This is a genomic window from Thioprofundum lithotrophicum, from assembly GCF_055387065.1.
Window position 1 is genome coordinate 173015 of the sequence record NZ_AP042379.1, and the last position, 112409, is coordinate 285423.

The 112409-nt window shown below is 64.2% G+C and carries 110 protein-coding genes and 2 tRNA genes (2 of these 112 running past the window's edge); 29 read left to right on the top strand and 83 right to left on the bottom strand.

Translation table 11 applies throughout. The annotated features are described in order from the left end of the window. From ACZ5BH_RS00770 to ACZ5BH_RS00810, 9 genes are all read right to left on the bottom strand, one after another. On the bottom strand, positions 1-674 hold the 5' portion of the coding sequence (locus ACZ5BH_RS00770; RefSeq protein WP_464890024.1) for a radical SAM protein. The gene continues 460 nt to the left of window position 1, outside the view; 674 of the gene's 1134 nt are visible here — the first part of the coding sequence; the start codon lies at positions 672-674; the stop codon falls past the left edge of the window. A gap of 59 nt (positions 675-733) precedes the next feature. Then, complete coding sequence (locus ACZ5BH_RS00775; protein ID WP_464890025.1) at positions 734-1750, bottom strand: ABC transporter ATP-binding protein; 1017 nt, start codon at positions 1748-1750, stop codon at positions 734-736. 188 nt (positions 1751-1938) lie between these two features. Continuing rightward, entirely contained in the window at positions 1939-3426 is a 1488-nt protein-coding gene (locus tag ACZ5BH_RS00780) for a tetratricopeptide repeat protein (RefSeq protein WP_464890026.1), read from the bottom strand. Between the two features lie 575 nt (positions 3427-4001). Beyond that, the gene (locus ACZ5BH_RS00785) at positions 4002-4517 is read right to left on the bottom strand and encodes a hypothetical protein (RefSeq protein WP_464890027.1); all 516 of its coding nucleotides are present in this window, start codon (positions 4515-4517) and stop codon (positions 4002-4004) included. A gap of 123 nt (positions 4518-4640) precedes the next feature. Further along, positions 4641-6410 carry an SUMF1/EgtB/PvdO family nonheme iron enzyme gene (locus tag ACZ5BH_RS00790; protein WP_464890028.1) on the bottom strand — a complete coding sequence of 590 codons (1770 nt, stop codon included), beginning with the start codon at positions 6408-6410 and terminating at the stop codon, positions 4641-4643. Then, entirely contained in the window at positions 6407-6910 is a 504-nt protein-coding gene (locus ACZ5BH_RS00795; RefSeq protein ID WP_464890029.1) for an FHA domain-containing protein, read from the bottom strand. The genes ACZ5BH_RS00790 and ACZ5BH_RS00795 overlap by 4 nt, the downstream gene beginning before the upstream one ends. Next, a complete protein-coding gene (locus ACZ5BH_RS00800; protein WP_464890030.1) occupies positions 6907-8175 on the bottom strand; it encodes a vWA domain-containing protein in 1269 nt (422 codons plus the stop codon). The genes ACZ5BH_RS00795 and ACZ5BH_RS00800 overlap by 4 nt, the downstream gene beginning before the upstream one ends. Next, complete coding sequence (locus ACZ5BH_RS00805; protein WP_464890031.1) at positions 8176-8655, bottom strand: FHA domain-containing protein; 480 nt, start codon at positions 8653-8655, stop codon at positions 8176-8178. A gap of 6 nt (positions 8656-8661) precedes the next feature. Next, entirely contained in the window at positions 8662-10158 is a 1497-nt protein-coding gene (locus tag ACZ5BH_RS00810; protein WP_464890032.1) for a protein phosphatase 2C domain-containing protein, read from the bottom strand. Between the two features lie 613 nt (positions 10159-10771). Here ACZ5BH_RS00810 and ACZ5BH_RS00815 point away from each other — a divergent pair. From ACZ5BH_RS00815 to ACZ5BH_RS00825, 3 genes are all read left to right on the top strand, one after another. Then, the gene (locus ACZ5BH_RS00815) at positions 10772-11308 is read left to right on the top strand and encodes a transposase (RefSeq protein ID WP_464890033.1); all 537 of its coding nucleotides are present in this window, start codon (positions 10772-10774) and stop codon (positions 11306-11308) included. Between the two features lie 800 nt (positions 11309-12108). Then, positions 12109-13476 carry a replication-relaxation family protein gene (locus ACZ5BH_RS00820; RefSeq protein WP_464890034.1) on the top strand — a complete coding sequence of 456 codons (1368 nt, stop codon included), beginning with the start codon at positions 12109-12111 and terminating at the stop codon, positions 13474-13476. 200 nt (positions 13477-13676) lie between these two features. After that, complete coding sequence (locus ACZ5BH_RS00825; protein WP_464890035.1) at positions 13677-14183, top strand: hypothetical protein; 507 nt, start codon at positions 13677-13679, stop codon at positions 14181-14183. A 39-nt stretch (positions 14184-14222) separates the two neighbouring features. Here ACZ5BH_RS00825 and ACZ5BH_RS00830 read toward each other — a convergent pair whose 3' ends face one another. Next, positions 14223-15260, bottom strand: coding sequence for an IS481 family transposase (locus ACZ5BH_RS00830; RefSeq protein WP_464889278.1), 1038 nt, complete (start codon positions 15258-15260; stop codon positions 14223-14225). Between the two features lie 143 nt (positions 15261-15403). On the opposite strand from ACZ5BH_RS00830, the gene ACZ5BH_RS00835 reads away from it, so the two are divergent. Continuing rightward, complete coding sequence (locus ACZ5BH_RS00835) at positions 15404-16594, top strand: tyrosine-type recombinase/integrase (RefSeq protein ID WP_464890036.1); 1191 nt, start codon at positions 15404-15406, stop codon at positions 16592-16594. A 3-nt stretch (positions 16595-16597) separates the two neighbouring features. After that, positions 16598-17311 carry a hypothetical protein gene (locus ACZ5BH_RS00840; RefSeq protein WP_464890037.1) on the top strand — a complete coding sequence of 238 codons (714 nt, stop codon included), beginning with the start codon at positions 16598-16600 and terminating at the stop codon, positions 17309-17311. A 98-nt stretch (positions 17312-17409) separates the two neighbouring features. Here ACZ5BH_RS00840 and ACZ5BH_RS00845 read toward each other — a convergent pair whose 3' ends face one another. The 3 genes from ACZ5BH_RS00845 to ACZ5BH_RS00855 all read right to left on the bottom strand — a co-directional run bounded on the left by ACZ5BH_RS00845 (position 17410) and on the right by ACZ5BH_RS00855 (position 19375). Further along, a complete protein-coding gene (locus ACZ5BH_RS00845; protein WP_464890038.1) occupies positions 17410-18690 on the bottom strand; it encodes a tyrosine-type recombinase/integrase in 1281 nt (426 codons plus the stop codon). A gap of 133 nt (positions 18691-18823) precedes the next feature. Beyond that, positions 18824-18914, bottom strand: a tRNA-Ser gene (locus tag ACZ5BH_RS00850). Between the two features lie 152 nt (positions 18915-19066). After that, positions 19067-19375, bottom strand: a complete 309-nt coding sequence (locus ACZ5BH_RS00855; protein WP_464890039.1) for a hypothetical protein — start codon at positions 19373-19375, stop codon at positions 19067-19069. A gap of 151 nt (positions 19376-19526) precedes the next feature. Between ACZ5BH_RS00855 and ACZ5BH_RS00860 the strand changes: the two genes are divergently transcribed. Both ACZ5BH_RS00860 and ACZ5BH_RS00865 read left to right on the top strand, forming a co-directional pair. Next, complete coding sequence (locus tag ACZ5BH_RS00860; RefSeq protein WP_464890040.1) at positions 19527-19802, top strand: DUF211 domain-containing protein; 276 nt, start codon at positions 19527-19529, stop codon at positions 19800-19802. Positions 19803-19824: 22 nt separating this feature from the next. Further along, positions 19825-20409, top strand: a complete 585-nt coding sequence (locus ACZ5BH_RS00865) for a VIT1/CCC1 transporter family protein (protein WP_464890041.1) — start codon at positions 19825-19827, stop codon at positions 20407-20409. 117 nt (positions 20410-20526) lie between these two features. Here ACZ5BH_RS00865 and pnp read toward each other — a convergent pair whose 3' ends face one another. The 7 genes from pnp to rimP all read right to left on the bottom strand — a co-directional run bounded on the left by pnp (position 20527) and on the right by rimP (position 28900). Next, positions 20527-22614, bottom strand: coding sequence for a polyribonucleotide nucleotidyltransferase (gene pnp / locus ACZ5BH_RS00870; RefSeq protein ID WP_464890042.1), 2088 nt, complete (start codon positions 22612-22614; stop codon positions 20527-20529). A 50-nt stretch (positions 22615-22664) separates the two neighbouring features. Next, positions 22665-22934, bottom strand: a complete 270-nt coding sequence (gene rpsO / locus ACZ5BH_RS00875; RefSeq protein WP_464890043.1) for a 30S ribosomal protein S15 — start codon at positions 22932-22934, stop codon at positions 22665-22667. Positions 22935-23040: 106 nt separating this feature from the next. After that, complete coding sequence (gene truB / locus ACZ5BH_RS00880) at positions 23041-23958, bottom strand: tRNA pseudouridine(55) synthase TruB (protein ID WP_464890044.1); 918 nt, start codon at positions 23956-23958, stop codon at positions 23041-23043. A gap of 1 nt (position 23959) precedes the next feature. Continuing rightward, positions 23960-24337 carry a 30S ribosome-binding factor RbfA gene (gene rbfA / locus ACZ5BH_RS00885; RefSeq protein ID WP_464890045.1) on the bottom strand — a complete coding sequence of 126 codons (378 nt, stop codon included), beginning with the start codon at positions 24335-24337 and terminating at the stop codon, positions 23960-23962. 9 nt (positions 24338-24346) lie between these two features. Further along, positions 24347-26830: a translation initiation factor IF-2 gene (infB, locus tag ACZ5BH_RS00890; RefSeq protein ID WP_464890046.1), complete on the bottom strand. Its 2484-nt coding sequence runs from the start codon at positions 26828-26830 to the stop codon at positions 24347-24349. Between the two features lie 32 nt (positions 26831-26862). Beyond that, the gene (gene nusA / locus ACZ5BH_RS00895) at positions 26863-28374 is read right to left on the bottom strand and encodes a transcription termination factor NusA (RefSeq protein ID WP_464890047.1); all 1512 of its coding nucleotides are present in this window, start codon (positions 28372-28374) and stop codon (positions 26863-26865) included. A gap of 64 nt (positions 28375-28438) precedes the next feature. Continuing rightward, positions 28439-28900, bottom strand: coding sequence for a ribosome maturation factor RimP (rimP, locus tag ACZ5BH_RS00900; protein ID WP_464890048.1), 462 nt, complete (start codon positions 28898-28900; stop codon positions 28439-28441). Between the two features lie 300 nt (positions 28901-29200). Between rimP and ACZ5BH_RS00905 the strand changes: the two genes are divergently transcribed. Further along, complete coding sequence (locus ACZ5BH_RS00905; protein ID WP_464890049.1) at positions 29201-30316, top strand: RNA ligase; 1116 nt, start codon at positions 29201-29203, stop codon at positions 30314-30316. Between the two features lie 242 nt (positions 30317-30558). Here ACZ5BH_RS00905 and ACZ5BH_RS00910 read toward each other — a convergent pair whose 3' ends face one another. The 3 genes from ACZ5BH_RS00910 to guaB form a co-directional block, all read right to left on the bottom strand. Next, the gene (locus ACZ5BH_RS00910) at positions 30559-31170 is read right to left on the bottom strand and encodes an RNA ligase partner protein (protein WP_464890050.1); all 612 of its coding nucleotides are present in this window, start codon (positions 31168-31170) and stop codon (positions 30559-30561) included. Between the two features lie 171 nt (positions 31171-31341). Next, complete coding sequence (locus ACZ5BH_RS00915; protein WP_464890051.1) at positions 31342-31806, bottom strand: NUDIX hydrolase; 465 nt, start codon at positions 31804-31806, stop codon at positions 31342-31344. A 15-nt stretch (positions 31807-31821) separates the two neighbouring features. Then, a complete protein-coding gene (gene guaB, locus ACZ5BH_RS00920; protein ID WP_464891233.1) occupies positions 31822-33282 on the bottom strand; it encodes an IMP dehydrogenase in 1461 nt (486 codons plus the stop codon). Positions 33283-33509: 227 nt separating this feature from the next. Between guaB and ACZ5BH_RS00925 the strand changes: the two genes are divergently transcribed. From ACZ5BH_RS00925 to ACZ5BH_RS00935, 3 genes are all read left to right on the top strand, one after another. After that, positions 33510-33818, top strand: coding sequence for a hypothetical protein (locus tag ACZ5BH_RS00925; RefSeq protein ID WP_464890052.1), 309 nt, complete (start codon positions 33510-33512; stop codon positions 33816-33818). 115 nt (positions 33819-33933) lie between these two features. Beyond that, the gene (gene xseA, locus ACZ5BH_RS00930; RefSeq protein ID WP_464890053.1) at positions 33934-35295 is read left to right on the top strand and encodes an exodeoxyribonuclease VII large subunit; all 1362 of its coding nucleotides are present in this window, start codon (positions 33934-33936) and stop codon (positions 35293-35295) included. Next, complete coding sequence (locus ACZ5BH_RS00935; RefSeq protein WP_464890054.1) at positions 35285-36136, top strand: peptidoglycan DD-metalloendopeptidase family protein; 852 nt, start codon at positions 35285-35287, stop codon at positions 36134-36136. The genes xseA and ACZ5BH_RS00935 overlap by 11 nt, the downstream gene beginning before the upstream one ends. 219 nt (positions 36137-36355) lie before the next feature. Here the strand turns inward: ACZ5BH_RS00935 and ACZ5BH_RS00940 are convergent, their stop codons facing one another. From ACZ5BH_RS00940 to trmJ, 21 genes are all read right to left on the bottom strand, one after another. Next, positions 36356-37534 carry a GGDEF domain-containing protein gene (locus tag ACZ5BH_RS00940; RefSeq protein ID WP_464890055.1) on the bottom strand — a complete coding sequence of 393 codons (1179 nt, stop codon included), beginning with the start codon at positions 37532-37534 and terminating at the stop codon, positions 36356-36358. Between the two features lie 150 nt (positions 37535-37684). Then, entirely contained in the window at positions 37685-39502 is a 1818-nt protein-coding gene (locus ACZ5BH_RS00945; RefSeq protein WP_464890056.1) for an adenosylcobalamin-dependent ribonucleoside-diphosphate reductase, read from the bottom strand. Between the two features lie 4 nt (positions 39503-39506). Continuing rightward, positions 39507-40937: an RtcB family protein gene (locus ACZ5BH_RS00950; RefSeq protein WP_464890057.1), complete on the bottom strand. Its 1431-nt coding sequence runs from the start codon at positions 40935-40937 to the stop codon at positions 39507-39509. Positions 40938-41079: 142 nt separating this feature from the next. Continuing rightward, positions 41080-41493 (bottom strand): archease, encoded by a 414-nt coding sequence (locus ACZ5BH_RS00955; protein WP_464890058.1) that lies wholly within the window; start codon positions 41491-41493, stop codon positions 41080-41082. A 312-nt stretch (positions 41494-41805) separates the two neighbouring features. Then, the gene (gene der, locus ACZ5BH_RS00960; RefSeq protein WP_464890059.1) at positions 41806-43203 is read right to left on the bottom strand and encodes a ribosome biogenesis GTPase Der; all 1398 of its coding nucleotides are present in this window, start codon (positions 43201-43203) and stop codon (positions 41806-41808) included. Positions 43204-43207: 4 nt separating this feature from the next. Beyond that, positions 43208-44425: an outer membrane protein assembly factor BamB gene (gene bamB, locus ACZ5BH_RS00965; protein ID WP_464890060.1), complete on the bottom strand. Its 1218-nt coding sequence runs from the start codon at positions 44423-44425 to the stop codon at positions 43208-43210. Beyond that, on the bottom strand, positions 44422-45072 hold the full coding sequence (locus ACZ5BH_RS00970; protein WP_464890061.1) for a YfgM family protein: 651 nt from the start codon (positions 45070-45072) through the stop codon (positions 44422-44424). Before ACZ5BH_RS00970 ends, bamB begins: the two co-directional genes overlap by 4 nt. A gap of 10 nt (positions 45073-45082) precedes the next feature. Beyond that, positions 45083-46366: a histidine--tRNA ligase gene (gene hisS, locus ACZ5BH_RS00975; protein WP_464890062.1), complete on the bottom strand. Its 1284-nt coding sequence runs from the start codon at positions 46364-46366 to the stop codon at positions 45083-45085. Positions 46367-46697: 331 nt separating this feature from the next. Then, positions 46698-47453, bottom strand: a complete 756-nt coding sequence (gene pilW, locus ACZ5BH_RS00980) for a type IV pilus biogenesis/stability protein PilW (RefSeq protein ID WP_464890063.1) — start codon at positions 47451-47453, stop codon at positions 46698-46700. Then, complete coding sequence (gene rlmN / locus ACZ5BH_RS00985) at positions 47450-48559, bottom strand: dual-specificity RNA methyltransferase RlmN (RefSeq protein ID WP_464890064.1); 1110 nt, start codon at positions 48557-48559, stop codon at positions 47450-47452. The genes pilW and rlmN overlap by 4 nt, the downstream gene beginning before the upstream one ends. Positions 48560-48563: 4 nt before the next feature. Continuing rightward, positions 48564-48995, bottom strand: a complete 432-nt coding sequence (gene ndk, locus ACZ5BH_RS00990; RefSeq protein ID WP_464890065.1) for a nucleoside-diphosphate kinase — start codon at positions 48993-48995, stop codon at positions 48564-48566. A 201-nt stretch (positions 48996-49196) separates the two neighbouring features. After that, a complete protein-coding gene (gene iscX / locus ACZ5BH_RS00995) occupies positions 49197-49391 on the bottom strand; it encodes a Fe-S cluster assembly protein IscX (RefSeq protein ID WP_464891234.1) in 195 nt (64 codons plus the stop codon). Positions 49392-49413: 22 nt separating this feature from the next. Further along, positions 49414-49752 (bottom strand): ISC system 2Fe-2S type ferredoxin, encoded by a 339-nt coding sequence (gene fdx / locus ACZ5BH_RS01000; RefSeq protein ID WP_464890066.1) that lies wholly within the window; start codon positions 49750-49752, stop codon positions 49414-49416. 2 nt (positions 49753-49754) lie between these two features. Beyond that, positions 49755-51644, bottom strand: coding sequence for a Fe-S protein assembly chaperone HscA (hscA, locus tag ACZ5BH_RS01005; RefSeq protein ID WP_464890067.1), 1890 nt, complete (start codon positions 51642-51644; stop codon positions 49755-49757). A 392-nt stretch (positions 51645-52036) separates the two neighbouring features. Continuing rightward, positions 52037-52573, bottom strand: coding sequence for a co-chaperone HscB (gene hscB / locus ACZ5BH_RS01010; protein WP_464890068.1), 537 nt, complete (start codon positions 52571-52573; stop codon positions 52037-52039). Positions 52574-52585: 12 nt separating this feature from the next. Further along, complete coding sequence (iscA, locus tag ACZ5BH_RS01015; protein ID WP_464890069.1) at positions 52586-52909, bottom strand: iron-sulfur cluster assembly protein IscA; 324 nt, start codon at positions 52907-52909, stop codon at positions 52586-52588. Positions 52910-52919: 10 nt separating this feature from the next. Then, complete coding sequence (gene iscU / locus ACZ5BH_RS01020) at positions 52920-53333, bottom strand: Fe-S cluster assembly scaffold IscU (RefSeq protein ID WP_464890070.1); 414 nt, start codon at positions 53331-53333, stop codon at positions 52920-52922. Between the two features lie 41 nt (positions 53334-53374). After that, positions 53375-54589: an IscS subfamily cysteine desulfurase gene (locus ACZ5BH_RS01025; protein WP_464890071.1), complete on the bottom strand. Its 1215-nt coding sequence runs from the start codon at positions 54587-54589 to the stop codon at positions 53375-53377. Positions 54590-54618: 29 nt separating this feature from the next. Next, positions 54619-55092 carry a Fe-S cluster assembly transcriptional regulator IscR gene (gene iscR, locus ACZ5BH_RS01030; protein WP_464890072.1) on the bottom strand — a complete coding sequence of 158 codons (474 nt, stop codon included), beginning with the start codon at positions 55090-55092 and terminating at the stop codon, positions 54619-54621. A gap of 116 nt (positions 55093-55208) precedes the next feature. Beyond that, positions 55209-56036: a serine O-acetyltransferase gene (gene cysE, locus ACZ5BH_RS01035; protein WP_464890073.1), complete on the bottom strand. Its 828-nt coding sequence runs from the start codon at positions 56034-56036 to the stop codon at positions 55209-55211. 171 nt (positions 56037-56207) lie between these two features. After that, on the bottom strand, positions 56208-56981 hold the full coding sequence (gene trmJ, locus ACZ5BH_RS01040; RefSeq protein WP_464890074.1) for a tRNA (cytosine(32)/uridine(32)-2'-O)-methyltransferase TrmJ: 774 nt from the start codon (positions 56979-56981) through the stop codon (positions 56208-56210). Positions 56982-57128: 147 nt separating this feature from the next. Here trmJ and ACZ5BH_RS01045 point away from each other — a divergent pair, with 147 nt between their 5' ends. From ACZ5BH_RS01045 to ACZ5BH_RS01055, 3 genes are all read left to right on the top strand, one after another. After that, entirely contained in the window at positions 57129-57935 is an 807-nt protein-coding gene (locus ACZ5BH_RS01045) for an inositol monophosphatase family protein (RefSeq protein WP_464890075.1), read from the top strand. Between the two features lie 90 nt (positions 57936-58025). Further along, complete coding sequence (locus ACZ5BH_RS01050) at positions 58026-58292, top strand: hypothetical protein (RefSeq protein ID WP_464890076.1); 267 nt, start codon at positions 58026-58028, stop codon at positions 58290-58292. A 172-nt stretch (positions 58293-58464) separates the two neighbouring features. Next, positions 58465-58818, top strand: coding sequence for a hypothetical protein (locus ACZ5BH_RS01055; RefSeq protein ID WP_464890077.1), 354 nt, complete (start codon positions 58465-58467; stop codon positions 58816-58818). Between the two features lie 3 nt (positions 58819-58821). Here ACZ5BH_RS01055 and secF read toward each other — a convergent pair whose 3' ends face one another. The 5 genes from secF to queA form a co-directional block, all read right to left on the bottom strand. Next, positions 58822-59766, bottom strand: coding sequence for a protein translocase subunit SecF (gene secF / locus ACZ5BH_RS01060; protein ID WP_464890078.1), 945 nt, complete (start codon positions 59764-59766; stop codon positions 58822-58824). A 19-nt stretch (positions 59767-59785) separates the two neighbouring features. Beyond that, positions 59786-61645 (bottom strand): protein translocase subunit SecD, encoded by a 1860-nt coding sequence (gene secD, locus ACZ5BH_RS01065; RefSeq protein WP_464890079.1) that lies wholly within the window; start codon positions 61643-61645, stop codon positions 59786-59788. A 63-nt stretch (positions 61646-61708) separates the two neighbouring features. Further along, positions 61709-62053: a preprotein translocase subunit YajC gene (gene yajC, locus ACZ5BH_RS01070; protein WP_464890080.1), complete on the bottom strand. Its 345-nt coding sequence runs from the start codon at positions 62051-62053 to the stop codon at positions 61709-61711. Between the two features lie 61 nt (positions 62054-62114). Continuing rightward, a complete protein-coding gene (gene tgt, locus ACZ5BH_RS01075) occupies positions 62115-63230 on the bottom strand; it encodes a tRNA guanosine(34) transglycosylase Tgt (protein ID WP_464890081.1) in 1116 nt (371 codons plus the stop codon). Positions 63231-63346: 116 nt separating this feature from the next. Further along, a complete protein-coding gene (gene queA, locus ACZ5BH_RS01080; protein WP_464891235.1) occupies positions 63347-64360 on the bottom strand; it encodes a tRNA preQ1(34) S-adenosylmethionine ribosyltransferase-isomerase QueA in 1014 nt (337 codons plus the stop codon). Between the two features lie 83 nt (positions 64361-64443). On the opposite strand from queA, the gene ACZ5BH_RS01085 reads away from it, so the two are divergent. Then, positions 64444-64528 (top strand) — tRNA-Leu (locus ACZ5BH_RS01085). A gap of 111 nt (positions 64529-64639) precedes the next feature. Next, the gene (gene ppc, locus ACZ5BH_RS01090) at positions 64640-67462 is read left to right on the top strand and encodes a phosphoenolpyruvate carboxylase (RefSeq protein ID WP_464890082.1); all 2823 of its coding nucleotides are present in this window, start codon (positions 64640-64642) and stop codon (positions 67460-67462) included. 173 nt (positions 67463-67635) lie between these two features. On the opposite strand, the gene ACZ5BH_RS01095 is transcribed toward ppc, so the two are convergent. The 16 genes from ACZ5BH_RS01095 to ACZ5BH_RS01170 all read right to left on the bottom strand — a co-directional run bounded on the left by ACZ5BH_RS01095 (position 67636) and on the right by ACZ5BH_RS01170 (position 81938). Beyond that, entirely contained in the window at positions 67636-68091 is a 456-nt protein-coding gene (locus ACZ5BH_RS01095) for a hypothetical protein (RefSeq protein WP_464890083.1), read from the bottom strand. A gap of 78 nt (positions 68092-68169) precedes the next feature. After that, the gene (locus ACZ5BH_RS01100; protein WP_464890084.1) at positions 68170-68586 is read right to left on the bottom strand and encodes a hypothetical protein; all 417 of its coding nucleotides are present in this window, start codon (positions 68584-68586) and stop codon (positions 68170-68172) included. Between the two features lie 17 nt (positions 68587-68603). Continuing rightward, positions 68604-71723, bottom strand: coding sequence for an efflux RND transporter permease subunit (locus ACZ5BH_RS01105; protein ID WP_464890085.1), 3120 nt, complete (start codon positions 71721-71723; stop codon positions 68604-68606). Continuing rightward, positions 71720-72814 carry an efflux RND transporter periplasmic adaptor subunit gene (locus tag ACZ5BH_RS01110; RefSeq protein WP_464890086.1) on the bottom strand — a complete coding sequence of 365 codons (1095 nt, stop codon included), beginning with the start codon at positions 72812-72814 and terminating at the stop codon, positions 71720-71722. The genes ACZ5BH_RS01105 and ACZ5BH_RS01110 overlap by 4 nt, the downstream gene beginning before the upstream one ends. Positions 72815-72878: 64 nt before the next feature. Next, entirely contained in the window at positions 72879-73469 is a 591-nt protein-coding gene (locus ACZ5BH_RS01115; RefSeq protein ID WP_464890087.1) for a TetR/AcrR family transcriptional regulator, read from the bottom strand. A 272-nt stretch (positions 73470-73741) separates the two neighbouring features. Beyond that, positions 73742-74122, bottom strand: a complete 381-nt coding sequence (panD, locus tag ACZ5BH_RS01120) for an aspartate 1-decarboxylase (RefSeq protein WP_464890088.1) — start codon at positions 74120-74122, stop codon at positions 73742-73744. A 76-nt stretch (positions 74123-74198) separates the two neighbouring features. Next, entirely contained in the window at positions 74199-75050 is an 852-nt protein-coding gene (panC, locus tag ACZ5BH_RS01125; RefSeq protein WP_464890089.1) for a pantoate--beta-alanine ligase, read from the bottom strand. Between the two features lie 35 nt (positions 75051-75085). Then, entirely contained in the window at positions 75086-75415 is a 330-nt protein-coding gene (locus ACZ5BH_RS01130; protein WP_464890090.1) for a DUF4156 domain-containing protein, read from the bottom strand. Between the two features lie 248 nt (positions 75416-75663). Further along, positions 75664-76437: a 3-methyl-2-oxobutanoate hydroxymethyltransferase gene (gene panB, locus ACZ5BH_RS01135; RefSeq protein ID WP_464891236.1), complete on the bottom strand. Its 774-nt coding sequence runs from the start codon at positions 76435-76437 to the stop codon at positions 75664-75666. A gap of 41 nt (positions 76438-76478) precedes the next feature. Then, complete coding sequence (locus tag ACZ5BH_RS01140; protein WP_464890091.1) at positions 76479-77126, bottom strand: deoxynucleoside kinase; 648 nt, start codon at positions 77124-77126, stop codon at positions 76479-76481. Beyond that, entirely contained in the window at positions 77119-77607 is a 489-nt protein-coding gene (folK, locus tag ACZ5BH_RS01145) for a 2-amino-4-hydroxy-6-hydroxymethyldihydropteridine diphosphokinase (RefSeq protein WP_464890092.1), read from the bottom strand. The genes ACZ5BH_RS01140 and folK overlap by 8 nt, the downstream gene beginning before the upstream one ends. Before the next feature lies 1 nt (position 77608). Next, positions 77609-78937 carry a polynucleotide adenylyltransferase PcnB gene (gene pcnB / locus ACZ5BH_RS01150; RefSeq protein WP_464890093.1) on the bottom strand — a complete coding sequence of 443 codons (1329 nt, stop codon included), beginning with the start codon at positions 78935-78937 and terminating at the stop codon, positions 77609-77611. A 219-nt stretch (positions 78938-79156) separates the two neighbouring features. Beyond that, positions 79157-79777 (bottom strand): DUF3501 family protein, encoded by a 621-nt coding sequence (locus ACZ5BH_RS01155; protein ID WP_464890094.1) that lies wholly within the window; start codon positions 79775-79777, stop codon positions 79157-79159. After that, positions 79770-80075 carry an encapsulin-associated ferritin-like protein gene (locus tag ACZ5BH_RS01160; protein ID WP_464890095.1) on the bottom strand — a complete coding sequence of 102 codons (306 nt, stop codon included), beginning with the start codon at positions 80073-80075 and terminating at the stop codon, positions 79770-79772. Before ACZ5BH_RS01160 ends, ACZ5BH_RS01155 begins: the two co-directional genes overlap by 8 nt. A gap of 25 nt (positions 80076-80100) precedes the next feature. Then, on the bottom strand, positions 80101-81432 hold the full coding sequence (locus tag ACZ5BH_RS01165) for a heterodisulfide reductase-related iron-sulfur binding cluster (RefSeq protein ID WP_464890096.1): 1332 nt from the start codon (positions 81430-81432) through the stop codon (positions 80101-80103). 86 nt (positions 81433-81518) lie between these two features. Further along, positions 81519-81938, bottom strand: a complete 420-nt coding sequence (locus ACZ5BH_RS01170) for a rubrerythrin family protein (protein WP_464890097.1) — start codon at positions 81936-81938, stop codon at positions 81519-81521. Between the two features lie 216 nt (positions 81939-82154). On the opposite strand from ACZ5BH_RS01170, the gene xseB reads away from it, so the two are divergent. From xseB to folE2, 5 genes are all read left to right on the top strand, one after another. Beyond that, positions 82155-82415, top strand: coding sequence for an exodeoxyribonuclease VII small subunit (gene xseB / locus ACZ5BH_RS01175; protein ID WP_464890098.1), 261 nt, complete (start codon positions 82155-82157; stop codon positions 82413-82415). After that, entirely contained in the window at positions 82402-83298 is an 897-nt protein-coding gene (ispA, locus tag ACZ5BH_RS01180) for a (2E,6E)-farnesyl diphosphate synthase (protein WP_464890099.1), read from the top strand. The genes xseB and ispA overlap by 14 nt, the downstream gene beginning before the upstream one ends. Before the next feature lie 113 nt (positions 83299-83411). Next, positions 83412-85304, top strand: coding sequence for a 1-deoxy-D-xylulose-5-phosphate synthase (gene dxs / locus ACZ5BH_RS01185; protein ID WP_464890100.1), 1893 nt, complete (start codon positions 83412-83414; stop codon positions 85302-85304). A 28-nt stretch (positions 85305-85332) separates the two neighbouring features. Then, the gene (gene queD, locus ACZ5BH_RS01190) at positions 85333-85713 is read left to right on the top strand and encodes a 6-carboxytetrahydropterin synthase QueD (RefSeq protein WP_464890101.1); all 381 of its coding nucleotides are present in this window, start codon (positions 85333-85335) and stop codon (positions 85711-85713) included. Positions 85714-85718: 5 nt separating this feature from the next. Further along, positions 85719-86516 (top strand): GTP cyclohydrolase FolE2, encoded by a 798-nt coding sequence (gene folE2, locus ACZ5BH_RS01195; protein WP_464890102.1) that lies wholly within the window; start codon positions 85719-85721, stop codon positions 86514-86516. A 7-nt stretch (positions 86517-86523) separates the two neighbouring features. Here folE2 and ACZ5BH_RS01200 read toward each other — a convergent pair whose 3' ends face one another. From ACZ5BH_RS01200 to ACZ5BH_RS01260, 13 genes are all read right to left on the bottom strand, one after another. Then, positions 86524-88503: an LTA synthase family protein gene (locus tag ACZ5BH_RS01200; RefSeq protein ID WP_464890103.1), complete on the bottom strand. Its 1980-nt coding sequence runs from the start codon at positions 88501-88503 to the stop codon at positions 86524-86526. Positions 88504-88545: 42 nt separating this feature from the next. After that, positions 88546-89166 (bottom strand): retropepsin-like aspartic protease family protein, encoded by a 621-nt coding sequence (locus ACZ5BH_RS01205; RefSeq protein ID WP_464890104.1) that lies wholly within the window; start codon positions 89164-89166, stop codon positions 88546-88548. Positions 89167-89174: 8 nt separating this feature from the next. Next, complete coding sequence (locus ACZ5BH_RS01210) at positions 89175-89564, bottom strand: hypothetical protein (RefSeq protein WP_464890105.1); 390 nt, start codon at positions 89562-89564, stop codon at positions 89175-89177. Further along, positions 89561-90079 carry a phosphatidylglycerophosphatase A family protein gene (locus ACZ5BH_RS01215; protein ID WP_464890106.1) on the bottom strand — a complete coding sequence of 173 codons (519 nt, stop codon included), beginning with the start codon at positions 90077-90079 and terminating at the stop codon, positions 89561-89563. Before ACZ5BH_RS01215 ends, ACZ5BH_RS01210 begins: the two co-directional genes overlap by 4 nt. After that, on the bottom strand, positions 90076-91056 hold the full coding sequence (thiL, locus tag ACZ5BH_RS01220) for a thiamine-phosphate kinase (protein WP_464890107.1): 981 nt from the start codon (positions 91054-91056) through the stop codon (positions 90076-90078). The genes ACZ5BH_RS01215 and thiL overlap by 4 nt, the downstream gene beginning before the upstream one ends. 21 nt (positions 91057-91077) lie before the next feature. Then, entirely contained in the window at positions 91078-91521 is a 444-nt protein-coding gene (nusB, locus tag ACZ5BH_RS01225) for a transcription antitermination factor NusB (RefSeq protein ID WP_464890108.1), read from the bottom strand. A gap of 8 nt (positions 91522-91529) precedes the next feature. Beyond that, a complete protein-coding gene (ribH, locus tag ACZ5BH_RS01230) occupies positions 91530-92003 on the bottom strand; it encodes a 6,7-dimethyl-8-ribityllumazine synthase (protein WP_464890109.1) in 474 nt (157 codons plus the stop codon). 22 nt (positions 92004-92025) lie between these two features. Continuing rightward, positions 92026-93135 (bottom strand): bifunctional 3,4-dihydroxy-2-butanone-4-phosphate synthase/GTP cyclohydrolase II, encoded by a 1110-nt coding sequence (gene ribBA / locus ACZ5BH_RS01235; RefSeq protein ID WP_464890110.1) that lies wholly within the window; start codon positions 93133-93135, stop codon positions 92026-92028. Positions 93136-93264: 129 nt separating this feature from the next. Next, on the bottom strand, positions 93265-93924 hold the full coding sequence (locus ACZ5BH_RS01240) for a riboflavin synthase (RefSeq protein WP_464890111.1): 660 nt from the start codon (positions 93922-93924) through the stop codon (positions 93265-93267). 13 nt (positions 93925-93937) lie between these two features. Next, positions 93938-95056, bottom strand: a complete 1119-nt coding sequence (gene ribD / locus ACZ5BH_RS01245; RefSeq protein WP_464890112.1) for a bifunctional diaminohydroxyphosphoribosylaminopyrimidine deaminase/5-amino-6-(5-phosphoribosylamino)uracil reductase RibD — start codon at positions 95054-95056, stop codon at positions 93938-93940. A 42-nt stretch (positions 95057-95098) separates the two neighbouring features. After that, positions 95099-95611, bottom strand: a complete 513-nt coding sequence (gene nrdR, locus ACZ5BH_RS01250) for a transcriptional regulator NrdR (protein ID WP_464890113.1) — start codon at positions 95609-95611, stop codon at positions 95099-95101. Positions 95612-95808: 197 nt separating this feature from the next. Then, positions 95809-97065 (bottom strand): serine hydroxymethyltransferase, encoded by a 1257-nt coding sequence (glyA, locus tag ACZ5BH_RS01255; RefSeq protein WP_464890114.1) that lies wholly within the window; start codon positions 97063-97065, stop codon positions 95809-95811. Positions 97066-97332: 267 nt separating this feature from the next. Beyond that, the gene (locus tag ACZ5BH_RS01260) at positions 97333-98247 is read right to left on the bottom strand and encodes a hypothetical protein (protein ID WP_464890115.1); all 915 of its coding nucleotides are present in this window, start codon (positions 98245-98247) and stop codon (positions 97333-97335) included. A gap of 306 nt (positions 98248-98553) precedes the next feature. On the opposite strand from ACZ5BH_RS01260, the gene ACZ5BH_RS01265 reads away from it, so the two are divergent. Next, positions 98554-99798, top strand: a complete 1245-nt coding sequence (locus ACZ5BH_RS01265) for an OmpP1/FadL family transporter (protein WP_464890116.1) — start codon at positions 98554-98556, stop codon at positions 99796-99798. Positions 99799-100114: 316 nt separating this feature from the next. Here ACZ5BH_RS01265 and ACZ5BH_RS01270 read toward each other — a convergent pair whose 3' ends face one another. The 4 genes from ACZ5BH_RS01270 to ACZ5BH_RS01285 all read right to left on the bottom strand — a co-directional run bounded on the left by ACZ5BH_RS01270 (position 100115) and on the right by ACZ5BH_RS01285 (position 103125). Next, positions 100115-101353 (bottom strand): OmpP1/FadL family transporter, encoded by a 1239-nt coding sequence (locus ACZ5BH_RS01270; RefSeq protein WP_464890117.1) that lies wholly within the window; start codon positions 101351-101353, stop codon positions 100115-100117. Between the two features lie 472 nt (positions 101354-101825). After that, positions 101826-102308 carry a sulfur carrier protein DsrE2 gene (gene dsrE2, locus ACZ5BH_RS01275; protein WP_464890118.1) on the bottom strand — a complete coding sequence of 161 codons (483 nt, stop codon included), beginning with the start codon at positions 102306-102308 and terminating at the stop codon, positions 101826-101828. Positions 102309-102390: 82 nt separating this feature from the next. Further along, complete coding sequence (locus tag ACZ5BH_RS01280) at positions 102391-102621, bottom strand: sulfurtransferase TusA family protein (protein WP_464890119.1); 231 nt, start codon at positions 102619-102621, stop codon at positions 102391-102393. 183 nt (positions 102622-102804) lie between these two features. Further along, a complete protein-coding gene (locus ACZ5BH_RS01285) occupies positions 102805-103125 on the bottom strand; it encodes a rhodanese-like domain-containing protein (protein ID WP_464890120.1) in 321 nt (106 codons plus the stop codon). A gap of 381 nt (positions 103126-103506) precedes the next feature. Between ACZ5BH_RS01285 and ACZ5BH_RS01290 the strand changes: the two genes are divergently transcribed. After that, positions 103507-104967 (top strand): M48 family metalloprotease, encoded by a 1461-nt coding sequence (locus ACZ5BH_RS01290; RefSeq protein WP_464890121.1) that lies wholly within the window; start codon positions 103507-103509, stop codon positions 104965-104967. A gap of 415 nt (positions 104968-105382) precedes the next feature. Here ACZ5BH_RS01290 and ACZ5BH_RS01295 read toward each other — a convergent pair whose 3' ends face one another. Further along, positions 105383-106411, bottom strand: a complete 1029-nt coding sequence (locus ACZ5BH_RS01295; protein WP_464891200.1) for an IS110 family RNA-guided transposase — start codon at positions 106409-106411, stop codon at positions 105383-105385. Between the two features lie 397 nt (positions 106412-106808). Between ACZ5BH_RS01295 and soxX the strand changes: the two genes are divergently transcribed. The 6 genes from soxX to ACZ5BH_RS01325 all read left to right on the top strand — a co-directional run. After that, entirely contained in the window at positions 106809-107177 is a 369-nt protein-coding gene (soxX, locus tag ACZ5BH_RS01300; RefSeq protein WP_464890122.1) for a sulfur oxidation c-type cytochrome SoxX, read from the top strand. Positions 107178-107218: 41 nt separating this feature from the next. Beyond that, positions 107219-107683, top strand: coding sequence for a thiosulfate oxidation carrier protein SoxY (soxY, locus tag ACZ5BH_RS01305; RefSeq protein WP_464890123.1), 465 nt, complete (start codon positions 107219-107221; stop codon positions 107681-107683). A 31-nt stretch (positions 107684-107714) separates the two neighbouring features. After that, entirely contained in the window at positions 107715-108032 is a 318-nt protein-coding gene (gene soxZ, locus ACZ5BH_RS01310) for a thiosulfate oxidation carrier complex protein SoxZ (RefSeq protein ID WP_464890124.1), read from the top strand. A gap of 36 nt (positions 108033-108068) precedes the next feature. Next, entirely contained in the window at positions 108069-108947 is an 879-nt protein-coding gene (gene soxA / locus ACZ5BH_RS01315; protein ID WP_464890125.1) for a sulfur oxidation c-type cytochrome SoxA, read from the top strand. Positions 108948-109282: 335 nt separating this feature from the next. After that, positions 109283-111070 (top strand): SulP family inorganic anion transporter, encoded by a 1788-nt coding sequence (locus ACZ5BH_RS01320; RefSeq protein WP_464890126.1) that lies wholly within the window; start codon positions 109283-109285, stop codon positions 111068-111070. Between the two features lie 207 nt (positions 111071-111277). After that, on the top strand, positions 111278-112409 hold the 5' portion of the coding sequence (locus ACZ5BH_RS01325) for an SLC13 family permease (protein ID WP_464891237.1). It continues 842 nt past the right edge of the window; only the first 1132 of its 1974 coding nucleotides appear in the window; the start codon lies at positions 111278-111280; the stop codon falls past the right edge of the window.

Consider the following 112409-nt stretch of genomic DNA (forward strand, 5'->3'; position numbering starts at 1 on the left):
GCATCAAATGTCTCTTCTATCTGTCCTGGCGACATGGAAAGCATATTGTCGGAACAGGTTTGCGCCTGATAGAACGACAAAAAAAGCTTGCGCACACCACGCCTTCGAAAATACGAAGCAGTGGACTCGATGTGCCGATAATTGAGCCGCTGAATCGTCAGTGAGAGAAAGAAGTTCGAGTCGAACCCTGAAACAGCCCAATCGATATTGGGCAGTACCCGTTGAAAACTGTCTGGCCCTCTAACCCGGTCATTCAGTGCATGCAGCCCTTCGATACTGACATCGAGAAAATCTGGCCGAATCAAGGACAAGGCCGATCGATGGCGGTCAATCAAGGTGCCATTGGTTATCAGCCCGACCCGGGTATCGGCATCAACCTGACCACGCACCTGCGTCAAGGCCCTCAGCAACTTTACGCCCTGTCTTCCCAGCAAGGGCTCCTTGCCGCATACACTCAACAAGGCAGCGCCAGACTGCATGGCACTTCGAGAAAATCTTCGCCACTCCTCCAACCCCAGCGGCTTACCGAACAAACGTTCAACCTGCAGGTAACAATGCGAGCATGACAGATTGCAACTGTTGTTGACCACCAGTCCTATGCTTGGACGTGATCGCTCGCGCAGCGCTTCCTCCAGCTCCACGGGACGCAATCGACCGCTGAGCATGCGATTCATCAAGTAAGCATCCGCTTTCCGCAGCGGCCCGATAAATCCCCCCTTGGAACCCGCCACTGCTACCATGCCGCCCCCTTGGCGCTGCTCGCGCCGTTCTCCCCTGCACCAAGGGCGTCCCCTTCCTGCATCAACCAGCAGCTGACGGCATGCTCCTCGGTCACCGCCATCACGGGCGGGCTCTCGGAAAAACATCGTTGCAATGCCCAAGGGCATCGACCCACATAGGCGCAACCTTGGTCCCATCCAACCTTGAGACCCGGCTGCCGGGGATGTACCAATGGTCGTCTCCCGCGCCTCCCCAGCGCAGGTATCGCGTCCACCAATGCACGGGTATAGGGATGGTCTGGATTCGTACAAATCATTTCCGCAGGGCCTTTTTCCACCACCCTGCCACGGTAGATCACCGCCACGGTGTCACACAAATCGGATACCACGCCAAGATCATGAGAAATCAGCAAGATCGCCATCCCACTCTGTTCCCGTATTTCACGCAATAACCCCACTATTTGCGCCTGAATGGTAACATCGAGCGAGGCCGTGGGTTCGTCGGCAATCAGCAGTTCGGGACCACATGCCAAGGCCATGGCAATCATGACCCGCTGTGCCATACCGCCACTCAGCTGATGAGGAAACAGTTCAATGACATATTGTGGCTCGTAAATTCCGGTTCGCTCCAACAAGACCAGTGCCTCAGTCTTAGACTGGTTGCGCCTCAATCCCTGATGCAAATCGAGCAGGGCCATGATCTGCTCACCCACGGTCAGAACCGGGTTCAGGGCTGCCTGGGGTTGCTGAAAGATGAGCGCGACCTTCTTGCCCCGGACCGATCGAAGTTCCCCTTCGCTCAGAGAAAGCAGGTCCTGTCCCCGCCACAGGATCTTCCCCCCTACGATCCGTGCCGTCGAATCCAGCAGGCCCAGGGTGGCCAATGCGACCGAAGTCTTGCCCGATCCGGATTCACCCACCAATCCTAAAATCTCACCCTGCGAAACCCGCAAGGAGAAGGAAGAAAGCACGGGCGAGGCTTCCACTCTTCCTTTCCGATATTCCAGGGTCAGATCCGTGATTTCCAACATGGCCGCTCCGGGGGAACCGTGGATCAAGGATACGTTTTATTTTTCCGTATACATGCCAAATTAAAACTCTCCCAACTCATTGATTTTCCGTATCCCTGCACGCATCCTGCCATTCAAATGACACATCGCAGCTTACCGGTAAGTCAACAGCTCAACGGTGCTCAAGCCCCCCCTGCGAAGGCGAGTTATCAGACTTCGTCCATCCCCTCGGGAGGAAGCGGGGGATCCGCCGATTCACTCTGCAAAGGATCGTCTTCGAGAATGACCTCTTCCTCCCATGAGGCATTGAAGAAGCCTTTGACCTGCACCGCCATCGCCTGCAACACATGATCGAGACCCTCACACACCGCATCCCGAAACAAGGTCAGTCCACCGAACGCACTTACAGAATCATGCATTCTCACAAGATTCTGGATTCGCTCCTCGTCTTCCTGGGATTCAAGGCGCCACAACACATGGTACCTGACTTCCCAGCGTGCATCGAAAGGTACGAACCAGAAAACTATCGCATGACGAGCAAGATCTTGATATTTTGATGTATCTGGCTTGCATATCAGACATTGCTTCTCAGAGCCATCGGGAAAACGAAACCATGTCGCGTGGGTCCGCGTATTCACCATACGGTCGTCCAAACGGGCGGCCAATAGCGAAAGCCGGGTATTGGTATTGACCGGCGAGCCCACCAAATCGCCTTCAGGCAACGAATAGGCAAAATCCAGCCTGTCCGACTCCAAACCGAGCCAGACTTCCTGCCAGAATGCCCGATGAAAAACCTCCACCAGCCCGGAGCCATCAAATGCCTTCAAATGCGAAAAATCCTTTAGTTCCACGCAGCAAGGGCACAGTCGATGCGGCGGCTTGTCCAGGAAAGCGCCCGCCATCGGCGTGAGTGCGCTTTCATCCCTTTCACGGATGACCTGGTACAAGCACCCAACAAAATCCAGGATCTGTGTATTTTTCTGTCCAAATTCACGCAAAAGCAGGTCGCCATAACGGCAATACCACGGCAAGACCTCGGGCAATCTTTCCCGATAATGTTTCGCAAGCGCGTCGAGCGTTCCCGTCACGCGGGCCTCTATCGAATCCTCCTCCATTCCCGGATCAAACGCGCCCTGCCATGCCTGAAGCGCAGCCCCCTCTTCTTTGAATGCCGCTTTCTTGTCCGCCGCATGGGCCAGCCGCAACCAGGCATCCCTCACCAGGGGTGACGATGGATCCATGACAGCATTCACCTCAAGATAACGGAGCGCCTCGTGGAAGCGCTGCGCTGCCAGCAAGGCATCGAACCCAGAAAGTCCCGAGGCTTGACCGTCCTCCGGGGCAAGGGACACGAAGCGGTCTGCCAGGTCATTCAGCGAAGGCCGCACCTTCCGCAACCGAGGAAATGCCTCCCCGGCAAGAAAGGCCTTGAGTTCCCATGGCAGCCGATCCAAGGCTTCGGGATATTCTGCCAGCGCCTCCAAGCGCTCCGCTGCCGAGTTCCAGTCCCCCTTTCCCCAGGCCTGACTCAAGGAATCCAGGACCGTGTAAAAAGCGACTTCCGCTTCCATGGTCGCAACAGCCTCCGCACAACGTCGTTCTCTACACCACGGCTCCGGCAGGCCAAGCAAACCGTCACGCAGGGCTATTAGCGTCCGATAAGGCGCCAAATCCGAATTTTTCAGCAATTCGAGCAACTTCACCTCCTCTAACAGGCTGTTGAAGTCAACATATACCCCGAACATTTCATGTCAAGCTGAAGAAGAATTGACGGTGTGACAAATTGACAGCGTGATACAGACCCCGGCAAGGATTATTCTTCTTTTTTGATGAACCGGGAGCGCTTCAGGGGCTTCCGGAGGTATCCAGAGAGGCCCACCGCCCGGGATTACGCACGCATCAAAACGGCACCCCCAGATTGCGCATCCGCACCAGGTTGTACGCCGCAAACCCCAGAACAAGCGGAATGTCCAGCCTCGCACGACCGACAAACAGGATCTTGCGAAAACCGTCAAGCATCTTCAGCCGGCCAAAGCACGCCTCAAGGCGCTCGCGCTTCGCCTGGCTAATCGGTAGCCCTCATGGCGGGTAGTGCATTCGTCAATGGCCGACGTCCGGTCCGTGTCGTTCTGGGCCACATGGGGCGTGACATTGAAAGCCCCGTGAAGGCGGACGGCGGTGTCAGCACCGTCCGATTCGGCCGCATTCACCAAGAGCGCCCGATTCCAACACCACCCTTTTTTCCGCTGCTCATCCCGCTTGCTCCCGACCTTCAAAAATCTTTCAATGCCTGGAGGATCGCCCGCGACCGCTCGCTCATGCGGCGTGTTCCCTCTTCCGCCTCCACGCGCGCAGCCTCGATGCGTGCCTTTTCCTGCGCCAGCACCTCGGCACCCTGCTCACGCACCGCCTGCTGCTCGGTCAGCGCCCGATCCAGGCCCTGACTCTCGACCCGAGCGCGGCCCGCCGCGATGCGCTCGGCACCTTGTCGTTCGTGACCCGCCGCCTGTTCCAGGCCCTGTTCATGCGCCTGCATGGCCTCGCACTGGGCCTCGGTCTGTTCTACCGCCGCTTCCACCTCCTCCATGCCGATTTCGCCCAGCTCGGCGTTCAACTGACTCAACCGCTCCGCCTGCTCCTGCAATACCGGCTCGCCCTGGGTCGAGGCGATGTCCGCCGCCGTGCGGAAGTCCTCGACCCGCTCCTGGACCGCTTCCTCCCGCTCCCGAACCGCCTCGATCTGCTTGTCATCCTGATCGGTCAGCTCCCGTTGTGTGAATTTCGCCATGTGCTTCTCCTGTTGTCATCTGCCAAACACCTCATCCCGTGCGTTCCCAGGGCTACGCCAACGCCCCCACTTTCCGGCCCGGCTTCGCCGGGCCGGAAAAGGAAAAGGGTAAAAGGAAAAAGGTCAAAGGGATATCCTGGCGAGCCGAAACCCCCAGATGTTGCTCCGGGCGTCCGGGGTGCCCCTGTCGCGGCATGCGGAACGCAACCTGCCAGGTCTGCTGTACCATGAGCCGCCGCGCAACACCCGGGAGGCGTCATTGTTACGCTCTCCACTGGCATCCCGGCACTCTTCGCCTCCATAATCATAGTCATATTCACTGGCACACCATTCCCAGACATTCCCGTGCATGTCATGCAAACCCCAGGGGTTTGGGGGGAACAGGTCCACTTCCGTGGTGCGTCGGCAGTACACCCCCCGCTTCCCGCAGCCGTAGGTGTAGTCGCCGTCATAATTGGCCTGGTCGGTGCTGATGGTCTCTCCCGTCCAGAACGGTGTCCCGGTCCCGGCCCGGCAGGCGTATTCCCATTCCGCTTCCGTCGGCAGGCGGATCTTCCATCCCGTCTCGCCGCTCAACCATTCGCAGTAGTCCACCGCGTCCCAGTAACTCACGTTCACCACCGGGTGGTCCTCATAGGTGTCCCAGCCTGGCGCGTCCGGCAAATCGCGCCCGGTGGCCTCGCAGAACTTCCGGTACATGCCCCAGGTCACCGGAGTCTTCAGCAGGTCGAAGGCCGATACCTTCACCCAGTGCTGGCGTTCATCGTCATCCCTTTCCTCCTCGTCCTCCGGCGAGCCCATGAGAAACCTGCCGCCCGGAATCGCCGCCCAGTCTGCCGGGCCCATGCCATAGCGCTCCTTCCATTCCGCTGGCCAATCGCCTTCGGCTCGAGACTGCTTGCCGGAGCGCTGGCGGGCCTGGGACCGACCGGCGCCGAACGGGGCACGCTCTCCTCGCCAGGCGAATACGCTCTCGGGCCGGTCTGCCGCCTTCAGCTCCAGCGCCCATTCCATGTGCTCCCTGTACCCCTTGTCCAGACCCCGAGGCCATTTGAGCCGCGCGTTGTTGCCCAGCCGCTGCAAGCCCCCCGGCGGGTGTTCGCCCGTCACCAGGTAGTAACCCAGCGCCCCAAGGGCGTACAGGTCCTGCCGCGCATGCGGCTCCCCTCCTCCACCGTATTGCTCCGGCGGTGCATAGCCTTCAGTAAACATCATCTGGCTGCCGGTCCGCGTCAGTTGGCCCAGATCACGCACCAGGCCAAAGTCGATCAGAACCGGTTGCTGGTCTTTCTCCCGGATCATCACGTTCCCCGGCTTGATGTCCCGGTGGATGAACCCTTCACCGTGCAGGTAGCCCACCGCGTCCAGCAGGCCGCGCATCAGCTCCCACGCCGTCTCCGGCGGCAGCGGGCCGATCTGACCCAGCCAGCAGTCCAGCGGCTGCCCCGCAATGCGGGTCATCACCAGGTATTCGGTGCCGTTCTCTTCAAATCGGTCAAATACCCCCACCAGGTGCGGGTGACGAAGGTCGGCCAGGTGAATGGCCTCCCGCCGAAACCGCTCTCGCAGCTTTTCCGCTTCCAGGCGATCGCCGCCCGCGGTAACCGCAGTCTGCCCCGGTATACGAAAGAACAATCGGTTGTCAAGCGGAAACAGTTCCTTCACCACCACCGCCTTGTCAAAGGCGCGGCTCCACGCCTCATAGGTCATGGCAAAACCGCCTCGCGCCAGGTAACGCTCTATACGATAACGGCCGCCTTGCAGTTCCGTGCCTTCCGGCAAGGCCATCGGGTCCGGGCCCGCCCCCGTCAGAACGGACAGCGGTTCGTTGCATGCCGCGCATTCTTGCGCTTCCGCGGAATTCTCGTGGTTACATACGGGACAGGGAATCATGGGGCGCTCCTTGAATCGGGCTTCTGCTCCACGGGGTTGGGTTGACCGAGGTCCACCTCGAAGCAGAGGTGGGCAAAACAAAGCCGGTCGCCCGACTTGAGCAGACAGCTCTGTCCAGCGCCCAGCCTCAGGTCGTTGACGAAGGTGCCATTGGCGGAACAGTCTTCTACCCGCCACAGGCCATCCTGGTACCAGAGACGGGCATGCAGGCGGCTGATCCGGTTTTCGTGCGCATAAGGCAGAAAGTCGATGTCCAGTGGGCCGCTGGTGTCCTTGTCATCCTGCGGATCATGCCAGCGGGCGCCCACGAGGCTGTTGACCTGTAGCCAGAAGTCTGGGATGTCGTTGCGCTCGGTGCGGAGGTGCAATAACCGATGGCGATGGGCCAGCGCTTCGGCCAGTTCCGCCACAGCGGGCAAGTCGAAGCCATCGGCCACCTGCCGAGCCATCTCGGCCAGGCCGGGCCAGTCCACCACTTGCGCACCTGGCGGCCCGTTCATGAACCGCGTCTCCGGGGTGAAGGGGTGAATTGCGACAGGCGCGTGGTGTTGCGCGCATCACTGACGCAGCGTCGCACCGTTTCGGGCGAGATTCGCCCGCTTTGTTCCAGATCGTTCAGCGCCTGGGTGAGGCTGCGTTCCATGGCGGGGTTACCCAGAGCCTTGGTAATGTTATGCGCCTGGCGCAGTTTTTCTTCCGCCACCTTGGGGTCGGCGGCCCGGCTGGCCTCGTTTGTCAGACTCTGCACCTGGGCCTGTTGTACATATTCCACAACTTCTGCCTCCGGCAGTGCGCGCCTGAGGGCGTCGGCATCATCAGTATATTCGATATAGACGGGCTGTTCCGTCTCCTGGCGCTGTCCTTCAAACTCCCACTCCAGGTTCACCGTCACCATGCGGTAACGGCCCCTGGGACGGGGCGGCAGGCTGGCCTGGACAATGAAGACCGTGGTCGCATCGCCGCGCAGGTGGCCGAGCCGAAACCGATCGGCTTCGCCCTGCATCTCGGCGAAGGGCACCACGCGCACTATCCGCTCAAGAGACACGCCTTTGGCCAGCTCGAAGTGGGCGGTAACATTGCGAATCGCCTGGTTCTTGATGTGGATCAGATCTTCTTGAAGGTGTTCACTGAACAGATCCAGGGTTGTAAGATGGTGATAGCCGCCCCCGGTGGCATCCGCCAGGCAGGAGAGCAGTTGCCACTGGTATTCGGCGCCCACACCAAAGCTGATGACCGACAGTTCTCGCCGGCGCAGTTGTTCCAGCACCCGCCCTTCCACCGTCTCCGCATCGTGAATCTCGCCATCGGTGAAAATCACCAGTTGCTGCTGGCGGTGACAGCCCTGGCCAAGGGAAGACAGCGCCTCGTCGAGTCCGATTGCCAGTTGGGTACTCTGCCCCCCGGCCTCCAGGCCATCCAAGGCCCGGCGAATCGCTGCCTTGTCGGAAAAGGCACCCTGGTAGCGCAGACGGGCACTGCTGTTGAAATCCACCAGGATCAGTTCGTCCTCGGGGTCCAAGGCCGCTTCCTCCACCAGTCGGTGGATGGCCTTGCGCATCTTGTCGAGCCTGCTCTCACCTCCTCCTGCATCATTTTTCATGGAAGGGCTGGTATCCATGACCACCGCCAGCGCCATGGGTACCCGGGTGGGATGCACGCCATGCTGAAAGCGCAGCATCATGTTTGTGCCGATAGGATCGGCCGTATCGGCTCGCATCACATGCTTGACCGGTTTGATGACGACATCGACCACGATTTCCCTCATCTATTCTTGTTGAAACTGAACCAGAAACAGCAGATTGCCCAAGGCAAGCGTATCGCCTGGTCGCAGGGCGCTGAACTCTCTCCCCAGCCGCTGCCCGTTGATAAAGGTGCCGCAGGCACTGCCCAGATCCTGGATCTGCCACTCCTCTCCTACAGGACGAAGGCGCGCATGCCGACGGGAGACAGCATTCTCGGGAAAACCGGAAAGGTCGACGTCCACCTGACCGCCGCCCCCGTCAGCGCGCCCCACCAGGGCTTCCCGTTTGATGGTCAGCCTGGCTCCGGTCAGCTGCCCCCGGTGCTTCTCGTCCAATATCAGCGGAGCAGCCCGGACAGCACTCCCGTCGACACCCCGCCCCGAGGCGCGCCCGTGGGGAGCAGGCTCCGGAGCCGCCTCGAAACTGTAACCGCAATCGGGACAGTCGCCGAAACGATCGGGGGCAACATCAACCTGGCAAACGGGGCAGTGGCGTTGGGTCATGGGGTTTCAATCATTTGTGATATTGTGATTGTCCTCGACAAGCACCTCGGCAAACAACGGCTCGCGCCGGTAGCGGACGAGCGCCACGGTGACATTGTCCTGGCCATCGTGCTGCAGGGCGTCGTTGAGCAGCTGGCGCAGCACCGCGTGGATGGGGCGGTCGGGGCGAAGGGTATCGAGCAGGTAGCGGGCTTCTTCTTCATCGCTCATGCAAGCGTCCCACCAGCCCCACAGGCCATCGCTGCAAAGCAGCAGCTGATCGCCATCGAGCAGTTGCAGAATGCGACCACGGGCGGTCGCCGGCAACGCGCCGCCGGTCTTGCGCACATCGATGAGCGTACCCACGTGGAAACCGTCGCGGTCAGGCGCACCCAGGTTGCTGATGAGAGTGCTGAGCCCATTTTCATCACCACGCTGTCCGTTCATGGCGGCGCGAAGGCTCTGGTCACGCGTGAGGACAAATACCTGTTCGCCCCGAACCAGATAGGCGCGGGTATCACCCACCTGGGCAATATCGATACGGTCGCCATCGAGCAGCAACAGGGTCGCGGCGGCACCTGCCCGGCCGCCAAGGTGCGAGACGGCGTAATGCGCCCTGGTCATCAGGTCCACCGCACCGGGCGGCGGATCGGTCTGAACGAACTCATGGAACCCTCGCTGAAAGCTTTCGCGGGCCAGCTCGGCGGCACGGTGCCCATCCTCCATGCCACCCATGCCGTCAATTACGGCGAACAGGCCACGCAGCCACGTCTGCCACCAGTCTTCGCCCTGCTGCCAAGCGATCAGGCTGGCATCCTGGTTGAGCGCGCGCCCCGGGTTGAAACCCACATGGCTGAGAGCGGCGGCTTCCACGGCATGCCGGGACCGGGCCTGACGGTGACTGATTTCGATGGCCTGGCGCAAGGCACCCATGTCGTCGGGACGATCGGACGGATCCAAGGCCAGCATTCGCGACAACAGGTGTCGGTGGGGTGGACGCACCCGCCGGAGCGCTTCATCGGTCTCGTTGTAGTGAAAAGGGACGCCCATCAGCAAGCGATAGAGCAGGCAGCCCAGGGCGTAGACATCCGCCTCGGGTCCCCCGGCCACGCCCTGTTGACATTCAGGAGCCGCGTAGCAACCCTCGGGAATGTAATCCAGGGATTGGCCCGGGCGGGCCAGATAGCCGTATTCGACCAGCAGGGGCTGACCGGATTCCGTGAGATAAAGGATTTCCGGCTCCAAGTTAAGCACTCCCCATCCGGCTGCATGAAGTGGTGCCAGTGATGCGGCCAGACGGTCAATGAGTTGCCAGGCATCCTCCTCATCCATCTCCGGCATGCGGTCCACGAGACGAACCGCTCCCTGAGGCAGCCGACATACCGCCTGCTCTTCATTCCACTCAATGTCAGGAACAAGTGGACTCTCAACCCCTTCCAATAGCTGTGCAATGTCGTGTTCCAGCCGGAAGGCTTTTTCTTCGGAAATACACTTCGACCGCCGTTCATACCGGTTGGTCGTCATATCAACTACCCTACTAGAACTATGCTCGAAATTAGTGCATGAGGTGATCGAAGATGACGTTACACCCTAACTGAAATCGGTTTTTCAAAACAGAAACAGCAGGGGCGATACTTCACCATGAGCAAAGATACCGCAGTTACCTTTTGAGCGCCAGAATCAGCATTGTCCAATGACAAGTGGGCCTGAAGGGGCCCGTGATTCCAGCGAATAGTGAGCCCGAACTTGGGAGGGACCGCTCAGAGAACCCCTCATTTCTTGTCATTTTACCTCGATGGGATCATGCTTACCCAAACTGAAGAGGGGAGCGACAGACGGTCCAACGCGAATCGATTCAACAGACTGATATTATCAATCTTTTCAACCACTTGGCGAATGATGGTGAGCATGCCAGGTGGATATTGTCCCTGTCAAATGCCACGTTGGGCGTGCTGCACAGTGCCTCCCTTGAGATTCATGCCATCGGGCAAGGCCTGGCACATGCGCGTGGCCTGACGCCCAAGCATGCTGTCAAACAGGTCGACCGCTTGCTGAGCACCAGGGGATCGATGTTGACCGGTATTTTTCATACTGGGTGCCGTATGTGATTGGTGACCGTCGCCAGGTGCATATTGCCATGGACTGGACGGAATTCGATGCCGACAAGCAATCGACCCTGGTCTTGTCCCTTATCACCGGCCACGGACGCGCCATGCCGTTGTTGTGGCGAACGGTGGAGCCGTCGAATGTGAAGGGAGGCCGCCCGTCGGTTGAGGATGCCCTGCTTTGCCGACTGTATGACGAATTGCCGTCGGGCACAGATGCCACGATTGTGGCGGACCGCTGGTTTGGCGACTGTGCTCTGCTGGAATTGTTGAGTGAAGAGCTTGGATTTGGATATGTCATTCGAATCCGGGGCAATCACCATGTGACGGCGGCCAACGGTGAATGCCGCAAGGCACAGGACTGGGTGGGCGCAGGTGGCAGGGCGCGGACCTTGCGAAATGCGCGGGTAACGGCCCGCAATGAATATCCTGTTGCCACTGTGGTTTGCGTACAGGACAAGGGCATGAAGGAAGCCTGGTGCCTGGTGGCCAGTGATCCGAAAGTGACTGCGAAGAAACTCAAGGGCTACTACGCGCAACGCTGGGGCATCGAGAGGGTGTCAAATTGAGGGTGTCAACCCGGAAGTGGCTAAGTTTTTAGCTGTTAATTTTCCGCACTGGATAGTATTCCTTGCTATGCCCTTGCAGCCTCACATGCGTTTCTGGACATAGCTGTGGCGCAGGTTGTTGGCGCCGTAATCCTGCCTAGTGCACGGGTTGAGGCCTGCTGAAGAATTTGCTCCAAGGTTTACCACGACTGTTCTCGCAGTGCCGGCGGTAGGTGTACCAAGGTAATAATGACCATCCCGTCTTCAACCACACCTGATTAGGCATGCCGCCTCAAAAACCTGGTTCAGATGGTTTGCCACTGTCTTGGCTTCCAGCTCCGCCAGTCGAAATCGGTGCGTCTGCTGCTGCAGGCTCAATGTATCAACATCCGCTACATGGCTTTATGGATCCATGTTGCAGCGGGCAACACTGGAAGCACATGCTCGCGGATGCAGATAGTGATCACATTTCGATCCGGTAACGTATCGAATTGGATGCGCGTCATCGCGCATCCAAAGCTGTGCGCAAAGGCGCACCACCACCGTCGCGCCAGATGCGCGACACGGGTGCCGCAAAGCGGGGCGGAGGGCGTGCAGCCCGTAGCCCGCCGGGCGCCTACGCCCGGCGCTGGGGGCGCCGCGAGCCGGTTGCGACCCGCCCCAGCGGGTCCAGGCTCGTGGGGGGCAAAGCCCCCCGGCCCCGCCTGCTCCCTCCAGGGAGCCAGGCGGGAAAGCAGGTGCGCGCTGAGAGCCCGCCAGGGGCCCCGACTTGACGCCGGAGGCGACAAGTTGGGGCGGGCTCGCCCGGCCCGCCGGTGCAAGTGGCGCAGCCACGCCGCAGCGGCGGTTGCCGGCAGCAGCGTAGCTGCTTTCCCGCCTGGCGAACCGCCGCCGAAGGCGGTGGCCGGAGCGCAGCGGAGGGCCAGGCAGGCGGGGCCGGCGATCTCGGCGTGAGCCCGCGTCCAGCGGGCGAAGGAGACGAAGTGAGCGTTCAGCGAACGGGAGTCTCCGCAGCCGAAAGTGTCGCCGGGACGGCGACCTCCACCGTGACGCTCTGTGCCGGCAGGGGGTCACGCAAGAGGATAACGGTACAGGCACTCGCTATACAAAGTATGTCTATTACGCTGGAGTTGCGCATGCGCCTCAAAAACTTCAATATCAACAAACTCCTTGACACACCACAAAAAGCCGTTGAAGAAGAGCAAAACAGCAAACATCTGTTACCCGATAAGCCTCCGAAAATCATCACACAGGACAGGGAAATCGAACTCGTGGCCTTCATGCCGCCTGGAGCGATCCGGGGCCAGGAAAATGAGGATCGTGTTCTGCTGGCACTGCACAAGTTCGGCTGGCTTACGACGAGGCAAATTGCGCAAATCGTATGGCCAAAAGGCAGAGCTGCCATTCCAATGGCGAGGCGTGTTCTGGCCAGGCTCAGGAACAAGCGCTTCCTCGTTTCACGACCACTGCCTCAGCAGAATCATGCCTGGGTTCTGGCGACAGAAGGTGTCAGGCGATTACATGAAATCGGTTGCAAAGATGCAAAGCGCGGCACGGATCTCCTGCGTGGAAAAAAGGGCAATGTATGGTTTCACCGCTGGCTTGCAAATGAAATCCTGATTCAAACAGGACTGCCATTTGAATCGTTTTCGACGGAATATGAAATCCAGGGACACCGCAGCCCGCTAAGCAAATACCCTTCACTCGAACACCGTTATCTCGGAAAAATTCCGGATGCGCTCATCATTACGAAAAACGTTGACGGAACAATCCATCTGGACTGGATCGAAGTCGAATTGAGCAAAAAAAGGAAATCGGACCTGAGGCGCCTGGTCTACTTCATGACAGAAGCCTTTTCCGACCAGTACATCATCAACGGCAAGCTATACCTTTCTTCCATTCGCTTGTATTTCGCACACAACGGCGCCAATCCTAAAACGACAAACGACGCGATCCAGAACCTGCAAACAATTGCATCAAAGCTCAGAAAGGAACTGCAAATCAACCCTAACACACCCCACTCGCCGACCCGCCATCTTTTGCGATCCCATGTGCGCGAAAATACCATCATAACCCTGCTGGATATTCGACAAGGCCCCGTTTTCAAGGGCATAACTCAGAGGATACATCTTGACAACGTGTTGCGTTATCAAAACCGACAAAACATCAAGGACATGCTGATCGGTTAATGAATATACTGCCATTTTGGCAAAATCTGGGATTTTCAATAACCTGTTAATGAATTAACCGCCCTTCCGGGGCGGTTTTTTTATGCGCACATAACAGAGTCCGCATTTTGAACACCGGTAGCTATACATCGTGCCAGCAGAGGAAAAACCTGACCGAAGCCGTGTCATTGCTGGCCACGGCCGTCGCACGGTGAAACAACATGCCCAAATATTTGACCTGGGAGTCAGCGCGAAATCGATGGATCTTCCAGATCCGGATCCCTGTGCACGCAAGATCGGCATTCGGTGGCAGAACGACGATACGCCAGCACCTTGGCAACATCCCCCAGCACGAGGCTGTCGCGCATGCCATGCGTTTAGCCAGCCAATACAAGGAAGTGTTCCGGAATACCCAAGCCCCCATCATCGATGAAGAAAACGCTCCAACAGTGACGCACAGCAAGCTGAGCTTCTTCCTCAATCAAGATATGGAAATAGGAGAACGGTTTATCCAGACGTGGCGTACATGGCAGGTTAGTCGCTTCGACAAGCGGATCCAGGAACTCAGAAAGAAACCACGAAAAGTATGGAAAATGGAGGAAATTTCCATTATAAACCGGCTGAAATCCGCACAAGATGACCTACGCTATCTCAACCCTCAGCCGTTACAGACGGCGATAGCAATGGTCGAAAACCGCCTAAATTGTAGTAGTTCAGACTTGATCTGACAGTTACCGGTTTTTCCGGGGGCGACTGTCAGGTCAAGCTCAGCCTACGAACTTCTCCTGCCAGATTTTCTTGCCGTCCTCCAGCGTTGCCATGGGGGTACGCCCACAACACATCTTGCCCTGGTGGGTTCGTTCCGTATTGTAGTACTCCAGCCATTCATCCAGGTCGGCCTGGAGCGATGCCAGATTCTCATAGAGTTTCTTCCGGAAGGTCACCTGATAGAACTCCTGGAGAATGGTCTTGTGGAACCGCTCGCAGATCCCGTTGGTCTGCGGAGATTTGGCCCGGGTTTTCGTGTGGTCGATATCATTGACCGCCAGGAACAGCTCATAGTCATGGGTGTCGGGCCTGCCGCAGTATTCGGTACCCCGGTCAGTGAGGACCCGCAGGACAGGCAGGCCCTGGGCTTCGTAGAAGGGCAGTACCCGGTCATTCAGCAGGTCGGCGGCCGTAATCGGCGTCTTGGTTGTGTACAGCTTGCAGTGGGCCACCTTGGCGTAGGTGTCCACGTAGGTCTGCTGGTAGATACGGCCTACCCCCTTGAGGGTGCCCACGTAGAAGGTATCCTGTGAGCCCAGGTAGCCGGGATGGGCAGTTTCGATCTCGCCGTGGTTCTCCTCGTCGAGTTTCTTCTTCTCCAACGCCTGGACCTGGGCTTCCGTCAGAATCAGCCCTTCTTCGGCGGCCATCTTCGCCTCCAGGGCCTTCAGGCGGCTCCGGAAGTTGGCCAGCTCGTGGCGCAGCCAGATGCTGCGCACGCCGGTGGGGGAGACGAAGATCCCCCGTTTGCGCAGTTCGTTGCTGACTCGGACCTGGCCATGGGCCGGAAAATCAATGGCATACGCCACCACCGCCTCTTCGACCTCCGGCGCCACCCGGTTCTTGGGGTTCGGGCGCCGACGGTCCGGCTCCAGCAGGGCATCGATTCCGCCTTCCTCGACCGCTTTCTGATACCGGTAGAAGGTATCTCGGGACAGCCCCATGATCTTGCAGGCTCGAGAGACGTTTCCCAATTCCTCGGCCAGATTCAGCAAGCCGAGTTTGTGTTTGATGATTCGTTCGCTACTATGCAACATGAGGGTTACCTCCGTCGTGTTTTGATTGGGTTGGGTTCGCACCCCCATCAAAACCGGTAACCCTCACTTTTTCAACTGTGAGGTGTCAGATCGGGTCTGAACTAATACACCTAAATGTGCGGATTGAAGGCAATACGCATGACTTGGAGATCCTCGCACAACGCTTCAACGCCAGCCGTGTCGACATGCTCAAGTCGTCACTGGCCGTCATTCGAGGCGAAATATCGATTTTCGAACTCTACCCGCCTGCGTTTTCTCAACTACCACTGGTCGAGTTGTGGGGCGATCCTGCTTCGATTCTCGTAAAGCGCTGGGCGGAGCGAATTCAATCGGTTGGAGGGAAAGTCAACAAGAAGACTTTTGACAAATATCAGGCCGTCTCGTCCGATCTCGAACGCATCCTCGGTCGGCGTCCGATACAAGCAATCACGCCCGACGATCTCGATTCTCTGAAAAAGATGTGGGTTGAAAGCGGCAATTGTACGAACACCATCATCGACAAGTTACGGATCCTGAAGTCACTGCTACACCCCTTCGATACCAATCGGAAAATTGCTCAGATTTTTGACAATGCCTTTCCGGCCAGAATGGCACCTCGGGATTCCAGACAACCATTCAACGACCAACAGCTTCGTATATTTCTCGCAGAGGCTCGGAAACGCTGCCCCCAGCAGCTGGACGATTACTGTCTGATCTTGTTGATGCTCTTGCTTGGTGCGCGACTTGAGGAAGCATTTCAGCTGAAAGCCGGCGATCTTGCACCCACCAAGAACGGCTGGTTGGTTCGAATCGCCGACCATCGCCAAACCGGGCATGGCGAGACACGATTGAAAAATGCTGAATCCGCACGGCAACTGCCGTTGCTGAGCAAAAGCGTGCCAGATCTCCATGTTTGGCTCGTCTCTCGCCAACGTGCTGGTAGCTACCTGTTTCCGGACGGCAGCCACAACCAGTACGGCACCCGTGGCAACGCCGCAAGCAAGCGCCTCAATCGCCTGCTCCGCGAACTCTTTCCGGACGATCGACGTCTTGTTCTGCAGTCCTTGCGCAGTACCGCCAATCGGGTCATGCGTCGCGCCGGTGTCGATTCGCGGATCCGTCATCGGTTCCTGGGGCACGCCGACCAGGACGTTCACGACAGGCACTATGACCCGGGCGTATTTCTGGATGAGGATGACCTGAAGGAAGGAGCACAGGCATTAACCCATCACCTACTCACCCTGCTCAGAGACCAATGCCGCCCACCCTCCCAGCGAGACGGTGATAGGGACACCCGCACGCGACAAGGCCGCCATGATGTGCTCGATATAGGCTTCGGGACTGGCCCGGAATAGTATTTGGCCCTCGATATCGATCACTCGCAAATTCAACTTGTTGCACATTTCCGATTTGAACCGGCGCCTGACAAGGTAATCGGCCCAGTGCGGACTGTCGTCGTCAAGCGTCACGGACCAAACTTCAACATATGCGCCTTCTTCTGTAAGATAGAAATCCGATTCGCAAGCCCGGCGTTTTCCACGTGGAAACGTGAACGGATACCTTGCCTGAGTAACAAATCTGATATCGTTTGCTTCAAGCAGGCGCGCTACGGCAAGTTCCGGCAAACTCTTGCAACGACCGCCTGCTGTGGAATAACCTTTCTTTGGTCGCTTTGGCGCGAGTTTCTGGATCTGCGGCATCAACCCATGCTTTCTTGCGGCATCCGCAGCATTGCGGTCGATCCGGCACCACGCGGAAACATCCCCAATCAAGCGACACCGTTCCAGATAGTATTCCAGATCGGGCGGATGTCGTTCAATGGCATAACCAAAGCCGAGCTTTTCTGCTACGCCTTCGAGCCGCCCTTCCCGGCGCAGATATTCGCACCAGTGTTGTGCCGCGCGCCACATATCCGAAACCGTGCGAACACCTCGCTCCCGGAAGCGAGCGACAAACTCGTCGTCCGTCATCCTTTGCATTTCGCCTTTTTCCAGTCTCGGCAACCATCCGAGTTTACGGGCAACCTTGCGCTGCAGGCCCAACATGACCGCCCGGTTGTATGTGCTCCGTGATCTATTAGCCCATGCAGTCAATGATGTAACCCCAAGCGACTGAACAAAAACACACCAATCGTTCATGGTCCACGATCGATAATCTGCTGACGACCGCCTCATGATGCACCTCCCATTGTCACCCGCGGCAACGTGATCGGAAGCTCAAGATTTGCGATTGCCTCTACAAGGGTTTTCATCGGCACATGCCCGTAGCTCCGACCAACAGATGCTGAACAGTGTCCCGTGAGGGCATCGTGGACTTCTTCCGGGATCCCAGACTCCCGACAGAGAGATTTAAACGTGTGCCTGAATGAATGAAACACCACACGATGATCCTGTATATTGCAGCCGGCGGCACTACGCAGGTATCGAGCAAACCATTTTGAGAAATTTCCGCTAAAACGACCGTCGTGATCCGGATCCAGATCGGGGAACACCCGATCATGATTCTGTTCGGCGACTTCCTCGACATACTCAAGGAACCCAGTGCGTATCAGTTCAGGATGCAGTGGCACTTGCCGCCTGGATCCCACTGTCTTGACACGCTGTTGCGCTCCATGGTCGGTGATTCTCATCAATGGACCATGTGTCTCATCCAGCAGAATATCGTCGAGACGAAGTTGGCAGATTTCCTCGGCACGTGCACCCGTCACCAGCGCCAGCATCGGCACCCATGCCACGGCTTCACCACCGCCAGCACGGTAACGGCGACCTTCCGAGAAGACCGGCGACGTGAAAATCTGCCTCAGCTCTTCGGTAGTAAATGCCCTTCGCCGCTGTACTTCCACCTTGGCCTTGGGGATCCGCAGGCCTCTGCTCACGTTGTGCGACAAATAGCCACCGTCAACAGCCGTTTGCAACAGGGTACCGATAAAACTGATTTTCTTTGCCACCGTAGAGCGGGCTAGGCCTTTCCCCAGAAGATGGTCCCGATAGCGGGTGATATCCACTCGTATCAGCTCCGCCGGTGTTTTTTTGACGAACCGCGAGAACTCTTTCACAACGGCCTTTATGTCGTGATAGGTACTCGCGCTACAGCCGGGATTCAGCTTTCGCCAGTACTGATAGAGATCATCAAGGGTCGTGAGGGACGTTACTTCAGACGGTTCCGCTTGGACATTCTGCCCCGGGAGCGATGTGGCAGTTGTTGGCGAGGCGAGCGCGGTTGGCTCCTCGACGAGCAATGCTGCGGGCATTGGCGGCTGGCCTTTGCCCAACTGCTCAGAGGCGAAGCGTTCCATCCAGTGACTTGCGAGCCGGTAGGCCAGCTGCTGAGCCAGTGTCCGATCCTGGGTTTGAAGGTTCTGGCGGATCAGGGCGCCGTAGACCGGGACGAGGGGCTTGGGAACGCGGATCTGGAACCAGAAGGTTCCGCGATGAGTGGTGAGGTAAGGCATGACAGCATCTCCTGTTTGCGTTGGAAGATGCTGCAGGCGTACCCGGCTGTATCACCACGATGTAACACCCAATCAGGATGCGGTGACACAGAAAACTCTAAGTAATTGAAAAACTTAGAGTGTTGGTGTTACTTGGCGGAGAGGGAGGGATTCGAACCCTCGATACGGGGTTACCGTATACACACTTTCCAGGCGTGCTCCTTCGACCACTCGGACACCTCTCCGGATAAATGCTTGATTTTCAACGGGTGAGGGACCCGTGAAGCGCGAGATTCTACCATAATCTGGGAAAAATTCATGGAAAGGATGGTGGAAAATTTTCAGAGTTATTTCAATGAGTTATGTTGGTGATTTTTTGGCCAGATTCTCCCGGTGATCAATGGGTCTGGGTTACGGAATCAGTTTTGAAGACGGCATGTCGGGGTGGATGGCAGGGGGATTCCGGGAAGTCGATCCGGATCTCGAGCCGCCGGTTGCGGTGCAGGCGGTCGTCCGTGTGTCCGTCGACGATGATCCGGCCCGGCGGTTCCTGCAGGATGGTCCTGATTCGCCTTATCAGGTTGATGAATGGTGCGACGGGTTGATCGCTGCCGGATTCGAAGGAAACGCTGTCGGGGAAGCGCATGATCACGCTGCTGCGTTGGTGCTCGAGGATGTCCGGGCCGGTGCCGGTGACCTTTACCACCGTTTCACGGGAATATCAGCCTGGGTAGCGGGAACCGTGGGGGTGAGGGGTATCGCGGCGGGGGCGCCGCTTCTACGGGGGATGGAAAAATATTAGGCAGGGGTTATGCTTGGAGCCGGATCGGCTTCCACATCTCTGCCAAGGAGCTTTCATGCCCGAGGTAAAACGCATCGTGCTTGACGTCCTCAAGCCCCATCACCCCAACCTGCTGGTGTTCACCACGGCGATCGTGGAACAGTGCGGCGACTGCCAAGTGCGGGCCACCGTGCTGGAAATGGACGACAAGACCGAAACCCTCGAGCTGGTCGTCGAGGGGGACGACATTCCGTTCGCTGCCGTCCAGTCCGCCATCGAGGAGATGGGGGGTTCCCTGCACAGCATCGACGAAGTGAACGTGGTCGGCACGCCGCCAGTCCACGCGGAATGAACACGCCCTCCGGTCGTTGCGGATGAATCTCCTCGAACGACTCCGCCTCTATATCACCATCACCCGTTCGGAAGCCATCGCCCGGCGGTATTTCGTGGTCAACGGCTTCGATGGCGCGCTCACCATGCTGGGCCTGACCGTGGGTTTTCTGGCCAGCGGGGTCGATGTGGAGCCGGGCGTCGTCCTCGGTGCCTGTCTGGGCGCGGCCATCGCACTGGGCATGAGCGGCCTGACCAGTGCCTACATCAGCGAATCGGCGGAGAAGAAGAAGGAGCTGCGGGAGCTGGAATCGGCGATGATGACTGATCTGCAGGCCTCGACCCATGGCATGGCAAGCCGCTTGATCCCGGTTCTCGTCGCCCTGGTCAACGGCTTGTCGCCGCTGCTCATCTCGCTGGTGATCATCCTGCCGCTGTGGCTGGGGAAGCTGGGCGTGGCGCTGCCCGTCCGACCGTTGTCGGCCAGCATCGGGATGGCGATCATGCTGCTGTTTCTGCTGGGAGTGTTCCTGGGGCGGATCAGTGGCAGTTTCTGGCTCTGGGCGGGGTTGCGGACGTTGGTGGTTGCCTTGGTGACGGTGGGGTTGGTGTTGGGGTTGGCGGGGTGAGGGAATATCGCGGCTTGCGCCGCTCCTACGCGGGGTTAAGAATGAATCGCGGGGTTTCGAGTGGGGAATGCAAAAGGGCCGCGGTGCGGCCCTTTTGGTTTGGTCGGGTTGTCAGGGTCAGTCCTTGCCGACGGCTTTCATGGAGAGGCGGATGCGGCCCTGTTTGTCGACTTCGAGGACCTTGACCTTGACGATGTCGCCTTCGGAGAGCTTGTCGGAGACGTTTTCCACGCGCTCGTCGCTGATCTGGGAGACGTGGACCAGGCCGTCCTTGCCGGGGAGGATGGTGACGAAGGCGCCGAAGTCCATGAGCTTGGCGACCTTGCCTTCGTAGACCTTGCCCACTTCGACGTCGGCGGTGAGCTGTTCGACGCGGCGGCGGGCTTCGTTGGCGGCAGCGGAGTCGCTGGAGGCGATCTTGACCAGGCCGTCGTCGCTGATGTCGATGGTGGTGCCGGTTTCCTCGGTGATGGCGCGGATGGTGGCGCCGCCCTTGCCGATCACGTCGCGGATCTTGTCGGGGTTGATCTTGAAGGTGATGTAACGCGGGGCGTAGATGGACATTTCGGTGCGCGGCTCGGCAATGACTTCGTTCATCTTGCCGAGGATGTGCAGGCGGCCTTCCTTCGCCTGTTCGAGGGCGATTTCCATGATCTGGCGGGTGATGCCGTCGATCTTGATGTCCATCTGCAGGGCGGTGACGCCGTCCTGGCTGCCGGCGACCTTGAAGTCCATGTCGCCGAGGTGGTCCTCGTCACCGAGGATGTCGGTGAGGACGGCGAACTTGTCGTCTTCCTTGATGAGGCCCATGGCAATGCCGGCCACGGGGGCCTTGAGGGGGACGCCGGCGTCCATCAGGGCGAGGCTGGTTCCGCAGACGGAGGCCATGGAGCTGGAGCCGTTGGACTCGGTGATCTCGGAGACCACGCGGATGGTGTAGGGGAACTCGTCCTGGCTGGGCATGACGCCGAGGACGCCGCGCTTGGCCAGGCGGCCATGGCCGATCTCGCGGCGCTTGGGGCTGCCGACGCGGCCGGTTTCGCCGACGCAGAAGGGCGGGAAGTTGTACTGGAGCATGAAGGGCTCGCGGTAGGTGCCTTCCAGGGCGTCGATGATCTGGGCCTCGCGCTCGGTGCCGAGGGTGGCGGTGACCAGGGCCTGGGTTTCGCCGCGGGTGAACAGGGCCGAGCCGTGGGTGCGGGGCAGCACGCCCACCTTGACATTGATGGGCCGCACGGTGCGGGTGTCGCGGCCGTCGATGCGCGGCTCGCCGTTGAGGATCTTGCCGCGCACCACGCGCTTCTCGAGCTTCTCGATGGCGCCGCGCACTTCCTCTTCGCTGTAGGGGCCTTCCTCGCCGGCCAGCTTTTCGATGATTTCGCTGCGGATCTCGCCAAGGCGGTTGTAGCGGGGCTGCTTTTCGCGGATGGTGTAGGCTTCCTTGAAGGCGGCCTCGCCGAGCTCGGCCACGGCCTTTTCCAGGTCTTCGTTCTTCTCCGGCGGGGTCCACTCCATGGGCTCGGTGCCCACTTCGGCGGCAAATTCCTTGATGGCCTGGATCACGGCCTGCTGCTGTTCGTGGCCGAACATGACCGCGCCGAGCATGACTTCCTCGGAGAGGAGTTTGGCTTCCGATTCGACCATGAGCACGGCGTTCTCGGTGCCGGCCACGACCAGATCCAGATCCGATTCCTTGAGTTTGGCAATGGAGGGATTGAGGACGTATTCGCCGTTGATGTAACCCACGCGGGCGGCGCCAATGGGCCCGTTGAAGGGCAGGCCGGCGATGGACAGGGCGGCGGAGACCCCAATCATGGCCACGATGTCGGGGCTGACGTCCGGATCCATCGACAGCACGGTGGCGATGATCTGGACTTCATTGGTGAACCCTTCGGGGAACAGGGGCCGGACGGGACGGTCGATCAGGCGGGAGGTGAGGGTCTCGTGTTCGGAAGGGCGCCCTTCCCGCTTGAGAAAACCGCCGGGGATCTTGCCGGCGGCGTAGGTCTTTTCCTGATAGTCCACGGTCAGGGGGAAGAAGTCGCGGCCTTCCGCGGCCTTCTTGTCTGCCACCACGGTGGCGAGCACGACCGTGTCGCCCATCCGGGTCATGACGGCACCTGTGGCCTGTCGGGCGATTTCGCCGGTTTCCAGGGTGACGGCATGGGCGCCGTATTGAAATTCTTTCTTCACAGGGGTCGTCATGAAGTTCCCTCGGGTTCTGCTGGCTGGAGGCGGATAAGGAGGAATGCGCGTTACTTGCGCAGGCCCAGACGGGTGATCAGTTCGCGATACCGGTCCAGATCCTTTTTCTTCAGGTAATCCAGCAGTTTACGGCGCTGGCTCACCATGCGCAGCAGCCCCTGACGGGAGTGATGATCGTGGATGTGTTCCTTGAAGTGGTCCGACAGATCGTTGATCCGGGCGGACAGCAGGGCGACCTGGACTTCCGGCGAGCCGGTGTCACCCTGGCCACGGGCATATTCGTTGACGATAGCGGCCTTTTGTTCGGCACTGATGGCCATTCGCAAGCTCCTGTAATCTGTAAAAAATTCAACCGATTTTGCAAAGCGCGTATTCTACCCGCGCGCTGGCGCGCAGACAAGAAATTCCGCGGAATTTCCCCGGCGTTCAGCCGGCCTTGATGAGCCGCTTGGGGGCCACCCGGCCGTCGTCGAGGATGTGGCCGACGCCGAGAAAGCCGCCGTCGGCCCGGTGCAGACGCACCCAGCCGGCCGTGGGCGCCTGGGGCACCAGCACCGGCTGGCCCTGCTGCACGTAGTAGGCCGAGTTGTCGGTGAGATTCACCGCCGGCCAGTCGGCCAGGGCCCGTTCGATGGGCACCAGCAGGGCGTCGAGGGCTTCGGTGCCCTGCTCCGCCGCGGCCTCGATTTGCGCCATGGTCACCGCCTCGTCGATGTCGAAGGGCCCGGAGGCGGTGCGCCGCAGGGCGGACAGGTGGCCGCCGCAGCCCAGGGCCTCGCCGATTTCCTCGGCCAGGGTGCGGACATAGGTGCCCTTGGAACAGTGGATGGCGATTTCCAGCTCGTCGCCTGCGTGGCGCAGCAGTTCGATGCTGTGGATGGTGACCGTGCGCGGCTTGCGCTCGATCTCCATCCCCTTGTGGGCCAGCTTGTAGAGGGGCGTACCATTGACCTTGACCGCCGAGTGCATGGGCGGGACCTGTTCGATCTCGCCGACGAAGCGATCCAGCACGTCGCGGATCTGCGCCTCGCCGTACTCGCCCACCGGGCGGGTCTCCAGCACCTCGCCTTCGGCGTCGGCGGTGCGGGTGATCACGCCGAGCCTGATGGTGCCCACATAGCGCTTGTCGGAATCCAGCAGGAAGCTGGAAATCTTGGTCGCTTCGCCAAAGCAGATGGGCAGCAGGCCGGTGGCCAGCGGGTCGAGGTTGCCCGTGTGCCCCGCCTTGGCGGCGCGGAACAGGCGCTTGACCTGCTGCAGCGCGGCATTGGACGTGATGCCCAGCGGCTTGTCGAGCAGAAGGATGCCGTTCACGGGACGGCCGCGATTTCGTCTGCGTGCCACGTTAGTCTGAATCCTGATGTTTCTTGCGATCTTCGGCCACGGCCTGATCGATCAGGTTGGCCAGTTCGGTCCCCTTGACCAGGGTCTCGTCATAGATGAAACGCAGCTGGGGGACATTGCGGATGATCATGCGCTCGCCCAGGGCATGGCGCAGAAAACCTGCGGCCTTCTCCAGCGCCTTTTGTGCCTCGTCCACGGAAAGCTGTTCGGGCATGACCGTGTAATAGACCTTGGCCAGGGAGAGGTCGCGGGTGACCTCCACGCCGGAGACGGTCACGGCGGACAGGCGCGGATCGCGCACTTCGCGCTGCAGGAGCTGGGCCAGCTCCCGCTGCATCTGTTCCCCGACCCGGCGGGTGCGGCTGAAATCCCTGGGCATGATCGCGGATCAGAGTTCGCGGGCGACCTGCACCCGCTCGTAGACTTCGATCTGATCGCCCACCTTGACGTCGTTGTAGTTCTTGACGCCGATGCCGCATTCCATGCCCTGCTTGACCTCCATCACGTCTTCCTTGAAGCGGCGCAGGGATTCCAGCTCGCCCTCGAAGATCACCACGTTGTCGCGCAGCACGCGGATGGGGTTGTTGCGCTTGACCACGCCTTCCACCACCATGCAGCCGGCGATGGCGCCGATCTTGGGCGAGCGGAACACGTCGCGCACTTCGGCCAGGCCAATGATCTCTTCCTTGGTCTCGGGCGAGAGCAGGCCGGACATGGCCTTCTTCACGTCGTCGATGAGATCGTAGATCACGCTGTAGTAGTGCAGATCCACGTCTTCCTCGTCGATGATGCGCTTGGCCACCGAATCGGCGCGCACGTTGAAGCCGATGAGGATGGCATTGGAGGCCACCGCCAGGTTGGCGTCGGATTCGGTGATGCCGCCCACGCCGGCGGAGACGATCTTCACCTTCACCTCGTCGGTAGAGAGCTTGGTGAGGGCATCGGAGATGGCCTCCACCGACCCCTGCACGTCGGCCTTGAGGACGATGTTGACCGTGGCCACTTCGCCTTCCTGCATCTGGCTGAACATGTTCTCCAGCTTGGCCGCCTGCTGACGGGCCAGCTTGAGCTCGCGGGCCTTGGTCTTGCGGTAGTCGGCCACTTCGCGGGCCTTGCGCTCGTTGGGCACCACGGTGGCCTCGTCGCCGGCCGCGGGCACGCCGGACAGGCCCAGCACTTCCACCGGAATCGAGGGACCGGCTTCGTCGAGCTGCCGGGCATGTTCGTTGAGCATGGCCCGAACCCGGCCGTATTCCAGGCCGGCGAGCAGGATGTCGCCCTTGTGCAGGGTGCCGCGCTGGACCAGCACGGTGGCCACCGGACCGCGGCCCTTGTCGAGCCGCGACTCGATGACGATGCCCCGCGCCGGGCCGTCCACCGGGGCCTTGAGCTCCAGCACTTCGGCCTGCAGGAGGATGGAATCGAGCAGTTCATCCACGCCCTGCCCGGTGTGGGCGGAGACGTTGACGAAGATGGTGTCACCGCCCCAGTCCTCGGGGATGACCTCTTCCTGGGCCAGTTCGTTCTTGACCCGATCGGGATCGGCCTCGGGCTTGTCGATCTTGTTGACCGCCACGATCAGCGGCACGCCGGCGGCGCGCGCATGCTGGATGGCCTCGCGGGTCTGGGGCATCACGCCGTCGTCGGCGGCCACCACCAGCACCACGATGTCGGTGACCTTGGCACCGCGGGCACGCATGGCGGTGAAGGCCTCGTGGCCGGGCGTGTCGAGGAAGGTGATGTTCCCGGCCTCGGTCTCCACGTGATAGGCGCCGATGTGCTGGGTGATGCCGCCGGCCTCGCCGGAGGCGACGCGGCTCTGACGGATGTAGTCCAGCAGCGAGGTCTTGCCGTGGTCCACGTGGCCCATGATGGTGACCACCGGCGCGCGGGGCAGGGCCTCGCCCTCTTCCACTTCCTCGATGATCTCCTTCTCCACCGCGCCTTCCTCGATGAGCTTGACCTTGTGGCCCAGTTCCTCGACCACGATGGCGGCGGTGTCCTGATCCAGCACCTGGTTGATGGTGACCATGGTGCCCATGTTCATCAGGGCCTTGATCACCTCGGCGGCCTTGACCGACATCTTCTGCGCCAGATCGCCCACGGTGATGGTTTCGGGAATGGCCACCTCGCGCACGATGGGCGCGGTGGGCTTCTGGAAGCCGTGCTCGCCGGAGGTGGCCGTGGTCACGGCGCGGCCACGGGGCTTCTTGCGCCGGCGGCCGGCCTTGTCGCTGGCCACGTGCAGTTCCTTGCGGCCGTACTTGGTGTGCTTCTCCTCGCGGGCCTTCTCCTTTTCCTTGCCCTTCTTGCGTCCGCGCTCGGCCGCGGGGGGCGGCGGGGGCGGCGGCGCCGCCGCGGGGGCTTCCGCCGGAGCCTTCTCGGCCTCGGCCGCGGCCTTTCTGCGCGCCTCTTCCTCGGCCTTGCGCTGCTCCTCGAGGCGCTTGGCTTCCTCGCGGGCGCGGGCCTCGGCCTCTTCCCGGGCGCGGCGTTCGGCTTCCAGCTCCTCGAGCTTGCGGCGGGCCTCCTCGGCCTCGAGCCGTTCCTGATCGGTGCGGGCCTCGCTCGCCTCACCCGGCTTGATCACCCGCTTCTTGCGGCGCTGGATGGTGACCGTCTTGGTGCGCCCCTGGGAGGTGGTGGTCTTGACCTGGTTGACCGAGCGGCGGGCCAGGGTGACCTTCTTCTCGGCCTTTTCCTTCTTCGGCGCGTGCTTGTTCTTGAGGAAGGTCAGCAGCGACAGCTTCTCCTCCTCGGAGATGGTCGCATCGGCATCGGTGACCGACACGCCCGCCTCCTTGAGCTGCTCGAGCAGAAGATTCACCGGCACGCCGACGACTTCCGCGAATTGCTTGACTGTGACTTCAGCCATATCGTGTTCTCTCCTGCCCCTCAAACGGTGTGTTACGACTGTCCGCTCTGTTCAGCCTGTTCCGCGAACCAGGGCTCGCGGGCCTTCATGATCAGTTGCGCGGCCTTCTCCTCGTCCAGCGCCTCGTCGATGGCCAGCAGCTCGTCCACCGACTGCTCGGCCAGGTCTTCCATGCTCACCACGCCGTGGGAGGCCAGCTTGTAGGCCAGCTCCATGTCCATGCCTTCCATGGACTTGAGATCCTCGGCCGGCTCGACAGCGGTCAGGCTCTCTTCGCTGCTGATGGCGCGGGTCAGGAGCAGGTCCTTGGCCCGGCCCTGCAGCTCGGCCACGATGTCCTCGTCGAACTCCTCGATCTGCAGCATCTCCTCGGCCGGCACGTAGGCGATCTCGTCGATGCTGGTGAAGCCTTCCTGGACGAGGATGGCGGCCACTTCCTCGTCCACGTCCAGTTCTTCCATGAACAGTTTCTGGATCTTCTCGGCCTCGGCCTCGGTCTTCTCTTCCAGCTCTTCGGTGGACATGACGTTGAGGTTCCAGCCGGTCAGCTCGGAAGCCAGGCGCACGTTCTGGCCGCCGCGGCCGATGGCTTGGGAGAGCTGCTCCTCGGCCACGGCGATGTCCATGGTGCGGGTCTCCTCGTCCATGACGATGGATTCCACCTCGGCCGGCGACATGGCGTTGATCACGAACTGGGCCGGGTCCTCGTCCCACAGCACGATGTCCACCCGTTCGCCGGCCAGCTCGTTGGAGACGGCCTGCACCCGGGAGCCGCGCATGCCCACGCAGGCGCCCACCGGATCGACCCGCGGTTCATTGCTGCGCACGGCAATCTTGGCGCGCAGGCCCGGATCGCGGGCCGCGGCGAGGATGTCGATGAGGCCCTCGCCTACTTCCGGCACCTCGATCTTGAACAGCTCGATGAGAAAGCGCGGATCGGTGCGGCTGACGATCAGCTGCGGGCCACGCATCTCGGTGTTGATTTCCTTCAGGTAACCGCGGATCCGATCGCCGGGGCGGATGGACTCGCGCGGGATCAGCTCGTCGCGCGGGATGATGGCGTCGGCGTTGGCGCCGAGATCCAGGTACACGTTGCCGCGCTCCACGCGCTTGACCACCCCCATCACCAGTTCGCCGACCCGGTCCTTGTAGGCTTCCACCACCTGGGCGCGCTCGGCCTCGCGCACCTTCTGCACGATCACCTGCTTGGCGGTCTGGGCGGCGATGCGGCCGAACTCGATGGATTCCACCTGTTCCTCGATGAAGTCGCCCGGCTGGATGTCGGGGTTGTCGAGACGCGCGGCGGAGAGGGTGATCTGGCGCTCCGGGAACTCCATCTCGTCGTCCTCGACCACTTCCCAGCGGCGGAAGGTCTCGTAGTCGCCGGTTTCGGGGTCGATCTGCACGCGGATGTCCACGTCATTGTCGTAGCGCTTCTTGGTGGCGGTGGCCAGCGCCGTTTCGATGGCCTCGAAAATCACCTGTTCGTCGACGCCCTTCTCGTTGGAGACGGCTTCCACGACCATGAGAATCTCTTTGTTCATTACGCAACCTCTGTCGGTTTCTTTCCTTCGGGACGGAAACAGTCCGCCCTGGCTTCCTGCGGCCCTACCACTGGGGGACCAGATTGGCCTTCTCGATGTCGTCCAGCGCCAGGCGCCAGGTCTCGCCGCTCTCGGGATCGGCGAGGATCACCGTATCGTCCTCCACGCCGGCGATCACGCCGCTGAACTTGCGGCGGCCGTCGAGCGGCCTGCGCAGGCGCAGGCTGACCGGCTGCCCCTGGAAGCGGCGGTAGTGGTCCGCCGTGAACAGGGGACGATCCACGCCCGGCGAGGAGACCTCCAGCGTGTACTGGCCACGGATGGGGTCCTCCACGTCCAGCAGGGCACTGATCTGGCGGCTGGCCCGCTCGCAATCGTCCAGGGTGATGCCCTCGGGGCTGTCGAGGAACACCCGCAGCACCGAATGACGGCCCTGGGCGAGGTGTTCCACCCCCAAAAGTTCGTAGCCCAGGGGCTCGACGGCCGAGGCCACCAGTTCTGTCAGCGAATCCTTGACCTGCGCCATGTTTTGCCTGCCCGTAAATAAAAAGTGGGCGCAAGGCCCACTTTTTATAAACTCCTGTTATCTCGCCGGGATTGTACCATCGCGGGGGAATTCCGCCAATCCCCGGCGGACATTTTCCCCGCCGCCCTGCCCGGCCTCCCCTGGCGGCAGGCCGGCCCCCGCCAGAACACGCTCCCGGGCCCGAAAAATCGTTGCAGCATATATAGTTGCATTCGGCCGGCAAATCAAGGGAAGCGCCGGCATTGCACCGGCGCCGGCCGGCCACCATAGTGTGAGAATCCGCAGCGAACCGGGAGCCGCATGACTCAATCCGAACCCAGCGCCCGTGAAGCCTTCGACCGCGCCGTGGCCCAGGGCCGCGTGGAGCGCCTGGAGTACGACGGCCTGGTGCTCGAGCGCTGCAACGACGACGTGGGGCACCTGCCGCGGGGCTCCATCCGCGCCGCCGGCCAGGTGCTGTACGGCTATCCCCACATCGGGCGGATCCTGGTGTTGCGCCGGGGCCTGACCGAACAGCTTGCCGGCCCCTTCCACGTGGAAGAGAAGATCAACGGCTACAACGTGCGCATCGCCCGGGTGGAGGGGCGCCTGCTGGCCTTCACCCGGGGCGGCTTCGTCTGCCCCTTCACCACCGACCGTCTGCCGGATCTCCTCGATCCGGCCTTCTTCGACGCCCATCCCGACAAGGTGCTGTGCGCCGAGGTGGCCGGGCCCGAGAATCCCTGGCTCGATGCCAGCCCGCCCTTCATCGAGCGGGACGTGCGGCTGTTCGTGTTCGACATCACCGCATGGAACCGTGCCGACTTCCTGCCGGTGAACGCGCTGCAGTCCCTGCTTGAGGACTTCGCCCTGCCCGCCGTCCCCGCCTGGGGCTGGTCGGACGCCGGGCAGTATGACGAGCTGGCCGCCCGCATTCTGGAACTGAACGAACAGGGCCGCGAGGGCCTGATCTTCCGCCAGGCGGCGCCGCGCCCGCGGCGGGTCAAGTACGTCACCGCCCGCGTGAACCTGGAGGACATCCAGCGCTCCGCCACCCGCATGCCCGACATGCCGCCCGGCTACTTCGCCGGCCGGATCCTGCGCATCGCCCTGTTCCTGCAGGAGCATGGCCTGGACCCGCAGCCGTACGAGGATGCCCTGGGGCAGGCCCTGCTTGGCGCCCTCGACGACACCCTCAGCCGCCTGCAGCGGGAACGCCGGGCCAGCCAGCCGTTCACCTGCCGCTTCCGCGAACGGCACAATGCCGAACGCCTGGTGACGCTGCTCCAGCGAGTGGCCGGACACAAGGTGAAGATCGTGATCCACGGCATCGAGCCCGAAGCGGACGGCTACTGGCGCCTGCGCTTCGAACGGCGCTATCCGCTGACCAACAGCCTGTTGCATGAATTGCTGGGGGGTGGGCTGATTTACGACTGAGGGGAGAGAGCTGCCTCCTTGTTGCGGCGGGGGCGCCGCGCCTACAGAAAAAAGCCGGTGACAAGCGTAGGAGCGGCGCAAGCCGCGATGTAACGCTAACGGGTAGCGTGTGGCTGATGGTTGGGGACTACGGATAGCCCGTTCCCTCAGCTTGCCCGCTCCCAGCCATCAGCTACTGATGTCGCGGCTTGCGCCGCTCCTACAGAAAGCAATGACCGCCGCGGTCATGCGGAAACGACGGCTTAGCCCGCTTCGTCGCCCCCCTCCTCCACCTGCCGTTCCACCAGTTCCAGCAACACGCCCTTGAGGTGTTCGGGGAGGAGGATCTTCACGCCCAGCTTGTCGGCCCAGATCCGCAGGCCTTCGTCGGCGGTGACCACGATGCCGTCCAGTTCCATGGCCAGCAGTAGCACGTCGAGATCCTCGCGCGAGTCGATGAGGCCGCGGCGCAAGGCTTCGCGATAGCGCTCGCGCAGGCGGCTGATGAGCTGGCCCACGTCGCCGCCGCTGGCGGCGTGGCCCTGCCGGGCGTGTTCCTCGGCAATGCGCAGGCCGCGGTCGATGCGCCGGCGCACTTCGTCGATGAACTCGTAGACGATGGTGGCCGGGATCTGCAGCGCGTGGCGGCGCGGCGAGCGGATGCTGACCAGCGACTCGAACACCGGCGCCACGCCATCGAGCTCCTTCATCTGGCACAGCTCTTCGTAGATGGAAGTGGGCATGTAGAAGGCAGCGCCGGTGGCCTGGGCAATGTGCACGAACTCGCGGATCGCAGAACGGGTGTCCACCCCGAACTGGCGAAACACGTCCGGATTGGTGAAGAGGCTTGTATCGAGCACGTAAGCCGGGGTCATGAGGGGCTCCGATTGGCGCTCCTGCAAACAGCACAGAGGTCGCAGAGACACAGAGAACGCAGAGATTTTCAGATCAGACAATAGGCGCCAGCATGACGATGGTCAAATCCCCGTCCTGTCTGCAGCGTCCCTCGGCGAACTCTGCGACCTCTGCGTTCCTTCCACCACCACTCAACGCCCGGCCAGCAACCGCTCGAGGTCGTCGAGAAAGGGCCGCTGGCCCTTGTGGATCTTGCGGCGGGCGGTGGGCAGGTCGAACCAGGCCCAGGCATCCACTTCGGGGAAGGTCTGCTGGCGACCGCTGTGGGGCGGCCATTCCATCTGGAAGTCGTTGCTATGCATGCGGGCAGGATCGGCGTCGCCTTCCAGGGCAAACACGCGCACCCGCTTGCCGGAGGGCATGCGCCGCTCGCCCAGATCGGTGAACTCGCCATCCACCGTGATGCCCGTCTCCTCGGCGAACTCGCGCCGGGCCGCATCGAGGGGGGATTCGCCGTTCTCGTAGAGCCCCTTGGGGATGGACCAGGCGCCTTCATCCTTGCCGGCCCAGTAGGGCCCGCCGGGATGGGCCAGCAGCACTTCCGGCCCGCCCTGGCGCAGACGGTAGAGAAGGATGCCGGCCGAATGCAGGGGCATGGCTCGGCTCAGGCGCTACACCCGATAATTCGGAGCTTCCTTGGTGATGGTCACGTCGTGCACGTGGCTTTCGCGCATGCCGGCGGCGGTGACCTGGACGAACTGGGGCTTGGTGCGCATCTCGTCGATGTTGCTGCAGCCGGTGTAGCCCATGGAGGCGCGGATGCCGCCGAGGAGCTGGTTGATGACGGGGCCCAGCGGGCCCTTGTAGGGCACCCGGCCCTCGATGCCCTCGGGCACCAGCTTCTCGGCCTCGGAGCCTTCCTGGAAGTAGCGATCGGAGGAGCCGTGACGGGTGGTCATGGCCCCGAGCGAACCCATGCCGCGGTAGGACTTGTAGGAGCGGCCCTGGTACAGCTCCACCTCGCCCGGCGACTCCTCGGTGCCGGCGAACATGGAGCCGATCATCACCGAGTGGGCGCCGGCCACCAGGGCCTTGGCGATGTCGCCCGAATAGCGGATGCCGCCGTCGGCGATCAGCGGCACGTCGGTATCCTGCAGGGCCTCGGCCACGTCGGAGACGGCGGTGATCTGCGGCACGCCCACCCCGGCGACGATCCGGGTGGTGCAGATGGAGCCGGGGCCGATGCCCACCTTCACCGCGTCGGCGCCGGCATCCACCAGCGCCCGGGCCGCGTCGGCGGTGGCGATGTTGCCGCCGATGACCTGTACCTGCGGATGGTGTTTCTTGACCCAGGCCACCCGGTCCAGCACCCCCTGGGCATGGCCGTGGGCGGTGTCGACCACGATCACGTCCACCCCGGCGGCCACCAGGGCATCGACCCGTTCCTCGGTGCCGGCGCCCACGCCCACGGCGGCGCCCACCCGCAGGCGGCCCTGCTCGTCCTTGCAGGCGTTGGGGTTTTCCTTGGCCTTCTGGATGTCCTTGACGGTGATGAGGCCGCGCAGCCGGAACTGGTCGTCCACCACCAGGACCTTCTCAATGCGGTGCTCGTGCAGGAGTCGGAGAATTTCGTCCCGCTCGGCGCCTTCCTTCACGGTGACCAGGCGCTCCTTGGGCGTCATGATGCTGGAGACCGGCTTGTCGTAACCGGTTTCGAAGCGCAGATCGCGGCTGGTGACGATGCCCATCAGCTCGCTGCCCTTGACCACCGGCACGCCGGAGATGTTCTCGGCCCGGGTCAGCTCCAGCACCTCGCGGATGGAGGTGTCGGGGGTGACGGTGAGGGGTTCCTTGATGATGCCGCTTTCGAACTTCTTCACCTGGCGCACGTGCTCGGCCTGGGTGGCGGCGTCCATGTTCTTGTGGATGATGCCGATCCCCCCCTCCTGGGCCATGGCGATGGCCAGCCGCGCTTCGGTGACGGTGTCCATGGCCGCGGAGACCAGGGGAATGGCCAGCTCGATGCCCCGGGTCAGGCGGGTCTTGAGGCTGACGTCCCGGGGCAGTACCCGGGAGTGGGCGGGAACCAGCAGAACGTCGTCGAAAGTGAAGGCTTGTTTGGCGATTCGCAGCATATCGTCGGCATCCGGGTCGGGTAAATCGTCGAATTATAAAGAGATTCCAGGGGGCGGTAAATGGGGGCCGGCAACGGTTGCCAAGCCCAGGCCAAGTGCGCATAATGCCCTGACGGCAGTGTGGCCACACCTGCCGAATAACCAGAAAAACAACAGGCCTGCCCCGCAGGTCCCTCGGTTCTTTCCACCATACACCAATCAAGCGACATTTCGCGGAGGATCCCATGAAGAAGATCGCTGTCCTGTTTGCCGCCGCTGCCCTGACGCTCGGCGCCTGTGCCTCGTCTGGCCCCAGCCACAACGAGAACGACGCCCTGAGCGCCATCACCGCCGCCGAGCAGCAAAAGAAACTCGCTGCCAAGGCCGGTTTCGAATGGCGGGATACCGGCAAGCTCATCAAGAAGGCCAAGGCCGCGCTGAAGAAGGGCGATTACGACACGGCCGTCAAGCTGGCCAACAAGGCCAAGCGCCAGAGCGAACATGCCCTGGAGCAGGCCCAGGTGGCCCAGACCGCCGGCCCGCACTTCAACTGAGACGGGATTCTCCCGGATACGAAAAAGGCTGGCATCTGCCGGCCTTTTTCGTAAGTAGCTGGTTGCGCGTGGCTGGTAGCTACCCCATACCCCGGGCATCCGCTATCATCGCCGGATGACCGAATCCCTTGCCGAATCCTCCCCTTCCCTGCGCGACGTCTACACCGTCAGCCGCCTGAACCGGGAAGTGCGCGCCCTGCTGGAGGGCAGTTTTCCGCTGATCTGGCTGGAAGCGGAAATCTCCAACCTGGCCCGGCCCGCCTCCGGCCACTGGTATTTCACCCTCAAGGACGAAAACGCCCAGGTGCGGGCCGCCATGTTCCGCAACCGCAACCGCCTGCTGCGCTTTGCGCCCCAGAACGGCATGCAGGTGCTGGTGCGGGCGCGGATCGGGCTGTACGAGGCGCGCGGCGAGTTCCAACTCATCGTCGAGCACATGGAGGAAGCCGGCGACGGGGCCCTGCGGCGGGCCTTCGAGGCCCTGCGCAACCGGCTCGACGCCGAGGGGCTGTTCGCCATGGAACGCAAGCGGCCCCTGCCCCGCCTGCCGGCCCGGATCGGCGTCATCACCTCGCCCACCGGCGCCGCGCTGCGCGACATCCTCACCACCCTGCGACGGCGCTTTCCCGGCATTCCCGTCATCGTGTATCCCGTGCCGGTGCAGGGCGAGAACGCCGCGCCGGAGATCGCCCGCATGCTGGCCCTGGCCGGCGAGCGGGCCGAGTCCGACGTGCTGATCCTGGCCCGGGGCGGTGGTTCGCTGGAGGATCTGTGGGCCTTCAACGAGGAGGTGGTGGCGCGGGCCCTGGCGGCCTGTCCGCTGCCGGTGGTCACGGGGATCGGGCACGAGGTGGACTTCACCATTGCCGACTTCGTGGCCGATCAGCGGGCCCCCACGCCCACCGCCGCCGCCGAGCTGCTCACGCCGGACCGCCGGGAGTGGGCCCACCGGGTGCAGCAACTGATGAACCGCCTTGAGCGGGCCGGGATCGGCCGCCTGCAGCGCCTGGAGCAGCATCTGCGCTGGCTGCGCTCGCGCCTGCCCCACCCGGCCCGACGCATCGAGAACGCGCTGCAACGGCTGGACGAGCTGGCCCTGCGGCGGGATCAGGCCATCGGCCACCGGCTGCGCCACGAGGCCTCCCGGCTGGCCCTGCTGCACCACCGCCTGCGCCAGCAGGCGCCCCTGCCCCGTCTGGCCCGCCATCGCCTGGCGCTGGATCACCTGCAGGGGCGACTGGCCCAGGCGATGCAATCCGGCCTGAAGGATCGCCAGGCCCGCCTGCATGCCCTCGGCCAGACCCTCGATGCGGTCAGCCCCCTGGCCACCCTTTCCCGGGGCTATGCCATCGTCCAGCGCGCCGACGACGGCCGCCTGGTACGCCGCCATGCCGACGTGGCGCCCGGCGAGCGCATCACCGCCCGCCTCGGCGAGGGCCGGCTGCTGGCCACCGTGGAGGAAACCCGTGAGGACTGATTCCTGGCGTCTGATTCTGCTCCTCTGGGCGGCCCTGCTCCTGCCCGCGGTGGCCGGCGCGGCATTCCCCCGCGCGGCACCGGTGCCCGGCGGCGTGGCCATCGTGGATCTGGGCCCGGCCACGGGCGCCGTGCCCGTGGTGCACTACGGCAAGCGGCGGGTACTGGTGCGCCAACGGAATGGACGTTACGAGGCGCTGGTGGGGATCCCCCTCTCGGCCCGGCCCGGCCCCGCCCGCCTGCGCCTCACCGCCGACGGCCGGCCAGGCTGGCGCGAGTTCCGGATCACGCCCAAGGAATACGCCACCCAGCACATCACCCTCAAGAACAAGCGCATGGTCAATCCCTATGCGCAGGATCTGGCGCGCATCCGGCGGGAGAAGAAAATCATCCTCGGCGCGCTGGCCACCTGGCGCGACACGCCAGAGGTGCAGACCCGCTTCGATCTGCCGGTAGACGGCCGCCTCGGCAGCCCCTTCGGCCTGCGCCGCTTCTTCAACGGCCAGCCGCGCAAGCCCCACAGCGGCCTCGACATCGCCGCCCCCCAGGGGACGCCCATCCGCGCCCCGGCCGACGGCGTGGTGGTGACCACCGGCAACTACTTTTTCAACGGCAACACGGTGTTCGTGGATCACGGCCAGGGGCTGGTGACCATGTACTGCCACCTGCACGACATCGCCGTGAAACCTGGCCAGACCGTGCAGCGGGGCGATCTGCTGGGCCACGTGGGCATGACCGGCCGCGTCACCGGCCCCCACCTGCACTGGAGCGTGAGCCTGAACAACGTGCGGGTGGATCCGAAGCTGTTTCTCGATTTGCCGGTGCGCACGGCGCGGCATTGACCCGCGGTTCGCCTGCGCGACTCGGTCCTGCCCAAACCTGTAGGAGCGGCGCAAGCCGCGAACAACAGGGCCGAGGGACGAGTGGCGAGGGCAGAGGTTGTCGAAGCCAACCAACCACGTTTTTCCTCGGCCCTCGTCCCTCGCCACTCGGCCCTGCATGATTCGCGGCTCGTGCCGCTCCTACGGGTGCGGGTGATAGCGATTTTTCCCCGCCACCCGCTACCGCGGCGAAGGCGGGGCGTCGTTGCGGCAAATCACGCGGTTGCGGCCTGCGGCCTTGGCTTCGTAGAGGGCTTCGTCGGCGCGGCGCAGGAGATCCTCGAGGCGGTGTTCCTGGGCGGGGATGGTGGTGGCCACGCCCACGCTGATGGTGACCACGTCGGCCACCCGGGATGCCGAATGGGCAACGGCCATCTGTTCCACCTGCCAGCGCAGCTTTTCGGCAAGCTGGCAGGCGTCGTCGGCGTCGGTGCGGGCCAGCAGGGCCACGAATTCCTCGCCCCCCAGACGGGCCACGAAGTCGCCCGCGCGGCGGGCGGTGTCGGCGAGGGTCTCGGCGATCTGTCGCAGGCAGTCGTCCCCGGCCTGGTGGCCATAGGTGTCGTTGTAGGCCTTGAAGTCGTCCACGTCGATGATGACCAGCGACAGGGGCGCGGCATGGCGCAGATGCCGGTTCCATTCCTGCTGGAAGTGTTCGAAGAAATAGCGGCGGTTGGCCAGCCGGGTCAGATGATCGTGATGGGCCAGTTCGTCGAGGCGGCGATTGAGCTGATCCAGGCGGGTCTGCTCCGCTTCCAGTTCCCGCTGCAGCACGAAATTGTAGCGGGCGTCGTATTCCATCTCGTAACAGGCCACCATCCCCATGAGGTTGGCGGAAACATAGAAGAAGTTGGCCGTCAGCAGCTCCGCGGGCGTGGCGGAACCGGACAGCAGGCTCGCCACGTTGTACGTCACCAGCACCACCCAGCTCACGCTCGCCGCCCAGACGAACTGCAGCCGGAAGACGGTGTAGGTGAACATGGCCACCAGCATCAGGCCGGCGAAATAGACATCCTGCGCCTCGGGGGGAATGGCCGTGGTCATGCCCACGATGCCGAGCCCGCCCGTCAGGCTGCCGAGGGCGATGAATGCCTGGCTGTAGGCCCGTTCGTCGCGCCGGAACAGATAGTAGGCAACCAGCAGCAACACCGGCATGGCCATGCCGTAGCGCCAGAGCCAGATGGCGTGGGCCTGTTGGGGATAGAGCTGGTAGTCGAGAAAGCCGAACAGGGCATACAGCAGGACGCCCGAGGCAATGGCGATGCGCATCATCCCGCCGAAGCGGCGGATGTAGTACCCCTGGAACTCGCGTTCCTGTTCGGGATCGGCAAAGTGCAGCGTCAGCCAGTTGACGTTCACGAGAAGGCTCGCCTGTAGGGTTCGGGGCCGAGGCTCGGCCGGGCGCAGGCGCCATGCCGACCGGCACGGGAAAAACGTCCGTTTTTCAAACACCTGCCCCAGAAGTATAGGGTACAGGAGTTCACCGCGGCAGGATACGGCTGACGGGGTTCAGTCGGCTTCCCGCTCCAGGTTGCAGCAATGCCGGCTCTCTTCGGCCGGCGCCTGGAGGATGGCGCCGGTGACGGGGTTGGGGCGGAAGGTGGTGCAGCCCTTGAGCCCCTGGCGCCAGGCCTCATGGTAGATGTGGCGAAAGTCCTCGAAGGGGCAGTCCGCCGGCACGTTGATGGTCTTGGAGATGGCATTGTCCACATAGGGCTGGATGGCGGCCTGCATGCGCAGGTGATCGGCGGGCTGCAGATCGTTGACCTCCACGAAGCTGTCGGGCCGGGGTTCGTCCGGATGGATCTGCTGCCACAGTCGCCAGGCATAGTCTTCCAGCGCATATTCCCGGTAATGCCCGTCAGTCTCGAGGATCCGCCGCCGATAGGCGAAGTCGAACACCGGCTCGAGCCCGGAACTGACGTTGTTGGCCAGCAGGCTGATGGTGCCGGTGGGAGCGATGGCGGTGAGATGGCTGTTGCGGATCCCGTGCGCGGCGATGCCGTCGCGGATGTCGGCAGGCAGGGTGGCGACGAAGGCGCTGTCCAGATAGGGTTCCCGCTCGAAGACGGGGAAGGCCCCCTTCTCCTTCGCCAGTTCGATGGAGGCCCGGTAGGCCGTGTGGCAGATCAGGGCCATGATCCGCGCCGCCTGCGCCACGCCCGCCTCGCTGTCGTAGCGCAGGTTCAGGAGGATCAGGGCATCGGCCAGGCCGGTGAGGCCAAGACCGATCCGCCGGCAGCCGCGCTCGGTCTCGGCCTGCTGCGGCAGCGGGTAACGGGAGACGTCGATCACGTTGTCCATGAAACGCACCGCCTCGCGCACCGTGGCGGCGATGGCTTCCTCGTCCAGCGCCGCCCGGGCGGAGAACGGTTCGCGCACGAAGCGGGTCAGGTTCACGGAGCCGAGATCGCAGGCCCCGTAGGGCGGCAGCGGCACTTCGCCGCAGGGATTGGTGGCGGTGATCCGCTCCCGCCAGGCGAGGTTGTTGAGATGATTGATGCGGTCGATGAACAGCACCCCGGGCTCGGCATAATCGTAGGTGGCGCGCATGATCCGATCCCACAGATCCCGTGCCCTCACCGTGCGCAGCACCCGGCAGGGCACGGGATCGCGCCGGCCGCTCCAGACGCGTTCCACGGTGCCTTCCCCCGGATCGTCGTCGGCCAGTGCGTCCCGGGGAAACACCAGCGGCCAGGACTTGTCGTTCTCGACGGCCTGCATGAAGTCGTCGGTGATCTGTACCGAGAGGTTGAAATGGCGCAGTTCGCCCGGCTGCTGCTTGGCGGCGATGAACTCCTCGATGTCGGGATGATCGCAGCGCAGGGTGGCCATCATGGCGCCCCGCCGGGCGCCCGTGGAAAGCAGGGTGGCACACATGGCATCCCAGATCCGCATGAAGGACACCGGACCGGAGGCGATGGTGCCCACCCGGTGGGCACGGCTCCCGCGCGGACGCAGGGTGGAGAAGTCGTAACCCACGCCCCCGCCCTGCTGCATGGTCAGGGCGCCTTCCTTGAGAGCGTCGAAGATGCCGTCGAGGGAGTCCTCGATGATCCCCATGACGAAGCAGTTGAACAGGGTCACCTCGTGGGCGGTGCCGGCCCCGGCCAGGATCCGTCCCCCCGGCAGAAAGCGGAAATCGTCGAGCAGGGCCCGAAACCGGGGTTCCCAGCGGGCCGGTTCCTGCTCCACGGCGGCCAGCGCCCGCGCCACCCGTTGCCAGGTATCGGCGATGCTGCGATCGTGCGCCTCGCCGTTGCGATAGCGGTACTTGGTCTCCCAGATGTGGCGGGAAACCTCGCTGAGAAACGGCGATGGGGACATGGACTCAACCCTTGATGGTGATCATCGGCTCGAGGCGGGCCACCAGCTTCGCCAGCCCGGCCCGATCGGCCACCTGCACCACGGCGCTGACATCCTTGTAGGCGCCGGGGGCCTCCTCGGCCACGCCGCGCAGGGAAGGACTGCGAATGAGGATGCCACGGCCGGCCAGCTCGTCCACCAGCGCCCGCCCCTGCCAGCGCTTGCGGGACTGATGGCGGCTCATGGCCCGACCGGCCCCGTGGCAGGCGGAGCTGAAGGCCCGCGCCTCGCTCTCGGCAGTGCCGGCGAGAATGTAGGAGGCGGTGCCCATGGAGCCGCCGATGATGACCGGCTGGCCGGTGTCGCGGAACACGGCCGGCAGGGCCGGATGACCGGGCCCGAAGGCGCGGGTAGCGCCCTTGCGGTGCACGAACAGGCGGCGGGGCTGGCCGTCCACGTCGTGGGTCTCTTCCTTGCAGGTGTTGTGGGAGACGTCGTAGAGCAGTTTCAGCTCGGCCTCGGGGAAGATCCGGGCAAACACTTCGCGGGTGAGATGGGTGATCACCTGGCGGTTGGCCAGGGCACAGTTGATCCCGGCGCGCATGGCGCCCAGGTAGCGCTGGCCCACGGGGGAGTCGATGGGCGCGCAGGCCAGTTCCCGATCCGGCAGGTGAATGCCGTATTCCTGCGCCGCCAGGGCCATCTCGCGCAGGAACTCGGTGCCGATCTGGTGGCCGAGGCCGCGGGAGCCGCAATGGATGCTCACCACCACGTCGCCCTCGCGCAGGCCGAAGGCCTCGGCGATGCGGGGATCGTGGATGGCCGCCACGTGCTGCACCTCCAGGTAATGGTTGCCGGAGCCCAGGGTGCCGATCTCGTCCCGCTGCCGCTTCTTGGCATGGGCCGAGACGCAATCGGGCCGGGCGCCTTCCATGCGGCCGTTCTCTTCGATGCGTTCCAGATCCTCCGGCCAGCCGTAGCCGCGGCCCACGGCCCAGCTCGCGCCGCCTTCGAGCATGGCGTCCATGGCCGCATCACTCAGGTGGATGCGGCCGGTGCTGCCCACGCCGGCCGGAATCGAGCCGAACAGGGCATCGGCCAGCCGCTCGGCCTCGGCCTGCACCTGTTCGCGACGCAGGCCCGTGAGCAGGGTCCGCACCCCGCAGGAGATATCGAAGCCCACGCCACCGGCGGAGACCACCCCGCCCTGCTGCGGATCGAAGGCCGCCACGCCACCGATGGGGAAACCGTAGCCCCAGTGGGCATCGGGCATCGCCCAGGCCGCCTTGACGATGCCCGGCAGGGTGGCGACGTTGCGGATCTGCTCGCGGACCTTGTCGTCCATCTCCGCCAGCAGTGTCGCGTCGGCATACAGGATGGCCGGCACGCGCATCTCCCCCGCGGGGGGAATCGCCCATGCGGTGTCGTCGATGCGTTCCAGCCCCTGGGTGTCCATGGCGTCGGTTTCCGGTTGGGGGAGGTTATTTCATGTATCGTAGCAGGTGGCGGGAAATCAAGGGGGATTTCGCGGCAGGAAGTTGGTCGCGCCGAGGGCGCCGCGCTCCTGCCCCTTTTCTCTTTTCTCTTTTCTCTGCCTTTCAGACATCCACCACGCACTGGGCCAGCCACTGGCCGTCCTCGCGCCGGCACACCTTCAGTTCGGTGAGGGTGGCGCCCTTGACCTCGACGGCAGGATCGTGACGGGACCGGTCCACCGACTCGCCCCAGGCGCGGGCCTCGAGCCGGTTGCCGTCCAGCGTCACCTCGAAGCGGCTGAACAGCATGTGGCGGGTGGCCATCTCGTAGATCAGGGCGTTGATCCAGTCGAGAAACAGGAACTCCCGATCCGGCGCCTCCCGTTCGATGGGCACGGCCTGGCGGGGTTCCACCTTCGCCGGATCGGTGATCACCGCCGTCAGGGCCAGCGCCGCCTGGGCGAAGGCCTCCTCCGGCGTTCCCCCGATCCCGCGGATGCCGATATCGGCCATGTGCTGGAAATGCTCCCAGGGCATGGTGTTCCTCTCAGGACGACAGGGTGGCGGATGAGGGCATCATAACCCCCTGCCGGCGTTTCGTCAGGATTTCAACGCAAAGGCGCGAAGGCGCAAAGGGCGCAGAGATTTTCAATACAAGGTAGGTCGGGCTTCAGCCCGACAACGGACGTGCCAGATATCTGGTTGGGTTTGTCGGGCTGAAGCCCGACCTACCGACCTGTCCAACGACAACGGATATCCAACGTAGCAGGCCATGGTTGGCAGACAACAAGGCGCGGGCACCATGGATAGACCACATCAAAATCCTTTGCGCCTTTGCGTTGATCCCCCTCACCGCCGCCGGCTGGTGAACTTCCTCAGGCGCTTGCGCTTTTCGATCTGGCGTTTGGTGAGGACGTTCCTGCGCCCGGCGTAGGGGTTCTTGCCGCTCTTGAACTCGATGCGGATCGGGGTGCCTTCGAGCCTGAGCGCCTTGCGGAAGCCGTTGATGAGGTAGCGGCGGTAGGCGTCGGGCACGGCTTCGGTCTGGGTGCCGTGGATGACGATGAGGGGCGGATTGCGGCCGCCCTGGTGGGCGTAGCGCAGCTTGATCCGGCGGCCCTTGACCACCGGCGGGGCGTGGGCCTGGACCAGCGATTCGAGGATCTCGGTGAGCCGGTGGGTGGGCAGGTCACGCATGGCCGAGGCGTAGGCCTTCTGCACCGAGGCGAACAGATCGCCCACGCCGCTGCCGTGCAGGGCGGAGATGGTGTGGATGCGGGCGAAGTTGACGAAAGGCAGCTTGAGTTCCAGTTCGCGGCGGATGCGGGCCTTCTGATCGGCGTCGAGGCCGTCCCACTTGTTGACGGCGATCACCAGGGCGCGGCCGCTGTCGAGGATGAAACCGAACAGGGTGGCATCCTGCTCGCTGATCCCCTCGCGGGCATCGAGCAGCATGATCACCACGTGGGCATCCTCGATGGCCTGCATGGCCTTGATCACCGAAAACTTCTCGATGGCCTCCTTCACCCGGCTGCGACGGCGGATGCCGGCGGTGTCGATGAGGGTATAGCGCTGACCGTCGCGCTCGAAGGGCAGGTAGATGCTGTCGCGGGTGGTGCCCGGCATGTCCCAGGCCACCACCCGCTCCTCGCCGAGGATACGGTTGACGAGGGTGGACTTGCCCACGTTGGGGCGGCCGACGATGGCGATGCGGATCCCCTGCTCGGCCTCTTCTTCCTCGCTGCGGCCTTCCGGCGCGGGCAGGGCATCGAGCACGGCATCGATGAGCTGGCGCACGCCGCGGCCATGGGCGGCGGCGATGGGCCAGGGCTCGCCCAGCCCCAGGGCATGGAACTCGGCGGCCACCACGTCCGGATCCAGCCCGTCCACCTTGTTGACCACCAGCCACACCGGCTTGCCGGTGCTGCGCAGACGCGCGGCGATGTTCTCGTCCTCGGCAGTGAGGCCGTCCCGGGCGTCCACCAGGAAGAGAATGGCGTCACTCTCCTCCACCGCCTGCCAGGACTGGCGGGCCATCAGGCCGTCGAGGCCCCGGTCTTCGCCGGAAAGGCCTCCGGTGTCCACCACGATGTAGGGGCGCTCGCCCAGGCGGCCTTCGCCAAACTGGCGATCCCGGGTCAGGCCCGGCTGATCGGCCACCAGCGCGTCCCGCGAGCGGGTGAGGCGGTTGAACAGCGTGGACTTGCCCACGTTGGGACGCCCGACCAGGGCGATGACCGGTTTCATGGTGTCAGTCCTGCGCCTTGCGCAGTTCGAAGGCTTCGATGTTGCCGAGCCGGTCCAGGGCGATCACCAGGCCCTGCGCCGGCACCGGGGTGACGAGGATGTTGTTGGCCTTGGGAAACATCGCCCGATCCGCTTGTTCGTCCGGATTGTCCATGTGCCACAGTGCGTTGACCCGGCGGCGGGCCATCAGCTTGCCGTCTTCCCGGCGCAGCCAGTGCAGATAGCCGTCGTAGTCGGCCACCACCAGATACGGGCCGCTCAGGGCCACGCCGGTGAGCTTGCGGCGCAGCAGCTTGTCCTGGCGCCAGTTGGATTCGCCGGTGAAGCGGTTGAAGGACCACACCCGGCTCTGATCGTCGGTGGCGTAGATCCGGTAGCCGTCCACCGCCAGGCGGGTATAGCCGGAGAAATCCTTGACCCACTGGAGCTGGCCGCTGTCGAGGGCCACCGAGGCCAGCCGCCCCTGATAGGTGACCACGTAGATGCTGCCATCCACGACAACCGGATCGGCATCGATGTCGACCATCCGTTCCAGCTCGTTGCGACCGCGGGGCTCGGCGATGGCCGTCTCCCACAGCAGGGTGCCGTCGCGCAGGGTCAGGGCGGCCAGCTTGCCGTTGTCGTTGCCGACGATCACCAGCCCGTCGCGGACCACCGGCGCACTGGTGCCGCGCAGGGTCAGCAGCGGCACGTTGCGCTCGAAGACCCACACGCGCTTGCCATCCTCGGCGCGCAGGGCGTGCACCCGGCCGTCGACGGTGCGCACCACCAGCATGCCCTGCTCGCCGTGAATGGGAGCAAGCACTTCGGAGCTGACCTCCACCTGCCAGAGGCGCCGGCCATCCTTCGGATCCAGGGCCACCACGTCGCCCTGGCTGCTGCCGATCAGCAGGCGCCCTTCCACCAGCGAGGGGCCGCCGGCCAGCGGCAGGTGCAGTTGCCGCTCCCACAGGCGCCGGCCGTCACGGGCGCGGAAGGCGGTGACATAACCGGTGTAGTCGATGCCGTAGCCGATGCCCTTGTCGTCAAAGACCGGGCGCAGCTTGAGATAGTAGTTGTAGACGCCGTAGCCCAGGGTGGCCTGCCAGCGGGAGACCACCGGGAGGGGATGATCGAGGGGCGTGAGTTCCACCGGCGGCAGCACCGGCGACGGCGAGCTGCTGCAGGCCGCCAGCGCAGCCAGAACGCCCGACAGCAGAAAGGAGCGGAGGCCTCGCTTCATGCCGCGTCACCGGCGGCGGCCGCCACCTCGTTGAGCTTCATTTCGATCTGGCGGCGCAATTCGCCATTGAGCTTGCCGTCGAGCAGGGCCTTGCGGTATTCGGCCGCGGCCAGGGCCGGCTGGTTTTGGGCCCGGTAGGCATCGCCGCGCACCTCGGCGAAGAGGGTCGCAAAACCGGGCTCGTCCCCCGTGCCGAGCAGGGTGAGCGCCGCTGCCGGCTGGCCCTGCTGCAGGCGCACGCGGGCCAGGCGCAGGCGCGCCAGGGTTCGGAAGCCCTCGTCCACGCCGTTGTCGATGACCCACTGCAGACGGGCCGCGGCAGCGGCATCGTCGCCCTTGTCCACGGCGGTGCGGGCCAGCAGCAGCGCAGTGAGGGTGGCATAGGGCGTGCCGGCATACTGCTCGAGGATCTGCTGGCCGTCGCGGGTGGCCTCGTCCACCGCGCCGCGGGCAGCGGCATCGATGACCTGGGCGTAGATCAGCGAAGCCTGTTCCGACCGGGTCTTCTGGTGATCGACCCACCAGCGCCAGCCGCCGATGGCGCCCAGCCCGATCAGCAGGCCGGCAATCACCGCCTTGCCGTTCTCCTTCCACCAGTCCTTGATCGCCTGGACCTGTTCCTCTTCGGTCTGATAGGGCTCTGCCATGGGGTTCTCCTCAGTTGTCGATGTCGGCCAGCAGCCCTGCCAGGTGCTCGGCCAGTTCGTCCTGCTTCACGTGCCGCTGTTCCCCGGTGCCGCGCAGATCCTTGATGGCGATGTTGCCGGAGAGCATCTCGTCCTCGCCCAGGATCAGCGCCAGACGGGCGCCGGATCGGTCGGCCTTCTTCATCTGGCTCTTGAAGCTGCCGCCGCCGCTGTGCACCAGCAGGCGCAGGTGCGGCAGGGCATCGCGCAGCCGTTCGGCCAGCAGCCGGCCGGCCCGCTCGGCCGTCTCCCCCGCCAGCACCAGGTAGGCATGGGGCGTGGTGGCATCGGGCAGTTCGGCCGCCTCGAGCAGGGCCACCAGCCGCTCCAGGCCGAGGGCGAAGCCCACCGCCGGCGTGGGCCGGCCACCGAGCTGCTCCACCAGCCCGTCGTAGCGTCCGCCGGCACAGACCGTGCCCTGGGCGCCGAGGCGGTCGGTGACCCACTCGAACACGGTACGGGAGTAGTAGTCCAGCCCCCGGACCAGCCGCGGATTCACCCGGTAGGGGATGCCGGCCTCGTCGAGCCGGGCGCAGAGGGCTTCGAAATGGGTCCGGGAGTCGGCATCCAGGTGTTCCGTCAGTTTCGGGGCCGCCTCGATGAGATCCTGCATCGCCGGGTTCTTGCTGTCGAGGATCCGCAGGGGGTTGGTGTGCAGGCGGCGCCGGCTGTCCTCGTCCAGCTCATCCTGACGGGCTTCCAGCCAGGCCACCAGCTTCTCCCGGTAGGCCCGGCGCGCCTCGCTGCTCCCCAGGGAATTGATTTCCAGATGGACCTCGTCGCCCATGTCCAGTTCCCGCCACAGGCGGGCCGTCATGAGGATCAGTTCGGCGTCGATGTCGGGGCCCGGCAGGCCGAAGACCTCCACCCCGAACTGGTGAAACTGGCGATAGCGGCCCTTCTGGGGCCGCTCGTGGCGAAACATGGGGCCGGCGTACCACAGGCGCTGCACCTGGTTGTAGAGCAGGCCGTGCTGGATGCCGGCGCGCACGCAACCGGCGGTGCCCTCGGGGCGCAGGGTCAGGCTGTCGCCGTTGCGATCCTCGAAGGTGTACATCTCCTTCTCGACGATGTCGGTGACCTCGCCGATGGAGCGCTTGAACAGTTCGGTCTTCTCGACGATGGGCAGGCGGATCTCGCCGTAGCCGTAGGCGGCCATCAGGCGGCGGAACACGCCCTCCACGTACTGCCAGCGGGGCGTCTCCGTCGGCAGGATGTCGTTCATGCCGCGCACGGCCTGGATGCTCTTGGACACGGCGGAGTCCTGTGTCTTGCGTGAAAACGGGGCAGATTGCAAAGGCGCCGCGGCGGAGGGAACCGGCGCGGCGCCTGAACGGAGGTTCCGGATACCGGCCCGGGGGTATCAGCCTTGGGGATCGCCCTGCGGGACAGGGAGCCGTTTCGTGACCCGCCGTGAATACCTCCATGTAGGCTCTGCGGCCGCATCCCTGCGGCCGAAGGTCACGAAACGGCTCCCTGTCCCGCAGGGCTCAATACCCGCATGGCGCCGTGGACCGGTATTTGGAACCTCTGGTCAGCGGGAAATTATACGCGATAAGGCCGGGGAATGCTGCTGAAACCGGGGCTCAGAACTTGCCTTCGGCTTCCATCTTCTTCAGCTTGGCCGTCTGCGGGGAGTCAGGAAACTTGCCCTTGAGCAGCAGCGAATAGCTGGCCAGTCGGTCCTTGTTGCCGGACTTGGCCGCCAGCAGCACGCCCAGCCACAGGCTCTCGGCGTTGTGGCGGGCCACGGCCAGGTAGTCGTAGAGATACTGGCGGGCGGCGGCGGCATCGCCCTGGTCGAAACGGATCTGGCCGAGGGCCAGCAGCGACTTGGGCGCGCGCGGATTGGCCTTGAGGGACTTGCGCAGGTATTCCTCGGCCAGCTTCAGATCCCCCTTCTGCTGGGCACACAGACCGATGTTCTCGTACACCGCCTGGCGGGCCGGATACAGGGGATCCTCCAGCACCCGGCGAAACATCCGGATGGCCTTGTCGTACTTGCCCTGGCCACAGAGAAAGGCCCCGTAGTTGTTGAGCAGGTTGGGTTCCTTCGGCGCATACCGCAGCGCCTTCCAGTAGGCCTGATCGGCCTTGTCGTTCTCGCCGAGCTTCTGGTAGAGCACCGCCAGGTAGTGGTGGGCCTGGGCGTTCTTCGGATCCTGCTCCACGGCCTTGCGCAGCTTCTCCATGGCCATCTGGTCCCGCCCCTGGCGCAGGTAGGCCAGACCCAGCTCGGTGTTGTATTCGGAGGCGGTCTGGCGTTTTTGCAGCTCTTCCCGCGCGGCGCTGCAAGCGCCCAGCAGCGCCAGCATCAGCAGGAGGAGGAGCGGACGCCTCATGCCAGCCGCTCCGCCAGCTTGCCCTCGGCCCGCAGCCGCTGCGTGCGGCGGGTGCGATCCTGCACCCGACCGGCGAGCTGGCCACAGGCGGCGTCGATGTCGTCGCCGCGGGTCTTGCGGGTGATGGTGACCAGCCCGGCCTTGAGCAGGATCTCGCGGAAGGCCGCGACCCGCTCGGGTGGCGAGGTGCGGTAACCGCTGCCCTCGAAGGGGTTGAAGGGAATGAGGTTGACCTTGGAGGGGACCTTGCGCAGCAGCTTCACCAGTTGGCGGGCCTGTTCCGGGCTGTCGTTGACCCCGTCGAGCATGACGTATTCGAAGGTCACCCGGCGGCTGCCCTCCTCGCCCAGGTAGCGGCGGCAGGCGGCCAGCAGCTCGGCGATGGGGTACTTGCGGTTCAGCGGCACCAGCACGTTGCGCAGTTCGTCGTCCGGGGCGTGCAGGGAGACGGCCAGGCTCACGTCGCTGACCTCGCGCAGGCGATCCAGGGCCGGAATCACGCCCGAGGTGCTGAGGGTGATACGGCGCTTGGACAGGCCGTAGGCGTTGTCTTCCTGCATCAGGTTCATGGCCCGCACGACGTTGTCGAAGTTGAGCAGGGGCTCGCCCATGCCCATCAGCACCACGTTGGTGATCACCCGATCCTCGCGCGGCGTGTTGCGCATGGCACGGTTGGCCACCCACAACTGGCCGATGATCTCGGCGGTGGAGAGATTGCGATTGAAGCCCTGGCGGGCCGTGGCGCAGAAGCTGCATTCGAGGGCACAGCCCACCTGGGAGGAGACGCACAGGGTGCCGCGATCGGCCTCGGGGATGAAGACCGTCTCGATGCGGTTTCCCGAGTCGAGCTGCAGGGCCCACTTGATGGTGCCGTCGTCCGAACGTTGCTCGGCGACGATTTCCGGCGCCCGGATCTCGGCCACCTCGACCAGCTTCGCGCGCAGGGCCTTGCTGAGGTTGGTCATCTGCGCGAAGTCGTCCACCCCGCACTGGTAGATCCATTTGAGCACCTGGACGGCGCGAAACGGCTTCTCGCCCAGTTCGGCGAAGAAGGCTTCGAGGCCGGCCCGGTCGAGGTTCAGCAGATTGACCTTCTCGGTAGCCATGGACTCAGCGGGTGCGGGGGCAGAGATCGATGTCGGCAAAGAAATAGGCGATTTCCTGGCGCGCGGTCTCGGGGCCGTCGGAACCGTGCACGATGTTCTCGTCCACGGTCTTGGCGAAATCGGCGCGGATGGTGCCGGGCGCGGCCTCGGCCGGGTTGGTGGCGCCCATCAGCTCGCGGTTCCTGGCGATGGCGTTCTCGCCCTCCAGCACCTGGATCATCACCGGGCCGGAGGTCATGAAATCGACCAGGTCGTTGAAGAAGGGCCGCTCGCGGTGCACGGCGTAGAAGCCTTCGGCCTCGGCCCGGGTCAGGTGCCGCATGCGCGCGGCGATGATGCGCAGGCCGGCCTTCTCGAAGCGGGCATAGATCTCGCCGATCAGGTTCTTCGCCACGCCGTCGGGCTTGATGATGGAGAGGGTGCGTTCGATGGGCATGAATTCGGATCCTGCTTGCCTGTTTGGTGTAGGAGCGGCACGAGCCGCGATGGCTTCGGGTAGGTAGGTCGGCCTTTAGGCCGACATGTCGGGCTGAAGCCCGACCTACAATCCTGTCGCGGCTCGCGCCGCTCCTACAGGGGGTGTTCAAAATGTGTGCATAAAATAGCACAAAACCCGTCAAACCGGGCGGTTATCCCCTCAATCCCGTTCCTCGATCCAGGCCATCTGGATGGCTTCGAGGATCTTTTCATTGGAGCGGTTGGGATCATCGTCGAACTCGGGCAGTTCACGGACCCACTGGTGGAGATCCGTGAAGCGCACGTACTGGGGATCCACGTCGGGGTGGGCTTCGTCGAGGGCGATGGCGATTTCCAGCGTGTCGGTCCATTTCAGGCTCATGGCGGGCTCCTGCGCGTCAGTGGTTCTCGGACACCATGTTGATGGTGTATTTGGGGATCTCGATCACCAGGTCCTCGTCGTCCACCACCGCCTGGCAGCTCAGCCGCGAGTCGGGATCCAGGCCCCAGGCCTTGTCGAGCATGTCTTCCTCGTCTTCGGTGGGCTCGTTGAGGGATTCGGCCCCCTCGCGCACGTAGACGTGGCAGGTGGTGCAGGCACAGGATTTCTCGCAGGCGTGCTCGATCTCGATGCCGTTGGCCAGGGCCGCATCGCAGATGGTGGTTCCCGGTTCCGCCTCGACGACGGCGCCGTCGGGACAGATTTCCTCGTGGGGCAGAAAGATCAGCTTGGGCATGTTCAGTTCGACTCTTGTTCGTCGGCAAATTCTTCGATGGTATGGCCGGCCAGGGCCTTGCGGATGCTCGAGTCCATGCGCTTGGCCACGAAACCGGCGGCGGCGGCGTCCAGATCGGCCAGGGCCTGCTTGATGGCCAGGTGATCGGTGCCATCCCGGGCGGCCTGCAGGTGGGCAGCGGCCCGGTCGATGCGCTGGCGCTCTTCCTCGCTGAGCAGATCCCGGTCCTGCACCAGGGCCACGGCCAGGGCTTCGAGCACCCGGTCCGCTTCCACCTGCTGCTCGAGCAGCTTGCGCGCGGCCACGTCGTCCTCGGCGTGTTCGATGGAGTCGCGCAGCATGCTCTCGATTTCGGCATCGGTGAGGCCGTAGGAGGGCTTGATCTCGATACCGGCCTGCACCCCGGTGGTCTCCTCGCGGGCGGTGACCGACAGCAGGCCGTCGGCGTCCACCTGGAAGGTGACCCGGATGCGCGCCGCGCCGGCCACCATGGGTGGAATGCCGCGCAGGGTGAAGCGGCCCAGGGAGCGGTTGTCGCTGACCAGCTCGCGCTCGCCCTGCACCACGTGGATGGTCATGGCGGTCTGGCCGTCCTTGAAGGTGGTAAAGTCCTGGGCACGGGCCACCGGAATGGTGGTGTTGCGCGGAATGATCTTCTCCACCAGGCCGCCCATGGTCTCGAGGCCCAGGGAGAGGGGAATCACGTCCAGCAGCAGCATTTCGTCGTCGGGCTTGTTGCCCACCAGGATGTCGGCCTGGATGGCGGCGCCCACGGCCACCACGGTGTCGGGGTTGATGTCGACCAGCGGTTCCTGGCCGAAGAACTCGCCCACCCGCTCCCGCACCCGCGGCACGCGGGTGGAACCGCCCACCATGACCACCGCGGTGATCTCCTCGGGCGTCACGCCGGCATCGCGCAGGGCGCGCCGGCTGGGCAGCAGGGTCTTCTGGATCAGGGGATCGACGAGCCGGTGCAAGGTCTCGCGGTCCAGCTCGCCCTCCCAGTGGCTGCCGTCTTCCAGTTCCACCTTCAGCGGCACCCGCTCGGCTTCGGTCAGGGCTTCCTTGGCGGCGCGGGCATCGCGCATCAGGCGGCGCAACTGGTGATGGCCGGCGTCGTCGGCGATGCCGGCCTGTTGCATGATCCATTCGGCGATGGCGCGGTCGAAATCGTCGCCCCCCAGGGCGCTGTCACCGGCGGTGGCCATCACCTCGAACACCCCCTGGTTGAGGCGCAGGATGGAGATGTCGAAGGTGCCGCCACCCAGGTCGTAGACCGCAATCACCCCTTCGGCCGACTTGTCGAGGCCGTAGGCCACGGCGGCGGCGGTGGGCTCGTTGAGCAGGCGCAGCACGTTGAGCCCGGCCAGCCGGGCGGCATCCTTGGTGGCCTGGCGCTGGGCGTCGTCGAAATAGGCCGGCACGGTGATCACCACCCCCGTAAGTTCGCCGCCGAGACTGGCCTCGGCGCGCTGACGCAGCACCTTGAGGATCTCGGCCGAGACTTCCACCGGACTCACGTCGCCGCCGGCGGTGTGGAAACGGGGCACGGCCGATTCGGTCTCGGCGAATTCGTAGGGCAGGCGGGAACCGAGCGAGCGCACGTCCTCCAGCCCGCGTCCCATGAAGCGTTTCACCGAGGCGATGGTGTTGAGGGGATCGGTGGTGGCGCCCTCGAGGGCGTCATGCCCCACTTCGGGCGGCCCGTCGGGACGATAGTGCACCACCGAGGGCAGGAGGATCCGCCCGGCTTCGTCGGGCAGGGGCTCGGCCTTGCCGGAGCGGACCGTGGCCACCAGGGAGTTGGTGGTGCCCAGGTCGATGCCGGCGGCGAGCCGATGCTCGTGGGGGTTGGCCGACTGGCCGGGTTCGCTGATCTGTAGCAGTGCCATGTTGGTTCCGGGTTGCTGGGGGCGGGTAGCGAGGGGCTGGAACAGCGGGGCTACCGGCCGGAAGCTGGGTTTACATCTTGTCGATACTGACGACTTCTCGAATGGCTGACAAATTCCAATTGTGAGACACTTGGTTCAGCTCCGTCCTCAGGGTCGGAGAGCCGTTTCGTGACTCGCCGTGAATACATCCCTGTAGGCTCTACGGCTCCGAGGGCTGCATGCAAGTCAGATTATTCGATTCTCGCGACCTGTAGGAGCGGCGCAAGCCGCGATGCGTGGTGTTTTCGCGGCTTGCGCCGCTCCTACGCAAAATCGTATCAGCACAATTTTGAGGCATTCCATCAAGCCGTATTCCGCTTTTCGGCACCTTGTTACGGCATCCCAAAGCCAAATCAGTCCAGCAGGCCTTCCTCGATTTCCTCGGCTTCTTCCTGCAGGCGGGCGAAGAACTGGAGCTTCTGGACGATCTGGCGAGCCGCTTCCAGCGCGGCCTCGTCTTCCTGCGCCAGGTGCCGGGCCAGTTCCGTCTCCAGGGCCTCGCGTTCGCGGGCCAGATCGGTCATCAGACGATTGAGGGCGGCAAAGGGATCGGCCTGGCTCCGCACTTCGGCCAGGGCCTCGCGCAGTTCCATCTGGGCCATGAGGAAGTCCGGGTCCAGATGGGTCTGCCGTTCGTCGTCGAATTCGACGCCCCGCAGCTCCAGCAGGTAACGGGCCCGGCGCAGGGGCGAGCGCAGGGTCTGGTAGGCCGCGTTGACCTGGGCGGCCTGCTGGACCGACAGGCGCCGTTCCCGATCCGAGGCATTGGCGAAGCGATCCGGATGCAGGACCCGCTGCAGTTCCCGATATTTCTCGGCCAGTTGCGCGGTATCGATGTCGAAACCGACCGGCAGGCCGAACAGTTCGAAATGGTTGCTGCTCAGATCCATGCCGCGCCGGGATCAGACGGTGAAGCTCTCGCCGCAGCCGCAGGTGTCCTTGACGTTGGGGTTGTTGAAGCGGAAGCCCTCGTTGAGGCCTTCCTTGCCGTAGTCCAGCTCGGTGCCGTCGAGATACAGCAGGCTCTTGGGATCGACGATGATCTTCACGCCGTGGGATTCGAAGACCTGATCCTCTTCGGCCACCTCGTCGGCGAACTCCAGCACGTAGGCCATGCCGGAGCAGCCGGTGGTCTTGACGCCGAGCCGCAGGCCGACGCCCTTGCCCCGGTTCTCGAGGAAGGCCTTGACCCGCTCGGCGGCGGTATCGGTCAGCGTGATGGCCATGTGCCGATCCTCAGGCACTCTGGGCGACGTCGTCGTCGCCGGCGAGGCCCTGCTTCTGCTTGTAGTCGTTGATGGCGGCCTTGATGGCGTCTTCGGCCAGCACCGAGCAGTGGATCTTCACCGGCGGCAGTTCCAGTTCTTCGGCGATGTCGGTGTTCTTGATGCTGGCGGCCTCGTCCAGCGACTTGCCCTTGACCCATTCGGTCAGCAGCGAGCTGGAGGCGATGGCCGAACCGCAGCCGTAGGTCTTGAACTTGGCGTCTTCGATCACGCCCTGCTCGTTGACCTTGATCTGCAGGCGCATGACGTCGCCGCAGGCCGGCGCGCCCACCATGCCGGTGCCGACACTGGCATCGTCCTTGTCGAGGCTGCCGACGTTGCGGGGGTTTTCGTAGTGATCGATGACCTTGTCGCTGTATGCCATGATGGGTTACCTCGTTCGATGGTCTCGGTTGCGCGGGCGGCTCAGTGGGCCGTCCACTCGATGGAATTCAGATCGATGCCTTCCTTGTACATCTCCCACAGCGGCGAGAGTTCCCGCAGCTTGTCGATGTTCTGCTTGATGGCCTCGATGGCGTAATCCACTTCCTCTTCGGTGGTGAAGCGACCGAGGCTGAAGCGGATCGAGCTGTGGGCCAGCTCGTCGTTGCGGCCCAGGGCCCGCAGCACGTAGGACGGCTCGAGGCTCGCCGAGGTGCAGGCGGAGCCGGAGGAGACGGCCAGATCCTTGAGGGCCATCATCAGCGATTCCCCTTCCACGAAGTTGAAGCTGATGTTGAGGTTGTGGGGCACGCGCTGTTCCAGGTCGCCGTTGATGTAGATTTCCTCGATGTCCTCGAGGCCCTTGAGCAGCCGGTCGCGCAGCATGCGGATGCGCTCGTTGTCGGCGGCCATCTCTTCCTTCGCGATCCGGAAAGCCTCGCCCATGCCCACGATCTGGTGGGTGGGCAGGGTGCCGGAACGCATGCCGCGCTCGTGGCCGCCGCCGTGCATCTGGGCCTCCAGGCGCACCCGGGGCTTGCGCCGCACGTACAGGGCGCCGATGCCCTTGGGGCCGTAGATCTTGTGGGCCGAGAAGGACATGAGATCGACCTTCATCGTCTGCAGATCGATGGGCACCTTGCCGGCGCTCTGGGCCGCGTCCACATGGAACAGCACCTTGCGCTCGCGGGTGATCTCGCCGATGGCGGCGATATCCTGGATTACGCCGATCTCGTTGTTGACGTGCATGATGGAGACCAGCACCGTGTCGTCACGGATGGCGGCCTTCAGCTTGTCCAGATCGATGAGGCCATTGGGCTCGGGATCGAGGTAGGTGACCTCGTAGCCCTCCCGTTCAAGCTGGCGGCAGGTGTCCAGCACGGCCTTGTGTTCGGTCTTGCAGGTGACGATATGCTTGCCCTTCTTCTGGTAGAAGTGGGCCGCGCCCTTGATGGCCAGGTTGTCCGATTCAGTGGCCCCGGAGGTGAAGACGATCTCCTTGGGATCGGCCCCCACCAGGTCGGCCACCTGCTTGCGGGCTTCCTCCACCGCCTCTTCGGCCTTCCAGCCGTATTCGTGGGAACGGGAGGCGGGGTTGCCGAAGTTGCCGTCCAGGGTCAGGCACTGGCACATCTTCTCCGCCACCCGCGGATCGACCGGGGTGGTGGCGGAGTAGTCGAAATAGATGGGTTTCTTCATGTCCTGCTCATCTCCTGCGGAAACCGGGTTCAGGCGCTTTCCGCCTTGGGGGGTTCGAACTGCATGGCGACCTTTTCCTGGCGGGCGGCCACTTCCTGCACCCCCTTGCGTTCGACCAGGGCGCCGAGGCTGATGCCCATCAGGAATTCATGGATCTGGTGGCTCAGCTCGGTCCACAGTTCGTGGGTCAGGCATTGCTGATCGTCTTGGCAGTTGGACAGGCCGCCGCAGCGGGTGGTCTCCACCTTTTCATCGACGGCGGTGATCACGTCGGCCACGGCAATCTGGCTGGCTTCGCGGCTCAGGCGATAGCCACCCCCGGGCCCGCGGGTGCTGTCTACCAGCCCCTGCTTGCGCAGCTTGGAGAACAGCTGTTCCAGATAGGAAAGGGAGATCCCCTGGCGCTGGGAGATGTCGGACAGCGTGATGGGGCCATCCTGATAGTGCAGCGCCAGGTCGAGCATGGCGGTGACCGCGTAACGACCTTTGGTTGTCAGTCTCATTGCAATACCCTGTAATTTTGAGTAATCTTCTCGGCGTTCGAACGGAAGCCTATCAAGACCTAGCAAAATAGTCAAGTATTTTGCCCCACCTGGTCTGCGTTCTTGGCCCTGATTCCTCAGGCCTTTTTCCCTTCCTCCCTGTCAGGTTTTGTCGTCTTTCCGCTGCTGTCGCCGATCCCCGTATCGCAACTGTTGCCGGCCGAGATGTCGCAGCCGCCGAGGTCCGGCAGCTCCACGACATCCAGCTCCATTCCCAGCTTTTTCAAGGACTTGCACATGTTCTCCATCTGCTGATCCATGGCGTGCACATGATCCAGCAGGCAGTTGATGGCGTTGGCCACCGGATCGGGCATGTCCTGGGTGGTACCGTAGGCGTCGAAGCCGATCTTCCTGGCAAAGGCCTTGCGCCGCGCGTGCTGCTCGTCATCGGTCTTGCGGGTGACGATGCGCCCGGGGATGCCGACCACCGTGGCGCCGGCCGGCACGTCCTTGACCACCACGGCGTTGGAGCCGATGCGGGCCCCCTCCCCTACCTGGATGGGTCCGAGCACCTTGGCCCCGGCCCCCACCACCACGTTGTCGGCCAGGGTGGGATGGCGCTTGCCCTTCTGCCAGGTGGTACCGCCGAGGGTGACGCCGTGGTAGAGGGTGCAGTCGTCGCCGATCTCGGCGGTCTCGCCGATCACCACGCCCATGCCGTGGTCGATGAAGAAGCGCCGCCCGAGGCGGGCCCCGGGATGGATTTCGATGCCGGTCAGCCAGCGGCCGAGATGGGAGAGGGCCCGGGCCAGCCACTTGAGCCGGTGGTTCCACAGCCAGTGACTGAGCCGGTGCACCAGCACGGCATGCACGCCCGGATAGGTGGTGAGAATCTCGAAACGGGTGCGCGCGGCCGGATCCCGGTCGAAAACGCAATCGATGTCTTCCCGAATACGACTGAACATGGACAGATCCGCCTGGAAAAGGGGGCTAATTAGAGACGGGCCGAACGCGGGTGTCAACTCAACCCGGCGGCGGCACGAAGGACGGATAGCGCGAGACGACAGAACGATGGGGTCGCGACAACATCGCTGTCACCGTCACTGGACTGCATGATGGGGCCCCGACTGGCGAATTCAACGACCATCACCACCGGCGGCCTTCTCGGCGGCGGCGAGGATGCCGCGCAGAATGTTGACCTCCATCCGGTCAAGCTCCGCGCGGTTGAACAGGCGCCGCAGGCGCCGCATGAGCTGGCGGGGATTGTCGGGATCGTAGAAGTCCAGGGCGGCAAGGGTCCGTTCGAAATGGGCATACAGCCCTTCCAGTTCGGCCGCGGTAGCCAGGGGCTGATCCCGTTCCAGCATCGCGCCCTCCGGCAGGGCCGATTCCGCTTCCAGCGCGGCCATGCGCAGCTCGTAGGCCAGCACCTGCACGGCGGCTGCCAGGTTCAGGGACGGATAGTCGGGATTGGCCGGGATGTGCACGTGCACCCGGCAGCGTTCCAGCTCGGCGTTGCTCAGCCCCGACTTCTCCCGGCCCATGACCAGTGCCACCTTTGCGCCCCGGGCCGCCTCTGCCAGCATGCGCCGGGCACAGTCCCGCGGCTGCATGAGCGGCCAGGGAATCGTGCGGCTGCGGGCGCTGGCGCCCACCACCAGGACACAGTCGGCGATGGCCGCCTCCAGGCTTTCCACCACCTGAGCCCGAACCAACAGATCGTCGGCGCCCGAAGCCCGGGCCGTGGCCTCGGCATGGGGAAAGACCCGCGGCTTCACCAGCACCAGCTCGGCAAGCCCCATGTTCTTCATGGCCCGCGCCACGGCACCGATGTTGCCGGGATGGCTGGTTTCCACCAGCACCACCCGGATGCGGTTCAGGCAGGAAATTGCGGTTGGGGTATCGGTCATGGCAGTGGCTTGCAAAAAATGAAGAAACGAACGCGCCTGACGGCGGCCACGGGGCCTGATAGAATAGACTCTGCGCCAACCGCTGGCGAGTGTCCATCCACTCCCGGCCCCTGTTCTTTTCACCACCGAAACCCCAAGGAAGTCCCCGTGCATCCGATGCTCAACATCGCCGTGCGCGCCGCCCGCAGCGCCGGTGCCATCATCAACCGCTACGCCAACCAGGTCGACACCCTGACGATCACGGAAAAGACCCGCAACGATTTCGTCAGCGAGGTGGACCGGCAGGCGGAACAGGCCATCATCCAGGTGATCCGCAAGGCCTATCCCAACCACGCCATCCTGGCCGAGGAAAGCGGCGAAAGCGCCGGTGACGCGCACCAGTGGATCATCGATCCGCTCGACGGCACCACCAATTTCCTGTACGGGTTCCCCCAGTTCGCCATCTCCATCGCTCTGCGCCACAAGGGGCGGCTGGAGGTCGGCGTGGTCTACGATCCCCTGCGCGAGGAGCTGTACACGGCCAGCCGCGGGAACGGCGCCGCCCTCAACAACCGCCGCATCCGGGTCGGCAAGCGCCCGTCGCTCGAAGGCGCCCTGCTCGGCACCGGCATCCCGTTCCGGGAAAGCCAGATGCGCTGGCTCGACGCCTACTGCGAGATGATGAAGACCCTGATCCCCGGCAGCGCCGGCATCCGCCGCGCCGGCTCGGCCGCGCTGGATCTGGCCTACGTGGCGGCCGGACGGCTGGACGGCTTCTGGGAGCTGGATCTCAACCTGTGGGACATCGCCGCCGGCGTGCTGCTCATCGAGGAAGCCGGCGGACTGGTCAGCGGCATCGACGGCCGCCCCGACCACCTCGAAACCGGCCACGTGGTGGCCGCCAATCCGCGGATATTCAAGGCCATGCTGCAGAAGATCCGCCCCCTGCTGCCGCCGGAACTGAAATCGGCCTGACAAACTGCCGAAAAAGGCTCGCACACCCTGCAAAACGCCGTCCTGCGTCCGCTATGGAAGGCAGAACCGCTTTTCAGTCAGGGACGTCACGTGCCGAAATCCACCGATCCGCTCTCCCGCCGCGCCCTTGAGGCCGTCATGCGTGACGTGCTCGACGGGCTCATGGAAGCCGCCTGCGAAGTGGCCTACTCGCCTGGCCGCAGGGAATCCCGGCTGACCATCCTTTCCATCGAGCCCCCGCGGCGCCGCTTGCCCGACAACCGCGCCACCGTGGTGCCGGTGACCGCCCATCGGTCCTCCGATGTCCTGGCCTACCTCCTGCGGCGCGAACAGCGCCTGGCTGCAAACGGCGGCTGAGTCATTTCCACATTATCAAAAAGGTCTCGTGGTTGACCTGTTCCGGTGCCCGTGATACTCAAAGGTCATCCTCCACCCGATTCGCGACCGAATCTCCGGAGGCCGGAAACCGGACAGGGCCAGCCCGGTTCCCGGACGACAACAAGGCCCTGTCCGTCATGGAGGTGTGGAGATGCGAAACCGCAACATCTGGCTGTTGCTCGTCCCCCCGCTGGCCGTCTGCCGCTTCGGCTGCGCCGGCTGCTGCGCCGCCCCCATCGCCGTCTTCTGGCTGGCCGGCATCGTGAGTTTCGTCTACGGCTTTTTCGGCGGTCCCGTCGGCGTGGCCGGCATCAGCCATGGCACCCTGTTGTTCGGCGCCGTGCTCTGGGGCATTGCCGTCATCTGGGCCGAAACGGTCATCCGCAACGCTGAACAGCACCCCGATCGCTGCCGCGACCAAACGTCCACGCTCTGCCGTACGCTCGGCAACGGTGAGGAAGAGGATCCGCTGGAGACGGCAAGGAAAATCCGCGAGGGAAGCTGAGCGTCAGGGCGTGTGACCCGATTCGGCGCCTTCCTTCTGCACCGGCATCAGGCTGGCGCGGGTGATCTTGAGGGCCAGGGCGGTGCTGCTGGCGACGTAGATGGAGGAATAGGTGCCCACCACGATGCCGATGATGAGCGCGAGGGAGAAGGCGTGGATGAGCTTGCCGCCGAGGAAGAACATGGCCAGCACGACCAGCACGGTGGTGAAAGAGGTCATGATGGTGCGGGAGAGGGTTTCGTTGATGGAGATGTTGGCGACCTCGACGGGGCTGGCCTTGCGCAGCTTGCGGAAGTTTTCCCGCAGGCGATCGAAGACCACGATGGTGTCGTTGAGGGAATAGCCGATCACCGCAAGGATGGCCGCGAGCACGGTCAGATCGAATTCCCACTGGAACAGGGAAAAGGCCCCAAGGGTGATGATCACGTCGTGAAACAGGGCGCCGACCGAGCCGAGGGCCAGGCGGTATTCGAAGCGGGCCATGACGTAGACCAGGATGAAGGCCAGGGCGATGAGCATGGCCAGCCCGCCGTCGTCCCGCAGTTCCTCGCCCACCTGGGGGCCGACGAATTCCTGCCGGCGCATCTCCACCGGACCGTCACTGGCTTCGCGCAGTACCTGCAGCACCCGATCGCCAAGGGTCTCGGTGCCGTGTTCGCCCCCTTCCTGCGGGGCCAGACGAACCAGCACGTCGCGGGTGGTGCCGAAGTGCTGGACCACCACATCCTTGAACCCGGCCTTCTCGAGGGCCTCGCGCACGGCCGGCAACTCCACGGAGCGGCTGTAGCCCACCTCGATGAGCGTGCCACCGGTGAAGTCCAGGCCGAAATTGAGCCCCTTGACGGCCAGCGATCCCAGCGAAACCAGAATCAGGATGGTGGACAGGACCAGCGCGTGATAGCGCTTGCCCATGAAATCGATCTTGGTGGTCTGCTTGAAGATTTGCATGTCGGTGGCGTTCCGTTGATCAAATCGACAGGGACTTGATGTTGCGTCCACCCACGACCAGATTGATGATGGCGCGGGTGCCCATGATGGCGGTGAACATGGAGGTCACGATGCCGATGGACAGGGTGATGGCGAAACCCTTGATGGGGCCGGTCCCGAAGATGTACAGCACCACGGCCGCGATCAGGGTGGTGATGTTGGCATCGGCGATGGTCGAGAGGGCCTTCTCGTAACCGGCGTTGATGCTCGACTGGGGCGTGTTGCCGTTGCGCAACTCTTCCCGGATCCGTTCGAAGATCAGCACGTTGGCATCGACCGCCATGCCCACCGTGAGCACGATGCCGGCAATCCCCGGCAGGGTCAGGGTGGCCTGGAGCATGGACAGCACGGCCACGATCAGCACCAGGTTGACCAGCAGGGCCACGTCGGCCACCAGGCCGAAGCCCCGATACCAGAAGGCCATGAGCAGCACCACCAGCAGCATGCCCACGACGACCGATTCGGTGCCCTGCTCGATGTTCTCCTTGCCAAGGCTCGGGCCGATGGTGCGTTCCTCGATGATCCGGATCGGCGCGGCCAGGGCGCCGGCGCGCAGCAGCAGGGCCAGATTGCGGGCTTCCTCGACACTGTCGAGGCCGGTGATCTGGAAGCGCTTGCTGAACACGCCCTGGATGGTGGCCACGTTGATGACCTCTTCCTTCTTGACGGTCTCCGTGACCTTCTTGCCATCGACGATCTTCGTCACCGGCTTGTATTCGATGAATACCACCGCCATCGGCTTCTTGAGATTGCGCTTGGTGGTGTGGGCCATGACCCGGGCACCGGCGCTGTCGAGGTTGATGAATACCGCCGGCGAACCGCTCTGCTGATCGAAGCCGGACGTGGCGTTGGTGATGTTCTCCCCGGTGATGATGACCCGCTTCTTGAGCAGGATGGGCTGACCGTTGCGTTCGTAATAGATGCGGGCGGTGGGTGGCACCTTGCCGGCCAGGGCTTCCTGCAGGCTGTGTTCCACGTCCACGAGACGGAACTCCAGGGTGGCGGTGGCGCTGAGGATCTCCTTGGCCCGGGCCGAATCCTGGATCCCCGGCAACTGCACCACGATGCGGTTGTCGCCCTGCTGCTGGATCACCGGCTCGGCCACGCCCAGTTCGTTGACCCGGTTGCGCAGGGTGGTGACGTTCTGCTGCAGGGCGTGCTTCTTGATGTCACGGATGGTCTGCTCAGTCAGGCGCGCCAGGAGGACCGGCACGCTGCCCTCTTGCTCCTCGGACACCACCAGATCCCGGCCGATGGCGCTGCGAATGGCTCCGCGGGCCGCGTCACGCTGTTCCGGCTTGCGGAACTTGAGCACGATGGTCTCGCCCCGGCGCAGGATGGCGGCATAGCGGATCTTGCGCTCGCGCAGCAGCGAGCGCAGATCGGAGATGTAGCGATCATAGGCCTGCTGCATCACCGTTTCCGTATCCACCTCCATGAGAAAGTGCAGACCACCCCGCAGGTCGAGCCCCAGGTACATGGGCCGGGCATTGATGGCGGCCAGCCACTCGGGCGCGGCGCTGGCGAGGTTGAGGGCCACGGTGTAGTTCTCGCCCAGGGTTTCGCGCAACAGATCGGCGCTCTTGAGCTGATCCTCCACGCTGTTGAAGCGGATCAGCAGGTGCCGGGGTTCCTGTTCGATGGCCTTGAGCGGAATGCCGCGCCCTTTCAGGAGGCTCGCCACCTGGCTGCGCAATGCCTCATCGACGCTGGCCGTACGACTGGCCGTGATCTGGATGGCCGGGTCGGTGCCATAGACGTTGGGCAGGGCATAGATGACGCCCACCACGATCACGATCAGGATCAGAAGGTATTTCCACAGCGGATAGCGGTTCAGCATGATGGTCGAATCCGAATGGGCGCAACCGGCGCCGGGGCGCCGGGGTGGCCGGTCAGGTTGGTCTTATTTTCCCTTGCCGATGGTCTTGAGCGTGCCCTTGGGCAGCACGCTGGCAACAGCCTGCTTCTGCAGACGCACGACCACGTTGTCGGCCAGTTCGAGGCTCACGTATTCATCGTCCACCTCGGTGACCTTGCCCAGCAGGCCGCCATTGGTGACCACTTCGTCCCCCTTGCCGAGCGCCGAGACCATCTTCTGGTGCTCCTTGGCCCGCTTCTGCTGGGGACGGATGAGAATGAAATAGAAGATCAGGATGAAACCGCCGAAGAACAGCAGCGACGTCAGCGGATCCCCCTGCTGGGCCGCGGGCGCGCCTTCGGCCAGGGCATCGGAAATCAGGAAACTCATGGGCAATCCTTGTATTTGGTTTGAGGATTCAGTCTCGCCCGGGGGCGAAAAAGCGCGCGTATTATGACACAGGCGGCACGGCCAGATCGCGCCGCGCGTAGAAATCGGCCACGAAATCCGCCAGCCGACCGGCGGCGATGGCCTCCCGCATGCCCTGCATAAGCTTCTGATAATAATAAAGATTATGAATGGTATTGAGGCGCGAGCCGAGGATTTCGCCGGTGCGGTCGAGATGCCGCAGGTAGGCGCGGCTGTAATTGCGGCAGGTGTAGCAGTCACAGTCGGGATCGAGCGGCGCGGTGTCGGTGCGGAAACGGCTGTTGCGGATCCGGATCATGCCCCGGCTGGTGAACAGGTAACCGTTGCGGGCATTGCGGGTGGGCATCACGCAGTCGAACATGTCCACGCCCCGGCGCACCGCCTCCACCAGGTCCTCGGGCGTACCCACGCCCATCAGGTAGCGGGGCCGATCGGCCGGCATCTGCGGCCCGAGGTGGGCCAGGATCCGCTGCATGTCTTCCTTGGGCTCCCCCACCGACAGGCCGCCGATGGCATAGCCATCGAAGCCGATGGCCTGGAGGCCTCGCAGGGACTGGCTGCGCAATTCCGGATACATCCCGCCCTGCACGATGCCGAACAGGGCCGAGGGATGATCGCCGTGCGCCTCGCTGCAGCGCCGGGCCCAGCGCAGGGACAATTCCATCGACTCGCGGGCCTGGCGCTCCGTGGCCGGATACGGGGTGCATTCGTCGAAGATCATGACGATGTCGCTGCCCAGGGCATGCTGCACGGCGATGGATTCTTCCGGCCCCAGGAACACCTCGCTGCCGTCCACCGGCGAGCGGAACCGCACGCCCTGTTCGGTGATCTTGCGCAGCTTGCCCAGCGACCAGACCTGGAAACCGCCCGAGTCGGTGAGGATGGGCCCGTCCCAGTGCATGAAATCGTGCAGATCCCCATGCGCCTCGATGACGTCGGTGCCCGGCCGCAGCATCAGATGGAAGGTGTTGCCAAGAACGATCTCGGCGCCCACCTCGCGCAGCTCCTCCGGCGTCATGGCCTTGACCGTGCCATAGGTCCCCACCGGCATGAAGGCCGGTGTCTCGACGGTGCCACGGTCGAAGGTCAACCGCCCGCGCCGGGCGGCCCCATCGGTTGCAAGCAGTGCAAATTTCATTGTCAATTCAGGAAACAGCGCAAAGATGCAAGATACGAAGTGACGGACCGTTCCGATGCCACGGCGCCTGCCATTGCGCTTTCGCCCCTTTCCCCTTGTCTCTTTTCACTTTTCTCTCAGCCAATAAACATGGCATCGCCATAACTGAAGAAGCGATAGCGCTGCGCCACCGCGTGCCGGTAGGCACGCATCACGGTTTCGTGCCCGGCAAAGGCGCTGACCAGCATCAGCAGGGTCGATTCGGGCAGGTGGAAATTGGTGATCAGGGCGTCCACCGCCCGGAAACGGAAACCGGGCGTGATGAAGATGTCGGTCTCGCCCTCGAAGGGCTGCAATTCGCCGCCCTGCGCCGCCGTCTCGAGACTGCGCACCACGGTGGTGCCCACCGCCACCACCCGCCCGCCCCGGGCGCGGGTGCGCTGCACGGCCTCGACCACTGTCTCCGACACCCGCAGCCATTCGCTGTGCATCCGGTGCTCGCGGATGTCCTCCACCCGCACTGGCTGGAAGGTGCCGGCGCCCACGTGCAGGGTGACGCGCGCCTGTTCGATGCCCCGCGCCGCCAGCGCATCCAGCAGGGCCTCGTCGAAGTGCAGGCCGGCCGTGGGCGCGGCTACCGCACCGGGGTGACGGGCGTAGACGGTCTGGTAGCGCTCGGCATCCCGTTCCGTGTCTTCCCGCTCGATGTAGGGCGGCAACGGCATGTGGCCCTGCGTCTCGAGCACGGCCATCACCGGCCGGTTGAACGCGAGGCGGAACAAATCCGCCTCGCGTCCCGTCACCTCGGCCGTGACCCCCTGCTCGAAGACCAGTCGGGTTCCGGGCTTCGGCGACTTGCTGGCCCGCACATGCGCCAGCACACGGCATTCGTCGAGCGGCCGTTCCACCAGCACTTCCACCTGGCCGCCCGTCTCCTTGCGGCCCCACAGGCGGGCCGGGATGACCCGGGTATCGTTGAGCACCAGCAGATCCCCCGGCCGCAGCAGCGTCGGCAGATCGCGAAACTGCCGGTCATGCAGCGAGCCACTGGCCCGTTCGAGGTGCAGCAGCCGGCTGGCCGGCCGTTCGGCGGTGGGCTGCTGGGCAATCAGTTCCGGCGGCAGATCGAAGTGAAAGTCCTGACGACGCATGGCGCGCGAGGATAGCAGGTCGGCCGGCATTTCTCATCCGGCCTTGGACAGCTCCCGGCCGGCTCCCTATAATGGCGGCGCGTGGCCGAGTGGTGGAACTGGTAGACACGCAGCACTCAAAATGCTGTGCCTTCGGGCGTGTCGGTTCGAGTCCGACCTCGGCTACCATCTTCTCATCGGCCCTGTTGCAAACATACCCCGCCCCCCAGCGTCAAGAGACGCCGTCACGCTTCCTTGCGGTATAATGCGGGGTTCCGATTGTGACAAGGCCTCCGTTTCATGACTGCTGACGCCAAAACCGCCGTCGAACGGCGCTTCAACGACAAGCCCCTGCGCTCGCGGGTCAAGCTGTTCGGCAACATTCTCGGGCAGATCCTCCACGAACATGCCGGCAAGAAGGTCTTCGACGCCGTCGAAACCCTGCGCAAGGGCCACATCAGCCTGCGCAAGTCGGAAGACGTGCGCAAGCGCCAGCGCCTGGCGGCCCTCGTCGAATCCCTGGATCCGGACACCCTCGCCCACGTGATCCGGGCCTTCAGCATCTATTTCAGCCTGGTCAACATCGCCGAGGAGAGCTACCAGCACAAGCTGCGCCGCCGCGAGGTGAGCCGCAACGGTCCGCTGTGGGTGGGCTCCTTCGACCACACCCTGCGCCAGTTCCACGGCGAGGGCGTCCCGGCGGAGAAGATGCAGCATCTGCTCGACCATCTGGCCTACATCCCGGTCTTCACCGCCCACCCCACGGAGGCCAAACGCCGCACCATCCTCGAAGCCCTGCGGCGGATCTTCGTGATCAGCGAGGAACTCGACGCCCCGCGCCTGTCGCGCATCGAGCGCAGCCGCATCCTCGAGCGACTGGAACGCCACATCCGCATCCTCTACGAGACCAACGAGGTGCGCACCACCCGGCTGCAGGTGCTCGACGAGGTGAAGAACGGGCTCTACTACTTCCGCGAATGCCTGTTCCAGTCGGTGCCGGAGACCTATCGCTATCTCGAAGGCGCCATCGAACGCACCTATGGCCAGGACGGCGCGCAGATCCACGTGCCGAGCTTCATCCGCTTCGGGTCCTGGATCGGGGGCGATCGCGACGGCAACCCCTTCGTCAAGCCCGAAACCACCGTCACCGCCGTGCGCATGCAGTCCCGCGAGGCCCTGCGCGAATACTATGGCCGGATCCGCCAGTTGCAGAAGATCCTCACCATGTCCACCGAGTTCATCCAGCCCTCGGCGGACTTCCTGGCCGCCCTGGAACGGGACGAACAGGCCATGCCCGAGGTCTTCGCCGAACGTCCCCAACGCTACGCCCAAGAACCCTACCGGCGCAAGCTGGTGCTGATGCAACGGCGCATCGAGCACAACCTGGCGCGCCTGGATCACCATCTCGAAGGCGCCCCCCTGCCGACGCCGGATCACGGCTACCGCGATGAAGCGGCCCTGCTGACCGATCTCTACCTCATCCGCGACTCCATCATCAGCCACGGCGACGCCATCATCGCCCGTGGCGAATTGCAGGATCTGATCCGGCTGGTGGAAACCTTCGGTTTCTTCCTGGCCCATCTCGACGTGCGCCAGGAATCAACCATCCACACCAATACGGTCAGCGCCGTGTGGCGACAGATCGACGGCAGCGACTACGAAGCCCTGGACGAAGCACAGCGCATGCGCAAGCTGGGCGAGGCCCTGGCCGGCCCGCCCCCGGCCATCGACCGCGAAGCCCTGGACGAGCGCAGCCGCGAGACCCTGGAGACCTTCGACATCATGGCCCGGATGCGCGAGGAGATCAGTCCCCGGGTCTTCGGCAACTACGTCATCTCCATGACCCATGCCGCCAGCCACGTGATGGAAGTGATGTTCCTCGCCTGGCTGGCGGGGCTGACCGGTCAGCGCGACGGCGAATGGTTCTGCCACGTGCGCGTCTCGCCCCTATTCGAGACCATCGACGATCTGGCCCACATCGAACCGGTGATGAACCGGCTGCTGGACGATCCCGTCTACGCGGCCCTGCTCGCCGCCTCCGGCAACAGCCAGGAAGTGATGCTGGGCTATTCGGATTCCTGCAAGGACGGCGGCATCCTCGCCTCGGCCTGGAACCTGTACCAGGCCCAGCAGCAGATCACCGCCCTGTGCAAGGCGCGCGGCGTGCATCTGCGCATGTTCCATGGCCGCGGCGGCACCATCGGCCGCGGCGGCGGCCCCACCCACGAGGCCATTCTCAGCCAGCCCACCGGCACCGTGCATGGCGAAATCAAGTTCACCGAACAGGGCGAGGTGCTGTCCTACAAGTACAGCAACCACGAAACCGCCGTGTACGAGCTGAGCATGGGCATCACCGGCCTGATGAAGGCCAGCCGCAACCTGATCACCCCGCCGGAGCCGGACAACCCCCGCTTCCTGCAGGTGATGAAGGAACTGGCCGACCGGGGCGAGCGCACCTACCGCCAGCTCACCGACGAGACACCCGGTTTTCTCGACTACTTCTACGAAGCCACGCCGGTACGGGAAATCGCCCTGATGAACATCGGCTCGCGGCCGTCGCATCGCAAGGTGGGCGATCGCTCCAAGGGCTCGGTGCGGGCCATCGGCTGGGTGTTCGGCTGGGCCCAGTCCCGCCACACGCTGCCGGCCTGGTACGGCATCGGTTCGGCGCTGGCGGGCTGGCTCCAGGAGGCGCCCGGCGAACACGAACTGGCCCAGTTGCAGGCCATGTACGAGGAATGGCCCTTCTTCCGCGCCCTGCTCTCCAACTCGCAGATGGCGCTGTTCAAGGCCGACATGCGGATCGCCGAAAGCTACATGTCCCTGTGCCACGATCAGCAAAGCGCGCGGCAGATCTTCGAGACCATCAGGAACGAATACCAGCGCACGGTACGGGAAGTGCTGGACGTGGCCCAGCTCGACGAATTGATGGCCGAAACGCCCCAGCTCGCCCTCTCGCTCAAGCGCCGCAACCCCTACCTGGACCCGCTCAACCAGATCCAGGTCACCCTGCTGCGCCGCTACCGCGACGAATCCCTCGACGAGGAAACCCGCAACCAGTGGCTCAACCCGCTGCTGCGTTCCATCAACGCCATCGCCGCGGGCATGCGCAATACCGGTTGAACCCGTCGGGCCAAAGGCCCGACGGGTTCAACCGGCAGGGACGAGTAACGAGGGACGAGGCATTTTTTCCTCGCCACTCGTCCCTCGTCCCTCGTCCCTGACGCGGCAACGCCAATTTCCCAGGAAAACCTCTCCTCATGCCCCGCAACCCTGCCGGGGGAAAGTCCCTGTCATCAGCGCCGCGTCATTGATGCCGCGTCGATGCGGTAGGCGGCATGGCAGGCCACGCAGTTGCGCATGAGGCCGGCAAGTTGTTCGAGGGTGTGGCCGGGATCGCCCAACTGTTCGGCGTCCAGCGCCAGCTGATCGAACTGGCGGTGGGTGTCGAAGCCCAGGCGCTTGAATTCCAGCGGCAGTTTCTTCATCAGCGAACCGGGCACCGCCCCCTGCGCCGCCGCCCCCACGTGTCGCGCCGCCTTCACCACGGCGTCCATGTCCTCTTCCTGCACGCCCTGCACGATGGCCTGCACGCTGGCCAGAAAGGCGCGCATCTCGGCCAGCACCATGTCCCGCTCGGCGGGCGCCAGCAGCAGGGCCTGCCGCCCATCGGTCGCCGTCACCGTCTCGCCCTGGATCACAAACTTCCAGGCCATCCCCCCGCTGATCACGACCAGGACCAGAACCAACATCCAGCACAGTCTGCACATTTCGAATCTCCTTTGTTGAATACAAAAACCGTCCGCCGTCGACATGAACAGCATGAAGTATCACACCGCTTTATTCATCCGCAACACAGCAACCCCCAGGGTGACAGTCGCCACAAAAATGGCCAGCGCGCCAATTAGCACCAGGTATGGCGGCAACCCAAGATAGACCTCACCCAGAATGCCCACTGGCATCAGCAGGCCGACAAGCGCAAACCAGGAGATCCGGGATGCGATTCCAGGCTCGATAGGCAAACGCAGCAACAGGAAACCGATCACGATATTCAGGAACGCGAAAAGGTTGCCGTGGACATGGGCCATGCGTGCCTCAAAATGGGCGCCGGTATGACTGGATGCAATCCAGGCCTCCTTTCCCGGCGCAAAGTCCCGCAACCAGATGAGCAGGAAACCGTATGCCATGAAAGCGGCCATGACCCACAGACCAATTGCAATATTTCTCTTTCCAACAGGATTGTTCATGGTTCTTTCCTCTTAGGTTAAGATGAAGTTGATGTTTCAATCAGCAGTGATTCGCGGACTGAGGGCTGCCGGGACGACAGCAGCTTGAAGATGACAGGAATGACGATGAGGGTCAGCAACGTTGCGGCCAATACACCGCCTATCACCACGGTCGCCAGTGGCGAGAAACGCTCGGAACCCACCGCCAGTTCGAGGGCCAGGGGGAGCATGCCGGCCACGTCCGAAAGCGCCGTCATCATGATCGGCCGATAGCGCACCGAAACCGCCTCGCGAATGGCGGCATCCACGGCCACGCCCTTGCGGAGCCGCTGCAGGATATAATCGATAAGGATGATGCTGTTGTTGACTACCGTGCCCGTCAGCAGAATGATTCCCAACATGGCCGGCATGGAGAGGGATTTCCCGGCCACCAGCAGGGCGACCGCGACGCCGATGAATTGCAGGGGCACTGCCATCATGATGGTAAAGGGGTGGCGGAAGGAGCGAAACTGGGCGAGCAGGACCAGATAGACCGCGAGAATCCCCAGCGCCAGGGCGCGCACCATGCGTTGACTGGCCTCCTGAAAGTCCCGCTGCTCGCCAGTGATATCCAGGCGATAACCTGCGGGCACCGACAAATCCGCCAGTGCAGAGCGGAGGTCGGCGATGGTCTCCGACAGCGGGCGGCCCTGATGAAAGGCCATGACCTCGAGCACCTGCCGTAAGTCTTCCCGGGTGACGATACGCGGGCCGAGCCCGACTTCCAGGCGCGCCACTTCGCGCAGCGGAAACTGCCGCCCGTCCGGCGAGGCGACCACCACTTCCTCGAGATCGTCGAGATGGCGACGCTGTGGCTCGGCATAGCGCAGCCACACGTCGAGATCCCGGTTGCGTACCTGCCGCCAGGGGGTAACGGCCTGCCCTTCCAGGGCCTGATATACCCCCCGGGCGATGGCTGTGCCATCGAGGCCGAGTTCGGCAATCCGTTCGCGATTGAGCCGGACCCGGGTTTCCGGGGTGTCCAGGGCCCAGTTCTTGTAGGGGCTGCGCACGCCGGGCACCTGCCGCAGCCGCGCCAGCACTTCGCTGCCCAGGCGATCCAGCATCACGACATCGTCACCGCTGATCCGCACGACGATGGAGGCCGCAGTCGTCGCCCGTGCCGTGCCGCCCTTTTCCTTGGCCACCCCGAGCACCACGCCCGGCAAGCCGGCCGCCTGTTGCTCGGCATGGGCCATGACGCGCCACAGACTCGTCTGCCGTTCGGTGCGTGGCACGAGATTGATCGTGAGCAGAGCCTGGTTGACATCGAGGGCGCCACGGCTGCCGAGAAAATGCGCACCCGGCTCGAAACCCAGCTGGCTGCTGACATCGATGACCGCCGGCTCTGCCAGCAACGCCTGCTCCACGTGGGCGACCGAGGCCAGGGTTTCCTCGAGCGGCGTGCCGGGGACGGTATCGAGGCTGAACTGAAAACTGGCCGAATCGAACCGCGGCAACATCTCGCTGCCGATGAACAGCAGGGCGCGCACGCTGACGGCCATGAGCAGGACCGCCACTCCCAGGGTACGCCAGGGATGGCGCAAGGCCCGATCGAGCAGCGCAAGATAAACCGCCCTGAGGCCGTCCATGACGCGAGTGAACGGCCGAACCCAACGGGCGCCGGGGTGGTGCGAAGCGGGAGCCTCCCGCAGCCACAGGGCCGCCAGCAAGGGGATCAACGTCACCGACACCACAAAGGACGAAGACAGGGCAAAAGCCAGCGTCCATGCCAGGGGCGTGAACAGCTTGCCCACGAAACCACCCAGAAACATGAGCGGCACCAGTACCGACAGGGTGGTGACGGTGCCCGCCAGATCGGCCAGGAAGATTTCCTCGGTGCCGTCGATGGCGGCCCGGGCAGGGGATTTGCCCGGCATCTTCAAATGGCGATGCACGTTTTCCAGCACCACGATGCCGTCGTCCACCAACAGACCGATGGACAGAATGATGGCCGACATGGTGATCATGTTCAGATCGATGCCGCTCAGCCACATGAGCGAGAAGGTCATGAGAAAGGCCACGGGAATCGAAACGGCGATGATCGCCGATTGCCGCAAATCGGCAAGAAACAGGAACACCACCACGATGGTCAGCACGATGGCCACGAGAATGGTGCTGGTCATGTTGTCGATGACCAGACGGGTAAACACCGAGTCGTCATCCGCAACGGCGAAACGCACCTTGGGAAACGCGTTCTGCAGTTCGGCGAGCACGCTGCGAACCGCCTCGGCCACTTCCACCGTATTGGCCTCCTGGCGCTTGAGCACCTGAACGGCAATGGCCGGCCGGCCATTGTGCCGGAAAGCGGATCGGGCCTCGCGCACGCCCTCCCGCACATCGGCCACGTCCGCCAGGCGCACCACCTCATCGCCACGGCGCAACACCACCAGCCGGCGTGCATCGTCGGCATCGAGCAGGGGCGCATCGAAGCGTACCACCGTCTCCCGTTCCCCCAGCGAGATGCGACCGCCCGATTCAGACAGGTTCCAGGCATCGAGCAGCGCGGCAAGCCGCGCCATGGTCAGTCCGTACGCGCGCAGCCGATCACGGTGGACGGCGACCTCGAGCTGGCGTTTCCAGGCACCGAAGACATCCACCGTGGCCACGCCGGCTACCCGTTGCAACCGATCGCGAACGGCATTGTCGGCCAGTTCTCGCACCTGTTCGAGGCCCAGGTGCTCGCTGCTCAGGGCCAGGGTGAGGATTGGCTTGTCGGCGGAGGAAAATTGCATCACCTGGGGTTCACGGAGATTGCGCGGCAGACGATCACGGATTCGGCTGATGGCGTTCTGCACGTCCACCGCGGCTTCCTCCACCCGCCGCTGATAATCGAATTCCACCTTGACCACCGAGAGCCCGGTCTGGCTCGTCGAGCCAACCCGCACCACCCCATCGATGCCGGCAAACTCCTCCTCGAGGGGTTTGCTCAGGCGCTTGGCCACGTCCACGGCCGCCACGCCGGGCCAGGCGGTGATCACGGTCACCACTGGCGGATCGGTATCGGGAAACAGGCGCACCGGCAGATCGAAGCGCGCCGTCACGCCCAGCACCACGATGCCAATCAGTGCCGCATACACGGTGTGCCGGTAGGCAATGGCGAAACGCGGCCAGCTCACTTGCCTGCCTCCCGCACGGGCCGGCCATCTTCCAGGCGGGGATCCGGCGTGACGATGAGGCGGTCGCCGGCCGACAGGCCGGACAGAATCCGCACCTCGCCATTCTGATACGCCCCCGTCCGTACCGGCCGCCAGCGTGCCCGGCCCGTTTCGACGATGAAGACGCCAACCCCGTCCCGCCTGCGGTGGACGGCATGCCGCGGGATCACGATGGCCGCCTCATGCACGGCCACCTCCACACTCGCTTCCACAGCCATGCCCGGCAGCAGGCCGGTGAGTTCCTCGGCCACCGGTGCCTCGATGGTGGCATTGCGGGTCCGGGGATCGACCGCCGGATAGACACGGCGGATCCGCGCCTGCCACTGGCGCGACTGCAATGGCTGGCGGAAACGCGCTTTCTGACCCACTTGCAGAAGGGTCAGATCCTGCTGCGGCACCTGGAGCACCACGCGCAGCGGCTGCGGGGCCACCAGTTCGACCAGCCGTCGCCCCGGGGCGGCCAGCTCACCCGTCTCGATGGCCAGCTGCTGGACATGTCCGGAAAAGGGTGCGCGCAGGCGGGCATCATCCAGCCGGGTCCGGGCATTGGCCAGGGCATGGCGGTTTTCCGCCAGGGAGGCCTCCAGGGTTTCGACCATGCGCCGGTTTTCGTCGCGCTGTTTCGTTGCGACGAGCTTCTGTTCCAGCAGTTTCTGATCCCGGGAGAGTTGCCGACGCCAGAACGCCAGGTCGGCCCGGATCCGCCGGCTCACGGCCTCCAGCCGTCCGACTTCCTCGACAAGTTCCCGATCGTCCAGCGTGATCAGCAGCTCTCCGGCCTCGACCCACTCGCCTTCGCGGCGGTGAATGGCCAGCACACTGGCACTGATCCGGGCAGCCAGCCAGGCCCGGCGCTGGCTCATGATGGTGCCCACATAGTTCCGTTCCAGCGTGAAGCGCCGTGGGCCGAGTCGCTGAACCTCGACCACCAGTGGCGGCGCCGGGCTCGCACCGACCGGCTTCAGGCGTTGTGCGATACGCACGCCGGCAACCCCGAGAATCGCCAGAATCAGCAGCATCGTTCCCCACAGGACAAGGCGACGGCGGTTCATTGGTGGCTCCCGGAAATGACGGTGTCTTGCAGCAATTGATTACTCACTTTTTGCTCAAAAAAAATCATTCCCCTCGCAGGGAACGGGCGAGAAACGCCCACAGGGTTTCGGCCTCGTCCTCCAGGGAGAAGCCGAAATCGAAGATCGACCAGCGCATGACGGTGCCCTGGATCAGCGCCGCGACGTGACAGGCTGTGACCTCCGGGTCCAGATCGGAACGAAAGCGGCCTTCGGCCTGGCCGGCGCGCACGAGGCTGGCGATCTGCTCCATGTAGCGGCGCATGATGCGCTGCACCGCCGCCTTGAGCACCGGCGACTCCAGATGCAGGCGATCGGAGAAGAGGATCCGCGGCAGACCCTTGTTGCGTTCGATGAAAGCAAGCTGGGCGTGGATCAGCGCCCGCATACGCTCGTCGGCCGGACCGCTGCCGGTGAAGAAGGCGCCGAGGGCGGCGAACAGTCCGCGGGCCAGCCAGTCGATGGCGGCGGCGAAGATGGCGTCACGGTTGGGGAAATGCCGGAACACGGTGGGCTGGGCGATGCCCACCCGATCGGCGATGGCCTGGGTGGTGACCTTCTTCACCCCCTGCTCGGCCGCCAGTTCAAGGGCGGCCTCGACGATCTCCTGCTGGCGTTGTTCGTGGGGTTTGCCCATGTCTCGTGCTTTTGTGAGTAATTGATTGCTTTCATATTAGCGGATTTCCGGGCAAAAGCAAGATTTCAGGGAAACCCGGCGAGGCGCGAGACAGGGACGAGGGACGAGGGACGAGGGACGAGGGACGAGGGACGAGGGACGAGGATTATCTGGTTGATTTATTTCGGGTTTCAATTCACCCAGCACACCCGGCTCTTGATGTAAACGTCCAGGGCGGCTTCCGTCCAACCTCGTCCCTTGGCCCTCGTCCCTTACCATTCCGGTTCAGGTTGCTACGCGACCTGAACCGGAATGGTGTTGCGGGTATGAGTAATTTCGTTGTTCTCGTCCAGATAGACGAGCTTGGGCTGGTGGGCGGCCAGTTCCTTGGCGTCGAGGCCGACGTAGGCGCAGATGATCACGATGTCGCCGGGGTTGGCCTTGTGGGCGGCGGCGCCGTTGACGGAGATGATGCCGGAGCCGTCCTCGGCGCGGATGGCATAGGTGGTGAAGCGTTCGCCGTTGGTGACGTTGTAGATCTCGATCTGCTCGTATTCGCGGATCCCGGAGACCTCCAGCAGGTGGCCGTCGATGGCGCAGGACCCTTCGTACTCCAGCTCCGAATGGGTCACCCGGGCGCGGTGCAGTTTGGCCTTGAGCATGGTGGTCAGCATGGCGGAACGCTTCCGTCGTGATCAGGAAGTGCCGATTTTATCACGGACCGCGGCGTCGGCCCACCGCGCAAGCCGTTCATTCCGTTACGGTTTCGATCCGCACGTTGTCGATGAGGCGCACGCGGCCGAGCCGTGCCGCCCCCAGTACCACGGCCGGGGCGCCCGGGCGTGGCGGGCCGAGATCCGCCGCGGCACGGATGGCCACGTATTCGGGCCGGAAGCCGGCGGCCTCCAGACGCGCCATCGCTGCGCGCTCCAGCGCGGCCGGCTCGCCGCCCCGGTAGAGCGCTTCGGCCGTCTCGCGCAGCACCCGGTACAGGGCGGGGGCGATCCGCCGCTGGCCGGAATCGAGTCGGCGGTTGCGCGAACTCATGGCCAGGCCGTCGGCCTCGCGCACCGTGGGCCGGGCGAGGATGGTCACGGGAAAATCGAGATCCGCTACCATGCGCCGGACGATCAGCAGTTGCTGGAAATCCTTCTCGCCGAACACGGCCACCTCGGGCTGCACGATGTGGAACAGCTTGGCCACCACCGTGGTCACGCCCCGGAAGTGGCCGGGCCGGTGGGCGCCCTCGAGGATTTCGCCCAGCCCCGGCACCTCGACGAAGGTGATGTCCTGCCGCCCCCGTGGATAGAGCGTCTCCTCCGCCGGGGTGAACACGGCATCGACGCGGCACTCGGCCAGCCTGGCCAGATCGGCTTCCAGGGTCCGCGGATAGGCGGTGAAATCCTCCGCCTCGTCGAACTGCAGGGGATTGACGAAGATGCTGACCACCACCCGATCGGCGGCCTCGCGGGCCGCCTGCACCAGGTCCAGGTGTCCGGCATGCAGATTGCCCATGGTGGGCACGAAGGCGATGCGCAGGCCCGCCTGTTTCCACAGCCGGACCCGGGCCTGCATTTCGGGGATGGTGGTGACGATGTGCATGGCGTCGTTGCGGGGCGCGGCGGCGCGTGCGCAGCCTACTCCGTCCCGCGACAGCGGTAGACCTTGTAGCTCCGTTCGCCATTTTTCACCGGGCCTTCGGGCACGAGGGTGTCGCCGCCGAGTTTCGGGGCATGGTTGCGGGCCAGGCGCGCCAGTTCGGCGGCCACGGTCTGCGGATTGCGCCTGACTCCCGCCACCTCGTCGGCCACCGAGACGATGGTGCGTCCCACGTGGCGGCAGTGCTTCACCTCGCCGGCAGTGGCAACCCGCACCCCTTCGGCGCCGGGCTTCAGGGGCACCCACTCGGCACAGGCCGCGAGGGCCAGGAGGGGGAACAGGAAGAAGATGGTCAGTCGGAAGGGCATGACGGATTTCATGGCGGTGGGTGGTTGTGGGTTTGGCGGTTTTCCTTTCCCCCCTCACCCCGGCCCTCTCCCCCAAAGGGGGAGAGGGTGCGATCGTGTCGGCCCTTCCCCCAGGGGGGAGAGGGTGTTGATCGTGCCGGGTTCGGAATGGGGATGCAGTGAGCGGGATTGTACCGCCGTTTGCTTGGACGGGACATGCAAGGCTCGATTGTCTCAGGCCTCTCCGTGCCCTCCGTGTTTCTTCACCCTCACTCGAAGCTATGCTCGGGGCCGGGGAAACGGCCTTCGCGCACGGCGAGGACGTAGGCATGAATGGCGTCGGCGATGCCCCTGCCGGGGGGCTGTTCGCTGAGGAAGTCGTGGCTGAAGCGGGGGCGGCGGCCGGGGGTGAGGCCGAGAAGATCGTAACTCACCAGCACCTGGCCGTCACAGTCGGGGCCGGCGCCGATGCCGATGGTGGGGATGGTCAGGGCTTCGCTGATCCGCCGGCCGAGGGCGGCGGGTATGCATTCGAGGACGATCATCTCCACCCCGGCGGCCTCCAGGGCGCGGGCGTCGGCGAGGATCCGTTCGGCATCCTCCGGCGAGCGGCCCTGGACCCGGTAGCCGCCCAGCTCCTCCACCGACTGGGGAAGCAGGCCCAGATGGCCGCAGACGCGGATCCCGGCGTCGCGCAGGGCTTCGAGCCGGGGCAGGATGGCGCTGCCGCCCTCGAGCTTGACCATGTCCGCCCCGCCCTCCTCCAGCAGCCGGCGGGCGTTGGCCACGGCCTGCTCGGGCGTCTCGTAGCTGCGGTAGGGCATGTCCACCGCCAGCAGGGCGCGGCGGCGGGGGCGGGCCACGCAGGCGCAGTGGTAGATCATGTGCTCGACGGTCACGGGCAGGGTCGAGTCGTGCCCCTGGATCACCATGCCCAGGGAGTCGCCCACCAGCAGCACGTCCACGCCGGCGTTCTCGCAGTGCACCGTGAGGCTGGCGTCGTAACTGGTGAGCATGACCAGCTTGCGGCCTTCCGCCTTCATGGCGCGCAAGGCCGCGGCATCGGGCAGGGACTCGGGCGCGTTCACAGTTCCAGCCTCCCGGGGTTGAAGTAGTGGCGGCCGCTGCGGATCGCGCGGATCCGTTCCAGCAGAAGCGCATAATCGTCCGGATCGTGGGCGAAGTCGAGTTCCGCGGCGTTGACGATCAGCAGCGGCGAGGCGTCGTAATGGTGGAAGAACTCGGTGTAGCGCTCGCTCAGGCGTTCCAGGTAGTCGGCGCGCATGGGGCGTTCGTAGCCGCGGCCGCGGCTGGCGATGCGTTGCAGCAGCACCGGCACCGGGGCCTGCAGGTAGATCACCAGATCCGGCTGCGGGGCGTCGAGGGTGAGGTGGGCATAGACCTGCTCGTAGAGCTTGAACTCTTCCTCGTCGAGGGTCAGCTCGGCGAACAGGCGGTCCTTTTCGATCAGGAAGTCGGCCACCCGCACGGGACGGAACATGTCCCCCTGGCGCAGGGCGCGCAACTGCTCGGCGCGCTGGAACAGGAAGAAGAGCTGGGTCTGGAAGGCGGCGCTGCGCGGGTCCTGGTAGAAGCGTTCGAGAAAGGGATTCTCCTCGGCCCCCTCCAGCAGCAGATCGCAGCCGAAACTGTCGGCCAGGCGCCGCGCCAGGGTGGTCTTGCCCACGCCGATGGGCCCTTCCACGACGATGAAACCGGGTTGCTCAGGCATCGATCCGCTCCAGAGTGGCCTCTGCCGGGATCAGATCGCCCAGGCGGCCGTGGCCGGGCACCGGCAGATCGTCTCCGGCGACCTCCCTCAACGGCACCAGCACGAAATCCCGCTCGGGCAGGCCGGGATGCGGCACGGTCAGGCGCGGCGTTTCGATACGGGCCTCGCCGTACAGCAGCAGATCCAGATCCAGGGTGCGCGGCCCCCAGCGCTCGGCGCGCACCCGACCCTGCGCCGCTTCGATGGCCTGCAGGGCGTCGAGCAGGGCCAGCGGGGCCAGGCGGGTTTCGAGCAGGGCGGCGGCGTTGACGTAGTCGGGTTGATCGGGCGGGCCCATGGGCGGCGTGCGATACAGGGAAGAGGTGGCGAGCAGGCGGCTTTCGGGCAGATTGGCCAGCGCCGCGAAGGCCCGCCGAACCTGGGCCATCGGGTCGTCGAGATTGCTGCCCAGCCCGACGCTGGCCACTACCGGCGCGCGCATCTCAGCCGTGATCGGCCGCCGCCGCGCGGGGCTTGCGCCGCCGCTTGCGCCGGCGCTTGCGGCCCTCGCCGCCGCCGAGGGCCTTGACCATGGCCTGGCGCTCGGCCTCGTCGGCCTCCTGGAAGAGGGTCCACCAGTTGCACAGCTCGTGCATGGGCTCGCCCACCTGGCAGCGCAGCAGCAGGAAATCGTAGGCGGCGCGGAAGCGCGGCTGTTCCAGCAGCCGCCAGGCCCGCTTGCCCTGGCGCTTGGGCAGGCGCGCCTGGGTGGTCCAGATCTCACGCATGGGGAAGCTGAAACGCTTGGGAATGGTCACCTGCTCGAGCTGGGCGGCGAGGATCTCGTTGCCGGCTTCCTGCAGGGCCTGCAGCTCGGTCATGCCCTCGGCCAGCAGGTATTTCACCTCGTCGTGCACCGGCCCCCACAGCAGGGCCGCGAAGAGGAAAGCGGGATTGACGCCCTTGCCCGCATGGATTCGCTCGTCGGTGTTGTGCAGGGCCTGGCGGATGAAGGCGTCGGTGTAGTCGTCGCCCTCCTTGATGAGTTCGTCGGTCTGGGCGAAGAGGTAGCCGAACAGGTCCAGATCCTGCAGCACTTCGTAGGAATGCAGGGCGTGGCCGGTGTGGAACAGCTTGAGCACCTCGTCGAACAGCCGCGCCGGCGGTACGTTGTCGAGCCGCTCGCCCAGTTCCAGGATCAGCTCGCGCAGGCCCGGCGCCAGGGAGAAACCCAGCTTGGCGGCGAAGCGGGCCGCGCGCAGCATGCGCACCGGATCCTCGAGGATCCGGGTGCGGGCGTCGCCGATGAAGCGCAGCACCCCGGCCTCCAGATCGGCCAGCCCGCCGGTGTAATCCACCACGGAGAAATCGGCGATGTTGTAGTACAGGGCGTTGACCGTGAAGTCCCGGCGGAAGGCGTCTTCTTCCAGGGTGCCATAGACGTTGTCGCGCAGGATCTGGCCGTCTTCGGTCACCCCCTCCCCTGCGCCTCCGGCCGTGTGGGGGGCGCGGAAGGTGGCCACCTCGATGATCTCGCGGCCGAAATGGACGTGGGCGAGACGGAAACGCCGGCCGATGAGCCGGCAGTTGCGAAAGATCCGCCGCACCTCCTCGGGCGTGGCGTCGGTGGCCACGTCGAAATCCTTGGGCTTGCGCCCCAGCAGCAGATCCCGCACCCCGCCGCCCACCAGATAGGCCTGGTACCCCTCCTTGTGCAGGCGATAGAGCACCTTCAGCGCCGACTCGCTGATGTCGGCACGGGAGATGCAGTGTTCCTCACGAGGAACGATGACGGGCGTGCGATCGATGGCCGTGGTTCCGTTCAGGGGCATGGTGAAGGAGGTATCTTACCACTTTCGGCGCGGCGGCTTCGAGCGGCTGCGGTGGAAGGAACACGGAGGGCACGGAGACACGGAGAGCACGGAGTTTCTTGATGCAGGGTTAAGGGTTTCTGTAACAACGGCAAGAACAAATCACCGGCAATCAGAACTCTCCGTGTTCTCCGTGTCTCCGTGTCCTCCGTGTTCTTTGCAGCCCCCCTAACAAAGGCTTCAGTCGAAGTCGGCCACCAGCGCATCGCGGACGTTTTTCGGCAGGGGGTCGACCGTGGCCTGGTAGTTTTCGTGTTCCACGCCCACGGCGAGATCGGCGCCGGCCTTGGCGGCTTCGATCATCTCGGGGGTGAATTCGAAGCGCAGGAAATGGACCGAGGAGGTCTTTTCCTCGGTGCTGCGTTCCAGATCCTCGTTGGCCACGGGATAGACCTTGTCGAAGCCGGCGACGCGGATCCAGACCTTCTCCTCGATGCCGATGAGCTTCGCCAGGGCCTGCTTGCGCTCCTCCACGTCTTCGTACTCGATCATGAAGGTGGCCTTGAGGTTGCGGCCCTCGGGAATCAGCGGGTTGTAGGCAGCCAGCTCCTCGCGGATGCCTTCCTGCTCGAAGATCCGCTCGATGCGCAGCATCTCCTGGATCTGGTACTGCATGGTGAGCCGGTCCTCGAAATAGAGGGTGGCGTGCTCGCCCAGGTGCACCTTGCGATTGGCCTTGTGGGCCATGACCCGCTGGCGGAAGGCGGCACGCTGCCGGTCGTACTCCTCCAGGCTCAGCAGATCCTCGGGCCTGAGGGCGTGCTTGTGGCTGGCGCGTTCGGCAGTGGCGGCGTCAGTCATGGTGATGACTCTCCAGATCGGCAATGGGTTTGTCGGTGAACAGGTAATCCTTCAGCTCCTTGTCGAAGGCGCCGTCCTGGCGGCGGATCCATTCGAGCAGCATGGCGGCGTGTTCCTTCTCTTCGTCGCGGTTGTGCTCGAGGATGGCCTTGAGTTCGGGGTCGCTGCACACGTCGGCGCGCTGGTTGTACCAGTCCACCGCCTCCAGTTCCTCCATCAGGGACACGATGGCCCGGTGCATGTCGAGGACTTCCTGGCGAAGCTTGCCGGCGTCTTCACTGTGTCCGGTTGCGGCCATGTTTCTTCTCCTTCGGTTGAATGGGTCAAATGCCGTAGGCCTTGCGCAGCAGGGTCAACGGATGTTCGGGGCGGCGGCCGTCCTTCAGACCGTTTTCGATCTGGTGACCGGCCATGGGGCAGTCGCTGCTGTAGTGATCGGGTTCGATCTGTTTGACCTTGTTGACCACGGGGCGGCCGATCTTCATGGAAACGGCGTGAAACTCCTTCTTCACCGCGTAGGTGCCATCGTGGCCGGAACAGCGCTCGATGGGCACGATCTCGGTATCGGGCACCAGTTGCAGCACGTCGCGGGTCTTCATGCCGATGTTCTGGACCCGCTGGTGGCAGGCCACGTGGTAGGCCACCTTGCCCAGCGACAGCTTGAAATCGGTCTTCAGCCAGCCTTCCTTGTGGCGCAGCATGAGGTATTCGAAGGGATCGTAGATGGCCGCCTTCACCTTCTGTACGTCCGGATCGGCCGGGAACATCAGGGGCAGTTCCTGCTTGTACATGAGCACGCAGGAGGGCACGGGGGCGACGATGTCGAAGCCTTCGTCCACCAGTTTCGCCAGGACGGGGACGTTGGCGTTCTTGGCCTCCTCCACGGCGTCGAGATCGCCCAGTTCCAGCTTGGGCATGCCGCAACAACGCTCCTTCGGCACCAGGGTCACGGGAATGTCGTTGTGCTCGAACACCGCCACCAGATCCTCGCCGATGTCCGGCTCGTTGCGGTTGCCGTAACAGGTGGCGTAGAGGGCCACCTTGCCGGTGGTCTTCTCGCCGGGGCGCGGCACGATGGCCGGCGCATGGGTGCGCAGGCGGTCACGCAGGGAGACCGCATGGTATTCGGGCAGAATCGCCTCCGCGGAGACCTCGAGGGTCTTTTCCAGCAGCTTGCGCATGCCGGGGTTGCGGTTGGCCGCGTTGATGGCCGGCGCCACCACCGGGATGCCGGCCAGCCTGCCCACCGTGTCGGTGGCGGTCAGCAGCCGGTCGCGGAAACGCGCGCCCTGCTCCTTGAACTGCACGGCCTTGGCGCGCAGCATCAGGTGGGGAAAGTCCACGTTCCATTCGTGGGGCGGCACGTAAGGACATTTGGTCATGTAGCACAGGTCGCACAGGTAGCAGTGCTCGACCACCTTCCAGTAGTCTTCCTTGGCCACGCCGTCCACTTCCATGGTGTCCGACTCGTCCACCAGGTCGAAGAGGGTGGGAAAGGCGTTGCACAGGCTCACGCAGCGCCGGCAGCCGTGGCAGATGTCGTAGACCCGCTCCATTTCCTTGAGCAGATCCTCACGGTCATAGAAGGTCGGGTTCTTCCAGTCCAGCGGATGCCGGGTGGGTGCTTCGAGACTGCCTTCGCGGGGTGCTGCCATGTTCAGATATCCTTAGCGTTGTTCCTGGGGAATCAAGGACGGTGCGGAGAGAACCGGCGAAGCGGCTCCCTCCGCGCCTTGCCGGATCAGGCGTCCAGGGTGTCCAGGGCCTTCTGGAAGCGGTTGGCGTGGGACCGCTCGGCCTTGGCCAGGGTTTCGAACCAGTCGGCGATTTCGTCGAAACCTTCCTCGCGGGCGGTCTTGGCCATGCCCGGATACATGTCGGTGTATTCGTGGGTCTCGCCGGCGATGGCGGCCTTCAGATTGTCGGCAGTGGAGCCGATGGGCAGGCCGGTGGCCGGATCACCCACTTCTTCCAGGTATTCCAGATGGCCGTGGGCGTGGCCGGTCTCGCCTTCCGCGGTGGAGCGGAACACGGCGGCAACGTCGTTGTAGCCTTCCACGTCGGCCTTGGCCGCGAAGTACAGGTAACGGCGGTTGGCCTGGGATTCACCGGCGAAGGCGTCCTTGAGGTTCTGTTCGGTCTTGGATCCTTTCAGAGACATGGTAGTTACCCCCATTGTTCATGGTTATGATGGATGGATTGCCTGCCGGAGCAGGCGGTCAAGATTTAGAATGAATCTAAAATCTGGGAAAACTATAGTGCACACCCTGTATGGTGTCAACGTCAGCGCTTCACAAGGGTGGGGGGTTTGCGATCGGCCGGCGCCTGCGCTACCGTTGCAGCCTTTTCCCATACCCGCCGCCGGAATGCCCTGATCGTGGTCAAGAAAACCGCCCGCAAAACCGCCGCCAAGACCGCAGCCGTCGATTTCGAAACCGCCCTGAAGGAGCTGGAAACCCTCGTCGAGCGCATGGAAGCCGGAGATCAGCCCCTGGAAACCGCGCTCAAGGATTTCGAACGGGGCGTGGAGCTGTTCCGGATCTGCCAGGGTGCCCTGAAGGATGCCGAGCAGAAGGTGCAGATCCTGCTCGAGAAGAGCGGCCAGACGGCACTTTCGGACTTCGATGCCGATGCATGAGGCCAGCCTCGCCGAAAAGTGGCGGGAACGGGCCGATCGCGCCCTGGCAAAGTGGCTGCCCGCCGAGAGCCTCAATCCCGCCCGCCTCCACGCCGCCATGCGCTATGCCGCCCTCGATGGCGGCAAGCGGATCCGTCCCCTGCTGGTCTACGCCGCCGGCCGGGCCTGCGGCGTGGAAACCGAGCGGCTCGACGCGCCCGCCGTGGCCGTGGAGCTGATCCATGCCTACTCCCTGGTGCACGACGACCTGCCGGCCATGGACGACGACGATCTGCGCCGCGGCAAGCCCACGGTACACCGCGCCTTCGACGAGGCCACCGCCATCCTGGCCGGCGACGCCCTGCAGTCGCTGGCCTTCCACGTCCTGGCGCGGGGCCTGGATCCGGCCATTCCGGAACGCCTGCGCCTGGCCATGCTCGACGAGCTGGCGGTGGCCAGCGGCTCCCGGGGCATGGCCGGCGGCCAGGCCATGGATCTGGCCGCCACCGGTCGGACGCCGGACATCGCCGAGCTGGAGGATCTGCACATCCACAAGACCGGTGCCCTGATCCGGGCCAGCGTGCGCCTGGGCGCCCTCTGCAGCCCGGCCAGCGACGCGCCCACCCTGCAGCGGCTCGATCACTTCGCCAAGTGCATCGGCCTGGCCTTCCAGATCCGCGACGACATCCTCGACGTGGAAGGCGATGCCGAATCGCTGGGCAAGCAGCCGGGGGTGGACCAGGCCCTGGGCAAGGCCACCTACCCTGCCCTGCTCGGTCTCGAGGAAGCCCGCCGCGCGGCCGAGACCCTCTACCGCGACGCCCTGGCCAGCCTCGAGCCACTGGGCGAGGCGGCCGACATGCTGCGCTGGCTGGGCCGCTACATCGTGGAGCGCCGCGGTTGACCCGGAGGGGATGCGGAAAACGCCTTTGCCGGCTCCGCGGCGCTTGAGCCGGGCCGTCCTTCACCCTGTGATAGAATAAGACGTTTCCCCACCGGGCCTGCCGTTTCGCCGCCATGACCGACGCCGCCGACTTTCCCCTGCTGTTCGCCATCGACGATCCGGCGCAGTTGCGGAACCTGTCGGTCGCCGAGCTGGAACAGCTCGCCGACGAGTTGCGGCGCTTCCTGATCCGCTCGGTCAGCCGCACCGGCGGCCACCTCTCCGCCGGGCTCGGCACGGTGGAGCTGACCCTGGCCCTGCACCACGTCTTCGACACCCCCGAGGATCGGCTGGTGTGGGACGTGGGCCACCAGAGCTATCCCCACAAGATCCTCACCGGCCGCCGGGATCGCATGGCCACCCTGCGCCAGCGCGGCGGCCTGGCGGGCTTTCCCAAGCGCGGCGAGAGCCCCTACGACACCTTCGGCGTGGGCCATTCCAGCACCTCGATCAGCGCCGCCCTGGGCATGGCCATCGCCGCCCGCCAGGCCGGCTCCGAACGGCGCGTGGTGGCGGTGATCGGCGACGGCGCCCTGACCGCGGGGATGGCCTTCGAGGCCCTCAATCATGCCGGGGATCTGGACGCCAACCTGCTGGTGATCCTCAACGACAACGACATGTCCATCTCGCCCAACGTGGGCGGCCTGTCCAACTATTTCGCCAAGATCCTCTCCGGCCGCCTCTATGCCAGCATGCGCGAGGGCTCCAAGAAGGTGCTCGGCGTGATGCCCTCCATGTGGGAGCTGGCCCGCCGCGCCGAGGAACACGTCAAGGGCATGGTGGTGCCGGGCACCCTGTTCGAGGAGCTGGGTTTCAACTACATCGGCCCCGTCGACGGCCACGATCTCGACACCCTGATCACCACCCTGCGCAACCTGCGCGCCCTCAAGGGACCACAGTTCCTGCACATCGTCACCCGCAAGGGCAAGGGCTTCGAGCCGGCCGAGGAAAACCCCTGCGACTACCACGGCGTGGGCCGCTTCCATCCCGAATCGGGCAAGATGGAGCCGAAGCCGGCCAGCGGCCCCACCTACACCCGGATCTTCGGTGACTGGCTGTGCGACATGGCCGCCGCCGATCCCCAACTGGTGGCCATCACCCCTGCCATGCGCGAAGGCTCGGGGCTGGTGCGCTTCTCCGAGGAATACCCGGATCGCTACTTCGACGTGGGCATCGCCGAGCAGCATGCCGTGACCCTGGCCGCGGGCATGGCCTGCGACGGTCTCAGGCCGGTGGTGGCCATCTACTCCACCTTCCTGCAGCGGGCCTACGACCAGCTCATCCACGACGTGGCCCTGCAGAACCTGCCGGTGCTGTTCGCCATCGACCGCGCCGGGGTGGTCGGCCCCGACGGTCCCACCCATGCCGGCAGCTTCGATCTGAGCTTCCTGCGCGCCATCCCCAACCTGCTGATCATGGCTCCGGCCGACGAGGCCGAATGCCGGCAGATGCTCAGCACCGGCTTCGCTCACGGCGGACCGGCCGCGGTGCGCTACCCGCGGGGCACGGGGCCCGGCGCCGCGGTGGGCTCCAGCCTCGATACCCTGCCCGTGGGCCGGGCCCAGGTGCGCCGCCAGGGCCGCGAAGTGGCCCTGCTGGCCTTCGGCGCGGTGCTGGCCCCGGCCCTGGAGGCCGGCGAGACGCTGGACGCCACGGTGGTCAACATGCGCTTCGTCAAGCCGCTGGACGAGGCCCTGCTGCGGGAGCTGGCCGCCAGCCACCGCCTGCTGGTGACGGTGGAGGACAACGTGGTCATGGGCGGCGCCGGCAGCGCGGTGAACGAGTTCCTGGCGGCCGAACAGGCGCTGGTGCCGGTGCTGAACCTGGGCCTGCCGGATCGCTTCCAGGAACAGGGCAGCCGCGAGGAGCTGCTGGCCGAGGCCGGCCTGACACCGGATGCTATAATCCGCGCCGTCCAGGCCTTCCTGCACCACGAACCCCTTGCCAAACACGTCACGCTGGCTTAAAGTCCAAGCGTTTTAATCAGGTATTGTCATGCCCCCACGTTACACGCTGAAAATCCTCACGGATTTTGCCGCCGCCCATCTGCTGCGGGGTTACGAGGGGGCCTGCAGCCGCCTGCACGGTCACAACTGGAAAGTGGAAGTGGAAGTGGTGGCCACCGCCCTCGACGCCATCGGCATGGGCGTGGACTTCAAGGTCATCAAGGCCGCCACGCGGGACGTGATCGGCCGGCTGGATCACTACAACCTGAACGAGATCGCCCCCTTCGACCGCATCAACCCGACCGCGGAGAACATCGCCGCCTGGCTGTACGGCGAACTGTCGAAGGCCCTGAATACCGACACGGTGACGGTTCGCGCCATCACGCTGTGGGAGACCGACCGCGCCTGTGTCACCTATACCGAGGACTGAACGCGATGAGCGCCACCATCGAAGACGTACAGAGCAGCGCCGACACCCGGCAGATCCCCATCAACAAGGTGGGCATCAAGGACATCCGCCATCCGGTGCGGGTGCGGGATCGCAGCGCCGGCGAACAGCACACCATCGCCAGCTTCAACATGTACGTGAACCTGCCCCACAACTTCAAGGGCACCCACATGTCCCGCTTCGTGGAGATCCTCAACCGCCACGAGCGGGAAATCTCCGTGGAGTCCTTCCGCGAGATGCTGCACGAGATGGCCCAGAAGCTGGAAGCGGCCTCCGGCCACATCGAGATGTCCTTCCCCTACTTCATCAACAAGACCGCCCCGGTCTCGGGCGTGCAGAGCCTCATGGACTACGACGTGACCTTCATCGGCGAAGTGCACGACGGGGTGGACGAGATGACCATCAAGGTCCAGGTGCCGGTCACCAGCCTGTGCCCCTGCTCCAAGAAGATCTCCGACCGGGGCGCCCACAACCAGCGCTCTCACGTCACCGTCACCGCGCGGATCCGCGATTTCGTCTGGGTCGAGGAACTGATCGAACTGGTGGAACAGGAAGCCTCCTGCGAACTCTACGGCCTGCTCAAGCGCCCGGACGAGAAACTGGTCACCGAACGGGCCTACGACAACCCCAAGTTCGTGGAAGACATGGTCCGCGACGTGGCCGCCCGCCTCAACGCCGACGAGCGCATCGCCGCCTACGTGGTGGAATCGGAAAACTTCGAGTCCATTCACAACCACTCGGCCTATGCCCTGATCGAGCGGGACAAGGAAAAGAACCCGGCGTAACCCCCGCTCACCCGCCCTCTTTCCGCGCACGACGGATCAGGAACTCGCTCACCGCCAACCCGCTGCGGTACTGCCGCTCGCAGGCCCGTTGCAGGTCGCTGGCCGCCCTGCCCAGCCGGAAGGCGCCGTCCGGCGCCTGGATCACGCCCGCATCGTTGAAGCCGCAATGCAGCGTGCCCGGTTCGAAGAGATCCGTCCCCAGCGCCAGGTAGCGCCACTGGCCCGGCAGGCGATGATAGAGGGTGGGAAAGATGTCCTTGTGCGAGGCGGCCACCGCCGGATCGTAATGCGCGGGCCGCAACGCCGCGGGCAGATAGAGATAGAACGGCACCCGCTTGGCCTCCTTCAGCGGATCGTCGTAGCGGATCACCCCCTCGATCGTGTTGTTGTCGCCGGTCAGTGCCACCACCACCCGTTCGCGCAAGGACGAAGCCTTGATGGCATCGAGAAACCCGCCCGCCGAATCCAGGGCGTACTGGTAGTCCCGCAGCCGAGCCGCGAGCAGCGCCGGATCGCCCCGAATGTGCGCCTTCAGCGCCGCCGGCATCACCAGCGGCGGCCCCTGGTAATCCTCGGGCACCGTGTAGGGCGGATGATTGTTGGTGGTCAGAAGAAAAATGAACTGCGGCCGCCGGGCCTGCCTGAGCCGCCGGAGCACATGGCGATAGGCATACTGGTCGAACACGCCCCAGTCATGGCTGCGGGCCCCGGGCACGTCTGCCAGGATGCTCGCCTTGCCTTCCGTATGCTCGAAACCCTGCAGGCGGTAGAATTCGCCGACGTTGCGCCAGGAGAGATCCCCGCCATAGACGAAGCGCGTCTCGTAGCCGGCCTGGCGGAACACCCGGGCCGCGGCCGAAGGGAACGCCACCCGCTGGTAGAGGCTTTGCGAGAGGGGCACGCTGGCCGGCCGGGGCAACAGATTGAGCAGCAGGGGTTCCAGGGAGGTGATGGTGCCATTGCCGCCCGAGAAGAAGCGGCGAAACAGGATGTCCTCGGCGAAATGCCGCGCCAGCCGCCCCAGAATGTCGAACTGCGCGCTCTGGTATTTCAGAATCGGCGCGCCGAAGCTCTCCACCATCACCACCACCACATGGGGCGGCGACTGCGCCTCCCTGGTCCCGGCCGTGCGCCACAACGCGGCTTCCGGATCCGCGTCCGGCGCGAGGGGCCGGCCCAGAAAATCCGCCACGGCACGGGGAAAGGCATCCCGGTAGCCCATTTTCGCCGCCAGATCGCTGCGGTCGGCCTTGCTGGCCGCATATTGCTCCCAGGCCTTCTGCAGTGCGAGCACGCCGTTCATGGGCAGGCCGTTGAGAAAGCGGTCCGGCGACACTTCCGGCACGTCCTTGATGAGCGGAAAGGTGCCCAGGCTGCCCCGCGCGGCGAAGAAGATCGCCACCACCAGCAGCGGATAAACCAGCAGGCCATGCCACCAGCGCACTTCGCGGGAAATCCAGGCATCGCGGCCGAAGGCAAGGCGCAGCATCCCGATCACGCCAGAGGTCACCAGCAGGACCAGCCCCCCGATCAGGAAGAGATTGTAGTTCTTGCGGGCGATGGCCAGGAGGGCGCGGGTATCGTCGTCGAACACGCCGAAGAACAGAATGTTGATGTGCTCGCCGAAGTAGGAGAAAAACGCCAGATCCGCGCCGGCCACGGCCAGGACCAGCAGGTACATGACCGCGAAATAGATCGCCAGCACGCCGCGCAGCCAGCGCTGGGGCAAGGGATGCCACAGCAGGGCATTGGCCAGGATCAGCAGAAAGGGCAGCACGGTGAGATACGCCACCAGCACCAGATCGATGCGCAGTCCCATCCACAGGGCGCGCAGGAAATCCCCCAGCGGGAAATCGGGATAGGCGGGCGCAAAGCGCAGGAAGACCACCAGCCGCACGGCGGTCAGCACCGCCAGAAAGGCTCCTTGCAGCAGCAACAGGCGCAGCAGGAGGCCGAAATCCCGCTGCGCCGCTCGAATCTCGTTCATGCTCAAGATGTCACCGTCTTCGGAAAGGAACTCAATCCCCGATCAGCGCGATTCCAGCCGCAGGATCGGCCCTTCGCGCACCATGTGCACCCGGCGCAGGAAGGACATGCCCAGCAGGGCCACCGGCGGCGCATCGCCGGGCATGATGACGGCCTCCACGTTGCGCAGTTCGATGCCCCCGGCGCGCACCCGTTCGAGGCGCAGGCGGCGGACGATCACCGTGCCGTTGGCGGTGGCCACCTTCGCCGGGATGCCCCGGGCCGGGTCGAGGCCCAGCTCGCGGGCCTGGCTGGCGCTCAGGGAGACCCAGGTGGCACCGGTGTCCACGATGAACGCCAGCGGCTTGCCGTCGATGGCGCCGTCCACGTAGTACATGCCCCGGCGCGGGCGGATGCGGGTCACGGCCTTCGCCCGCGGCACCACCGTGACCGCGGTGGTCTCGCCCAGCCGGTAGACGGCGCGCCGGCCGTCCCGTTCGAGCACGGCCCGCTCGCTGTCCGCTTCGATCAGCGTCACGCCTTCCGGCGAGGTCTGGCCCACCCGCAACACGCGCCGCTGGCCTTCCACCTCCACCACCGCCATCTCCGGCATCAGCGCCCGGACCACGATGTCCGCCGCCGCGGCGGTCGGCAGCAGGGCAACGGCAAGCAGCAGGCCGCGCACGGGTGTGCCTATTGGGTGCGGATCCGGTAGCGCGGTCCCTTCGGCTTCGCCAGATCGATGCGCACCCGATCCTGGCTCCAGCCGTGCACCCTGTCATGGGCTTCCACGAAGAAGACCTTCACGCCCCTGGGGATCACGATCCCCGACAGGCTGCGGGTGAAGGGCTGTTCGTTCACGTGGGGATGCCAGAGGGTGCGGCGGGCGAATTCGGTGCCGTCGGGCGTGACGAAGCGCCAGGCGTCGGCATAGTGTTCCCAGCCGCTGTCGGCGTGCTTCAGGGTCACCGAGGCGGACCACTCGTAACCGCGCTGATCGAGGTTCACGTTCAGGATCCGGACCTCGTTGGCGGCCAGGCCGCTGCTGAAGGCCAGCAGCAGGGCGATCATTCCGTATTTCATGGCAGAACTCCCCTGGATTGCAGCAGGATCAGCCCCCCGTGCAGGGCCAGGGCAGCATAGATCCCGGCCCCCACGTCGTCCAGCATGATGCCGAGTCCGCCCTGGACGCGGCGGTCGAGGGAACGCACCGGCCAGGGCTTCCACACGTCGAACAGGCGAAACAGGAAGAAGCCGAGGATTGCCGCGCTGAGGCTGAAGGGCACCGCGGTCATGGTGATCAGATAGCCCACCACTTCGTCCCAGACGATGGCCGAATGATCGTGGCTGCCCAGGCGCGCCGTGGTGCGCCGGCACAGGGGGATGCCGATCAGGAACAGCCCCAGCACCACCAGCCCGTAGGCCCACAAGGGCAGCGGCGCGAGCAGCCACCACAGGGGAATGGCCGCGGCCGTGCCGGCGGTGCCGGGCGCCAGCGGCGATAGACCCGAGCCGAAGCCCAGGCTCAGAAAATGGCCGGGATCGCGCAGCAGGCGGGGATCGACGCGGTTGCGCTTGAACAGACTGGCCAGGCTCATGGGCTCTCCTCCTGCGGCGGGGCGAAATGGGCGTAGCCGTGAGGCGTGACGGTCTGCCGCCGGCCGTCCGCGTCTTCCAGCACGATGCCGGGTTCGGCCGTGATGGTGCCGATCCGGGTAATGGTCTCGCCGGTGCGCGCCGCCAGGGCCGACAGTTCGGCCTCGCGTTCGGGCGCAGCGCAGAACAGCAGTTCGTAGTCGTCGCCCCCGTCGAGCACGCCCGCCCACAGGGCAGGCTCGGCGGCAAGACGCCGGCGCAGCGCCGCAGACAGCGGCAGCGCCTCGCGCTCCAGTCGCGCGCCGTTGCCGGGGCTTGCGGCGAGCAGGCGGGCCAGATCGGCCAGCAGGCCGTCGGAGATGTCGATGGCACAGCGGGCCAGGCCCCGTAGGCCCATCCCGGTGCGAAGGCGCGGCGCCGGCCGGTCGAGCCGGCGGCGCAGGGCGGGATCCTCGGCCCGCCCGGCCTGCCAGTCCCGCAGGGCCGCGGCCGCATCCCCCAGGGTGCCGGTGACGTACAGGCCGTCGCCGGTCCGGGCGCCGCGGCGCAGCAGGGCCTCGCCCGGCGGCACATGGCCCGCCACCTGGATGGAGAGGATCAGCGGGCCGCGGGTGGTGTCGCCGCCGACCAGGGCCAGGTTCCACTCATCGGCCAGGGTGAACAGGCCGCGGCTGAATTCCGCCAGCCAGGCGGCATCCGCCTCGGGCAGGGTCAGGGCCAGGGTGAACCAGGCCGGCTCGGCCCCCATGGCGGCCAGATCGCTGAGATTGACGGCCAGGGCCTTCCAGCCGATGGCGAACGGATCGGTCTGCTCGGGAAAGTGCACGCCCTCGACGAGGGTGTCCAGGGCCACTACCAGTTCGGCCGCGGCCGGCACTTGCAGGACGGCGGCATCGTCGCCGATGCCCACGCGCACGTCGTCACGCCGGCTGGCGCGGCGGAAGAAGCGGTCGATGATGGCGAATTCGTCCAGGGGCATGGGGCTGCGGGCGCGCCGCCCTCAGCCGCGGCCGGCGCGCACTTCCACCTCGCGCAGGCTGGCCGCCAGCCGATCCATGATGCCGTTGATGAAACGGTGGCCCTGCTCCGCGCCGAAGGTCTTGGCCAGCTCCACCGCCTCGTTGATCACCACGCGGTAGGGGATCTCGGGGTGGTGGGCCAGTTCGTAGGCGCCCAGGCGCAGCACCGACTTCTCCACCGGGTCCACCTCGTCGAAGGGCCGGCTCAAGAGGGGCGCGATGTGGGCGTCCAGCTCTGCCACGTGCTTCGGCACTTCGCGCATCAGCTCCTGGAAGTAGGCCACGTCGAGACGCGTGCCCTGCTTTTCGATGAGCGCGCGGGTGGCGATCTCGGCAGGCGGATTGCCGCTCAGTTGCCACTCGTACAGGCCCTGCAGGGCCAGGCGGCGGGCGCGGGTGCGCGGATTGGGTTTGCCTCCGGCCATGAACGGGATCAGTCGAGTTCACGCAGCAGGTTGACCATCTCGATGACCGACAGGGCCGCCTCGCCGCCCTTGTTGCCAGCCTTGGTGCCGGCCCGTTCGATGGCCTGCTCGATGGTGTCCACGGTGAGCACGCCGAAGGCGACCGGCACCGATTCGCGCATCATCACGCTGGCCATGCCCTTGACGCATTCACCGGCCACATAGTCGAAATGGGGCGTGCCGCCGCGGATCACCGCGCCCAGCGCCAGGATGCCGTCGTACCGGCGGCTGGCGGCCATCTTCTGGATGGCCAGCGGCAGTTCGAAGGCGCCCGGCACGCGCACGATCTCCAGATCGCCGTCGTCGGCGCCATGGCGGCGCAGGGTGTCGAGCGCCCCGTCCAGCAGGCTGTCGACGATGAAACTGTTGAAGCGGGCCACGGCGATGCCGATCCTGGCGCCCTTGAGGACCAGATCGCCCTCGATGGTACGGATGTCGTTCATGGTGAATTCCTGTTGCTGAGATTCAGTCGTGCACGTATTCGACCACTTCCAGGCCGAAACCCGACAGGCCGTGCATCTTCTTCGGCGCACTGAGCACGCGCATGCGGCGGATCCCCAGATCACTGAGGATCTGGGCACCGATGCCGAAGGTGCGCAGATCGTTGCCGCGATCGTGCCGGGGCAGATCGTGGCCCTGATCCTGTTCGGCGTATTGCCGGATCCGGTTGATGATAACATCCGACTCGTCGGCCAGGCGCAGGATGATCACCACCCCCTGCCCCTCCTCGGCGATACGCCGCATGGCATCGCGCAGCGGCCAGCCGCAGTCGTCGCGCCGGCTACCGAACAGATCGCAGAGCACGTTCTCCACGTGCACCCGCACCAGCGGCGGCGTTTCCGGGTCCAGCTCGCCCTTCACCAGCGCCAGGTGCAGCTGGCTGTCGATCACGTTGCGGTAGGCGTGCAGCTTGAACTCGCCGAATTCGGTGGGCATCTTCGCGCTGGCCACCCGCTCGATGGTCTTTTCGTTGAGCATGCGGTATTCGATGAGATCGGCAATGGTGCCGATCTTGATCCCGTGCTCGGCGGCAAACTTCTCCAGATCGGGGCGGCGGGCCATGGTGCCGTCTTCGTTGAGGATCTCCACGATCACGGCCGCCGGCTCGAAGCCGGCCAGGCGGGCCAGATCGCAGCCCGCCTCGGTATGGCCGGCCCGGGTCAGCACCCCGCCGGGCTGGGCCATCAGCGGAAAGACGTGCCCCGGCTGGACCAGATCCGAGGCCCGGGCATCGGGTGCCACGGCCGCCTGCACCGTGCGCGCGCGGTCGGCGGCGGAAATCCCCGTGGTCACCCCTTCCGCCGCCTCGATGGAGACGGTGAAGTTGGTGGCGTGGGCCTCGTTGTTCTCGCTCACCATCAGGGGCAGGTGCAGGCGTTCACAACGCTCCTTGGTCAGGGTCAGGCAGATGAGGCCACGGCCATAGCGGGCCATGAAATTGATGTCTTCGGGGCGCACCCGCTCGGCGGCGATGATCAGATCGCCTTCGTTCTCGCGATCCTCGTCGTCCATGAGGATCACCATCCTGCCCTGGCGGATGTCCTCGATGATTTCTCTGATGCTGTTGAGTGCCATGTGCTCTCGCTAAATAGATGTTCCAAATACCGAATCACTTGGGCAAGCGTGCCCGATTCCAACACCGCCCTCTGAGACAGAGGGCTCAGTACGCATAATGAACCATGGTCTGGTATTTGGAACTTTCATTCAGGTGATGAATCCGGCTTTCTGCAAGGTCGCCAGGCTGATGCCGCCCGCGTCGGGATCGGCGGCCTTGTCGCCCAGCAGCAGTCTCTCGAGATAGCGGGCGATGATGTCCACTTCAAGGTTGACCCGCGTACCGGGCCGGTAGCCGTCCATGATGGTCTCCTGCAGGGTGTGGGGCACGATGTTCAGATCGAACTCCGCTCCCCGCACGGCATTGACGGTAAGACTCGTGCCGTCCACGCAGATGGAGCCCTTCTCGGCGATGTACTTCGCCAGGGGAGCCGGCGCCCGGATCACGAAGCGCTCGGAACGCCCGGCCGGCTCGCGCCGCACCACCTCGCCGAGCCCGTCCACATGCCCGGACACCAGATGCCCGCCGAGCCGGGTGGTGGGCGTGAGCGCCTTCTCCAGATTGACGGCGCTGCCCACGCCCAGAGCGCCCAGGGTGGTCCGCGCCAGGGTCTCGCCCGACACATCGGCCCAGAACCCGTCGCCGGGCAACGCCACCGCCGTCAGGCACACGCCATTGACGGCAATGGAATCCCCGAGCTGTACGTCGGCCAGATCCAGCTTGCCGGTACGGATCCGCAGGCGCAGATCCCCGCCTTTCGGCTCCAGCGCGGCGACTTCGCCGACGGATTGGATGATGCCTGTGAACATGAGTGTCCTCTTGTCATTTACCGGCCTGTTGTCCCCTCACCCGATACCGCAACCGCATGTCCTGCCCCACCATGCGCTGATCCAGCAGTTCCAGCGCGATCCGGTCGTCCATGCTGTCGAGACCCGGCAGGCGGAACAGGGGCCGGGCTTCGTGGCCCATGAGGACAGGCGCCACGTAGACGATCAGTTCGTCGATCAGCCCCCCCTGAAGGACGGCGCCGCTCAGGGTGGCGCCCGTCTCCAGCAACACCTCGTTGACTTCCATCTCGCCCAGAATGTCGAGCACCGCCCCCATGTCCACCACGTCGCTGCACAAGGGCAAGCGGAAGACCTCGGCGCCCTGGGCCTCAAGCGCTTCCCGGGCAGCCGGATCGTCGCTGCAGGTCATGATCAGGGTGCGGCCCGGCTGGCGCAGCAGCTTCGCCCCGGGCGGCATGCTGAGATGAGTGTCCACCACCACCCGCAGCGGCTGCCGGTCCGCCGGGTGCGCCTCCAGCCGGACGGTGAGCGCCGGATCGTCCGCCAGCACGGTGCCCACGCCGGTGACGATGGCCGAACTGCGGGCCCGCAGACGGTGCACGTCGCGCCGGGCCGCGTCACCGGTGATCCACTGGCTCTCGCCGGAAGCCATGGCGGTGCGGCCGTCGAGGCTCATGGCCAGCTTGCAACGCACCCACGGCCGGCCGCTTTCCATGCGCTTGACGAAGCCGGGATTGAGGGCCCGGGCCTGGGCTTCGAGCAGGCCGTGGGCCGTCTCGATGCCGGCCTCCCTCAGGCGCTGCAGGCCGCCGCCCGCCACCTCGGGATTGGGATCGATCATGGCCGCGATCACCCGCCCCACGCCGGCGGCGACCAGGGCGTCGGCACAGGGCGGCGTGCGGCCGTGGTGAGCGCAGGGCTCCAGCGTCACATAGACCGTGGCGCCCCTTGCCCGTTCCCCGGCCGCCTCGAGGGCCACCACTTCGGCATGGGGACCGCCGGCCCGCGCATGCCAGCCCTCGCCCACGATCTCGCCGTCCCGCACGATCACGCAACCGACCCGGGGATTGGGATCGGTGGTGTACAGCCCCTTCTCCGCCAGGCGCAGGGCGCGGGCCATGTGTTCGTGATCGGTGGCCGTGTAGTTGCTCATCTGCGACACCGTCGGCTCCGCCGCTGTGCGGCTTGAGCCGACCTACGGTTTTTCATCATCATCGGGCAGCAGGGACTGCTGGAGTCGGCGCTCTTCGGGCGAGGGCATCTGCCTGAGTTTCTCGATCTCCTCCTGGAAGGCGCTCACGTCTTCGAAACGGCGATACACCGAGGCGAAGCGGACATAGGCCACCTGATCCAGATCCCGCAGCTCTTCCATCACCCATTCGCCCAGCTTGCGGGACGGCAGCTCCCGTTCGCCGGTGTCCCGCATGCGCTTCATGATCCGGTTCACGGCGTTCTCGATGGCCTCGGTCTCCACCGGGCGCTTTTCCAGGGCGCGCAGCATGCCCGCCCGCAACTTGGCTTCGTCGAAGGGCTCGCGGCGGCCGTCGCTCTTGACGAGGCGCGGCATCACCAGCTCGGCGGTCTCGAAAGTGGTGAAACGCTCGGCGCACCGGGTACACTCCCGCCGCCGGCGCACCTGCGAACCATCGCTGGTGAGCCGGGAATCGATCACCCGGGTATCTTCGGCGCCGCAGAAAGGACAATGCATAACTAGGGACGAGGGACGAGGTGCGAGGGACGAGGGACGGCAACGGTACGATTGATTTGGCTGTGCATGATCATTCCCGCTCCGTTTCTGTCCGCATTTCCGGTCCAACCTGTAGGAGCGGCGCAAGCCGCGACCATCAAACGAGTGCTGTTTGAAGACCGAATGACATTCATCGCGGCTTGCGCCGCTCCTACGGGTTATTCGGCATAGACCGGTTTTTGTTTGCAAATCGCCAGAACCTTGGCCTTGACCTCCTCGATCACCGCCGCATCGCCACGGCTGTCGATGATGTCGCACATCCAGCCGGCCAGCGCGGTGCAGTCGGCCGCGTCGAACCCGCGGGTGGTCACGGCGGGGGTGCCGACTCGGATACCGCTGGTGACGAAGGGCGACTGGGGATCGTTGGGCACGGCGTTCTTGTTCACGGTGATGTTGGCCGCCCCCAGCCAGGCATCCACGTCCTTGCCGGTCAGGCCCTGGGCGATGAAGCTGACCAGGAACAGGTGATTGTCGGTGCCGCCGGAGATCACGTCGAAACCGCGATCCAGGAACACCTTCGCCATGGCCCGGGCGTTGGCCACCACCTGCTGCTGATAGGCCCTGAACTCCGGCTGCAGCGCCTCCTTGAAGGCCACGGCCTTGGCGGCGATCACGTGCATCAGCGGGCCGCCCTGTGTGCCGGGAAAGACGGTGGAATTGAGTTTCTTCTCGATCTCGGCGTTGGCCTTCGCCAGGATGATGCCGCCCCGCGGACCGCGCAGGGTCTTGTGGGTGGTGGACGTGGTCACGTCGGCAATCTGCACGGGATTGGGATAGACCCCGGCGGCCACCAGGCCGGCCACGTGGGCCATGTCCACGAACAGCAGGGCCCCCACCTCGTCGGCGATGGCGCGGAAACGTTGCCAGTCCACGACCCGCGAATAGGCCGAGAAGCCGGCCACGATCATCTTCGGCCGATGTTCCCGGGCCAGGGATTCGACCTGCTCATAGTCGATCTCGCCGGTGGCCTCGTTCAGGCCGTACTGCACGGCGTTGAAGATCTTGCCGGAGAAGTTGACCTTCGCCCCGTGGGTGAGGTGCCCGCCGTGGGCCAGGCTCATGCCGAGGATGGTGTCGCCAGGCTGGAGCAGGGCCAGATAGACCGCCGCATTGGCCTGGGAGCCGGAATGGGGCTGCACGTTGGCGTAATCGGCACCGAACAGCTCCCTGGCCCGGTCAATGGCGAGCTGCTCGGCAATGTCCACGTATTCGCAGCCGCCGTAGTAGCGCTTGCCGGGGTAGCCCTCGGCATACTTGTTGGTGAGAACCGACCCCTGTGCCTCCATCACCCGCGGGCTGGTGTAGTTCTCGGAGGCGATGAGCTCGATGTGCTCCTCCTGGCGGCGTTCCTCGCCCTGGATCGCGGCGGCCAGCTCGTCGTCGAAGCCGGCGATGGTCATCTGCTTGCTGAACATGGGTTCCCCTGAAAAAAGCGCTTGCGGATCAGATAATTGACATTCCCGCCACGCAGAACGGCGAGAAGCCCGAAAAGGGGCAAATCTTACCCGATCTGCCCGGGTTTTGCATGATTTCCGCAGAGTGGCGTCATTTCAACGCAAAGGCGCAAAGGCGCAAAGGCGCAAAGACGCGAAGGGCGCAAGGCAGTGCGGTAGGGGGTGCAGGAATCATGATCAAAAACCCCCGCCGAAGCGGGGGTTTTTGACACGAAGAGCGCCAGTGAATCAGTCGGATTCCTTCTCTCCGCCGGCGGCCAGGGTCAGGGTCTCCTCGATGGCGCCCGGGGCGCACATGATGGAGGCGAAGCTGTTGCTGCCCATCATGGACAGATCCGGGAAGCTGATGGCAATGCGGAACTCGGCCCGCAGGGCATAGACGTCGCCGCCCTTGATGACCATCTCGTAGGGCAGGTGGGCGGTGGACTTGAGATCACGGAAGTCGATGCGATCCATGATGTATTTGTCGCCGGCGCACTTGTCCGAGGCCTTGTCGGTGATGTGCACGCCCACCACGCTGGCCTGCTTGCCCGGCAGATCCACCCGCCAGACCTTCTGCACGCCGCCCTTGCCGGCCGCCAGCGCCGCCTCGACCGCCTTGACGGCTTCATCGTAACTGCCATAACTGGCCAGTTCGAGACGATCGGTGAAATACGGCATCAGCCACTTGTACTGGTAGTTGCGCAGCTTCTCGGCGGTGAGCCCCTTTTCGGAACCGAAATACTGCTTGAATCCCAGCGCCTGCTTCAGCTGGCCGGCCACCGCGGCCAGATCACCATTCATGCGGTAGGCATTGGCCCAGTAGACCGGGTTGGTGTAGGCGATCTGCAGCTTGCCGTCCTTGCCCTTGGTCACGGACACGCGCATGGCCGCGCCGAAGACGCCGAAATCGGTCTTGCCGGCCGTGGCCTTGAGCGCATCACTGGTCACGCCGATGACCGTGGCCCCGGCATAGGGCGAATAGTCTCCCACCACCTCGAAGCCGCCTGCCGAAAGTTTGCCTTTGACATCGGACACCACGGACGCCATGTCGCCTGAAACCACATCGGCCAGGGCAAAGGGCTTGAGAGTTTCCGCCGCTTGCACCGTGGCCATCAGGCACAGGGACAGCACGGCAAAAAGAATGGATTTCAACTTGAACATGGTTTCTCCCGTTTGTGGTTCGTTATGGTTCTGGGGCAGAACGGCCGGACCCGATAGCCGACGCCTGCTGGACAAACATTTCCTTAACGCGCGTAGTCCACGACAATCATTCCGCAGTCGGTTCGGAAGTGTCAAGGCGGGACGCATGTTTAAGCATTTTCTTATATACTCTTTTCATATTGGTTGGTGATGGCGATTGGACTACCATAACCACCGGACTCCTGCGCAAGCCTCCGGCAAGCCGCGCAATCATCGCGCCGTTTGTCGGATCATTCTGCAAACTAACAAGAACCGGGGAGAAAAAAAGTGACAAAAGTACCTTTCAAGCCAAGCCTGCTCGCCGGGCTGGTTGCCGCCATCAGCCTGCCCCTTCAGACGCAGGCCGCCGGCTTCCGGATTCCGGAAATTTCCACGGTGGGCACAGCTACCGCCAACGCACTGGTGGCCAACACCGACGAACTCGGCGCCCTGGCCTACAACCCCGCCGGCATGGCGTTTCATGACAAGGATGGCCTGGTGGCCGGCCTGACCTATCTGAGCTACGACCTGAGCGTGGATCCCGCCGGTGGAACCAAGACGGACAGCGATGGCAAAAAGAATTTCGTGATTCCGAATTTCTATTACATGGCGAAGAGCCAGGGCAAGGTTACCGCTGGTCTGGCCATCAATTCGCCCTTCGGGCTGGAAACGAGCTGGCCTCAGGGCACATTCCCGGGTTTTGCCGGTCCCCTTGCACCATTCGAACCGGAACAGAGCACCATCGAAATGCTCAACATCAACCCCAACCTGGCCTATCAAATCGATACGACGAGCAGTATCGCCTTCGGCCTCGATCTCTACTACCTGAACAAGCTGGTTTTCAACACGCAGTCAATCAACATCGATGGCCGGGGAGCCGGCCTGGGCTGGAACCTGGCTTATCTGAAAAAGCACGGGAAATGGTCATTCGGTGCCAGTTACCGGAGTCGGGTCAAAGTAGAGGTCAACGGCTTCTTCGATGCAACAGCGATCAGTCAGCCAGCTACCACGGCCAAAACTTCCATTGAATTTCCGGATCTGTTCCAGGCTGGAGTTGCCTATCAGGCTACTGACAAACTGGCTCTTGAATTCGATATCGACTACACGGGCTGGAGCAGTTTTGACAAATTCAGCATCACGACGCCCAATGGAGGAACGGTGCTGACCACCAGCACCAACAACTGGGACAATGCCATGGCGTACCGCTTCGGCGGCATCTACCAACTGAACCCGAAAACCCGGATTCTGTTCGGCTATTCGCTGGATCAAAAGGCCCAGCCGGACGACTACTTCTCGGCACGGATTCCGGACGCGGATCGGCAGCTGTTCAGCATCGGCATGACCCATGACATGGGCGGCTGGACACTGGAAGCGGCCTTCATGCATGTGGCAACCGACAATCGCACCATCAATTCTTCCGTACCTTACCCACGTACAGCTGGAAACTATGATCCCAATGGCACCAGTGCCTACAACGGCACCTACGAATCCAGCGTCAACCTGCTGAGCGTAGGCGTCAGCACCCGGTTCTGAGATGTGCCACAGAACCGTTCAACGAGGAGGCCCCGCATTTGCGGGGCCTTTTTTTACCCATCCCCGGAACCCGGGTATGACGCAGCCAGCGTCGTCAAGCGCCTGTAGGCCGGCTCAAGCGCAGCGGAGCCGGCAATCACATTTGCGTCATTCCGACATGATGGCGGCTCCGCTGCGCTTGAGCCGCCCTACGAATAGCGTGGCTCCGGTTTCGAGACGATTGATATTTTCGGTATTCGCATATGAAAACAGGCCGCCCAACGGGCGGCCTGTCGAGGTCAAACAGCAGGCTGTTTGATGACTTTGCCTTTCGATATCAAAAGGCGAAGTTCAGGCTGGCGGTAAGACCGGTCTGGCTGTGCTTGGTGGTCACATTTGCAGTTGGACTCGACGGCAGAGTCTGCGAGACCTCCGGCGCGTAGGTCAGGGCCAGATCCAATGTCATCTGCTTGTTGATGTCGTAGCTGCCACCAACAGTGAAGTGCTGCTCGATTATGGCCGGGAACCCCACAAGGTTGAAGTAATTGATCATGTAACCTTCACCATTCTGTCCAGGAGACTGATCCGATATGGGGTTGCTACCTTGATTGTAGCCGGCACGCACGCTCCAGTTGCCACCATCAAATTGGTATCCGAGCGCGAAAACATCGACATTATCCCAACCAAAAGTGCCCCAATCCTTGCTGTCCTTGTACTGAATCTGCTTCCAGTCCAGAGCGAAGGTGTGCTTGCCCATGACATAAGAAGCGCCAATTCCAATTTCCGCAGGCTGAGTCAAAACCATGTCACCTGCGCTTCCAGGAGTAAGCGGAGTACCGGTTGCTACCGCAATCATGTAATCACGCGAGAATTGCAGCTGATCCTGGAAATTCAGTTCGATCTCGGACTTGTAAACAGCACCGAAAGTCCAGCCCCCGGTCTGATATGCTGCACCCAGATTAAAGCCGAATTCCAGCACTTGGCTTGTACCTGCACCATCAACGGATCCAGAACCGTAAAATACACTTGCATCCAATGCTGCATACTCAAGAAGCGGAGTAATACCAAGGCTAAGTCCACCGGTCTTGTAGGCCAGAGGAACCGCCATTTGCATCACTTGCAGATTCGTAACCATGCTGCTGGCATCGTTAGGTGTAGTGGTCATGTAGTTATCATCCTTGCGGTAATCGACACCCATGCCTGAAACACCCCACATGCCGATGCCCCAGTAGAAGTTGTCGTTGGCCTTGGTGGCAAAGCCCACGGCAGGGACCACGAACTGATCGGCATCGCTCGTCAGATAGCCTGCTGATGGATTACCACCATCAGTCTTGACATTGGGCATGAACAGCGTGCCGCCGAAGGTAATCTCGGTGGCTTCCACGCCGGTGATCAGGGACGGATTACCCAGGGCAGAGCCGGCGCCGCGGCTGATGCCGATGTCGGTGCCACCCATGGCGCGGGAAGCGGCCGTCACACCGATGAGGTTGGTGCCGTTGGTGGCGTTGGCAGCCATGGGCATGGCGAGGGCTGCGGCAACGGCACTGGCGGCGAGACGCTTGCTGAATCGATTCATGTTCTGATCTCCCGTTACTCGTTGGTTATTGCTTGTTACGACAGATGCAGTGGTCACTGCACCGATTATCGTTGTTATTGTGCAACAAACCTTGTTGCAACACGCAACGTATCATTCAACAGGGCTTGCATGCTGTCAAGCCGTTTTGTCTCAAGAGCTCAATATCAGAATGTACTGATATTCGTAAGCCCTGCTTGCGGATACGTTTGCGCATCCCATCCCGGGCGCAGGTCAAACATGTCATATTCCGGGGAAGGGGTTCTGTGATTTATGTCCCTTTCGGGATTGGCTGAGCTTGCGGCGTGGCGATATCAGCGAGTTCCGAGCATGGTGAGGGGGAGGATTGCGCTTTCGGCCTGAAGGAATGGTGCAGTCGGCCTGAAGGCCGACCTACATGGGCGGGAGAGGATTGTGCACAAAAAAGGCCCCGGGGCTTGCGCCGCCGGGGCCTTTGGCGTGCTGCGTTGCGGGCTCAGACGAACAGGGTGATGTCCGCGTCGCCGGCGAATTCGAAAAAGGTGGCGGCGCCGCCGAACTCGATGCCGTCGATGAAGTCGGACGGGTTCATGTCGAACAGGTCCACGGTCATCTGGCAGGCGACCATTTTCACTTCGGCTTCCTGGCACAGTTCGCGCAAATCTTCCAGGCTAGCCACGCCCTTGGATTTCATCTTGGCCTTCATCATGGAGGTCATCATGGCTTCCATGCCCGGCAGGGCGGTGAACAGGGTGGGGAACCACTTGTCCATGCCCATGGGCATGGGCATGCCGGGGTTGCCGAGCGGGCTGACCTTGACGTCGATCTTCTTCTTCAGGAGCTGGAGGCCATAGAAGGTGAAGAAGATTTCCACTTCGTAGCCGAGCGCGGCTGCGGTGGAAGCGAGAATGAACGGGGGGTAGCCCCAGTCCAGGGTTCCCTTGGTGGCAATGATGGCAAGCTTCTTTTCATCTGACATGGTAATCACCTCGACGACTGCCACCGGCCCGGAGGGCCGGTGAGCAGGTTAGGGTTGGTCGTTATTATTATCCGTGGGACGATCAAGCCTTCTTGATAAGGAACTCGAACTTGCCGCCGGCTTCCTTGGATTCCAGCAGCTCGTTGCCGGTCTGCTTGGCGAAGGCTTCGAAGTCCTTCACGGAACCCGGATCGGTGGCGATGATGTGCAGCACCTGACCGGACGACATGCCGGCCAGCGCCTTCTTGGCGCGCAGGATGGGCAGCGGGCAGTTCAGTCCGGATGCATCCAGTTCTTCATCAAAGTCAGCCATGAATACTCTCCTTCAAATTGAGTGTTATGGGTTGTGTCGGAAATGGGCATCATTTGCCAAATATTAGCAAACAATCCAACACTTATATGATAACTTGACAGGTTTGACAACCGTAGCGGGGAAACAGCGGCTTTTCAGTGACTTAAATCCCTTCGCGGGATAGGGGGCGGGCGCGAAAGGGCCTCAGGCCACCTTGAGCCCGCTCACACGCCAGGCTTCGAAGCCGCCACGCAGGTGGCAGAGGTCACGGAATCCGGCGGCATGCAGGAGGGCGCAGGCCTCGGCGGAGCGCTGCCCGGCATTGGAGTAGAGCACCAGCGCGCGCTCGCGGGGCAGGGTTGCGAGATGCCGGGGAAGCTGTTCCAGAGGGAGGTTGAAGGCCTTCGGCAGGTGGCCCTGCCGGAATTCCTCGGCGGTACGCACATCCACCAGCAGGGCCGAACAGTCCGGGTTTTCCAGCAGTTGATGCAGTTCGGCGATTTCGATTTCCGTATGCGCGACCATGGGCGTCCCTGAAAATGAAGCGGCCAAGGCGCCCCGCCCTGGGCCAGCGGCTGGCGAGGCGCCCGAGCATTATTATATCCGTATATGTTCATGCGATGACACCCCTCCTCCATCCGTCGCTGACAGAAAAGACAGCGACCGAGGCCCTGTTCATATATATGGTATGGTTGCCGGAACCCCTCAGGGCCCCGGCGGTCTGAAGCGGTGAGTGTACCTTTAACTAAAATGTCTCAAAACGTTTTGACGTGAATGATTACTGTAGGAGCGGCGCAAGCCGCGATAGCCTCCTTTCGCGGCTTGCACCGCTCCTACGGGACGAGACCCGCAAATCTCGGTCAGGACAATGATGAGACGATTGATGCCCCGCAAGCCGGATTTTCCATGCCAGCCCTGAGCCACCTTGTCCTGCTGCTCCTTTGTGCCCTGGCCCCCCTGCCGCTGGCGGCCGAGGAGATTGCCCTGCCGGAGATCGGCGCCAGCGGCGCCGCCCTGGTGAGCCCGGCGCAGGAGCGCCACACGGGCGAGGCCGTGGTGCGCAACATCCGCCGGGCGGGCGGCATCCTCGACGATCCGCTGGTGACCGACTACCTCAACTATCTCGGCTACCGGCTGGTTTCCCACAGCGACAGCGCCCAGAAGGACTTCCGCTTCTTCATCGTCAACGACGGTGGCATCAACGCCTTCGCCCTGCCCGGGGGCTTCATCGGCGTGAACTACGGCCTGTTTCTGGCCAGCGAATCGGAAAACGAACTGGCCTCGGTGATGGCCCACGAAATCGCCCACGTGACCCAGCGCCACCATGCGCGGGCCTACGAACTGGCGCAAAGCGCCAGCAACATTCCGGTGATGGCGGCCATCATCGCGGCCATCATCCTCGGCTCCCAGGGCAGCGAACTGGGCCAGGCCGCCCTCACCTCCCTGGCCGCCGGCAACATCCAGCGCCAGCTCGACTTCACCCGGGCGAACGAAAAGGAGGCCGACTACATCGGCATTGCCCTGCTGGCCGACAGCGGCTTCAACCCGGCCAGCATGGCCGATTTCTTCCACAAGCTGGAGCGGGAAAGCCGCCTGTACGGCAGCTCGGCCCCCGAATTCCTGCGCACCCACCCGGTCACCGAAAACCGCATCGCCGACGCCCTGAACCGGGCGGCCCGGTACCCCCAGCGCGCCTGGCACAGCTCGCGCAACTACTACCTGATGCGCATGCGGCTGCAGGTGCTCACCAGCCATGATCCGGAAGCGACCCTGCGACAGCTTCGGAGCGATCTGAAAAACGGCCGCTACATCGACAAGGCCGCCACCCGCTACGGCCTGGCCCTGGCGCTGATGGCCACCCGACGCTACGACGAGGCCCGCCGCATTCTCGACCAGCTCCTGAACGACGACGACGGCCGCATCGCCTACCTGCTGGAACGGGCCCGCCTCGAATCCCTTGCCGGCAACCATACGGAAGCCCTCCGGCGCTTCGCCGCCACGCTCGAGAACTATCCCGGCAACGGCCCGCTGACCTTCGCCTATGCCCAGGCGCTGCTCGAGGCGAAAAAACCCGCCAGGGCGCGCGAGCTGATCCTGGCCTGGCAGAAACGGGGGGGCGACGAGAGCAGCATCCCGCACATCTATGAACTGCTGGCGAAGGCGGAATCCGAACTCGGGCATCAGGCCCTGAGCCACATGGCGATGGGGGAATACTATTACCGAATCGGGCAGACCCATCAGGCCATCCGGCAGCTGAACCTGGCTCTCGAGCGCAAGGCGCAGCTCGATTTCTACAATACGTCCCGGATCGAAGCCCGCATCAGGCAGTTCCAGCAGGAGCTGGCGATGTTGACGACGATGGAGTAGAGGCTTGCGTATAAAACGTCTCGAAATTGTGCTGACACAAACGGTACCGGTGTGGAGCGCAAGTAGGCCGGCTCAAGCGCAGCGGAGCCGGCAAAAATCGTGTCATCCCGAGATGGCGGCTCCGCTACGCTTGAGCCGTATATGGTCTCCTCCCGTTTTGCAAGACGTTGTACCAAACTTCGACAGGGACAGGATTGCGCTCGTATATCCGGCCTGTTTGTGAGGCTTTTTGCGCCTCTGGCCTCGATGAGATCTGCGCGTATCGTCCTAATCGCCCTAGCGGCTTGTCCCAGCCTACGGCTCAAGCAGGTTTTCGATACGCCGGTCTGACCTGTTTGTCATCGCTCGCCACAGCGTCTTCGCAATCGTCGGCAGGCTAACTCTCCAAATCGTTCCTCGCGGGCCCTGCCCGCCTTCAGACCGGGCGGTAATCCGCCCGGTATTCCGTCTTGTTCCTCAATACCGCCCACCCCATCCGGGCCATCTTGTTGGCCAGCGCCACCACCGCCTTGTTGTAGCCGCGCTCCGCCCGGATCCGGTTGATCCAGCGGCTGAGCCGGTCATCCTTCCCCGCCGCCGCCTTCACCACCGACCGCGCTCCATGCACCAGCAGACTGCGCAGATAGCCGTCTCCCCGCTTGCTGATCCCCTGCAGCCGTTCCTTCCCTCCGCTACTGTGTTGGCGGGGCACCAGACCCAGGGATGCGGACACATCCCGTCCCCGCCGCCAGGCCCGGCCGTCGCCGATCTGGCTGTAGAAAACCGGCGCCACCACCGGCCCGTAACCCGGGATCGCCCGCAGCCGCTTCACCGCCTCGTTCCGGCGGCTGTAGCCTTCCAGTTCCCGGGTGTAAAACGCAATGTGCGCGTCCAGCTCCTGAAACCGCCGGTAACTCTCCCACAACAGCTGCCGAAACCACTCGCTCAGGCCATTCTCCGCCTCCGACAGCACCTCCGGCAGGCGACGCCGCAGCGTATTCACCCCCTTGGGCAGAACAATCCCGTATTCCCCCAGCAGACCCCGTATCTGGTTGACCAGCGCCGTGCGGTCCGCAAGACAGCGCTCGCGCAGACGGTGCAGCGCCTGGATGTCCTGCTGCTCCGGTGTCTTCACCGACACAAACCGCATTTCCGGCCGCACCACCGCTTCGGCTATCGCCAGCGCGTCGTTGTAATCGTGCTTGTTCCCCCGCACAAACGGCTTCACGTACTGCGGCGGAATCAGCTTCACCTCGTGGCCCAGTGCCTGCAGCTCCCGCGCCCAGTAGTGGGCGCTCGCGCAGGCTTCCATCCCCACCAGGACCGGCTCCAGGTTCGCAAAATACGCCAGCACCTGCCCTCGCCTCAGCATCCGCTTGCGCACCACCTTGCCCCGCTCGTCGCAGCACACCACGTGAAACACGTGCTTTGCCAAATCCAGTCCAACCGTCGTAATCTTGCTCATGGTCTCCTCCTCCTTCTTCGATGGATGGTGAAGTGCTTCCATCTTGGCGCATCGTGACGCCGTTTTTAAGGGGGGGAGGAGACCATCTCATCGCCCTACGGACTACCGACATCGAGCGGCTGCGAAGTCGGGCTGAAGCCCGACCTACCGGGACGCGGCGGGGGATGCCGCGTTACGGAAGCGGCTTTTGCCGGCCGTGATTGCCGCTTTCATTTCAGCATCTGCTGAATCACTAAATTGCGGGACCGGGGCTTGCTATATGCCGCATATTCTGTATGCTTAGGTTCCCAAGGGCGGCCGAACCGCGTGGTTCGGTTTCAACCCAAAAACAGAATAATATCCGGGTCCCCGTGACCCTTGTCATTTCTCTCAACTTCTTTCATTCGAGGAGGAGATCATGCGGAAATCCGCCAAACTGATAACTGCTGCCAGTTCCGTTGCCTTGCTGCTCGGCGCGCTGGCCGTGGTCCCCGGCGTCGCCTCTGCCGATGAAGCCCTGGCCGCGGAAGGCAAGAAAATTGCCGAGAACCGCAAGAAGGGCAACTGCTTCGCCTGTCATGACTACAAGGGCGCCCACCTGGCCGGCAACATCGCCCCGCCGCTGGTAGCCATGAAGGCGCGCTTCCCCGACAAGGCCAAGCTCCGTGCCCAGATCTGGGATCCGACCAAGAACAACCCCAACACCATCATGCCGCCCTTCGGCAAGCACGAGATCCTTTCCGAGAAGGAGATCGATGCCGTGACCGAATGGGTCTGGTCGCTCTGAACCCGTAACGAACATCCCGGATTTTCTGGAGGAACGATTCCATGCAACGCAGAACTTTCCTGAAAGGCTCGCTGGCCGGCACCGCCGTGGCCGTGGCCGTGGGCGCCGGCCTGCTGACTCCGCGCGCCGTACTCGCCGCCTGGCCCAAGAGCGCCTTCGAGGCCAAGAAGATCGATGACGCCCTGGCCAAGCTGTTCGGCGCCGCCGACAACACCCCCAGCGACAAGATCGCCATCAAGGCCCCCGACATCGCCGAGAACGGCGCCGTGGTCCCCGTCTCCGTCAAGGCCAGCCTCGACGGCGTTGAGTCCATCGCCATCCTCGCCGCCAAGAACGCCAACCCCCTGACCTCCAGCTTCACCCTCGGCAACGGCGCCCTGCCCCAGGTCTCCACCCGCATCAAGATGGGCAAGACCTCCGACGTCATCGCCGTGGTCAAGGCCGGCGGCAAGGTCTATTCCGCCCGCAAGAACGTCAAGGTCACCATCGGTGGTTGCGGTGGCTGAGGCCACGCTTTAACGAAGAGGATTCAACACAATGGCTAGCAAAACCATCAAGCTCCGCGCCCGCGCCAAGGGGGACACGGTCACCGTCAAGTGCCTCATCAAGCACCCCATGGAGACCGGCCTGCGCAAGGACAAGAAGACCGGCAAGGTCATCCCCGCCCACTTCATCCAGGAAGTCGTCGCCAAGCACAACGGCAACACCGTGCTCACCGCCGACTGGGGCCCCGCCGTCTCCAAGAACCCCTACCTGTCCTTCGCCTTCACCGGCGGCAAGCCCGGCGACACCGTCTCCATCAGCTGGGTCGACAACACCGGCGACAAGGACAGCGCCGAAGCCAAAATCAAGTAACCAGGTCTTTCGATTCGGATGACAGGAGTTATAAAAATGAAAAAGTTTCTCATTGCAGTGTCTGCACTGACGATGCTGGGCGGGGCCGCCATGACGAGCGCACAGGCTTCTCCCAGTGAGGATCTGAAGCAGTTCCGGGCCTACTTCTTCAAGAAGTTTCCGGGCGTGAAGCTTCAGGACTACGCCAACGGCATCTACGCCCTGGACGCCACCCGCCGCTTCGAGTGGGAGGCCATGGAAGAGTTTCCGCCCTATGAGGATGGCGTGGAACTCGGCAAGAAGCTGTTCAACAAGTACGATCTCGGCAGCTGCTTCAAGAACGGCGGCATCGGCATCAAGCAGTACTACCCCTACTGGGACAAGAAGACCCAGCAGGTGCGCACCCTCGAGCAGGACATCATGGCCTGCCTGAAGAAGAAGGGGGTAGACACCAAAAAGGCCAAGATCGGCTGGAAGAAGGGCAAGCTGGCGGCCATCTCCGCCTACATGGCCTACACCTCCCGCGGCAAGCCCACCAGCGTGACCATCGATCCTTCCAAGGCCTCCATGGCGGCCTACAACAAGGGCAAGGTGTTCTTCTATGCCAAGCGGGGTCAGCTCAACATGGCCTGCGCCGACTGCCACGTGTACAACGCCGGCATGATGATCCGCGGCAACCTGCTGAGCCCGGCGCTCGGTCAGACCACCCACTTCCCGGTCTGGCGCCGCAAGTGGGCCAAGAAGACCGCCGCCAAGAAGGGCAAGTCCGGTCCGCTGGACGGCTTCGGCACCATGCATCGCCGTTACGGCGGCTGCAACAAGCAGGTTCGCGCCAAGCCCTTCAAGGCCCAGAGCGAGACCTACCGGGATCTGGAGTACTTCCACACCTACATGAGCAACGGCATCAAGCTCAACGGTCCGGCCGTACGCCAGTAAGCTCCGCATCATCCTGTCCCTCCCGAAGCCCGGCCTCGTGCCGGGCTTTTTTGTGCTACAATTCGCGCCCTGCTGATGGCCGGCCCATGCCATCGCGAGTCCCGGACCTTCCCTCGTCCCCGCAGGCGTGCCGCATGGGCCATGGACCTACCGGCCCGCATCTTGCAGTAACCCTTTGATTCCTGGCCATTTTTGGCTGCATCGGCTTTGCCGCCCCCGCTGGCGCGATGCCTGTCCGGGCATTTTTCGATCCCCGGTCAGGCGTTTCGCCGGCGCGTCGCGGTCCCGTTCGGCCAGGACGAACAACAAGACACACTGCTCAGGGAGTTTCGAACATGGCGATAAACCGCGCCGAGCTGCTGGCTCGTTTCACCCCTTTTCGCGCCTGGCTGCCGAAAGTCAACCGACGCACCCTGAAAGACGACTTCATGGCCGGCCTGACCGGGGCCATCGTGGTCCTGCCCCAGGGCGTCGCCTTCGCCACCATCGCCGGCATGCCGCCGGAATACGGCCTCTATGCGGGCATGGTGCCGGCCATCGTCGCCGCCCTGTTCGGCTCCTCCTGGCACCTGGTCTCCGGCCCCACCACCGCCGCCTCCATCGTGGTCTTCTCGGCGCTCAGCCAGCATGCCGAACCGGGCAGCATGGACTACGTGAGCCTGGCCCTGACCCTGACCTTCATGGTGGGGCTGGTGGAGCTGATCCTGGGTCTCGCCCGGATGGGGGCCCTGGTGAACTTCATTTCCCATTCAGTCATCGTGGGCTTTACCACCGGCGCGGCCCTGCTCATCGCCAGCAAGCAGCTCAAGAACTTCTTCGGCGTGGAAATTCCCCGGGGCGGGCATCTGCACGACGTGCTGATCCACTTCTTCGAGCAAATCCCGAACATCAACTGGTACGTGACCGCCGTGGCCCTGGCCACGCTCCTGTCGGGGATCTTCGTGAAGCGCTTCATTCCCCGGATCCCGTTCATGATCTTCGCCATGATCTTCGGCTCGGTGGTGGCCTATCTCATCAACATGAAGTTCGGCGCCGATGCCACCCGGATCGCCGTGGTGGGGGCCCTGCCCGACACCCTGCCGCCCCTCTCCTCGCCCGATTTCTCGCTCGACACCATCAAGAAACTGGCGCCCACGGTGCTGGCGGTAACCCTGTTCGCGCTTACCGAGGCGGTTTCCATCGGCCGCTCCCTGGGCGCCCGCAGCGGCCAGCGCATCGACGGCAACCAGGAGTTCATCGGCCAGGGCCTGTCCAACATCGCCGGCAGCTTCTTCTCCGGCTACGTGGCCACCGGCTCCTTCAACCGTTCCGGTCTCAACTATCAGGCCGGCGCCAAGACGCCCATCGCCGCGGTCTTCGCCGGCGCCCTGCTGATGCTGATCGTGGTGCTGGTGGCGCCGCTCGCCGCCTATCTGCCCAACGCCGCCATGGCCGGGATCCTGTTCATGGTGGCCTGGGGCCTGATCGACTTCCACGAGATCCGGCACATCCTCAAGGCCAGCCGCCAGGAGACGGCCGTGATGGCGGTGACCTTCTTCGGCGCCCTGTTCCTGGAACTGGAACTGGCCATCTTCGCCGGCGTGCTGCTCTCCCTGGTGCTGTACCTGATGCGCGTCTCGCGGCCGCGCATCGTCTCGCGGGTGCCCGATCCGCGCCTGCCCAACCGCGCCTTCTCCAGCGATCCCGGCCTGCCCCAGTGCCCGCAGTTGCGCCTGCTGCGCATCGACGGCTCGCTGTTCTTCGGCTCGGTGAGCCACATCCAGGAGGCCTTCGCCGAAATCGAGGAGAAATACCCGGATCAGAAGCATCTGGCCATCATCTGCCAGGGGATCAACTTCGCCGACGTGGCCGGGGGCGATGCCCTGGTGCAGGAAGCCCGCAAGCGCAAGGCGCGGGGCGGCGATCTGTACCTGATCAACGTCAAGCAGGGCCTGTGGGACTCCCTGGAGGAGTCCGGCGCCCTGGACGAGATCGGCCCCAACAACGTCTTCCAGTCCAAGACGGCGGCGATTCACGCCATTTTCCAGAAACTGGACAAGGACATCTGCGCCCGCTGCGACAAGCGCATCTTCCAGGAATGCCAGACCCTGGCGCTGCCCGAATCCGGTACCACCGGCCGCTGATCCCGATCCCCGGCCCGGCTTCCCGCCGGGCCGCTTTTCCTTCCTGAAAGTGGCAATTCTGCCCGTCTTTCTGTAGATTCTCCTCTTGACCGCCGGCCCCATTCCGACCGGCGGGCAGGGGTGCCCCGTGCACCCCCCTCTCGTGTACAACAAGCAGTGGTATTGCCTGACATGCCGACGACCGCCGACAAGACGCCCGCCACCGACATGACCGACTCCACCACCCATCTCCCGCCCCGCCTCGTGCGCCTGGGCATCGCCGCGCTGGTCTTCCTGGCCGCGGCCCTGTGGCTGGGCAACCTGGTGCCCACCCTGGAGATCGCCTGGGTGATGGGCATCCTGCTGCTGACCATCTACCTGTTCGCCTTCGAAGTGGTGGAGGTGGACGTGGCGGCCGTGACCATCATGGTGCTGCTGGGGCTGACCACCCTCTTCTATCCGCTGATGGGCCTGGAGGCCGGTCTGGTCTCCACCGATCGGCTGTTCGACGGTTTCGCCAGTAATGCCGTGATCTCCATCATCGCCGTGATGATCATCGGCGCCGGCCTGGATCGCACGGGGCTGATGAGCAAGGTGGCGGCCTTCATCCTGAAGGTGGGCGGCAAGACCGAAGCCCGGATCATCCCGATCATCTCGGGCACCGTGGCCATCATCTCTTCCTTCATGCAGAACGTGGGCGCCGCGGCCCTGTTCCTGCCCGTGGTCAGCCGCATCTCGGCCCGTTCCGGCCTGCCCATGTCGCGCCTGCTGATGCCCATGGGTTTCTGCGCCATTCTCGGCGGCACCGTGACCATGGTCGGCTCCAGCCCCCTGATCCTGCTCAACGATTTGATCCTCACCTCCAACGAGGCCCTGGCCGCCCAGGGCCGGGAGACCATGAACACCTGGTCGCTGTTCTCGGTCACGCCGGTGGGGCTCGCGCTGGTGGCCACCGGGATTCTCTATTTCATCCTCGCCGGGCGGTTCGTGCTGCCGGTGACCAGCAAGATCGACGGCGCCAAGGCCGGCAGCACCATGGACTATTTCCGCGACACCTACCAGCTGGACTATACCCTGCAGGAAATGGTCGTCCCCTCGGACAGCCCCCTGGTGGGCATGTCGCTGGACGAGATCGAGCATGACTGCCGGATCCGGGTCATCGCCCTGCAGCGCGGACCGGACGATCTGCGCATCGGCCCCGGCGGCGTGGCCCGGGACGTGGGCATCGACGCCGGCACCGTGCTCGGCGTGATCGGCTCGCCGGAAGCCACCCGCGCCTTTGCCGAGAAATACGGCCTCGAGGTCCGCCCGGATCTGGAAACCTTCACCGAGGTGCTGGCCGCCACCAAGGCCGGGATCG

Excerpts from the sequence above, each read along its gene's own strand:
- ACZ5BH_RS00775 (WP_464890025.1), bottom strand. The coding sequence starts at position 1,750 with ATGTTGGAAATCACGGATCTGACCCTGGAATATCGGAAAGGAAGAGTG.
- ACZ5BH_RS00785 (WP_464890027.1), bottom strand. The coding sequence starts at position 4,517 with ATGGCGAAATTCACACAACGGGAGCTGACCGATCAGGATGACAAGCAG.
- ACZ5BH_RS00790 (WP_464890028.1), bottom strand. The coding sequence starts at position 6,410 with ATGATTCCCTGTCCCGTATGTAACCACGAGAATTCCGCGGAAGCGCAA.
- ACZ5BH_RS00795 (WP_464890029.1), bottom strand. The coding sequence starts at position 6,910 with ATGAACGGGCCGCCAGGTGCGCAAGTGGTGGACTGGCCCGGCCTGGCC.
- ACZ5BH_RS00800 (WP_464890030.1), bottom strand. The coding sequence starts at position 8,175 with ATGAGGGAAATCGTGGTCGATGTCGTCATCAAACCGGTCAAGCATGTG.
- ACZ5BH_RS00805 (WP_464890031.1), bottom strand. The coding sequence starts at position 8,655 with ATGACCCAACGCCACTGCCCCGTTTGCCAGGTTGATGTTGCCCCCGAT.
- ACZ5BH_RS00810 (WP_464890032.1), bottom strand. The coding sequence starts at position 10,158 with ATGACGACCAACCGGTATGAACGGCGGTCGAAGTGTATTTCCGAAGAA.
- ACZ5BH_RS00815 (WP_464890033.1), top strand. The coding sequence starts at position 10,772 with ATGGACTGGACGGAATTCGATGCCGACAAGCAATCGACCCTGGTCTTG.
- ACZ5BH_RS00825 (WP_464890035.1), top strand. The coding sequence starts at position 13,677 with ATGCCCAAATATTTGACCTGGGAGTCAGCGCGAAATCGATGGATCTTC.
- ACZ5BH_RS00830 (WP_464889278.1), bottom strand. The coding sequence starts at position 15,260 with ATGTTGCATAGTAGCGAACGAATCATCAAACACAAACTCGGCTTGCTG.
- ACZ5BH_RS00845 (WP_464890038.1), bottom strand. The coding sequence starts at position 18,690 with ATGCCTTACCTCACCACTCATCGCGGAACCTTCTGGTTCCAGATCCGC.
- ACZ5BH_RS00860 (WP_464890040.1), top strand. The coding sequence starts at position 19,527 with ATGCCCGAGGTAAAACGCATCGTGCTTGACGTCCTCAAGCCCCATCAC.
- ACZ5BH_RS00865 (WP_464890041.1), top strand. The coding sequence starts at position 19,825 with ATGAATCTCCTCGAACGACTCCGCCTCTATATCACCATCACCCGTTCG.
- pnp (WP_464890042.1), bottom strand. The coding sequence starts at position 22,614 with ATGACGACCCCTGTGAAGAAAGAATTTCAATACGGCGCCCATGCCGTC.
- rpsO (WP_464890043.1), bottom strand. The coding sequence starts at position 22,934 with ATGGCCATCAGTGCCGAACAAAAGGCCGCTATCGTCAACGAATATGCC.
- rbfA (WP_464890045.1), bottom strand. The coding sequence starts at position 24,337 with ATGCCCAGGGATTTCAGCCGCACCCGCCGGGTCGGGGAACAGATGCAG.
- infB (WP_464890046.1), bottom strand. The coding sequence starts at position 26,830 with ATGGCTGAAGTCACAGTCAAGCAATTCGCGGAAGTCGTCGGCGTGCCG.
- nusA (WP_464890047.1), bottom strand. The coding sequence starts at position 28,374 with ATGAACAAAGAGATTCTCATGGTCGTGGAAGCCGTCTCCAACGAGAAG.
- rimP (WP_464890048.1), bottom strand. The coding sequence starts at position 28,900 with ATGGCGCAGGTCAAGGATTCGCTGACAGAACTGGTGGCCTCGGCCGTC.
- ACZ5BH_RS00905 (WP_464890049.1), top strand. The coding sequence starts at position 29,201 with ATGACTCAATCCGAACCCAGCGCCCGTGAAGCCTTCGACCGCGCCGTG.
- ACZ5BH_RS00910 (WP_464890050.1), bottom strand. The coding sequence starts at position 31,170 with ATGACCCCGGCTTACGTGCTCGATACAAGCCTCTTCACCAATCCGGAC.
- ACZ5BH_RS00915 (WP_464890051.1), bottom strand. The coding sequence starts at position 31,806 with ATGCCCCTGCATTCGGCCGGCATCCTTCTCTACCGTCTGCGCCAGGGC.
- ACZ5BH_RS00925 (WP_464890052.1), top strand. The coding sequence starts at position 33,510 with ATGAAGAAGATCGCTGTCCTGTTTGCCGCCGCTGCCCTGACGCTCGGC.
- xseA (WP_464890053.1), top strand. The coding sequence starts at position 33,934 with ATGACCGAATCCCTTGCCGAATCCTCCCCTTCCCTGCGCGACGTCTAC.
- ACZ5BH_RS00945 (WP_464890056.1), bottom strand. The coding sequence starts at position 39,502 with ATGTCCCCATCGCCGTTTCTCAGCGAGGTTTCCCGCCACATCTGGGAG.
- ACZ5BH_RS00950 (WP_464890057.1), bottom strand. The coding sequence starts at position 40,937 with ATGGACACCCAGGGGCTGGAACGCATCGACGACACCGCATGGGCGATT.
- ACZ5BH_RS00955 (WP_464890058.1), bottom strand. The coding sequence starts at position 41,493 with ATGCCCTGGGAGCATTTCCAGCACATGGCCGATATCGGCATCCGCGGG.
- der (WP_464890059.1), bottom strand. The coding sequence starts at position 43,203 with ATGAAACCGGTCATCGCCCTGGTCGGGCGTCCCAACGTGGGCAAGTCC.
- bamB (WP_464890060.1), bottom strand. The coding sequence starts at position 44,425 with ATGAAGCGAGGCCTCCGCTCCTTTCTGCTGTCGGGCGTTCTGGCTGCG.
- ACZ5BH_RS00970 (WP_464890061.1), bottom strand. The coding sequence starts at position 45,072 with ATGGCAGAGCCCTATCAGACCGAAGAGGAACAGGTCCAGGCGATCAAG.
- pilW (WP_464890063.1), bottom strand. The coding sequence starts at position 47,453 with ATGAGGCGTCCGCTCCTCCTCCTGCTGATGCTGGCGCTGCTGGGCGCT.
- rlmN (WP_464890064.1), bottom strand. The coding sequence starts at position 48,559 with ATGGCTACCGAGAAGGTCAATCTGCTGAACCTCGACCGGGCCGGCCTC.
- ndk (WP_464890065.1), bottom strand. The coding sequence starts at position 48,995 with ATGCCCATCGAACGCACCCTCTCCATCATCAAGCCCGACGGCGTGGCG.
- fdx (WP_464890066.1), bottom strand. The coding sequence starts at position 49,752 with ATGCCCAAGCTGATCTTTCTGCCCCACGAGGAAATCTGTCCCGACGGC.
- hscA (WP_464890067.1), bottom strand. The coding sequence starts at position 51,644 with ATGGCACTGCTACAGATCAGCGAACCCGGCCAGTCGGCCAACCCCCAC.
- hscB (WP_464890068.1), bottom strand. The coding sequence starts at position 52,573 with ATGGATCTGAGCAGCAACCATTTCGAACTGTTCGGCCTGCCGGTCGGT.
- iscA (WP_464890069.1), bottom strand. The coding sequence starts at position 52,909 with ATGGCCATCACGCTGACCGATACCGCCGCCGAGCGGGTCAAGGCCTTC.
- iscU (WP_464890070.1), bottom strand. The coding sequence starts at position 53,333 with ATGGCATACAGCGACAAGGTCATCGATCACTACGAAAACCCCCGCAAC.
- ACZ5BH_RS01025 (WP_464890071.1), bottom strand. The coding sequence starts at position 54,589 with ATGAAGAAACCCATCTATTTCGACTACTCCGCCACCACCCCGGTCGAT.
- iscR (WP_464890072.1), bottom strand. The coding sequence starts at position 55,092 with ATGAGACTGACAACCAAAGGTCGTTACGCGGTCACCGCCATGCTCGAC.
- cysE (WP_464890073.1), bottom strand. The coding sequence starts at position 56,036 with ATGTTCAGTCGTATTCGGGAAGACATCGATTGCGTTTTCGACCGGGAT.
- trmJ (WP_464890074.1), bottom strand. The coding sequence starts at position 56,981 with ATGACCGATACCCCAACCGCAATTTCCTGCCTGAACCGCATCCGGGTG.
- ACZ5BH_RS01055 (WP_464890077.1), top strand. The coding sequence starts at position 58,465 with ATGCGAAACCGCAACATCTGGCTGTTGCTCGTCCCCCCGCTGGCCGTC.
- secF (WP_464890078.1), bottom strand. The coding sequence starts at position 59,766 with ATGCAAATCTTCAAGCAGACCACCAAGATCGATTTCATGGGCAAGCGC.
- secD (WP_464890079.1), bottom strand. The coding sequence starts at position 61,645 with ATGCTGAACCGCTATCCGCTGTGGAAATACCTTCTGATCCTGATCGTG.
- yajC (WP_464890080.1), bottom strand. The coding sequence starts at position 62,053 with ATGAGTTTCCTGATTTCCGATGCCCTGGCCGAAGGCGCGCCCGCGGCC.
- tgt (WP_464890081.1), bottom strand. The coding sequence starts at position 63,230 with ATGAAATTTGCACTGCTTGCAACCGATGGGGCCGCCCGGCGCGGGCGG.
- queA (WP_464891235.1), bottom strand. The coding sequence starts at position 64,360 with ATGCGTCGTCAGGACTTTCACTTCGATCTGCCGCCGGAACTGATTGCC.
- ppc (WP_464890082.1), top strand. The coding sequence starts at position 64,640 with ATGACTGCTGACGCCAAAACCGCCGTCGAACGGCGCTTCAACGACAAG.
- ACZ5BH_RS01095 (WP_464890083.1), bottom strand. The coding sequence starts at position 68,091 with ATGTTGGTTCTGGTCCTGGTCGTGATCAGCGGGGGGATGGCCTGGAAG.
- ACZ5BH_RS01100 (WP_464890084.1), bottom strand. The coding sequence starts at position 68,586 with ATGAACAATCCTGTTGGAAAGAGAAATATTGCAATTGGTCTGTGGGTC.
- ACZ5BH_RS01110 (WP_464890086.1), bottom strand. The coding sequence starts at position 72,814 with ATGAACCGCCGTCGCCTTGTCCTGTGGGGAACGATGCTGCTGATTCTG.
- ACZ5BH_RS01115 (WP_464890087.1), bottom strand. The coding sequence starts at position 73,469 with ATGGGCAAACCCCACGAACAACGCCAGCAGGAGATCGTCGAGGCCGCC.
- panD (WP_464890088.1), bottom strand. The coding sequence starts at position 74,122 with ATGCTGACCACCATGCTCAAGGCCAAACTGCACCGCGCCCGGGTGACC.
- panC (WP_464890089.1), bottom strand. The coding sequence starts at position 75,050 with ATGCACATCGTCACCACCATCCCCGAAATGCAGGCCCGGGTCCGGCTG.
- ACZ5BH_RS01130 (WP_464890090.1), bottom strand. The coding sequence starts at position 75,415 with ATGCCCTTCCGACTGACCATCTTCTTCCTGTTCCCCCTCCTGGCCCTC.
- panB (WP_464891236.1), bottom strand. The coding sequence starts at position 76,437 with ATGAAGGCGGAAGGCCGCAAGCTGGTCATGCTCACCAGTTACGACGCC.
- ACZ5BH_RS01140 (WP_464890091.1), bottom strand. The coding sequence starts at position 77,126 with ATGCCTGAGCAACCCGGTTTCATCGTCGTGGAAGGGCCCATCGGCGTG.
- folK (WP_464890092.1), bottom strand. The coding sequence starts at position 77,607 with ATGCGCGCGCCGGTAGTGGCCAGCGTCGGGCTGGGCAGCAATCTCGAC.
- pcnB (WP_464890093.1), bottom strand. The coding sequence starts at position 78,937 with ATGCCCCTGAACGGAACCACGGCCATCGATCGCACGCCCGTCATCGTT.
- ACZ5BH_RS01155 (WP_464890094.1), bottom strand. The coding sequence starts at position 79,777 with ATGACTGACGCCGCCACTGCCGAACGCGCCAGCCACAAGCACGCCCTC.
- ACZ5BH_RS01160 (WP_464890095.1), bottom strand. The coding sequence starts at position 80,075 with ATGGCCGCAACCGGACACAGTGAAGACGCCGGCAAGCTTCGCCAGGAA.
- ACZ5BH_RS01165 (WP_464890096.1), bottom strand. The coding sequence starts at position 81,432 with ATGGCAGCACCCCGCGAAGGCAGTCTCGAAGCACCCACCCGGCATCCG.
- ACZ5BH_RS01170 (WP_464890097.1), bottom strand. The coding sequence starts at position 81,938 with ATGTCTCTGAAAGGATCCAAGACCGAACAGAACCTCAAGGACGCCTTC.
- ispA (WP_464890099.1), top strand. The coding sequence starts at position 82,402 with ATGCCGATGCATGAGGCCAGCCTCGCCGAAAAGTGGCGGGAACGGGCC.
- dxs (WP_464890100.1), top strand. The coding sequence starts at position 83,412 with ATGACCGACGCCGCCGACTTTCCCCTGCTGTTCGCCATCGACGATCCG.
- queD (WP_464890101.1), top strand. The coding sequence starts at position 85,333 with ATGCCCCCACGTTACACGCTGAAAATCCTCACGGATTTTGCCGCCGCC.
- folE2 (WP_464890102.1), top strand. The coding sequence starts at position 85,719 with ATGAGCGCCACCATCGAAGACGTACAGAGCAGCGCCGACACCCGGCAG.
- ACZ5BH_RS01200 (WP_464890103.1), bottom strand. The coding sequence starts at position 88,503 with ATGAACGAGATTCGAGCGGCGCAGCGGGATTTCGGCCTCCTGCTGCGC.
- ACZ5BH_RS01210 (WP_464890105.1), bottom strand. The coding sequence starts at position 89,564 with ATGAAATACGGAATGATCGCCCTGCTGCTGGCCTTCAGCAGCGGCCTG.
- ACZ5BH_RS01215 (WP_464890106.1), bottom strand. The coding sequence starts at position 90,079 with ATGAGCCTGGCCAGTCTGTTCAAGCGCAACCGCGTCGATCCCCGCCTG.
- thiL (WP_464890107.1), bottom strand. The coding sequence starts at position 91,056 with ATGCCCCTGGACGAATTCGCCATCATCGACCGCTTCTTCCGCCGCGCC.
- nusB (WP_464890108.1), bottom strand. The coding sequence starts at position 91,521 with ATGGCCGGAGGCAAACCCAATCCGCGCACCCGCGCCCGCCGCCTGGCC.
- ribH (WP_464890109.1), bottom strand. The coding sequence starts at position 92,003 with ATGAACGACATCCGTACCATCGAGGGCGATCTGGTCCTCAAGGGCGCC.
- ribBA (WP_464890110.1), bottom strand. The coding sequence starts at position 93,135 with ATGGCACTCAACAGCATCAGAGAAATCATCGAGGACATCCGCCAGGGC.
- ACZ5BH_RS01240 (WP_464890111.1), bottom strand. The coding sequence starts at position 93,924 with ATGTTCACAGGCATCATCCAATCCGTCGGCGAAGTCGCCGCGCTGGAG.
- ribD (WP_464890112.1), bottom strand. The coding sequence starts at position 95,056 with ATGAGCAACTACACGGCCACCGATCACGAACACATGGCCCGCGCCCTG.
- nrdR (WP_464890113.1), bottom strand. The coding sequence starts at position 95,611 with ATGCATTGTCCTTTCTGCGGCGCCGAAGATACCCGGGTGATCGATTCC.
- glyA (WP_464890114.1), bottom strand. The coding sequence starts at position 97,065 with ATGTTCAGCAAGCAGATGACCATCGCCGGCTTCGACGACGAGCTGGCC.
- ACZ5BH_RS01260 (WP_464890115.1), bottom strand. The coding sequence starts at position 98,247 with ATGTTCAAGTTGAAATCCATTCTTTTTGCCGTGCTGTCCCTGTGCCTG.
- ACZ5BH_RS01270 (WP_464890117.1), bottom strand. The coding sequence starts at position 101,353 with ATGAATCGATTCAGCAAGCGTCTCGCCGCCAGTGCCGTTGCCGCAGCC.
- dsrE2 (WP_464890118.1), bottom strand. The coding sequence starts at position 102,308 with ATGTCAGATGAAAAGAAGCTTGCCATCATTGCCACCAAGGGAACCCTG.
- ACZ5BH_RS01280 (WP_464890119.1), bottom strand. The coding sequence starts at position 102,621 with ATGGCTGACTTTGATGAAGAACTGGATGCATCCGGACTGAACTGCCCG.
- ACZ5BH_RS01285 (WP_464890120.1), bottom strand. The coding sequence starts at position 103,125 with ATGGTCGCGCATACGGAAATCGAAATCGCCGAACTGCATCAACTGCTG.
- ACZ5BH_RS01290 (WP_464890121.1), top strand. The coding sequence starts at position 103,507 with ATGCCAGCCCTGAGCCACCTTGTCCTGCTGCTCCTTTGTGCCCTGGCC.
- ACZ5BH_RS01295 (WP_464891200.1), bottom strand. The coding sequence starts at position 106,411 with ATGAGCAAGATTACGACGGTTGGACTGGATTTGGCAAAGCACGTGTTT.
- soxX (WP_464890122.1), top strand. The coding sequence starts at position 106,809 with ATGCGGAAATCCGCCAAACTGATAACTGCTGCCAGTTCCGTTGCCTTG.
- soxY (WP_464890123.1), top strand. The coding sequence starts at position 107,219 with ATGCAACGCAGAACTTTCCTGAAAGGCTCGCTGGCCGGCACCGCCGTG.
- soxZ (WP_464890124.1), top strand. The coding sequence starts at position 107,715 with ATGGCTAGCAAAACCATCAAGCTCCGCGCCCGCGCCAAGGGGGACACG.
- soxA (WP_464890125.1), top strand. The coding sequence starts at position 108,069 with ATGAAAAAGTTTCTCATTGCAGTGTCTGCACTGACGATGCTGGGCGGG.
- ACZ5BH_RS01320 (WP_464890126.1), top strand. The coding sequence starts at position 109,283 with ATGGCGATAAACCGCGCCGAGCTGCTGGCTCGTTTCACCCCTTTTCGC.